Genomic DNA, 115,343 nt, shown 5'->3' on the forward strand with positions numbered 1-115,343 from the left:
GGCGTTGTGGCGGTTTCAACCACTGGTGTCGGTGAGTTCTTTATTCGTAAACGTGTTGCGGAAGACGTTGCAGCACGCATGCGTTATTTGCAAGAAGACGTACATACGGCGTGCGAACACATTATTCAGGGTGATTTAAAAGCAATGGGCGGCGAAGGTGGTTTGATTGCGATTGATGCTAAAGGTGAGCTGCATTTTGCGATGAACAGTTCTGGTATGTACCGAGCTGGCATCAATACGCAAGGTGAGCTGAGCGTTAAAATCTACGCAGACGAATAGTTTCTTCCCGATCATTCCTGAGCAACATTTTTAAGTAGTCAATACAACAAAGCCCAGAACACGTTCTGGGCTTTATGCAATTTGTACCTGCACTTTAATAATGCGGTGGTGGTGTTTCTTCCGATGGATCGGCTAAATTCGACGAGTCCATATTTTTCACTTTACCTACCACATATTTCATCTGATCGAGCATCTTGGTAATTTGCAGTTGCTGTTGCGACAAGGCGCCGTTCAGATCTTCAATAGTCTGTTCTTGGAACGCAAGCTGACATTCTAAGTCATTAATGCGTGCTTCCAATTGCTGAATGATTTTATCTGTCATGATCCGTTCTCTAGCTGCCAAGCTTGGGCAATGCCCGCAGAAGTGGCAGTAATTACACGTTGCTTGGAATCAAAGGCTGCATCATACACGACCGCACGAGGAGGGCGAGTATCTTTTTTCGGCTCAACTTCAAATCCATCGACGCGTTTACCGGTTTTAGTGTTCCACACCATCACTCGACCGGAAGGGGTGCCTGTAACGAGCAGGTTACCGTCATCAGAGAAACGCGCTGTCGAGAAGATCAACTGGCGAGACCAACTGCTGAGTTGTGTCACTTCTTCACCTGTCTCTAAATCCCAGATGATGGCTTGATTGCCACCGTCTGAGGTCATGGCCAGTTCACCATCTCTCTGCAAGGCGACTCGAACAACGCGCTGGTCGTGTTCAAAGGTGCGTAGTACCAATCCGGTTTCGGTGTCCCAAAGGTAAGCTTTGTAGTCATTTCCACCTGTGAGGGCGAAACGACCATTAGGGGAAATGGCGACAGAATTGACTTTTTCTTGATGCGCAAGGAACTCTAGCCGACGACCAGTGACTAAGTTGACGTGAATTGCTTTACCGTTGGACAGTCCAAGTAACACCTGTTCACCGTTACTGGTGATATCAACGTCTCGAATCAGCGCGTCATCGATAGACCATAATCCTTCGGCTTGGGTCCATCCGAGATCCCACACAGCGAAGTTCATTTGGCTTGCTGTGACGGCATAGCGGCCATTGTCCGAAATGCGAATATGAGAGACCACATTGGCGGCTTGATCGAGTTCACCCAGCTTTGCGAGTTGTTTATTTTGTGCTAAATCCCACAGTACCAGTTGGTGTTCTTTGGAGTACAGCAGCGCAAATCGACCATCTCGACTGAGCGCAAAGCTGGTGGAACCTTGTGGTTCGAGTGACCAACGTTGAACATCGCGATCGGAAAAAAAGCATCCACTTAACGTGGTGATGACAATTAAATATAGGAATAAATGAGAAATTCTTTGCATCACATCTAATAATCCAGTTTGTGTCTTGAGACATATAGCTAGTATATTGGTATAACGATTGTCTTCACTAGTCTCATAGAAGATTTGTGCACAACAACCAATGGCGCAGCCATTATTTGGAGAATTTAATGAAATCAGTTTTAAAAGTGTCGCTACTTGCTGCAACAGTAATGCTAGCGGTAGGTTGTCAAAAAGAAGAAACAAAACCAGAAGCAGCACCTCAAGCAGAACAAGTTCAGGCAGAAACTGGTAAAGCTGTTCACTTTAAAACAGACGACGATAAAGCGGCATACGCAATTGGTGTTTCATTTGCTAACTACCTAAGCGCTAGTATCGAAAAACCAAGCGAAATTGGTATCGACCTAAACAAGGACCTAGTTCTTAAAGGTATCGAAGACGTATTTAAAGGTAACGCAGCACTAAACGAAGAAGAAACTCGTGCAGCTCTAGAATCTCTAGACAAGCGTGTTGCTGAAACGATGCAAAAGCAAGCGGCTGAGAAAGCGGCTGAAGCGAAAAAAGCTGGCGATGACTTCCGCGCTGAGTTTGAGAAGCAAGAAGGCGTAGTGAAGACAGACTCAGGTCTTCTGTACCAAGTAATTACTCCAGCTGAAGGCGAGCAACCAAAAGATACTGATACGGTTCAAGTACATTACAAAGGTACTCTGATTGACGGTACACAGTTTGACAGCTCTTACGATCGTGGCGAACCTGCAACATTCCCACTAAACCGCGTAATCCCAGGCTGGACTGAAGGTGTTCAACTAATGCCTGTAGGTTCTAAGTTCAAATTCGTTATCCCGCCAGAGCTAGCATACGGTGACCAAGACACACCAAGCATCCCTGCTAACTCAACGCTAGTATTCGAAGTTGAACTGCTAAAAATTGAGAACGACAACGCTGCCCAATAATTGGCATCAGTGATAACTCGATGAAAAAAGGCCCGTTTTACGGGTCTTTTTTGTTCTAGGTCACTAGTTGATGAGTTTGCTAGGTTGCCTTTCAAATTTTCTGATAAACTTACACCAATTTGTTGATTTTTCGCTCGAAGGCTTATGACAACTACAGAAACAATAAATGCGGAAATGTTGCTCGAAATGGAATCTGTCAACGTGATGCCATTTACCGAGCACGATAAAATCATCTTGAGATCTTACGAAGCGGTCGTAGACGGCATTGCCAGTCTGATCGGTCCATTTTGTGAGATCGTTCTTCACTCACTAGAAGACCTCAATACTTCTGCAATCAAAATCGCTAACGGTGAAAACACTGGTCGTCAGGTAGGTTCTCCTATCACTGACTTAGCACTTAAGATGCTGAAAGACATCGAAGGTTCTGAGCGTAACTTCTCACGTTCGTACTTCACCCGCGCAAAAGGCGGCGTACTAATGAAGTCGATCACCGTTGCTATTCGTAACGGTGAAAACCGCGTGATTGGTCTGCTTTGTATCAACGTCAACCTCGATGCACCTTTCTCTCAAGTGCTGCAATCTTTCATGCCAACACAAGAAGCGAAAGAAGCGGCGTCATCCGTTAACTTCGCAAGTGATGTTGAAGAGCTAGTAGACCAAACGGTTGAGCGCACGATTGAAGAGATCAACGCTGATAAATCAGTATCGAATAACACCAAAAACCGTCAGATCGTTATGGAGCTGTACGATAAGGGTATCTTCGATATCAAAGACGCGATCAACCGCGTCGCAGATCGCCTGAACATCTCTAAACACACCGTTTACCTATACATTCGTCAGCGTAAGACTGAGGACGAATAAGCGTGAGTGGATTAACTTACACGCTGGTAGTGAACGGTCCAGTTTACGGCAGTCAATCGGCGCGCAGCGCATATCAATTCGCACAAGCGGTAATTGAACAAGGACATACTCTGGTGAGTGTGTTCTTTTACCAAGATGGCGTCACCAATGGTACGGCTTTGAGCGTGCCTGCCAACGATGAGTTTGACCTAACCAAAGCATGGCAATCACTCGCACAGCAACACGATGTTCGTTTGGAAACCTGCGTAGCAGCCGCTTTGCGTCGCGGCATCATCAGCGAAGATGAGGCGAATCAGCATGGTCTTGAACAAAACAACCTTGCTGAAGGGTTCGAACAAGCTGGTTTGGGTAGCTTAGCCGAAGCCATGTTAACGCAAGATAGAGTGGTGCAGTTTTGAGTCAGTTAACTTACCTATTTCGTAGCGCACCTCATGGTAGCAATGCAGGTCGTGAAGGTGTAGATGCGCTGCTAGCGGCGTCAGCGTACTGTGAAGACATTACGGTACTGTTTTTTGGCGATGGTGTTTACCAACTGCTACTTGGTCAAGATCCTACTGGTATTTTGAGCAAGGACTACGCACCAATGTTGAAGTTGTTCGACTTGTACGATATTGAACAAGTGTTTGTCTGTGCCGACTCTCTAGCAGAACGTGGCTTGGCACAAGCCGATTTAGTCATTGATGCAGAAGTTCTGAGGACCGAGCAATTCAAAGACAAACTGCAGCAAGCAGGTAAACTGCTGTCATTCTGAGGACGTCATGTTACATATCATCAAATCCGTAGCTGCATTAGACGATGCAATGGCACTGTACAGTGAGCAAGATGATGTCTTGTTGATTGAAGATGCCGTGTACGCGGCTAACCCCCAGCATAAGGCGTTCAGTAAGGTAAAAGGTCCATCAGTGTTTGCACTACAAAGCGATATTGATGCCCGTGGCATGAGCAATCGTATCAGCCCATCTATTGAAGTGATTGGCTATGCTGGCTTTGTTAAACTCTCCGCAAAGCAGGCCAAATCTCTTACCTGGGATTAACCCCTTTCTACTGTGGATTGAACTTTACGGACGAATTACCTTAATTGAACAAAAAAGATCCGTATATTTCTTGACACACCTCTCACTGCTGCATAGAATTTTGCGTCCCTAACTGCCAACCGCTGTTAGGGATAGATTTTTCACAAAGCTTACTTTCAAGTAAATCAGGAGCTAGTTAATGGCAACTATTAACCAGTTGGTACGTAAGCCACGTGCAAAGCAAGTTGTTAAAAGCAACGTGCCTGCACTAGAAGCGTGCCCACAAAAACGTGGTGTATGTACTCGTGTTTACACTACTACACCTAAAAAACCTAACTCAGCACTTCGTAAAGTTTGTCGTGTACGTCTGACAAACGGCTTCGAAGTTACATCGTACATCGGCGGTGAAGGCCACAACCTTCAAGAGCACAGTGTTGTACTAATCCGTGGCGGTCGTGTAAAAGACCTTCCGGGTGTACGTTACCACACTGTTCGCGGTGCACTTGACTGTGCTGGCGTTAACGACCGTAAACAAGGTCGTTCTAAGTACGGTGTGAAGCGTCCTAAGTCTTAATGGATTCCGTTAAGTAAGGCCAAACACTAAATTATTTTTAATTTTTTGAAAAAACTGAAAAGTTTTGGATAAAACCTGAAGAAGACAACGGAGAAAATCCATGCCACGTCGTCGCGTCATTGGTCAGCGTAAGATCCTTCCAGATCCAAAGTTCAAATCTGAACTGCTGGCAAAATTCGTTAACATCCTAATGGTTGACGGTAAAAAATCTACTGCAGAGAAAATCGTTTACACTGCACTAGATGCTATGGCTGAAAAGTCTGGTAAAGACCACTTAGCTATTTTTGAAGAAGCTCTTGAAAATGTTCGCCCAGCGGTAGAAGTTAAATCTCGCCGTGTAGGTGGTTCAACTTACCAAGTACCTGTAGAAGTACGTCCGGTTCGCCGTAACGCACTTGCTATGCGTTGGTTGGTTGAAGCTGCGCGTAAGCGTGGTGAAAAATCTATGGCTCAACGCCTAGCTGCTGAAATGCTAGACGCGTCTGAGAACAAAGGTACTGCGGTTAAGAAACGTGAAGACGTTCACCGCATGGCTGACGCAAACAAAGCGTTCGCTCATTACCGTTGGTAATACCTTTTCAGTGCTGCAAGGTTCCTTGCAGCACTTCTTTAGTTCCTATGCCTATGCTAGGAACTATTGCTATATCTAGGGGATAGCTTTTTTTAGACATAGCAATAGTCCCTAACTCTCTAAGTATAAGAGGATTCAATCGTGGCTCGCAAAACTCCTATTGAGCGCTACCGTAATATCGGTATCTGTGCTCACGTAGATGCAGGTAAAACAACCACTACTGAACGTATTTTGTTCTACACTGGTCTGTCTCATAAAATCGGTGAAGTTCACGATGGCGCAGCAACCATGGACTGGATGGAGCAGGAGCAGGAGCGTGGTATTACTATCACTTCAGCTGCAACTACTACTTTCTGGCGTGGTATGGAAGCACAATTCCAAGAGCACCGCGTAAACATCATTGATACTCCTGGACACGTTGACTTTACTATCGAAGTAGAACGTTCTTTACGTGTACTTGATGGTGCAGTAGTTGTGTTCTGTGGCTCATCTGGTGTTGAACCTCAATCTGAAACTGTATGGCGTCAAGCTGACAAGTACCACGTTCCACGTATGGTATTTGTAAACAAGATGGACCGTGCAGGCGCAGATTTCCTACGTGTTGTGGACCAAATTAAAAACCGTCTTGGTGCGAATCCTGTTCCAATCCAGCTAAACGTTGGCGCGGAAGATGATTTCCGAGGTGTTATTGACCTTATCAAGATGAAAATGATCAATTGGAATGAAGCCGATCAAGGCATGTCGTTTACATACGACGAAATTCCAGCAGACATGCAAGAGCTAGCTGAAGAGTGGCGCAACAACCTAGTTGAAGCGGCAGCTGAAGCAACTGAAGAGCTAATGGACAAGTACCTTGAAGAAGGTGAGCTGACTGAAGCTGAGATCAAACAAGCTCTACGTACTCGTACACTAAACAACGAAATCGTACTAGCTACTTGTGGTAGTGCGTTCAAGAATAAAGGTGTTCAAGCAGTACTAGACGCAGTGATCGAATTCTTGCCATCGCCAATCGACGTACCTGCAATTAAAGGTATCGACGAAAAAGAGAATGAAGTTGAACGTCATGCAGACGACAACGAACCGTTCTCGGCTCTAGCATTCAAGATCGCGACTGACCCATTTGTGGGTACGCTAACTTTCATGCGCGTTTACTCTGGTGTTGTGAATTCAGGTGATGCTGTTTACAACTCAGTAAAAGACAAGAAAGAGCGTTTTGGTCGTATCGTTCAGATGCATGCGAACAAGCGCGAAGAAGTAAAAGAAGTTCGCGCTGGTGATATCGCAGCTGCTATCGGTCTGAAAGACGTAACAACAGGTGACACGCTATGTGACCAGAACCACAAAGTGATTCTAGAGCGCATGGAATTCCCTGAACCTGTAATTCAGATCGCTGTAGAACCTCGTTCTAAAGCAGACCAAGAGAAAATGGGTATCGCGCTAGGTAAACTGGCTGCGGAAGACCCATCATTCCGCGTGGAAACGGATGACGAAACAGGTCAGACTCTGATCTCTGGTATGGGTGAGCTTCACCTAGATATCATCGTTGACCGTATGAAGCGTGAATTCAGCGTTGACTGTAACGTTGGTAAACCTCAGGTTGCTTACCGTGAGACCATTCGTGGTTCTGCGGAAGTGGAAGGCAAGTTCGTTCGTCAATCTGGCGGTCGTGGTCAATACGGTCACGTATGGATCAAACTTGAGCCTTCAGAACCTGGTGCAGGTTTCGTATTCGTAGACGAGATCGTGGGTGGTGTGGTTCCTAAGGAATACATCAGTTCGGTAGCGAAAGGTATCGAAGAGCAAATGAATAGTGGTGTTCTAGCGGGTTACCCTGTTCTAGATATTAAAGCTACACTATTTGATGGCTCTTACCACGATGTTGACTCAAGCGAGATGGCGTTCAAGATCGCTGGCTCGATGGCATTCAAGAAAGGTTCATTAGAAGCACAACCTGTGATTCTAGAACCAATGATGAATGTCGAAGTAACTACTCCGGAAGACTGGATGGGTGACGTTGTTGGTGACCTAAACCGTCGTCGCGGTATGATCGAAGGTATGGATGAAGGTGTGGCTGGTCTTAAGATCATTCGTGCTCAAGTTCCACTATCTGAGATGTTTGGTTACGCAACGGACCTACGTTCTGCAACTCAAGGCCGTGCTTCTTACTCTATGGAGTTTAATGAGTACGCTGAAGTGCCGAAGACCTTTGCAGAAGCCATCATGGCTGAGCGTGGTTACTAATTGACGATTGAACCACAAAAAGTTTACGACTTTTTGCTAGATCAAGCCGTCGAAATATTGCGCTAACGGACGTTGGCGCATAAAATAACAATTTCTGGCGCGTCGAGATCAATAATGATCGCGGCGAATCATAACTAGGAAGGAACACGATTGTGTCTAAAGAAAAATTTGAACGTGTAAAACCGCACGTAAACGTTGGTACTATCGGCCACGTTGACCACGGTAAAACAACTCTAACTGCAGCTATCTGTACAACACTTGCTAAAGTATACGGCGGTGCTGCTCGTGACTTCGCATCTATCGATAACGCTCCAGAAGAGCGTGAGCGCGGTATCACAATCGCTACTTCTCACGTAGAGTACGATACTCCAACTCGCCACTACGCGCACGTTGACTGTCCAGGACACGCGGACTACGTTAAGAACATGATCACTGGTGCTGCACAGATGGACGGTGGTATTCTTGTAGTTGCTGCTACTGATGGTCCAATGCCACAAACTCGTGAGCACATCCTACTAGGCCGTCAGGTTGGTATCCCTTACATCATCGTATTCATGAACAAATGTGACATGGTTGACGATGAAGAGCTACTAGAACTAGTAGAAATGGAAGTTCGTGAACTTCTATCTGAGTACGACTTCCCAGGTGATGACCTACCAGTTATCCAAGGTTCTGCACTAGGCGCACTAAACGGCGAAGAGCAGTGGGAAGCTAAGATTGTTGAACTAGCAGAAGCGCTAGATTCATACATCCCAGAACCAGAGCGTGCAATCGATCAGCCATTCCTAATGCCTATCGAAGACGTATTCTCAATCCAAGGTCGTGGTACAGTAGTTACTGGTCGTATCGAGCGCGGTATCCTAACTGTAGGTGACGAAGTAGAAATCGTAGGTATCAAAGAAACTACAACTACTACTTGTACTGGTGTTGAGATGTTCCGTAAGCTTCTAGACGAAGGTCGTGCGGGTGAGAACGTTGGTGCACTTCTACGTGGTACTAAACGTGACGAAGTAGAGCGTGGTCAAGTACTAGCAGCTCCTAAGTCAATCAACCCACACACTAAGTTCGAGTCAGAAGTATACGTACTTTCTAAAGATGAAGGTGGTCGTCACACTCCATTCTTCAAAGGCTACCGTCCACAGTTCTACTTCCGTACAACTGACGTAACTGGTGACATCTCTCTACCAGAAGGCGTAGAAATGGTAATGCCAGGCGACAACATCCAAATGCAAGTTGAGCTAATCGCTCCTATCGCTATGGACGAAGGTCTACGTTTCGCTATCCGTGAAGGTGGCCGTACAGTAGGTGCTGGTGTTGTTGCTAAGATCTTCGACTAATTCTTAACGAATTAATCGTAATCTTGCACTCTTCTTCTTTTTGAAGAAAGCGCTAGAAAAAGGGAAGCTAAGGCTTCCCTTTTTTATATCTGCTATTTCTCTTTCCAATATGGTTATAAGCCAATCCTTCTTTGTCATATTTTTTGTTTTTGAAAAACATACCTTTATCTCTACTCAATTTTCCCCTAGTTTCTATCTGTCTGCTAAGTCATTGAAAGCCTCTAAAACGGCTGAAATCGTTATAACAAAACGTTCTGTAATTTGCGTTATTACAACTAGTAACAAGAACGATTCTTGTTTATATTTCGTTCCAGAGTGAAATTTAAAGGTTGTGAGTATGTACGTTTGTCTTTGTCATGGTGTCTCTGACAAGAAAATTAGGAAGTTGGCGATAGATGAAGGCGTAACTGACATCAGAGGAATCAAGCGATGCACAGCTTTGGGTAGCCAATGTGGCAAGTGCATCAAACAAGCTAAAGAAATTTTAGCGGAAACGGAATACTTAACATTAAAGCAAGCTAGCTAATTATTCGCTAAGCCTTTTTGACACCTTCTCATTTGCTTCTACATTTAAATGAAGCCAAAGAGGAGGGCTTTGTCATGAAAGGCGATCCAATCATAATTCAACATCTCAATAAAGTGCTCGGTAATGAGCTCGTCGCTATTAATCAATATTTCCTACACGCTCGTATGTACAAAGACTGGGGGTTAAAGCACTTAGCCGATAAGGAGTACCACGAGTCAATCGATGAAATGAAGCACGCCGATCACTTGATCGAACGAATTCTGTTTTTAGAAGGTTTACCTAACTTACAAGATCTCGGTAAGTTGATGATTGGTGAAGATACCAAAGAGATGCTTGAGTGTGACCTTAAACTCGAGATGGCGGCCATTCCTGATCTTAAAGATGCCATCGCTTACGCCGAAGATATTCGTGATTATGTTTCACGCGATCTATTCCAAGATATCCTTGAAGACGAAGAAGAGCATGTCGATTGGCTTGAGACGCAACTGGGCTTGATTGAGATGTCCGGCATTGAGAATTACCTACAAGCGCAGTACGTGGATGAAGAGTGAGATTATATTTCGCTGTTTTCTTTTCCGAACTAAGTGATTAAGAGAGCACCTGACCTGTAAAAAGGGTGCTCATCACTAATATCTGGTCTAATCTCTTTTATTATCGGCCTTTTTAAGGATATAGCTCGCAATCTAGCCTATGAAGTTTGACTTCTATCCTTTAGAATTTATTCCCCCGTACCGAAAAATAACAAAAGAGAAACGATCCATGTCTGAAGACAATCGCCAAGAAGTCACCCCAGAAGAAGAACGCCGCCAGCAAGCATTAGACTACCATGCGTACCCAACTCCGGGAAAAATCGCCGTAGAGCTGACTAAGCCTGCTGAAACTGCCAACGATCTTGCATTGGCATACAGCCCAGGTGTTGCGGAACCTGTTCGTGAAATCGCACAGAATGCTGATAACGTGTACAAGTATACGGCGAAGGGCAACATGGTTGCGGTTATTTCTAACGGTACGGCGATTCTTGGTTTGGGTAACCTTGGCCCGCTAGCTTCTAAGCCAGTAATGGAAGGTAAAGCACTGCTATTCAAACGCTTTGCTGGGCTAGATTCTATTGATATCGAAGTAAAACATCGTACGATCGACGAATTTGTCGACACAGTAGCAAACATTGCTGACACTTTCGGTGGTATCAACTTAGAAGATATCAAAGCCCCAGATTGTTTTGAGATTGAAAAGCGTCTTATCGAACGTTGTGACGTGCCAGTATTTCATGATGACCAACACGGTACAGCAATCGTAACGGCAGCGGGTATGCTGAATGCAATCGAGCTGCAAGGTAAGAAGTTAGAAGAATCAACCATCGTTTGTCTTGGTGCTGGTGCTGCAGCTGTGGCATGTATGGAGCTGTTGATCAAATGTGGCGCAATGCGCGAGAAGATCTACATGCTGGATCGTAAAGGGGTGATCCATACACGTCGTGACGACCTAAACGAATACAAACAGTTGTTCGCAAACAACACTGACAAGCGCACGCTTGAAGATGTTATTGAAGGTGCGGATCTGTTCTTGGGTGTATCGGGTCCAAACCTACTACCAGCAGAAGCGTTGAAGCTAATGGCAGACAAGCCAGTTGTGTTCGCATGTTCAAACCCAGATCCAGAAATCAAACCTGAACTGGCTCACGAAGTGCGTGATGACTTGATCATGGGTACTGGTCGTAGTGACTACCCGAACCAAGTAAACAACGTACTGTGTTTCCCATTCATCTTCCGTGGGGCGTTGGACGTTCGTGCAAGCGAAATCAACGATGAGATGAAGTTAGCGGCTGTTGATGCGATTCGTGAGTTGGCTAAAGAGCCTGTGCCTGAAGCGGTACTGAAGGCGGCGGGCGTAGATAAGCTAGAGTTTGGTTCTGATTACATCATTCCAAAACCAATGGATTCGCGTCTGTTACCACGTGTTGCGAAAGCCGTTGCTCAAGCAGCAGTTGATTCGGGTGTTGCTCGCATTGAAATGCCAGAAAATTACATGGCTGAGTAAGTGATAGAATAGAATTCTTCAGATAAAGGAAAGGGACGCAGTAGCGTCCCTTTTTAGTTTGCTCTGAAGCTACCCCCGGCGTAGCGTCATCATGCTAACGAATTTGTAAGCAATTATTCTTCGTCAAACGCTTCGAATTCGATGCCCATAGCCGTCATCAGCGCTTTCGCTTCTGTAGGAATATCATCTGGACGGTCTTTACGAAGGTCTTCGTCAGTTGGCAGTGGTTGACCTGTGTACGCATGTAGGAACGCTTCACATAGTAGTTCACTGTTAGTTGCATGGCGTAAGTTGTTGATCTGACGGCGAGTTCGCTCATCAGTCAGCACCTTTAAAACTTTTAGCGGGATAGAGACGGTAATCTTTTTTACTTGTTCGCTTTTTTTACCGTGCTCAGCATACGGGCTAATGTATTCGCCATTCCAGTCAGCCATTGCGCACCTTCATTAATGTAATAAGTTAGAAAAATAAATATAGGTGCTGATTTTAGCTGCATTTACCGCCATAAGCAAAGACATATAGACGTCTAGAAGTGTTGACGTCTCATTTTTAGACAAGTAAAGTGAGGTTAATAGTCAGGGAAGAGTATTAATCAAGTGAGCAGCATAAGCTAGATATAGCGCATTCCCATTTAGATGTCACCACCCGTGAAAGGATACACCCATGAGCACCCGTAAGCCTGCGACCATTGCTGTACGCACTGGTATCGAGTCAGACAGTCAATACCACGCTGTTGTACCACCAATCTACCTTTCTACTAACTATGGATTCCCTGCATTTGGTGAAGTTCCACAGTACGATTACACCCGTTCCGGTAACCCAAACCGAGGTCTGCTGGAGAAAGCGCTATATGAACTTGAATCAGGTAAAGGTGCGGTTGTCACTAACTGCGGTACGTCGGCATTAAACCTTTGGGTATCGGCATTTCTTGGTCCTGATGACTTAATTGTGGCGCCACACGATTGCTACGGGGGGACCTATCGTCTGTTCAATACTCGAGCAAGCAAAGGTGATTTTAAAGTTCTGTTTGTCGACCAATCGGATCAGCAAGCTCTGGATGCTGCGATTGCTAAAAAGCCAAAGCTTGTCTTACTAGAAACACCGTCTAACCCGCTCGTGCGCGTGGTCGATATTGCGGCAGTATGCGAGAAAGCGAAGCAGGTAGGCGCATTAGTCGCAGTGGATAATACCTTTTTGACACCTGTGTACCAAAAGCCTTTAGATCTAGGTGCGGACTTTGTTATCCACTCAACGACGAAGTACATTAATGGTCACTCTGACGTGATTGGTGGTGTGGTGATCACTAAAAGCGAAGAGCATGCTGAAGAGTTGGCATGGTGGGGCAACTGCATTGGTGCAACGGGTACACCATTTGATAGCTACATGACGCTTAGAGGAATTCGTACGTTGGGTGCACGAATGCGAGTTCACGAAGAAAGCTCTCAGCAAGTGTTGACGTATTTACAAACGCAATCTTTGGTGGCGAAGATTTATCATCCAAGTTTGCCAGAGCATCCGGGTCACGACATCGCGAAAAAACAACAATCAGGTTTTGGTTCAATGCTGAGCTTTGAGTTTGCTGGCTCATTTGAGCAGCTAAAAGTGTTTGTTAAAGAACTTGAACTCTTCTCTCTTGCAGAGTCGCTAGGCGGGGTAGAAAGCTTGATCTGCCACCCAGCTTCAATGACGCATCGTGCGATGGGTGAAGAAGCACTGGCTGAAGCAGGTGTCTCTGAGCAGTTGCTACGGTTATCTGTTGGCTTGGAAGATGCGCAGGATCTGATTACCGATCTTGAGCAAGCATTCGCGAAAGCAGCACAGTAGTTGGGAGAGGAAGGTCATGAGTGTACAACGTCAGCTGCATAAATTTGGCGGCAGCAGCTTAGCGAACCCAGAATGCTACCAGCGCGTGGTGAGTATTCTTAAAGAGTATTCGGCAGAAAATGACTTGGTGGTGGTCTCTGCGGCAGGGAAAACCACCAATCGCTTGATCGAGTTTTTAGAAGGCTTAGATAAAGACGGTCGCATTGCCCATGAAGCGTTGCAGAGCTTGCGACAGTTCCAAACTGAATTGGTAGAAGCTTTACTAGAAGGTGAAGTGCAAGCGCAACTGCTTGCTTCTCTTCAAGATGAATTCAGTACCCTAGCAGAGTTAACTGCGCCACTTACAGAGGCGCAAAAAGCAGCAGTGCTTGGGCATGGTGAAGTATGGTCGTCACGCTTACTGGCTGCACTGTTATCACAACAGGATCTTCCTGCGGTAGCGCAAGATTCTCGCGCCTTTTTACGCGCAGAAGCTGGAACACAGCCAGAAGTTGACCGAGCTCGCTCTTATGCATTGATCAAAGAAGCATTGACTCAACACAACCATAAACGCGTAATCATCACCGGATTTATGGCACAAAACGAAGCTGGTGAGACGGTACTGCTGGGGCGTAATGGCTCTGACTATTCAGCAACGGTGATTGGTGCATTGGCTGAGGTAAACACAGTGACCATCTGGAGCGATGTTGCTGGCGTTTACAGTGCAGACCCACGTTTAGTGTCGGATGCTTGCTTGTTGCCGCTGCTGCGTTTAGATGAGGCGAGTGAACTTGCGCGTTTGGCTGCGCCAGTGCTGCACAGTCGTACACTACAGCCTGTTGCTCAAAGCACGATGGATTTGAACCTCAAATGCAGCTATCAACCGGAATCAGGTTCAACGCGTATTGAGCGCGTATTGGCTTCAGGTCGCGGTGCTAAAATCATTACGTCTCTTGATGAAGTGTTGTTGGTTCAACTGTCTTTTATCCACGGTCACGACTTTGAGCGTGCGCAGAAAGAAGTATTGCAAGCCTTAAAGCGTGCCCAACTAGAGCCATTGGCGTTTGAAGCGCAAGAGGATCAGCAAACCTTGCGCTTGGCCTACACCGCTGAGATTGCAGGCGGCGCATTAGCTTATCTGCAAGAGTTAGCCGTTGAAGCAGAGATCAAACTCAAAGAAGGCTACTCACTGCTGGCTGCCGTCGGTGCTGGCGTGACAAAAAACGCAAATCACTGCTTTGGTTTTTACCAACAGCTAAAGCATTCACCGGTGGAGTTTATTTCTGAGGCGGAATCTGGCTTGAGCTTGGTCGCGGTGTTACGCCGCGCAGAAGTGGAAGGATTAGTGCAAAGTATTCATAGCCAACTGTTTCAAGCACAGAAGCGTGTCGCTGTCGCCTTGTGCGGTAAAGGCAACATTGGCTCAAGTTGGTTAGCGCTGTTTTCTGAGCAAAAAGAAGAGCTCGAAAAACGTCACGGTATGAGCTTTGAGCTAGTGGCAGTGGTCGATAGCCAGACTTATTGGTTCGATGAAAATGGTATCGATGCAGCAACAGTTGCCCAGCGTTTTAATGATGAGAGTATCGAGAATGATGATAAGTGGTTAACTAAGCTTGGTGCGATTCAGAATTTTGATGAAGCGGTGGTGCTTGATGTCACCGCCAGTAAAGATTTAGCGGCACGTTATGTGGAGATCGCGCAACAAGGTATTCATCTTATCTCGGCGAACAAAGTGGCCGGCTCAGCTGGTAGTCAGTACTACCATCAAGTACAAGACGCTTTTGTTAAGATTGGTCGCCACTGGCTGTACAATGCCACCGTTGGTGCAGGGCTGCCGATAAACCATACCGTTCGAGATTTGCGTGAAAGTGGTGATGATATCGTCGCCCTATCAGGCATCTTCTCTGGTACGTTATCGTGGTTATTCCAGCAGTTTGATGGCTCAGTGCCGTTCGCTGAACTGGTCGATTTAGCATGGCAACAAGGTTTGACTGAACCCGACCCTCGCTCTGATTTAGATGGATCTGACGTGATGCGTAAACTGGTTATCCTCGCTCGCGAATCAGGTTTAGATATTGAGCCGGAGAACGTGAGAGTGGAATCACTTGTACCGGAGGAATTGCGAGAATTGAGCTTGGATGCGTTCTTTGATCATGGCGATATACTAAGTGAGATTCTGCAAGAGCGTCTGACCAAAGCGCAGAAAAACGATCAAGTGTTGCGTTATGTCGCGCGTTTAGAGCGTAATGGCAAAGCAACGGTGGGTGTTGAAGCATTATCACGCGAGCACGCACTGGCGAACTTGCTGCCGTGTGACAACATCTTCGCTATCGAGAGTAAATGGTACAAAGACAACCCATTAGTGATTCGTGGTCCAGGTGCAGGGCGTGAAGTGACCGCTGGGGCGATTCAATCAGACCTGAATCGCTTGGCAGGTTTGTTCTAATCTAACCAAACCAATTTTTGCGAACGACAACAAAACCTCGGACTATCTCCGGGGTTTTTTATTATTTTGATAATGCCATACTGAATAGGAAATTTCGGCTAAGGATTAGCCGCACAGCAACTTGAACTATCCTCATTATGAACTTGAAAAAAATTCATAATCACAAGGTTGACATTAAATCGTATTCAATACATTCTGTAGACATATAGACGTCTAAACGTCGATTTAAGGAATTTTGATTTCGTGGTGGAGTTGCCACAGGGAGAGTAAGATGGGATATACGCATGCAGGGCACATTGATGCCTTAAACCAGAACATCGCTGAACTATCAGATAATATCAACGTCTCATTTGAGTTTTTTCCACCAAGCAGTGAGAAGATGGAAGAAACACTGTGGAACTCAGTACATCGTCTTAAAACTCTTCAACCAAAATTCGTTTCTGTAACGTACGGCGCAAACTCAGGCGAGCGTGACAGAACTCACTCAATCATTAAAGAAATCAAAGCGGCGACCGGCCTTGTGGCTGCACCCCACCTAACGTGTATCGATGCAACTCGTGATGAGTTGATCGATATTGCTGATGATTACTGGAATAACGGTATCAAAAACATCGTTGCTTTACGTGGTGACATTCCACCAGGTGGTGGTGCGCCAGATATGTACGCATCGGACTTGGTAGAGTTGCTTAAAGCGCGTCATGATTTTGATATCTCAGTGGCGGCATTCCCAGAAGTACATCCAGAAGCGAAAAGCGCCCAATCGGATCTTCTTAACCTAAAACGTAAAGTGGATGCAGGTGCTAACCGCGCGATTACTCAGTTCTTTTTTGATGTGGAGTCTTACCTGCGTTTCCGTGACCGCTGTGTTGCGGCAGGTATCGATGTAGAAATTGTTCCGGGCATCTTGCCGGTTTCAAACTTCAAGCAAGCCTCTCGCTTTGCGGCGCAGAACAATGTGAAAGTACCAGGTTGGATGAGCAAGCAGTTTGAAGGCTTGGATGATGACCCTGTGACACGCCAGCTCGTTGGTGCTAGCCAAGCGATTGATATGGTGCGTGTACTAAGCCGTGAAGGGGTGAAAGATTTCCACTTCTATACGCTTAACCGTGCAGAGATGACTTATGCGTTATGCCATACTCTAGGTGTACGTCCACAAGTGGCTGTTGGCGCTTAACACACTTTCCCAGGTAGACAAAAGGCTTGCCCATCGGCAAGCCTTTTTCGTTTCAATTTAAGTGACAGAATTAGCCGATCACTTCAAGTTCAGTCAGTACTTCTTCCGCCCAGTTAATCCACGCTTCACGTAGCATTAGATTACGACGAAGTGTTAGACGTTCTAGACGCGCTTGTTTGTCTAGCGTTGATGGTGTTGCGTAGTACGCTGCTTCGATTTCTTTGTAGTGAGAAACCAGCTTACGAGATTCTTCTACAAGCTCAGAAAGTTGATCACGGAACGGTGCCGCAGGTTGTACTGCACAAGCGATCAGTTTCGCAGAGAATTCGTCACGTACCGTTGGGTGTGCTGTTGGTTGATCAAACCACTCTCCCAGCGCGCTGCGGCCAGCGTCAGTGATTGAGTAAACCTTGCGGTCTGGTTTGCCTTCTTGAGGTTCTAATACGCAAGTAACCAGTTCTTTCTCAGCCATTTTGTTTAGTTCACGGTAAACTTGTTGGTGACTTGCTTTCCAGAAGTAACCGATGCTAGCTGAGAATTCTTTAGTGATGTCGTAACCGGTAGCGTCGCGAGTGCTAAGTACAGTTAAGATTACGTGTGGTAATGACATGTCTTCAATCCAAATGGTCAATAAACTTGTAAACAAGCTATCTACACTTTCAGTTGCGTTCTTAATGACGCTTGAGTTTTTTAATGTGTAAATAGCACCAACAATGTTGGTCCTGTCACCTTAAAGCCGTTTATCACCTAGAGTGATGGGGTGCCCATCGAGCTGGAGCTTATTTGATTGGACTTGTGAGCTTCCAGCAGGCAAGTAGTATATAAATAATAAGCATGAAGTGGAATACTAGGACAAAATTACCCAAAAAAACTAATAAAATACTCAATAGTGTTTTTTGGTAGTGTTTTGTTTTGTAATGCTGGGACTTTTTGTTTTTTCTTTGGAGTTATTTACTGGTTATTTCTTGTTCTGAGAGTGAAAGTGATTGGTGGGTAATAATAAAGGCTGAGCTTTCGCTCAGCCTTTTGGTTTTTTCTGCGTAGTTTAACCAGTGTTACGCATACCTGCTGCGATACCAGCAATCGTCACCATTAGGGCTTCTTCCAAGTTTGCAGAAGGTTCCTCAGTTTGGCGAGTTCGGTACAGCAACTCAGCTTGAAGCATGTTCAATGGCTCAACGTAGATGTTACGTAGACGGATGGATTCAAGACCCCAAGGGTCACTCTGCATTAAGTTCTCGTTGTTTTCTACATTCAGAACGGACTTGATGTCTTGCTGAAGTTGATCACGCAGACGGTCACCCAATGGCAACAGCTGACTTTCAACTAAGCGTTGATCATAGTAGCGGGAGATATCCATGTTGCACTTGGTGTAAACCATCTCGAGCATACCTAAGCGAGTAGAGAAAAATGGCCATTCACGACACATCTCTTCCAGTAACGCCTGGTGGCCTTTGTCTACAGAGTACTGAATGGCTTCACCAGCACCTAACCACGCAGGCAGAACCAAACGGTTTTGACTCCAAGAGAAGATCCACGGAATCGCACGTAAGCTTTCTACACCTCCGTTTGGATTACGTTTCGCTGGACGAGAACCCAGAGGTAGTTTGCCCAACTCTAGTTCAGGTGTTGTTTGGCGGAAGTAAGGGACGAAATCAGGCTCACCGCGAACGACGTTACGGTACGCTTCACAGCTGACTTCAGACAGGACATCCATTAGGTCACGCCACTCTTGCTTAGGCTCTGGTGGCGGCAGTAGGTTCGCTTCTAGAATAGCACTTGCATACAGATTGAAGCTGTTTACCGCAACATCTGGTAGGCCAAGCTTAAAGCGAATCATCTCGCCTTGTTCTGTTACACGCAGACCACCTTTTAAACTCTTAGGTGGCTGAGACAGTAGTGCAGCATGTGCTGGAGCACCACCGCGACCAATCGTACCGCCACGGCCATGGAATAGCGTCAGTTCAACGCCTTCTTCTTCTGCAACCTTAACCAGTGAATCCATCGCGTGGTATTGAGCCCAGCCCGCCGACATTACACCTGCATCTTTTGCAGAGTCAGAGTAGCCGATCATCACCATTTGGTGATTCTGGATAAAGCCACGGTACAGGTCGATGCCCATCAGCTGTTTGATAACGGCTTCCGCGTTGTTCAAGTCGTCTAGCGTTTCGAACAATGGACACACGTCCATGCGGTAAGGACAGCCCGCTTCTTGCAGCAGTAGGTGTACGGCAAGTACGTCAGAAGCGGTACGCGCCATTGAGATAACATAAGCACCAAATGCTTCACGAGGCTGCGCAGCAACAATCTTACAGGTATCTAAAACCTCTTTAACTGGTTCTGATGGTTCCCAGTCTCGAGGCAGAAGAGGGCGTTTAGAGGCCAGTTCGTTTGTTAGGAAAGCAACCTTGTCTTGCTCGCTCCACTGCTCGTAGTCACCAATGCCTAGGTAACGAGTCAGTTCAGACAGTACATCTGCGTGGCGAGTGCTTTCTTGGCGAATATCGAGGCGAACCAGGTGAATACCAAATGCTTTAACGCGGCGCAGTGTATCCAGCAGTGAGCCATTAGCAATCACGCCCATACCACATTCGTTTAGTGATTGATAACACGCGTAAAGTGGTTCCCAAAGCTGTTCTACTTTCTGTAGTGGAGCTTTGACTGCCAGTTTTTGGCCGTTGACTTTCGCGTCGAGAATGTCTTTGGTTTCGTTTAGTAGTGAACGTAGCTGTTTTAAAATCGCACGGTATGGTTCGTGCTGATCGTCACCGGCAAGCTCACGAACCTTGTCGTTGCAAACGGTCATCGACAGTTCGCTGATCAGCTCGTTGATGTCGTTGAGGTAAAGGTCAGCTGCCTTCCAACGAGACAGCAGTAATACTTCGCGAGTTATGCTGTGGGTTACAAATGGGTTACCGTCGCGGTCACCACCCATCCAAGATGAGAAGTGCACTGGGCGAGCATCAATTGGTAGACCTTCGCCTAGGTAAGACTTCAAGCGGTCATTCATTTCACGTAGGAAGTCAGGTACCGCTTCCCATAGTGAGTTTTCTACTACCGCAAAGCCCCATTTTGCTTCATCAAGCGGTGTTGGGCGTTGTTGACGAATGACGTCAGAGTGCCAGCTTTGCACGATAAGTTGTTCAAGGCGACGCTCGGTTTTCTTACGTTCTTTGAAAGAGAGATCGCTTAGCTCTAGCTTAGATAAGCACTCGTTGATCTTAACCAGTTTATTGATCATGGTACGACGAGTGATCTCGGTAGGGTGCGCCGTTAGAACCAGTTCAATGTTCAGGTCGCGAACCGCTTGTGCCGTGTCTAACTTGCTCACATCATTTTGCACCAGCTTTGAGAACAGCGAGTTAATTGCGTCAGGTTCGCAGATATGCTCTTCACAGTGGCGTGAGATGGTATGGTATTGCTCAGCAATATTAGTCAGGTTTAGAAATTGGTTGAACGCGCGGGTAACAGGCGTCAATTGCTCATCGGGTAAGCTTTTAATTTCTTCAATTAAGCTTTCTCTGTCAGCATTATTTCCAGCTTGGGCTGATTTGGATAATTTACGAATGGTTTCCACTTTCTCGAAGATTTCTTCGCCATGGGCATCACGAATTGTGTTGCCCAGAAGGTGGCCCAACATGCGCACATTGCTTTTAAGTGCGGCGTATTTCTCGTTCATTGTCATCCTGCCTCGTAAAAAAACTACATCCATTGTCCTTGTTAAGACTCCAATCTAGCGAAAATCACCAGTTCTAGTCAAATAAAGCAGAGTAAGTTTGCAATTATTCCGCTGCTGACCTGATTTAGAGCAAAATTAGGCCAGCTTATCTCAGTAGAAGTGAAAATTAATTACAAAATGGCCGTTAAAAGAAGGGAATAGCGTGCTAGAAGAATAGTGGTAAAGAGAACAAAATGCAGCTCAATCGAGCTGCATTGTGAAGCGAGTACAGAATGCGACTAGCAACAATATTTTACCATTGCGCGTGATAGCACATCGATGGTTGGGTCGATAAAGTCGAAAGATAGGAATTCATCCGGTTGATGGGCTTGGTCAATAGAACCAGGGCCGAGAACCAGCGTTGGACACAACTGTTGAAGGAAAGGCGCTTCAGTACAGTAGTTAACGGTTTCTGAGCTGGTTTGGCATATTTCTTCCACACCTCCGATAAATGGGTGGTCATGTTGGCATTCGTAACCCGGAATTGGCTCGTGCAGGGGAATAATCTCTAATCGCCCTGGCCATTTCGCTTCGACTTCTTTTAATGCGCCACGCAGCATGTTCTCCAAACCATCAAGACTGATCCCAGGAAGAGGGCGCACGTCGTAATGCAGTTCACAACAACCACAAATGCGGTTTGCGCTGTCACCACCATGAATATGACCAAGGTTTAGGGTAGGGCTTGGAATGGCAAAACCCGGATGGTGATATTCTTTTACTAGCTTGTCACGCAGTTGCATCATAGCAAACATGACTTCATGCATGATTTCAATGGCGTTGACGCCGAGCGCTGGATCGGATGAGTGACCGGATTTGCCGGTTACGCGAATGGCATTTGCCACATGCCCTTTGTGACCACGAATGGGTACAAGGCTGGTGGGTTCACCAATGATGCAGTAGTCCGGTTTAAAAGGCGCATTCTCAGTAAAATGACGCGCACCCAGCATGGTGGTTTCTTCATCACAGGTCGCTAATACATAAATTGGCTTGTTCTGCTTACTCCAATCGACTTTCTTTACCGCTTCATAAATAAAGGCAAAGAAGCCTTTCATATCGGCCGTACCTAAACCGTAAAAGCGGTTGTCTTTCTCGGTCAGCTTATGTGGTTCAAAACTCCAGCGTCCTTCATCAAATGGCACGGTATCGCTGTGACCAGCTAGAAGTAGACCGCCTTCACCTTCGCCCATACGTGCGATCATATTGTGTTTGCCTGGTTCCACTTCGATCACTTCAACGCTGAAGCCAAGATCTTTAAACCAAGAAGCTAGCTTCTCGATCACTTTGGCATTGCCTTGATCCCAACTTGGATCGGTTGAGCTGATCGAAGAGGTGCTGATCAGTCCTTCATAGACCTCTAGAAAACTTGGTAATTGCATGGATTCTTCAATTCTCCTATTGACAGACAGAGCACAAAAATGTAAAACACATATTAAATCATATTTAATGAATAAAAAATCAAAATAAAGCAAAAATTAAATATGAATAGTCATTTTGAGCTTTAAGTATATGGATGTCATGTAATGCTAAAAACCACGATTATCGGAGCCAGCGGCTACACCGGCGCAGAGTTGGCTTTAATGGTCAACAAACACCCTGAACTCACGCTATCAGGTTTATACGTTTCCGCCAATAGCGTAGATGCAGGAAAGAATATTGCTCAATTGCACGGCAAGTTAGCGGGTGTGATTGATATGCCAGTTTCACCTCTGACTGACCCTGAGCAAGTCGCTCAAGTGTCTGATGTGGTCTTTCTGGCCACAGCACATGAAGTAAGCCACGACTTGGCTCCTCTCTTTTTAGAGGCGGGATGTCAGGTATTCGATTTATCGGGGGCATTCCGTGTGAAAAGCGAAGGCTTCTACGACACCTTTTATGGCTTCGAGCATCAACATAATAACTGGCTAGATAAAGCGGCATACGGCTTAGCAGAGTGGAACCAAGAATCAATAAAAACCACTCCTTTGATTGCAGTCGCAGGTTGCTACCCAACCGCTTCACAGCTCGCAATCAAACCTTTATTAGAACATGCGTTACTGGATACCAACCAATGGCCTGTGATCAACGCAACCAGCGGTGTATCAGGTGCTGGGCGCAAAGCCTCTATGGTTAACAGTTACTGCGAAGTGAGCCTGCAACCTTATGGTGTCTTTAACCATCGTCACCAACCAGAGATTGCTCAGCACTTAGGTTGCGATGTGATTTTCACGCCACACCTAGGCAACTTTAAGCGCGGTATTCTTGCAACGATCACTATGAAGTTGACGCAAGGTGTGACGGAAGCACAAGTAGCACAAGCATTCGAACAAGCTTACCAAGGAAAACCAGCGGTTCGCCTTAAAGGTGATGGTATTCCACGTATTCAGGATGTTGAAAATACGCCTTTCTGCGATATCGGCTGGAAGGTACAAGGCGAACACATCATTGTGATTTCGGCGATCGACAACCTACTTAAAGGTGCATCGAGTCAAGCGATGCAATGTCTCAATATTCATTACGGTTACCCAGAACTGACAGCGTTGCTGTAGTCGTTGAAAGAGGGAAATGCGATGACGCAAACCAATCAAGCTCCTTTAGTCATTAAGCTCGGTGGTGCAGCTCTATCTTGCACTAAAACCTTAAGCCAACTGTTTGCTGCCATTGCGGCTTACCAAAAGTCGGCGCAGCGACAAATCGCCATCGTTCATGGCGGTGGCTATCTAGTTGATGAGTTGATGGCAAAGCTTCAGCTTGAAACCGTAAAGAAAAACGGTCTACGCGTAACACCTTACGATCAAATTCCTGTGATTGCGGGCGCGCTTGCTGGTACCGCGAACAAGATACTGCAAGGGCAAGCAATTTCTGATGGCCTGAATGCGGTGGGCCTTAGCCTTGCTGATGGTGGTTTATGTCATATTGAAGAGCTTGACCCAGAACTAGGAGCTGTCGGCAAAGCATCACCGGGTGATTCAACCCTATTACAAGCGGTGCTAAACGCAGGTGCACTGCCGATCATCAGCTCAATTGGTCTGACTGAAAAAGGTCAGATGATGAATGTGAATGCGGACCAAGCTGCGGTTGCAGTAGCGGGCGCACTAGATGCGGAGTTGGTGCTTCTGTCTGATGTTAGCGGTGTACTCGATGGCAAAGGTCACCTGATCAATACGCTATCCGAGCAAGAAGCCGATGCATTGATCAAAGGGCAAGTGATCACCGACGGCATGATCGTCAAAGTTAAAGCCGCTTTGGAGGCAGCCAATGATCTTGGTCGTCCTATCGAAGTTGCGACATGGCGTTACCCAGAGAAACTGACCCAGCTATTCGCGGGTGAAAGTATTGGCACGCAGTTTCTGCCGCAATAAAGCAGAAGCAAAACAGTTAAAGAATTCAACATTAGGAAGTGGTTGGCACTGACCGCCGAGAGCAGCGCCAGTTAAGTTTGGAGAAAAAACATGAGCAAAGTGAACGTAAATAAAGTGGTAGTCGCATACTCAGGCGGTCTAGATACTTCAGTAATCATCCCGTGGCTAAAAGAGAACTACGATTGTGAAGTAGTGGCTTTCGTTGCCGATGTTGGTCAAGGTGAAGAAGAGCTAGAAGGCATTGAAGCAAAAGCAAAAGCTTCTGGTGCCTCTGAGTGCTACATCGCTGACCTGAAAGAAGAAATGGTCGCAGATTACATTTACCCGACGCTAAAAACGGGCGCTTACTACGAAGGTAAATACCTACTAGGTACATCAATGGCGCGTCCAATTATTGCCAAAGCGCAGGTTGAAGTCGCACGTAAAGTGGGTGCTGACGCTCTGTGTCATGGCTGTACCGGTAAAGGTAACGACCAAGTACGTTTTGAAGGTGCATTTGCAGCGCTAGCACCAGATCTGCGTGTTATTGCACCTTGGCGTGAGTGGGATCTAGTGAGCCGTGAAGAATGTCTGGATTACCTAGCAGAGCGCAATATCCCTTGTACGGCTTCTCTTACTAAGATCTACTCGCGTGATGCGAACGCATGGCACATTTCTACTGAAGGTGGCGTTCTAGAAGATACATGGAATGCGCCAAATGAAGATTGCTGGGCTTGGACTGTAGACCCAGAGCAAGCACCGAATGAAGCTGAAACCGTGACGTTGAAAGTCGTCAAAGGTGAAGTTGTTGAGGTGGACGGCGAGGCGATGACACCATACAACGCGTTGGTTTATCTAAACGAGAAAGGTGCGAAGCACGGTGTTGGCCGTATCGATATCGTAGAAAACCGTTTAGTGGGTATGAAGTCTCGTGGTTGCTACGAAACTCCGGGTGGTACCATCATGATGGAAGCGCTACGTGCAGTAGAGCAACTTGTGCTAGACAAAGCGTCGTTTGAATTCCGCGAGGAGCTTGGTCTGAAAGCATCGCACCTTGTTTATGATGGTCGTTGGTTCACGCCGCTATGTAAGTCTATTCTTGCGGCTTCTGAAGAGCTCGCGCAAGACGTGAATGGCGAAGTGGTTGTGAAGCTTTACAAAGGTCACGCAACAGTAACGCAAAAACGTTCGGATAACAGTTTGTACTCTGAAGAGTTTGCTACTTTTGGTGAAGATGAAGTTTATGACCAAAGCCATGCTGAAGGCTTTATCCGTCTGTACTCGCTATCTAGCCGTATTCGTGCGTTGAACAGTCAGAAAAAATAAGCCAATTTAACGTCTTATGAAGTAAAAGACCTGCCCATTTTCGGCAGGTCTTTTTTGTTGTTGCTAACCTCAGAGACATAAAGATAAAATAATCATGAATAAATATGTAAAAATATTGAATTTCTACTTTATTTTTATCTGCGATTATCGTAACGTTGGGGCATAAGAAAAAGTGAGCAAATGACCACCGATTTGGTCAACACTTAATGAGTAACACGTTAGCGTAAGCAATAGTCATCAGGAGAGACGCAATGGCATTATGGGGCGGAAGATTTACCCAAGCGGCAGACACCAGATTTAAAGACTTCAACGATTCGTTGCGTTTCGATTACCGATTGGCTGAGCAAGACATCGTAGGCTCAATTGCGTGGTCTAAAGCATTGCTGTCGGTTGACGTGTTATCTGCAGATGAACAACAAAAGCTTGAATTGGCACTGAATGAACTCAAGCTTGAAGTGATGGAAGACCCACATCAAATCCTGCGCTCAGATGCGGAAGATATCCACTCTTGGGTCGAGCAGCAGTTGATCAACAAAGTCGGCGACCTAGGTAAAAAACTCCATACTGGACGTTCTCGTAACGACCAAGTGGCAACCGATCTCAAGCTTTGGTGTCGTCAGCAAGGTCAACAACTGTTGATTGCACTTGATCGCCTACAAACTCAGATGGTCAATGTTGCCAAGCAGCATCAAGGCACTGTTCTTCCGGGGTACACTCACTTACAACGCGCTCAGCCTGTGACATTTGCTCACTGGTGTTTGGCTTATGTTGAAATGTTTGAACGCGATTACTCACGCCTGAACGATGCGTTAAAGCGCTTGGATACGTGTCCGCTCGGTTCTGGCGCACTTGCTGGTACCGCTTATCCAATCGATCGTGAAGAGTTGGCTCATAACCTTGGTTTCCATCGTGCAACACGTAACTCGTTGGACTCGGTTTCTGACCGTGACCATGTGATGGAGTTGATGTCTGTGGCGTCTATCTCAATGTTGCACCTATCTCGTTTGGCAGAAGACATGATCTTCTACAATTCGGGTGAATCTAACTTTATTGAATTAGCCGATACGGTAACGTCAGGTTCTTCGCTGATGCCACAGAAGAAAAACCCAGATGCACTCGAGCTTATTCGTGGTAAGACTGGCCGTGTATACGGCGCGCTTGCTGGCATGATGATGACAGTGAAAGCGCTGCCACTGGCTTACAACAAAGACATGCAGGAAGACAAAGAAGGTCTGTTCGATGCGCTTGATACATGGAATGACTGCATGGAAATGGCGGCTCTGTGTTTCGATGGTATCAAGGTTAACGGTGAGCGCACGTTAGAAGCTGCGAAGCAAGGTTACGCAAACTCGACTGAACTGGCGGATTACCTAGTAGCGAAAGGCATCCCATTCCGTGAAGCGCACCATATCGTCGGTGTTGCTGTGGTTGGTGCAATTGCCAAAGGCTGTGCGTTAGAAGAGTTGTCGATTGAAGAATTGAAATCCTTCTCTGAAGTGATTGAGGCGGATGTATATGACATCTTGACCATCGATTCATGCCTTGAGAAACGTTGTGCGCTTGGTGGCGTGTCGCCGCAGCAAGTGGCTTATGCGGTCGACCAAGCAGACAAGCGCCTGTCTCAACGTGATACTTCAGCAGTCAAAGTACGCCCTGCACGTCTGACAGATATCGAAACGCTGGAAGGCATGGTGGCGTATTGGGCAAATATGGGCGAGAACCTACCACGCTCACGCAATGAGTTGGTACGTGATATTGGCTCCTTTGCAGTGGCTGAACACCATGGTGAGGTAACGGGTTGTGCTTCTCTGTACGTGTACGATTCTGGTCTCGCTGAGGTTCGCTCATTAGGTATTGAAGCAGGGTGGCAAGGTCAGGGACAGGGCAGTGCGATAGTGAACTATCTAGTTGATAAGGCGCGTCAGATGGCGATTAAGAAAGTGTTTGTGCTGACACGTACGCCTGAGTTCTTTATGAAGCAAAGCTTCTTACCAACCTCGAAGTCGTTGCTTCCGGAGAAAGTACTGAAAGATTGCGATCAGTGTCCACGTCAGCATGCGTGTGACGAGGTGGCACTAGAGATCAACTTGTTTGAGCAATTGATCCAAAAAAGCAATGTGGCCTAGGTTAATGATTCTATGAGTATTTAAGAAAATACTAAAAAAACAGGAAAAAATTTGGAACCTTTAGGAGGAAGCTAGGTCTATTAAAGTACCACTGCTTTTTCTTAGAAGAATCTAAGAGAGCCCCAAAACCGGTATTGGTTTTGGGGCTTTTTTCTATCTGTCATCTGAGCGATGCTCATCCTTACTTTGTTTTCTACGACGACGCTGCCACGGAAATATAACGAAGCGCATCCAAAGGTGTAAAAACAGCAAGCCATTAAACGCAAAGCCCGCAAAGATCAGCGCGATCGACTCAATACTCTGTGGATCATCTTTAAACGCAAACCACCATACGATCCAGCATAGGACCGATAATACCGTCAGTTGATCCATACATCGTTGGCAACGACCGATCTTTTTCCAAAACCAATGCTCTTGGCAACTGCGACAAGCCATTGTTCTATCCATACTACCTATTTGTCCCTGATTATAACCCTAACTCACGTTTTAGGTTTTCTTTGTCTGGCTTTAGTATCGCGTCTATCAAACCAAAAATGGAAAATTAGCTTGGTGAAACGTGTGTAGCACGTAATTGGTGTATGGTGCGCCGTCAGCCAGACAATAGGAAAATAATAATGTCGACAGAACTTAAAGTAGCACTAGGCCTTGCTGGTGGTTTCTTCACAATTGGTTTTACCGCTATTGTGCTTGTTAGCCGTTACGCAATGATGACTGCATAACCACCACTCTATTGATTCTTGAATTGATAAGTTTGGATTAAGAAAGCCTCGTGTATAACGAGGCTTTTTGTTTACAGGGGGATGGCCTCCCGGGCGAGGGATGCACCGAGAGGCCGAGGGCTGAGTTATGGACAGCTAGATTGCCAACCCAGCCCGTTAGGCAAATTATTAACCTAGGTAAGCTTCTAGTTCTTCGCTACCGCCGATGTGTTTACCACCGATGAAGACTTGAGGAACCGTTGTACGGCCAGAGATTGCACGTAGGCTTACGGTTGTTGCGTCTTTACCCAAAATCACTTCTTCATATTGAAGATCGTGGTCAATCAGATTTTGCTTCGCTTTCATGCAGAAAGGACAGCCTGGTTTAGTGAACACAGTGATCGATTCTTGAGTTTTGTACTCAGGTGCAACGTAGTTCATCATCGTGTCTGCATCAGATACTTTGAACGGGTCGCCTGGCTCGTTTGGTTCGATGAACATTTTCTCGACCACGCCGTTTTTCACTAGCATGCTGTAACGCCATGAACGCTTGCCGAAGCCGATGTCGTTTTTGTCTACTAGCATACCCATGCCATCTGTGAACTCACCGTTACCATCTGGAATAAAGGTGATGTTTTCTGCTTCTTGGTCAGCTTTCCATGCGTTCATCACAAACGTATCGTTGACTGATACACATAGAATTTCATCCACGCCGTGTTCTTTGAATACTGAGAACAACTCGTTGTAACGAGGTAGGTGGCTCGACGAACACGTCGGAGTAAACGCACCTGGCAAGCTGAATACGATAACCGTTCTGTCTTTAAACAGTTCATCCGTGGTTACGTTCACCCATGCGTCACCTTTACGAGTCGGAAAAGTAACTTGTGGTACAGCTTGACCTTCTTTTGATGCAAACATGATGATTTCCTTTTTAAATCTATGAAATAATTCGTTTTCGAGCTTAGCGTTATTTGTCGCTCAGTTTCGTTTTGTTGAGCTCATTATTGAAAAAAAACTTTGATAGCTCTAATCGTTTAATGCTATGGTTTTGATAGATTATTTCTATCGCCAAACAAGAAGCGAATCGTACGTATGAATATCCGAGATTTTGAGTACTTGGTGGCGCTTGCGGAGCACAAGCATTTTCGAAAAGCTGCGGAAGCCTGCTTTGTTAGTCAGCCAACCTTAAGCGGCCAGATTCGTAAGTTGGAAGACGAATTAGGTACAGCGTTGCTAGAAAGAAGCAGCCGTCGCGTGCTGTTTACTGATTCTGGTTTGCAACTGGTGGAGCAAGCAAAACGCATCTTAAGTGAAGTGAAAACCTTTAAAGATATGGCGAGTGGTCAAAGTGGTGCCATGACTGGCCCAATGCACATTGGCTTTATCCCAACTGTCGGCCCTTATCTCTTACCTAAAATCGTTCCTCATCTTAAAGAAGAGTTTCCAGACTTAGAGCTGTTCTTACATGAAGCTCAAACTCATCAGTTGGTTCGCCAATTGGAAGAAGGTAAGCTTGATTGTCTTGTTTTAGCTTCAGTCGATGAAACAGCACCGTTCAAAGAGATTGAGGTCTATAACGAGCCGCTAAGTGTTGCAGTGCCTTGTGATCACGAATGGGCTGGTCTTGATCATATCGAAATGCTCGATCTGAACGGTAAAACGGTATTGGCGTTGGGCGATGGTCATTGCTTACGCGACCAAGCACTTGGCTTCTGTTTTGCTGCTGGTGCAAAAGATGATGAACGCTTTAAAGCAACTAGCTTAGAAACGTTGCGTAACATGGTGGCTGCAGGTGCAGGCATTACGTTACTACCACAGCTATCTGTGCCGCATGAGAAGAAGAAAGATGGCGTATGTTACGTTCCTGCTGTCAATCCAACACCTTCGCGCAGTATCGTATTGGTTTATCGTCCTGGTTCGCCGTTGCGAGCGCGTTTCGAAGCATTAGCTGCGACAATTAAGAATATTCTTGAAGCAAAGCAAAGCTCTATTGCAGCCTAAGTTTTTGCTTTAATCAGATAATCCAGATAAACAAAAGGGAGCTCAATGGCTCCCTTTTTTCATATCACTAATTCGATATTAGAACAGCTCTTCTGAACTTCCACCACCAGAGTAGATGCTATCTTCTAGGCTGTTACCGACGTATTCAGTAGGCTCAGTGCCTTTCTCGAAGTACTCGAACATGGATGAACCGTCGACTTTATGCGTCAATAGGCCGCTATCGCGGTCGATACGCACACGAACGATATCATCTGGAATAGACTTACCTTGCTGTGGTACACCATCGAGCGCTACGTGCATGAAGTCAATCCAAGCTGGTTCTGCGGTTTTCGCTCCGGATTCAGCGCCAGATATTTGTCCTTTTCCAAGGTTGCTGTTTACTGTCGTTCGACCTAGTGTACGAGAGTGGTCATCGAAACCAACCCACGCAATTGCCACAATCCCAGGGCCGTAGCCGTTGTACCAAGTGTCTTTCGAATCATTGGTGGTTCCTGTCTTACCCCCAATATCGCGACGATCCAGTTTCTGTGCACGCCAACCAGTACCATTCCAGCCTGTGCCGTCACGCCAGCTACCTCCACCCCATATATTGCTGTACATCATCTCACGCATTAGAAATGCGTTTTGCGCTGAGATCACTTGCTTCGCGTATTGTGGAGTGTCGTTTTCTAGTGCGTTGTCTGGTGCAATGCTATCTGCTGTGACATCTTGCTCGCCAAATTCAGCGACAAACTTATCTTCTGCAGGAGCCTGCTCATCCATTTGAGGACAGTTGTGCTGGCAGATCACTTTCGGATTTGCTTTAAATACCACTTCACCGAATGAATCTTCTACGTGATCAACATAAAACGGTTCTACGTAGTAACCACCGTTGGCAAACACGGAGTAGCCTTGTGCAACTTTCATTGGTGTTAAGCTACCAGCACCCAGAGCGATGGTCTCAGAGCGTGGTACTTCATCAATATCAAAACCAAAGCGCGTTAGGTATTCACGAGTTTCGTCTAAGCCAACTTCACGCAGAGTACGTACTGCCATGACGTTCTTTGATTGAGCTAGGCCGATACGTAGGCGAGTAGGGCCGATGTAAGTCGGTGGTGAGTTCTTTGGACGCCATGCTGAACCAGAACCTGCATCCCATTTATTGATCGGTGCGTCGTTGACCAAAGAGGCAAGGGTTAGACCTTTGTTGATTGCGGCTGAGTAGATGAAAGGTTTGATACTTGAACCTACTTGGCGCACTGACATAGTCGCACGGTTAAACTTGCTGTGAACAAAGTTAAAGCCACCAACCAGAGAAAGCACAGCACCGTTTTCTGGGTTCATGGCCACAAATGCTGTGTTTGCACTTGGCACTTGGCTTAGTTTCCAGCTATGGGTAGTGTTACCTTCTTTATCTGTAGTGCTGATTTCACGAACCCAGACTTGTTGGCCTGATTCTAAAATCTGTTTCGCTGATTTTGGTACAGCGCCTTGGCGTTCATCGGTCAGATATTTACGTGCCCAGTTCATACCTGTCCAAGCGATGGTTTGTTCATCGTTGTTCTTCACCCAAACCTGTGCAGTTTTGTCGTCAACTTCGGTGACAACCGCTGGGTACAGTTGGCCGTATGTTGGCTGTTTCTTTAGATGTTTTTCAATCTGCTCAGTATCCCAAGAGCTTTCGCCTTCTTTCCATAGCACCTTCTCAGCACCGCGGTAGCCGTGACGTTCATCGTAAGCAAGGATGTTGTTGATTGAGGCTTTGTTGGCAGCGTCTTGCAGTTTTGAATCTACCGTCATGTAGATGTTTAGTCCTGAAGTATAAGCCTTTTCTTCACCGTACTCTTTTACCGCCCATGAGCGTGCTAGCTCTGCAACATATGGGGCAGAAAGCTCAATCTCGGCACTGTGGTAACGGGCCACAATTGGCTCTGAGCGCGCTTCGTCATATTGCTCTTGAGTAATGTATTTTTCATCCAGCATACGCATCAAAACGACATTTCGACGCTTAGTAGCACGGTCTAGAGAATATAGAGGGTTCATTGTCGAAGGTGCTTTAGGCATGCCTGCTAGCGTGGCGATTTCACTTAGGCTTAACTCATTTAAGCTCTTGCCAAAGTAAACCTGTGCCGCAGCGCCAAAGCCATAAGAGCGATAACCTAGGAAGATCTTGTTGACATATAGCTCCATGATTTCTTGTTTAGAAAGAAGTTGCTCAATGTGAATTGCTATAAATATCTCTTTGATTTTACGCATGATTTTCTTCTCATTAGATAAGAAGAAGTTACGTGCTAGCTGCTGGGTAATGGTACTTGCACCTTGTTTAGCTGAGCCTGATAGAGCAACAACAACAGCGGCACGAGTAATACCGATCGGATCAATACCAGGGTGCTCATAGAAACGGCTATCTTCAGTTGCAATCAGCGCATGAATGAGATCCTGAGGAATCTCATCGTAAGTTACAGGAATGCGACGCTTTTCGCCAAACTGTGCGATCAGCTTCCCGTCCTGACTATAAACTTGCATAGGTGTTTGTAATTCAACATTTTTTAGTGTGGCCACGTCTGGTAATTCTGGTTTTACATATTGATAAAAACCAAAAATAGTGGTCACTCCAAGAATTATGCAAATCAATGTTAATAAAAATAAACGCTTTATGAACTTCACCGGAGAATCCCTGATTGGTTGAGGCTGTATAACTATAAACCCTTGTACTCTAGGTCAAAAAATTAGCAACAGAGGTATTAACTCTTATTTGGATGCTAATAACAACCTTTGCACGAAGAAAATTCGGAGCGAGAGTCTACATGGATAAGTTAATAGTTACTGGCATTGATATTACTCATCGCAGCCTCAAAGCCGTAATACTAAAACCAACAGGGAAGAGCTTTTCCCTGCTTGGCTATAAAGAAATTGTACTAAACGGCGACATTGTCGCTGAAAACCAACTCATAAATCATCAAGAAATTGTAAATACCCTAAAAGAGATAAAAAAGTCGCTACCACTATTTCATCGAAAAGTAGCGATAGCTGTACCGGACAGTGCTGTTATCTCAAAGGTTTTGCCGTTGGACTGTGACTTAGAAGAGAGCGAAATTGAGTTTGCAGTGGCACAAGCCTTTTCTCTTCAATCTCCCATTCCTATAGATGAGCTGAGTTTGGATTATGTCCCTTGTGATGGGGGCACTATGACTAAGAATAGGCAATATCAGGTCTTTGCGACGAGAAAGGAATTAGTAGATAGCCGAGTTAAGCTGTTGGAAAAAGTAGGATTAAAACCTGCAGTAGTTGATGTGCATGCTCAGGTCGCGGGAGAAGTATGGCAATTAGCTGCTGAGGCCAACCCTGAAAACAACAGTTTTTGCCTTGTAGAAGTAAGAGAGCGTGATGGTTCGATAACGATGTTTAATACAGAAGGAGAGTTGTTTCATAAAGAGTTTACGTGGAGCCCTTCTGAGCCATTAGTTCAAGATAGCAATTTCTCTGAAGGAGGAGAGGCTGAAATAAAAGCTACCGATCACTTTAATCAAGACGTTGCCAAAAACATTCAAAGGCAGCTTCAGCTTTACTCTTCTGTATCGGGCTCAAATGACGTACAAGGCCTTTGGTTATCAGGCTCAAGGGCATCAACACCAATGCTATTAGAAACGCTCTCCACTTGCTTAGGTATTCGTTGTGAGATTCTTAATATATTCGAACATTTCGAAATTCAGCTCTCACCAAGGCGCCGTAGGGATTTAGATTGGCACCGGTTCACTACGGCGGCAGGTATTGCTGTCAGAGCAATAAAGTGCTTGAGGAGGGGGAATGCTTCAACCCGTTAATTTACTCCCTTGGAGAGAACAGAAAAGAGAGGTCCACCGTCGTCGGTTCTTGGTTTTGATTCTATTTGCTTTGGTAGCCACATTCAGTGTGCAGATGGGAATTAAGCAGTACTTTTCTTATCAGCAACAACAGCAACAAGACCGATTGGATTATCTTGAGCTTTACATGGCTGATTTAGACAAGCGTATTGAGGAAATGAAAATTGCTGAGCAGGAGCACAGCAAAATTCTTACACGTCTAAAAGAGGTGGAAGGTTTACAACTGGGAAGGAATAAAACGACGGAGTTTATGAGCTTGTTACCTAATACCATTCCGTCGGGGGTTTATGTCGACAAAATTAAAATGGATGACCTTTCCGTAGAGATAAGTGGGATAAGCGATAGCACCTCACGGTTAGCAACCATGCTTGACAGAATGGAAAAATCCTCAGAATTGATGGATGTGGAAATGCATTCCATTGTTCATGGCAAAGCTCGCTTTGGAAAGGAATTTCAAACTTTCAGAGTCTCGTTTCTGTTAAAGCCAAGTGAGCATTTGACTGTGGGTTTGGGTGGTAAGCAATATGAGTAACTGGCAAGACTTAGAACTAGATGAAATTCTAGATTGGCCAATTGTTCCACAAATATTTGTCATTATTGTTTTTGCCTTTTTATTGCAAGGCATGGGGTATTGGTTTTTCCTCAAGTCTGAAGGGGAGAGGCTTGAGCAATTGGTCGAAGAAGAGCGTCGGCTTAAAGTTATGTTGAAGAGCAAAGCCAATAAGGTTGCTGCATTACCTCAATTGCAATCCCAACTTGATGAGTTAACGACACGTTACGAGTATTTGCTCCAACAACTCCCTGCTCAAAAGGAGCTCGCCACTATGCTGGCTTCTGTCAATGAACTTGGGATAGACAACAACCTTACTTTCGCACGGATTGATTGGGGGGAGAAACAACCTGAGCGTTTCTTATATCGTTTGCCATTAAACATTGAGTTGACAGGGAGTTACCATGACATCGGTCGTTTTTCCCAAGCGATAGCGACGCTACCTCGAATCATTACCTTCCAAGATGTTACCTGGCAAAGAGTCAGTCAAGAAAGTGAGACCCTACATTTTAGAGTGAAAGCGAGCACATTCCAATTTAATCCAGAGGAAACAAATGATGAGGGCTAATGCTGGGTTAATGCTTGTTTGTGTGTCGCTTGTTGGTTGCCAGGCAAATAATGACTCTTTATCTGACTATATACGCCAGATTGAAAGTGAAGCTCGTATTGATGTCGCAAAGCTAAAACCTGAGAGAAAGTTTCTTGTCGCACCGTACTCACCTCAATCAAAGAGAGAGCCTTTTGCTTTACCTGAAGAAGCGACTATCGCATCACAGCCAGTCGCTCGTAACGATTGCTGGCAGCCATCAAAACGTAAACGAAGTAGCAAGCTAGAGCGCTTTCCTTTGAACCAATTGAGGCTTAAGGGGGTGATGGGTATGGGGAGTAGTGTTTCTGGGTTAGTTCAAGCACCAAATGGGACCGTCTATAAAGTTCATGCTGGTCAGTATATTGGGCAGAACAATGGCAAAGTCACCCATGTATCGCATTCATATCTGTTGATAAACGAAACTTTACCCGATGGTTTAGGTTGCTGGCAAAAGCGCAAGGTTAAGTTGGCTTTGAGATGAGTTATATCGCGTTGATTACAAGAATTGAGTAAGTGGAATGAAACAAGGAAATACATTGAGATACAGGAAGTTATTAGAACTCTTATGGTTGTGTGGACTACTATTGTTTCCCCCAGCTGTTTGGGCTGAGGAGTCTCAGTCTAACGCCCTGAGAAGTATTGATTTCAGAAGTAACAAAAATAAAGAGGCGGTCATTGTTGTTGAGCTCGCATCGCCTGCCGCTATCGTTGATGTAAAACGAGTTCAAGAAGGGTTGAGTATCGACCTTCTTAATACGTCTGTGAAAGATGATCAACTTTACCTTCTCGATGTCAAAGACTTTGCAACTGCCGTCGATAGTGTTGAAGTCTTCCGTGATGCTGCAACAACTCGGTTATTGGCGCACATTGAAGGGGACTATACACATGATTACAGGCTTACTGGGCGATATCTCGAAGTCAAAGTTGCACGCTTAAAACCGAATGAAAAGGTGCCAGATAAAAGTATCCTTGAGAAGGAAGGCAAGCTCATCTCTATTAACTTTCAAGATATACCGGTAAGAAATGTCTTGCAGTTGATCGCTGACTACAACGATTTTAATTTGGTGGTCTCGGATTCTGTTGAGGGTAACTTAACGTTACGCCTGGATGGTGTGCCATGGCAGCAGGTACTAGACATTATTCTACAGGTTAAGGGACTTGATAAACGCGTTGATGGCAACGTTATTTTAGTCGCACCAAAAGAAGAACTGGACTTACGTGAAAAGCAGCAATTGGAGAAGCAAAAATTAGAAGAGGAAATTGGAGAGCTAGCATCAGAAATCATTAAAGTAAATTTTGCAAAAGCTTCGGATATTGCGGAGATGATTAATGGTGAAGGGAATATTAGTATGCTTTCCAATCGAGGTAGTATGACAATCGATGAGCGCACTAACTCTCTGCTTATTCGTGAGCTGCCAGAGAATATCGAAGTAATACGTGACATCGTAGAGTCACTAGATATACCCGTCAAGCAGGTTCAAATAGAGGCCAGAATTGTAACCGTGAATGAAGGTAACCTTGATGAACTTGGTGTTCGCTGGGGCTTTAGTTCCATAAATGGTAACAACATGGTAGGTGGTTCGATTGAGAACAATCTTGCTGCTATTGGCCTTTATGACGAAGGTGGTGATAATGAAGATGGTAATACCGTTGGTATTGATGATTTCTTAAATGTAAACCTAGCGGCGACTTCGCCTAGCGCAACGAGTATTGCCTTTCAAGTTGCTAAGTTGGGCTCTGATACGCTGTTAGATCTGGAGCTTTCCGCTCTACAACAAGAATCTAAGGCTGAAATCATCTCAAGTCCGCGTTTGGTAACGACAAACAAAAAGCCTGCCTATATTGAGCAAGGTACAGAAATTCCTTATCTCGAAGCATCGTCCAGCGGGGCGACTTCCATCACTTTCAAAAAAGCAGTATTAAGTCTAAAAGTCACGCCACAAATAACCCCAGACAATCGTTTAGTTCTCGATCTGAGTGTAACCCAAGATCGTTTAGGTAAGGTTGTCAAAACAGGTACTGGGGAAGCCGTTGCAATTGATACGCAGCGCATAGGAACTCAAGTATTAGTCAATAATGGTGAAACCGTCGTTTTAGGTGGAATATTTCAGCACAATGTGACTAATACTGTGGACAAGGTTCCTCTGCTTGGAGATCTCCCATTGCTAGGGGCGTTATTTCGCAGAAGTTATGAAAATGTGGGTAAGAGTGAGCTACTGATCTTTGTTACACCTAAGGTAGTAGTTCAGTGAGCAATTCACAGATAAAAGGCGATCAGATCAAAAATAAAGTTGCATTAGAGGCACCATGCTTGGATAATTTCGGGTCTTATCACGAATTATCTGTGAGGAATTGGTGCCACAAGCCTTGTATAACAGCGGTTTAGCTGTGTTTTCTTGTGGCGATCTTATTGAATTAACGTTGTAAATTACCGCTAAATATGGCTGAGAAACGTAATATTTTCCTTGTTGGCCCAATGGGCGCCGGCAAAAGTACAATTGGTAGACACCTAGCACAGCAACTGCATATGGAGTTTGTGGACTCTGATACAGTGATCGAAGAACGCACGGGTGCAGATATCGCTTGGGTTTTTGATGTTGAAGGTGAAGAAGGCTTCCGCAAACGCGAAGAAGCTGTACTTGAAGACCTAACTCAAGAGCAAGGCATCGTGCTAGCAACGGGCGGTGGCTCTGTAAAGAGCAAAGAAAACCGCAACCGTCTTTCAGCACGTGGTGTTGTTGTTTACCTAGAAACAACTATTGAAAAGCAACTTGCTCGCACAAACCGCGACAAGAAGCGTCCTCTACTTCAAACTGACAACCCTCGTGAAGTATTGGAAAGTTTGGCAGGCGAACGTAACCCTCTATACGAAGAAGTAGCGGATTACACAGTTCGTACTGACGATCAGAGTGCAAAAGTGGTAGCCAACCAGATCGTAAAAATGCTAGAAGAGAGATAAGCATTTATCTTTTTCAAATTGGAGCACACCGATGGAACGGATTACGGTCAATCTAGCAGAGCGTAGCTACCCAATCTCAATTGGCGCCGGGTTATTTGAAGACCCGGCGTACCTTTCTCAAATTCTTTCAAACAAAAATGCCAATCAGAAAGTCGTCGTGATCAGTAATGTCACGGTTGCTCCTCTGTACGCGGACAAAATTCTTAGCCAGCTAAAACAGCTTGGTTGTGATGCCTCATTGCTTGAATTACCTGATGGTGAGCAATACAAAAGCTTAGATACATTTAATCAAGTCATGAACTTCCTGCTAGAAGGAAGCTATGCTCGTGACGTAGTGATTATTGCGCTAGGTGGTGGTGTGATTGGCGACCTCGTTGGCTTCGCCTCGGCATGCTACCAACGCGGTGTTGATTTCATCCAGATTCCAACCACACTATTGTCTCAAGTGGACTCGTCGGTTGGCGGTAAAACGGCAGTGAACCATCCGCTTGGTAAAAACATGATTGGTGCTTTTTACCAACCTAAAGCGGTTATCATCGATACCAACTGCCTATCGACGCTCCCAGAGCGCGAGTTTGCTGCGGGTATTGCTGAGGTGATCAAGTACGGCATTATTTATGATGGTGCTTTCTTCGACTGGTTAGAAGAGAACCTTGACCGTCTATATGCATTGGATGAAGAAGCACTGACTTATGCCATCGCACGTTGTTGTGAAATCAAAGCAGAAGTTGTAGCTCAAGATGAGAAAGAATCGGGCATTCGAGCGTTGTTGAACTTAGGTCATACCTTTGGTCACGCGATTGAAGCTGAATTGGGTTACGGTAACTGGTTGCATGGTGAAGCGGTATCTTCTGGTACGGTTATGGCAGCGAAGGCGTCGCATCTACGTGGCTTAATTACGCAGCAACAGCTGGATCGCATTATTACCATTATGCGTCGAGCAAAACTACCAGTGCATACGCCAGATACCATGAGCTTTGATGACTTCATGACACACATGATGCGAGATAAGAAAGTCTTATCCGGTCAGCTGCGTTTAGTTCTGCCAACTGGCATTGGCAGTGCAGAAGTCATTGCGGACACATCGCAAGACATAATCAAACAAGCTATCGACTTCGGTCGCGATATTTAACCTAAACAGTGACGCCTTCAGGCGTCATTGATGCATTATTAGGGTTAACGAATGAGTGCAGCTCATATTTTAGAATTAGACTCTCAAACAGATTTATTGCATCGCCTCGCTATGTTGAGCAACTTTAGCTCTAACCTTATTGTGGTTAATGGCGATATTGGATTCGGAAAGTCATGGCTAGCCCAACGATATCTTGAAGTTGGTGCCACGAATAAGAATCAGTGCTTATTGCTGTGTCATCCCAACCAGGATGATACCCAGCGTCGTATGCAGATTTTAAGTCAAATTGTGAGTGATGCGCTTTTCAATCAGCAAGATAGTTTGCTAGATAGTATGGAGCGAATTCTAGATAGCGAGTCGTGTGACATTGCGATAGTGGTCGATGACGCCCACCTGTTAAGTGAAGCACTTATTTCTGAGCTGTGGATGCTTGTATTAGCGGCTCAGGCAAATTCAAATTGGAAAATCAATGTCATACTATTTTCTCAGCTTGGTCGTTTAGAAAACGTTTTGCAACGGGTGAGTTACGGGCAAGAACTTAAACCCGTTGAGCTCGAAGTTGATATGCTGTCTGAAATGGAAGCAAGGCAGTTTTTTGAGTCATTAGTAATGCGCTATGTTGATGATGACAATGAAAAGCGCACGCGGGCTGCTTTTAAAACAGTCAGTCCAATCCCTGGTGACATTATGGCGTTAGGAGATTTAAAAGTGGAAAAAAGGATTATTATCCGCTCTATAGTTGGCTCACCAATTAAAATTGCTATTGTCGTATTAGCATTATTGCTTCTTGCTGCTGGTGGATACTGGTGGATGCTCAATCAGCCGACTCCCGATGATAAAGCTCAGCAAATAGCAGGCTCTTTGGAACAGACGGCAATACCGACGTTATCGGAGCCTAGTGATAAAGAGGCTAAAAAAACGGAAAACTTAACACCGTTAGACCACAGTGTAGATCCCTCTTTGGATATTTCAGGTGCTCAAGATGATTCGGATGCCCTGCCGCCAGCCATTGTCGAAGAGGTGGCTAGCGTTGGTAATGAAGATACTCAGCAGCGAGTAGTTATTGAGTCAGATGTCGTCGATGCATTGCTTGAAGGTAAGGCTGATACGGTAGATACAACAGAAATAAAGCAAGTTGTAGAGCCGACCTCGATTCAAAGCGAAACGCCTAGTGTTGCAAGCTCAGCATTGATTGAGGTGATTCGACCTGAAGCTACAGAGGAAGTGGCGAACCCTGAATCAGATGCTTCTTCACCGCCGATTGTTCAGTTCTCTTTTGCTAAAGAGGAGTTGAAGACTCTCTCTCCGAGAGCGTATACCTTGCAGTTAGCAGCGATGACATCTTTAGAAGATGTGCAATCTTTTTTAGATGATTACCAACTTAACGGCAAAGTAAGAATCTACCCAACAGTGAGAAATAATACTGATTGGTACATCATTACTTATCAAGATTACCCAACCATTCAGCAGGCTAGAGATGCGGTAGATAGTTTACCATCTTCACTCAAAGCGCTGAGTCCTTGGGCAAAATCGTTAAGACAAGTTCAGCGTGAGATAGAGCGAGTGAAATAATCCTGAGCTTCGCTGAAAAATATGTTACATTCCGCAGCCTTAATTTTTGGTCGATAGATAGAGCAGTAGATGAAAAAGCAACGAGCCTTTCTGAAATGGGCAGGAGGAAAATACGGTCTGGTTGAAGACATCCAACGCCATTTGCCACCGGCTCGAAAGCTAGTTGAACCTTTTGTTGGGGCTGGTTCGGTGTTTCTTAATACCGATTACGACCAATATCTACTGGCGGACATCAATCCAGATTTGATTAATCTCTACAACTTGCTGAAAGAGCGTCCTGAAGAGTACATCTCAGAAGCGAAGCGTTGGTTTGTTGCAGAGAACAACCGCAAAGAAGCCTACCTGAGCATTCGCGCTGAGTTTAATAAAACGGACGACGTCATGTACCGCTCTCTGGCGTTCCTATACATGAACCGTTTTGGTTTTAATGGGCTGTGCCGTTACAACAAGAAAGGTGGCTTCAACGTGCCATTTGGTTCTTACAAGAAGCCGTACTTCCCAGAAGCAGAGATGGAATTCTTTGCTGAAAAAGCGAAGAAAGCGACTTTTGTTTGTGAAGGTTACCCAGAAACATTCAGCCGAGCACGTAAGGGCAGTGTGGTTTACTGCGACCCGCCTTACGCACCGCTATCTAACACTGCAAACTTTACCTCTTATGCAGGAAATGGCTTTACGCTTGATGATCAAGCAGCGTTGGCAGACATTGCGGAGAAAGCGGCAACTGAACGAGGCATTCCAGTTCTGATCTCTAACCACGACACGAAGTTAACGCGTCGCCTATACCATGGTGCAGAACTGAACGTGGTAAAAGTGAAGCGTACTATCAGCCGTAACGGCAGCGGTCGCAATAAAGTTGACGAGCTGCTTGCTCTATTCCGTGCGTCAGACGCAGATAAATCTGACTCTTAATTCTCACACTATTGCATCTAAATAGTGGATCTCCCCACTGGCTTCGGTAGAATTGCGCGCAAATTATTTGCTGTTTGCTCGCCACTACTGAGGTCAGGTATGAAAGATTTTCTAATTGCTCCATCCATTTTATCGGCTGATTTTGCTCGTCTAGGTGAAGACGTAGAGAAAGTACTCGCAGCTGGTGCGGATGTGGTGCACTTCGACGTTATGGATAACCACTATGTACCAAACCTGACTTTTGGTGCGCCAGTGTGTAAAGCATTACGTGATTACGGCATTACTGCCCCAATCGATGTTCATCTAATGGTGAAGCCTGTTGATCGTATCATCCCTGATTTCGCAAAAGCTGGCGCGTCGATGATCACTTTCCACATTGAAGCATCTGAGCATGTAGACCGTACTCTCCAGCTTATCAAAGAGCATGGCTGTAAAGCGGGTGTAGTACTTAACCCAGCAACACCGCTTGCGCATCTTGAGTTCATCATGGACAAAGTTGACTTGATTCTACTGATGTCAGTAAACCCTGGTTTTGGTGGGCAATCATTTATCCCTCATACGTTAGATAAACTACGAGCAGTGCGCAAGATGATTGACGAATCTGGTCGTGATATTCGTCTAGAAATCGATGGTGGTGTGAAAGTTGATAACATTCGTGAAATTGCAGAAGCGGGCGCAGATATGTTTGTTGCTGGCTCGGCTATTTTCAGCGAGCCGGATTACAAACAGGTGATCGACAAAATGCGCGCAGAGCTTGCAGACGTCAAATAAGCGCTGACAGATTAGCTTTAAAGCAAGCGTTGTAACGTGATGATTTAAAAGGCTGCCACTTTGTTGGTAGCCTTTATTATTTCTGGCGTGAGCTAAGCAAAAATATCGAGCGAGGTGTGCAAATAATCACTTGCCTATTTTGCTTCCTTTCTGTACTATTCGTGCTCCTTAAAACTCGGTCAATTTTCTTTAGTTCCTTGCTTCCTCTGGACGACCGAGCCAATCGTGGAAGCTAATAATCCGTAAGGAGCAACCAATGCGTCATTACGAAATCGTATTCATGGTGCACCCTGATCAAAGCGAGCAAGTTGCTGGCATGATCGAGCGTTACACTGGTTCAATCACTGAAGCTGGCGGTAAAATCCACCGTCTAGAAGACTGGGGCCGTCGTCAACTGGCTTACCCAATCAACAAGCTTCACAAAGCTCACTACGTTCTAATGAACGTTGAAGCTGACCAAGCTGTAATCGATGAGCTAGAAACTGCTTTCCGTTTCAACGATGCAGTTCTACGTAACATGATCATGCGTACTAAAGCGGCTATCACTGAGCAATCTATCATGCTTAAGCAGAAAGAAGAGCGTGCAGAGCGTGCTCCTCGTCGCGAAGAGCGTGCTGAAGCTAAGCCAGAAGCAGCTGCTGAGTAATATTTCTTATGACCAATCGAATGGAGCTGAGTGGCACCATTGCCAAGCCGCCCATTCGTAGTAAAAGCCCTAGTGGCATTGAACACTGTCGGTTTTGGGTAGAGCATCGTTCTACTATCATCGAAGCTGACCTACCACGACAAGTTTATTGTCGAATGCCGGTAGTTGTCAGTGGGCTTAGGTCGCAAGCATTAACTCAGAATTTAGTACAAGGCAGTAACATTAAGGTAAGTGGTTTTGTTGCTTACCAAACCGGCCGAAATGGCGTTGGGAAATTAGTGTTACACGCCGACAACATTACTCAAATTTAAGATCAGGAGATAGCCCATGGCTCGTTTCTTCCGTCGTCGTAAATTCTGCCGTTTCACTGCAGAAGGCGTACAAGAGATTGATTACAAAGACGTAGCAACTCTTAAAAACTACATCACTGAAGCTGGTAAAATCGTTCCTAGCCGTATCACTGGTACAAGCGCTAAATACCAACGTCAACTAGCTCGCGCTATCAAGCGTTCACGCTACCTAGCTCTACTACCGTACACTGACAAGCATCAGTAATCGGTCGTTTTATTAAGAAAGAGGATTAAGCAATGCAAGTTATTCTACTTGATAAAATCGGTAACCTAGGTGGTCTTGGCGATACTGTAAACGTTAAATCTGGCTACGCTCGTAACTTCCTTATCCCTCAAGGTAAAGCAGTTATGGCTACTAAAGGTAACGTTGAAATGTTCGAAGCTCGTCGCGCTGAACTAGAAGCTAAAGTTGCTGAGCAACTAGCTGCTGCAGAAGCACGTGCTGAGAAAGTTAACGCTCTAGAAGCTGTTGTTATCGCATCTAAAGCTGGTGACGAAGGCAAACTATTCGGTTCTATCGGTACTCGTGACATCGCTGACGCTATCACAGCTGCAGGCGTTGAAGTTGCTAAGAGCGAAGTTCGCCTTCCTGAAGGTGCTCTACGTAACACTGGTGAGTTCGAGATCAGCGTTCAACTTCACTCAGAAGTTTTCGCTACTGCGAACGTACAAGTTGTTGCTGCTGAGTAATTCAGTACCAAGACGAAATGCTAAAAAGCACCTCTTATGAGGTGCTTTTTTTATGTCTGAAATTTGCGAAGAAGGAAGTCCGTTTCTAGAACAGAAACAGCAGATTTACTGAAAAGACACTGTCAGCCTTTTCCAATCCATCTGGCACTTTATCGTGATATTGACGGGAGTGAGTAAGCTTTAATGCAATATCTTCAGTGATGTCATTGGTGATACTTAAGTCACTATCAACTCGGGTGTTGCTTTTACCTGCTACTAACGTGACATCAGCTGAAAAACTCAGGTTGTCGAGTACTTGCCATGAGGTGTTAATGTTGCCTCGGAAGATGCCTTCTTGAACTATGTCAGGAAAGATAATGTCATCGTCATCAATTTCATCTAAGTTAGGTTCTTGATAACGGAAGCCTGGCCCCACCTCAACCTCTAATACAAATTGTTCAGTATAAGAGAACTGATAACCTAAACCGCCAGAAAGTGTGTAATCTTTGAAATAAGCACTGTAGCGAGAATCAACGCCTTTAAAGCTGCCGTAGAAATATGTCTTAGGGCCTAACTTATAGTCGGTTTGAGCGCTGTAAGTCGAGGAGCGCTTATCTTCTTCGCCATCTTTATACAGATTATAGAACTTCCATTCTCCATTCGAACGGTGCCGTCCGGCGGTGTACTCTGCGCTCAGGCGAGCATTCAAGGAGCGTGAATCCGTGTTACCTGTGTGAGCTTGATAGCCGAACTCGACCTCCGTTTTCAGTGGAGCAGGAGCTTTGACGGTTTGCTCTGTTTGTACTGATTCTTCGGCGTACGCTGTACCTGCACAAAGCAAGCCAAAGCTAAGTAACCAGTATCGTGACACAAATACCTCGGATGTTGAGAAAAGGAGGGGAATGATACTGATACATATAGTGTGCTTGGTCAATGGTCGGTTAATTTTTATTAGACCCAAACGAAATTCAATACCTATTGGTGAGTTGAATTCCTGACAACTAATTGTCTCATCAGGGAAGCATCTTGGTTAGGTTTAAGGTTATAATCTCGGGTCATTAGTAGTTATCGAGCAAAGTCATGGCGGAAAATAGAAATCGCAAACCTTCGGATAGTCAGGTAGACGCAATCAAAGTCCCACCTCACTCACTAGAAGCCGAGCAATCAGTAATTGGTGGTCTGTTACTAGACAACGAACGCTGGGACACCGTTGCTGAACGTGTTGTTAGTAGTGATTTCTACAGTCGCCCTCATCGTCTGATCTTTGAAGGTGTTAAGACCATTCTCGAAGCAGGGAAACCACTTGATCTGATTACTTTATCAGAGCATCTGGAACGTCATGAGCAGCTCGATGATGTTGGTGGTTTTGCATACCTAGCAGACCTTGCCAAAAACACGCCAAGTGCCGCAAACATTAATGCCTATGCGGATATTGTCGCTGAACGTGCCATTGTTCGTGGTTTAATTGGTGTGGCGAATGAAATCGCAGACGCTGGTTATGATCCACAAGGCAGAAGCTCTGAAGATTTGATCGATATGGCGGAGAGTAAAGTTTTCGCTATCGCAGAGTCTCGAACCAGCGAAAATGAAGGTCCGCAAAACGTTGATAACATTCTCGAAAAAACGCTTGAGCGTATCGAGTTGCTTTATAAAACACCTCAAGATGGCGTGACCGGTGTGAACACTGGTTTTAATGATCTCAATAAGAAAACCGCAGGTCTGCAAGGTTCTGACTTGGTCATTGTAGCGGCACGTCCATCGATGGGTAAAACCACTTTTGCGATGAACCTGTGTGAAAACGCGGCGATGGACCAAGACAAACCGGTACTTATCTTCTCGCTAGAGATGCCTGCCGAACAGTTGATGATGCGTATGCTTGCGTCCCTATCTCGTGTTGACCAAACTAAGATCCGTACTGGTCAACTGGATGATGAAGATTGGGCACGTATTTCTTCTACCATGGGTATCCTAATGCAGAAGAAAAACATGTACATCGATGATAGTTCAGGCCTGACACCGACAGAAGTACGTTCCCGTGCTCGTCGTGTAGCTCGTGAGCATGGTGGATTATCGATGATCATGGTCGACTACCTTCAGCTAATGCGTGTTCCTGCTCTTTCTGATAACCGTACTTTGGAGATCGCGGAAATTTCGCGCTCTTTGAAAGCATTGGCGAAAGAACTGAACGTACCCGTTGTTGCACTATCTCAGCTAAACCGTTCCCTAGAGCAGCGTGCCGATAAACGCCCAGTTAACTCAGATTTGCGTGAATCGGGCTCTATCGAGCAAGATGCCGACTTGATCATGTTCATTTACCGTGACGAGGTTTATAACCCAGATAGCCCGTACAAAGGTACGGCAGAAATTATTCTTGGTAAGCAACGTAACGGCCCTATCGGCTCGGTTCGCTTAACCTTCCAAGGTCAACACTCGCGCTTCGATAACTACGCGGGCCCAGCATTTGATATTGATGATGAGTAATACCATGAGCTATATGAAAGCCGCGATGGCATGTATTGACTTGTCAGCACTGCAACACAACTTACAACGCGTAAAAGAACAAGCGCCAGAAAGCAAAGTGATGGCGGTGGTGAAGGCGAATGGCTATGGTCATGGGCTTCGTCATGTAGCTAAGCATGCCACCCACGCTGATGCATTTGGTGTAGCTCGAATCGAGGAAGCGCTTCAACTTCGCGCATGCGGAGTAGTGAAACCCATTCTTCTTCTCGAAGGTTTCTACTCCTCGGGTGATCTGCCCGTTTTGGTGACCAACAACATTCAAACGGTTGTTCATTGTGAGGAACAGCTTGCGGCTCTTGAGCAAGCTGAGCTTGAGACACCTGTCGTCGTGTGGTTAAAAATCGACAGTGGTATGCACCGACTGGGTGTACGCCCAGAGCAATATGATGAGTTTCTTAGTCGACTAAATTCTTGTCCCAATGTAGCAAAGCCGCTGCGTTACATGAGTCACTTTGGTTGTGCAGATGAACTAGAGAGTAACATCACCACAGAACAAATTGAGTTATTTATGTCACTGACCGCTGGCTGTCAGGGCGAGCGCTCTTTAGCGGCATCGGCAGGTTTGCTTGCATGGCCACAGAGCCAACTTGATTGGGTTCGTCCTGGGATCATTATGTATGGTGTTTCACCATTTAATCACCGAACAGCGCAAGACATGGGCTATCGACCAGTCATGACGCTCAAGTCGCACCTGATCGCAGTACGCGAAGTGAAGAAAGGTGAAAGCGTCGGTTATGGTGGTATGTGGACTAGCGAGCGAGACACCAAAGTAGGTGTTATTGCGGTTGGTTACGGCGATGGTTATCCGCGAACGGCACCAAATGGTACGCCAGTTCTAGTTAACGGACGTAAAGTGCCAATCGCTGGGCGTGTATCTATGGATATGTTGACGGTCGATTTAGGGCCCGATGCGACGGATAAAGTGAGCGATGAAGCGATTCTATGGGGTAAGGACTTACCGGTGGAAGAGGTAGCAAGCCACATAGGCACCATTGCTTATGAGCTTGTGACTAAGCTGACTTCTCGCGTTGAAATGGAATACACGAAGTAGCCCATGAAGAACCAAATATGTTTAGTGCTGGCATTTTCTGCCAGCCTTTTTTTATCCCACCAAAGTGTCGCGAAAGAAAAAGACTCTGCATTCGTTCCTTTTTATTTCAGTACCGAAACCTTAGGTAGCACCATCGGTCTTGCTGGTGTAGCAAAAGGCGTTGGTCAGCCACAAGCCGCGCTGTTTGGTATGGGGCTGTATTCTGAGAAAGACAGCTACGTCGGTTTTCTTTCGGCTTTCAATTACGCTTTGTCATCAAACCTTTTGTTTAGCACGCAGATGTATCAAGCGCGCTTTAACGACAATCCATATTACTTAGGCGATCAAGGCTCAAATGGCTCCTCAACGGAAGACAAAACCATAACCAATGGGGATGAAGAAAACTACAAGCTGGAGTTCAAGTTCCTGCTTCCTTGGGGCAACGTTCGTGAACACGGGTTACTTGGTGCATTCCAACCGATTCGCGATGTAAGTTTTGCTTCTCCAGTTGAGTCCGGTGTCAGCTCAATTATCTTCACGCCGTTTTATTCTTCTCGTGAGTTAGACATCTACAACGATAAGAAAGAAGAGGCGACAGGTTTTAGCCTGACATTTGACTGGGATAACCGAGACAGTGTGCGTAATACCACGCGAGGCTCCCATACCTCGTTTGACTTAACTACGGGAGCGGAGAGCTTACAGTCAGAAGACTTATGGTTGAAGTGGGAGTTCCAAAACAGTCAGTATTACTCGTTGGGTCCGTTAGGCGATTGGTTTGATCAGCAAGTTCTGGCATTCGATTTCTATACGGCAGATACACCGACATGGAATCAGTGTGATGGTGCAGTATGTAGTCGACCACCTGAGCAAGAGCAAGTGCGCTTAGGTGGTTTGTATCGTCTGCGTGGTTATACGGCAGGTCGTTATCATGGGCGCAGTGCGATTCATTATTCTGCGGAATACCGCGTATTGCCAGACTGGCAGCCACTCGATGATATTCCTCTTATCAACTACTACGACTTACCTTGGTGGCAATGGGTGGCATTTGTTGAAGTAGGGCGAGTCGCGGACAATTATGACCTCAAGACATTGCATGAAGACATGAAGTGGAACGTCGGTGGCGCTGTGCGCTTCCAAGTTGAAGGGATTGTAGTTCGTGCCGAGATGGCAAAAGGTGCTGACGAGGGCACCTTCCGAGTCATGATAAATCAACCGTTCTAAATCGATATAAAACAAAGGCTAACTCTGTGGTTAGCCTTTGTTTTATCAGAGTTATTCGCCGTTGATGGTGGCAATAATGCGTCGGCTGCCACCGTAATCACGGTGCTCGCCTAGGTAAATGCCCTGCCATGTTCCCAGCGCTAATTGCCCATTTTGAATAGGAATTGTCACACTGCTGCCCAGTAAAGACGCTTTAATATGAGCTGGCATATCATCATCACCTTCATAGGTGTGTTGATAATAAGGCGCACGCTCAGGAACAAATTTATTGAAGTGAGCTTCCATATCCATACGCACAGTCGGGTCGGCATTTTCATTTAAGGTCAAACTGGCTGACGTATGCTGAATGAATAAATGTAACAAACCTACTGAAAGCGATTGGATTTGTGGTAATTGTTGTTCAATTTCATCAGTGACTAGATGAAAGCCTCGGCTACGTGCTTTTAATTGCAGAGTTTTTTGTGCCCACATATGCGTTCCTTTGGAAAAATTTGGTTTGGCGTCTATCCTAATCCAATTAGAGCCTGTCATTAGTAAATGATATGATTCCCAACGTCATAAATGAATTGTTTAAATTCGAAACAGGGAACGTGACCTAACTCAATGTGAGTGTAAGGGCACTCAGTCATAATTGGCGACTGAAAAAAAATTACAAAGACTTGTTTTGTGGCAATTCGCCCAAACATCTCATTTATATTCTATTTGCTAAATCGGGGATTCCGCAGTTTTCGCTAGACTGTAAGGAATGGAACCTACTGTAACATCGGGATAAAGACCATGTTGAAAAATATCAATCCAACGCAAACACAAGCTTGGAAAGCGCTAACTGCGCATTTCGAATCTGCACAAGATATGGATCTGAAAGAGCTATTTGCTCAAGACGCTGCGCGTTTCGACAAATACTCAGCACGCTTCGGCTCAGACATCCTAGTCGATTACTCAAAGAACCTAATCAACGAGGAAACTCTGAAGCACCTGTTCGCTCTTGCTAACGAGACTGAGCTTAAGTCAGCAATTGAAGCGATGTTCAGTGGTGAAGCGATCAACAAAACAGAAGATCGCGCTGTTCTTCATACTGCACTGCGTAACCGTTCGAACAAACCTGTAATGGTTGGCGGCGAAGACGTAATGCCAGCGGTAAACGCGGTTCTAGAAAAAATCAAATCATTCACTGAGCGTGTAATCGGCGGTGAGTGGAAAGGTTACACAGGTAAAGCAATCACAGATATCGTAAACATCGGTATCGGCGGCTCAGACCTTGGTCCTTACATGGTGACTGAAGCACTAGCACCATACAAAAACCACCTAAACCTGCACTTCGTTTCTAACGTTGATGGTACTCACATCGTTGAGACGCTGAAGAAAGTAGATCCAGAGACAACGCTATTCTTGATCGCGTCTAAGACGTTCACGACTCAAGAAACCATGACTAACGCGCACTCTGCTCGTGATTGGTTCCTTGAGACAGCTGGTGATCAAGCACACGTTGCTAAGCACTTCGCAGCGCTTTCTACTAACGCTCCTGCAGTATCTGAGTTTGGTATCGACACTGACAACATGTTTGAGTTCTGGGACTGGGTTGGTGGTCGTTACTCACTATGGTCAGCAATCGGTCTTTCAATTGCATTGTCCGTAGGTTACGACAACTTTATCGAGCTTCTAGACGGTGCTCATGAGATGGATAACCACTTCGTGTCGACAGATCTAGAAAGCAACATCCCAGTGATTCTTGCTCTGATCGGTATTTGGTACAACAACTTCCACGGCGCTGAGTCTGAAGCAATCCTACCTTACGACCAGTACATGCACCGTTTCGCGGCGTACTTCCAGCAAGGTAACATGGAATCTAACGGTAAGTACGTTGACCGTGAAGGTAACGCAGTGACTTACCAAACTGGTCCTATCATCTGGGGTGAACCGGGCACTAACGGTCAGCACGCGTTCTACCAGCTGATTCACCAAGGCACTAAGCTGATCCCATGTGACTTCATTGCACCTGCAATCAGCCACAACCCAGCAAGCGACCACCACCAAAAACTGATGTCTAACTTCTTTGCACAAACAGAAGCATTGGCATTTGGTAAGTCAGCAGAAACTGTGAAGGCAGAATTTGCGAAAGCAGGTAAGAGCGAAGAAGAAATGGCGTCTCTAGTACCGTTCAAAGTATTTGAAGGTAACCGCCCAACGAACTCTATCCTAGTTAAGCAAATCACACCTCGCACGCTAGGTAACCTGATCGCAATGTACGAGCACAAAATCTTCGTTCAAGGCGTTATCTGGAACATCTTCAGCTTCGACCAATGGGGTGTTGAGCTAGGCAAACAACTAGCAAACCAAATCCTACCTGAGCTAGCTGACGGTTCTGAGATTAGTTCACACGACAGCTCGACAAACGGTCTAATCAATGCATTTAAAGCGTTCAAGGCTTAATGTTTGAATAGAAAAACAAAAGGTCAGCAAATGCTGACCTTTTTTATTGCCTGAGGCAGAAACAAAATAGGTTGGCACGGACCAACCTATTTCTTCTCAATTATTCAAAGCAAATCTCAATGAAGGCATTTCCCCACTGTGAAGAGAAAGGCATGATAATGATTGAGCCTTCACACTTGTGACGAATGGTGTGACCCTTACCTGATACTACAACTGGGGTTGCCATATCAAAATCAAAACCACTTTCAGCCAGAATACGTTTTGCGCCGCCAGTCACCATATTAGTGATTTCACCGACCATATCCGTAACTTCTTCGTTCAATCCATTTGGGCGTTCGCCCAACATGTTTTGCATGATTTCTAGCGCTAGAGCTTCGTCAAAAGTAATCGACATTGAACCTCTAGTTTGAGCTCCAACCATACCGATCAAGCCAGAAACATCGCCACGTGCAATTTCATCCTTCTTGATACGGGGTTTTTGAGGCTTCAGCTCCAAGGAAGCCATCGTTTTTAGTACATTCATTAATGAAGCTAAAAACGGGTTTACAAATTCAGCGCGCATAACGTTCTTCTATATACTTATTCTTTCATTTCGGAGGAACATGTCTGGCATGTACCATGCGTTTCGATTACCTGATTAGTAACTCGAAAGCCATGCTTCTCTGCGTTATTGGCTAACAAGGATATCAGTGTCTCATCTTCAAGTTCAACGACGTCGCCACATTTATCGCAAATTAGCAATTGGAAATAGTGCTGATCGGTGTTGCAAGAGCAACAAGTGATGAAACTATTGGTAGACTCGACTCTATGAATGAAACCTTGTTCCAACAGAAAATCTAAAGCCCGATATACTGTAGGAGGCTTTGCTTGAGGTTCGCTCTCCTTTAGTTGCTCCAATAGCTCATACGCACTAGAGGCGCGGCGATTAGAACAAATAAGCTCAAAAACGCGTCGACGCTGTGGAGTTAATCTCACTCCTCTGGCCGCACATATTCCTTCAATTTGTTCAATGATTGTTGGGTCCAAATCCTTCACCATAACTATTGGACTAGCCTAATGATAAACCATTTCTATTGGAACTTGGTTTAGAAATTCTTAATTTTACCTGCTATCAAAACGAAAATCATGACATAAAGCAAATTGCGTAGGGCTCAAATGATGAATTAGTGCAGGAACACACACTTTATGCGTGTTTCCTATTGACTGAAATTGTCAACGAGACTCGCATCCCAAAGCCCAATAGGTATACAATAGCCGACTTGAATTTTGAGCGCTAATCACGCTCCCTTAATTAATACGTATATGGGTGTCTTTATCATGACTCATTCTTGCAGGCTTTCGGTAGCACCAATGCTTGATTGGACGGATCGTCATTGCCGTTATTTCCATCGCTTGATGACCAAAGAAACCTTGTTGTATACCGAAATGGTAACGACAGGTGCAATCATTCATGGAAAAGGGGATTTCCTAGCTTATAACGAAGAAGAGCATCCGTTAGCCCTTCAGCTTGGTGGTTCTAACCCGGTAGATTTGGCGACGTGTGCCAAGTTAGCCCAAGAGCGTGGTTATGATGAAATCAACCTCAACGTAGGTTGTCCATCTGATCGTGTGCAAAACGGTCGCTTTGGTGCATGCCTAATGGCAGAGCCTCAGTTGGTAGCAGACTGCGTAGCAGCGATGAAATCTGTTGTGGATATTCCCGTAACAGTAAAAACACGTATTGGTATCGACGATCAAGACTCTTATGAGTTCCTAACAGACTTCGTTTCGATTGTGTCTGAAAAAGGTGGCTGTGAGCAATTTACTATTCATGCGCGCAAAGCGTGGCTGAGTGGTTTGAGCCCGAAAGAAAACCGTGAAATCCCACCATTGGATTACCCACGGGCATATCAATTGAAGCAAGACTTTTCGCATCTGACTATTGCTATCAATGGTGGCGTGAAGTCACTAGAAGAAGCAAAAGAGCATCTACAACACCTAGATGGTGTAATGATCGGTCGTGAAGCCTACCAAAGCCCTTACTTGCTAGCGTCTGTTGATCAAGAGCTATTTGGTTCAACTGCTCCAGTGAAAAAGCGTAGTGAAATTGTCGAAGAGATGTACCCGTACATCGAAGCACAATTGGCAAAAGGTGCTTACCTAGGTCATATCTCGCGTCATATGTTGGGTCTATTCCAAAACATGCCAGGTGCTCGTCAATGGCGTCGTCACATCAGTGAAAACGCGCATAAACCTGGTTCAGGTCTAGAAGTGCTACAAGACGCACTTGCTAAGATTCCTAAAGAGTTGAACGTGTAAATTTCACCAGTGGTTGGTGAAAATTACCAAATAACAAATAGTAAAGCCAGAGTGTAGAAATGCCTCTGGCTTTATTTTTGTCTATAGATCATTGGCTTAGTTCGTTTTTCATAAGTTGGTACAGAACCTGCTCTAGTTAAACTAAAACAAAGGAGAAGTGATTATGTTGGAACTCATCTTTATTTTAGTTTTCACGGCAACTTTGCTGGTAACAGGGATTACCATGGTCACAGTATTTGCCGCGACGGGAATTGCTCTAGTGGTGATGTTCTTGCTGGGTATGGTCGGCGTAGTACTGAAGTTATTACCGTGGTTAATTGTTATTGCGTTAGGTATTTGGTTTTTTAAAAATTGCGTTGCCCAACCTCGTTATAAGTAAGTTGTTATGGATATTTAGTTGATGGGGGGCTGCGAGAATATGATACTATTCCGGCACGCCCCTTAATGTTGAAATCAGCTATCTCGGAGTAAAAATTACATGACATATAAAGCGACCATCGCTTTAGCGACAGTATCCCTATCGCTGGCAGCGTCTTACCCTTGTTTTGCAGAAGAGTCTTCTTTTACTGCTAAGGTAGGAGCAGAAGTCTGGGCGGCAGATACTAAAGTTAATGAGGTTAGAAGAGATAGCAGTACAACCGGTACTTTTTACGCAGCGATTGAGCATGATGTAAAATATGTACCAAACGCGCGCCTTCGTTACTCAAGCGTTGATGCGGATTATATGGGCTTCGACAAGCTAGACCTTACGCTTTACTACCAAGTTCTTGAACATGATTTGCTTCATTTTGATGCAGGTCTTACCTTTAGTAATTTGAGTGACACGAAATACGTGGATGCAGGCGTTAATGCTCGTACTGAAGATTTTGATGAGCTGATTTGGGCTTGGTATGGCTATGCGGAAATAACGGTACCAAATACTAATTTTGATGTAATTGGTGAAATGAACTTTGGTGATAACAAAGGCATTAAAAGCACTGATCTGATGGCTGGTATGCAATACCGAATTCCTTTCCAAGAGTCTCAACTGGCTTTTCGTGGGGGGTACCGTGTGATTGATTTAGAGTCGGAACAATTCTTATCGAGCTTAGGCAAAGAGTTCATCTTTGCAAACGGGTTCTTTGTATCTGCAGAATACTCCTTCTAACTCGATACTACTCAATTCTTTAAAACGTCGCTTTATAAGCGGCGTTTTTTTATATCACTTCATTATATTAAATCGAATTTCTCGCCCAAGTTTCAGACTTCGACCATGCTTATCTAAGAGCAATGTATAAAAGTTGGAGCAGGGATTGCGATGACAATAAATGAATTACGACATCTATTTCGTGACAACCAGCTGGTAGAAGCCATTATCGAACCTTCAATTCAAGAAGGCGGATGGGTTGTTGAGTTTCGCCATGCGCGTGGAGGTTTCGTTTGTCTCACGGACAGTCATGGAGAAGAATGCCTCTACGATGATCTCGATACGGCTTCAAAGTCAGCCATGGCTGTCGGCTTTCAGCAAGTTCGAATTGAAGATCGTTGAATCTTGGTTTCGCTTTCATACTTCCAAAAAGTTATAAAACATTCACTTCTATTCTTTCTTGTTATTAGGGAGGTTGGTTAATCTATCGTCACGCAATGAATAGGGATGTCGTGACAATGTCTTTTCAAAAGAATGTATCGGAAGAAAATAAAGGGCAGAGTGGTAACCCGCCAATCGCAAGCCCGATCAATGACCAACAATTTAACGCACTCCAGCAAACTGTCTCTGAGTTGTCTTCACAACAACTCGCATGGGTCAGTGGGTACTTCTGGGGGCTAGCTCAAAACCAACCAAGCGCAGCGGCTGCAAACCCAATTGCGCAAGCGGCAGCAGCGGTGGCGGCAAAACCAGCAGGAAAGCTAAGCATCATTTTTGCTTCTCAAACCGGCAATGCAAAAGGCGTTGCTGAGTCTCTAGAGCAAGAAGCTAAAGCTGAAGGCATTGCTGTTGAGTTGTTTGACGCCAGCGATTACAAAGGCAAGAACCTTGCTAAAGAAACCCATGTTATCATCGTAGCGTCGACCAATGGTGAAGGTGAAGCGCCTGACAATGCCATTGAACTGCATGAGTTCCTTCAATCTAAGAAAGCCCCGAAGTTACCAAATCTGCAATACGCCGTAATTGCATTGGGCGACTCTAGTTACGAGTTTTTCTGCCAAACGGGTAAAGACTTTGATACTTACTTATCTAAGCTCGGCGCAACTGCCTTCATCGACCGTGTTGATTGTGATGTGGATTATGAAGCACCGGCTGCAGAATGGCGTAAGCAAGCGCTTGAACAAGTAAAAGAAGCCCTTTCTTCAGGTAATGAAGCAGAAGTGGTTCAACTACCCGTCGGTCAAGCCGCTCCAGGGCATTCTGCTTACAACAAGCAAAATCCATATACAGCCACACTACTGACCAGCCAGAAAATTACGGGGCGTGATTCAGGTAAAGACGTTCGTCACGTAGAGATTGATTTAGAAGAGTCGGGCCTGACTTACCAACCGGGTGATGCCCTAGGCGTGTGGTTCGATAATAGCTCTGAACTTGCTAATGCCATTTTAGGGAAAGTCGGTCTTTCTGGTGTCGAAAGTGTTGAAGTCGATGGCGAAAGCCTTTCTATTCACAGTGCATTGGTTAGCAAGTACGAAATCACCGCATCAAACCCTCAGTTTGTCACTAAATTCGCTGAGTTATCTGGTAGTAAGAAACTACAAAAGCTAGCGGAAGATAAAGACAAGCTTCGTGAGTACGCTGCAAATACGCAAGTTGTAGATGTACTTGCAGAGAAGAAGACCAAGCTAAGTGCAGAAGAATTGGTTGGTTTGCTTCGTCGATTGACGCCTCGTCTATATTCTATCGCTTCGAGTCAAACGGAAGTGGATGAAGAAGTTCACCTAACAGTAGGCTTGGTTGAATACAACAAAGGTGATGAAAAGCGCTATGGCGGAGCATCAAGTTTCCTCTCTCAACGTCTAGAAGAAGGCGGCGAAGTGAAAGTGTTTGTTGAGCACAACAATAACTTCAAACTGCCACAAGATGACAACACACCAATCATCATGGTTGGTCCTGGTACTGGTATTGCGCCTTTCCGTAGCTTTATTCAAGAGCGTGATAACCGTGACGCGGAAGGTAAGAACTGGTTGTTCTTTGGTGACCGTACCTTTACTCAAGATTTCCTTTACCAAGTGGAATGGCAGAAGTACCTCAAGTCAGGTTTGCTGACTCGCCTTGATGTCGCGTTTAGCCGTGACCAAGCAGAGAAGGTTTATGTTCAACATCGCATCTTAGAAAACGCTGAACAAGTTTGGCAGTGGATTCAAGATGGTGCATACATCTATGTATGTGGTGATGCCACTCGGATGGCAAAAGATGTTCACGATGCGTTGGTATTTGTAGCTGAGCAACAAGGCAAGCTTTCTCGCGAAGAAGCAGAGGCATATATCAACGATCTACGTAAATCGAAACGTTACCAAAGGGATGTGTACTAATGAGCGCGAATCAACAATCAAACAGCCAAGAAGTATTAGGTGAGGTGCTTGGTCCACTCTCGGATAACGAGCGCCTTAAAAGAGAAAGTAATTTACTGCGTGGAACGATTGAACAAGATCTACAAGATCGTATTACTGGTGGCTTTACTGCAGACAACTTCCAATTGATTCGTTTCCACGGAATGTACCAGCAAGATGACCGTGATATCCGTAACGAGCGTGCTAAACAAAAGTTGGAGCCGCTGCACAATGTCATGCTTCGTGCGCGTATGCCGGGTGGCATCATCACACCAAAGCAATGGCTAGCGATCGACAAGTTTGCAACCGAGCACTCTCTATATGGAAGTATTCGTCTTACTACTCGTCAAACGTTCCAGTTCCATGGCGTGCTAAAGCCAAATATCAAGTTGATGCACCAAACGCTAAACAGCATTGGTATTGATTCGATTGCAACTGCGGGTGATGTTAACCGTAACGTGTTGTGTACCACTAACCCTGTCGAGTCAGAACTGCACCAAGAAGCTTACGAATGGGCGAAGAAGATCAGTGAGCATCTATTACCGAAGACACGTGCTTATGCAGAGATTTGGTTAGACGGTGAAAAAGTAGAAAGTACTGAAGAAGACGAACCGATTCTAGGTAAGAACTATTTGCCACGTAAGTTTAAAACCACTGTGGTTATCCCTCCGCAAAATGACGTAGACGTACACGCTAACGATCTTAACTTCGTCGCGATTGCAGATAACGGCAAGCTGGTTGGTTTTAACGTACTCGTTGGTGGCGGCCTAGCCATGACGCATGGCGACACATCAACTTATCCACGCAGAGCAGATGACTTTGGCTTTATCCCATTAGAGAAAACTCTTGATGTTGCTGCTGCTGTAGTAACAACTCAACGTGATTGGGGTAATCGTTCTAACCGTAAGAATGCAAAAACCAAATACACATTAGATCGTGTCGGTAGTGATGTGTTTAAAGCGGAAGTAGAAAAACGTGCCGGTGTTAAGTTTGAGCAAAGCCGTCCTTACGAATTCACAGAACGTGGTGACCGTATCGGTTGGGTTGAAGGGATAGATGGTAAGCATCATTTAGCGCTATTTATCGAAAACGGTCGTTTGTTGGATTTCCCGGGTAAGCCACTTAAGAAAGGGGTCGCTGAAATTGCCAAAATCCACAAAGGCGATTTCCGCATGACGGCAAACCAAAACCTGATTGTTGCTGGTGTACCAAAAAACCAAAAAGCGAAGATCGAGAAGATTGCTCGTGAGCATGGCTTAATGGATGACGGCGTAAGTGAACAACGTAAGAACTCGATGGCGTGTGTGGCATTCCCAACTTGTCCATTAGCAATGGCAGAAGCCGAGCGCTTCCTTCCTCAGTTTGTTAACGATGTTGAAGACATTTTAGAAAAGCATGGTCTACCTGAAGAAGACAACATCATTCTTCGTGTCACAGGGTGTCCAAATGGTTGTGGACGAGCAATGCTGGCAGAAATCGGCTTAGTCGGTAAAGCGCCGGGTCGTTACAACTTACACCTAGGTGGTAATCGCGGCGGTACAAGAGTACCGAAGATGTATAAAGAGAACATTACGGATAAGCAAATCTTAGAAGAGATTGATCAGCTGGTGGCTCGTTGGGCTGTTGAGCGTGAAGAAGGCGAAGCATTTGGCGATTTCACTATTCGAGCTGGAATTATTCAAGAAGTGTTCGTATCAAAGAGGGACTTCCATGCTTGATTCTGTAGCCTCCAAGCCGGAGCTAGCAGAGTTACTGACATTAACAAAGACGGAGCAAATCCTCCGTCTTGCTCAAATCAATGTCGAGCTCGAACAGCTTTCGGCGCAAGATAGAGTAAAGTGGGCATTGGAGAATTTGGAAGGGGAGTTCGCAGTCTCATCCAGTTTCGGTATCCAAGCTGCAGTGATGCTTCATCTTGTGACACAACAAAAGCCGGATATTCCGATCATCCTAACGGATACCGGATATCTATTCGCAGAGACCTATCATTTTATTGATCAGTTAAAGGCGCAACTAAACCTCAACCTTAAAGTATACCGAGCGATAGAAAGTGCCCATTGGCAGGAAGCGCGTTATGGGAAACTTTGGAAACAAGGTATCGAGGGAATCGAGAAGTACAACAAGATAAACAAGGTCGAACCGATGCGACGTGCTCTGCGTGAGCAAAACGTTGGTACTTGGTTTTCTGGATTACGCCGAGAGCAAAGTAAATCTCGAGCAGGTCTGCCTATCTTATCGATTCAAAATGGTGTGTTTAAGTTCTTGCCCGTGATCGACTGGACAAATAAAGATGTGCACTATTATCTAGAAGAACACGGTTTAAGTTATCACCCTCTTTGGGAGCAAGGTTACCTCTCGGTAGGTGATACCCATACGACTAAAAAGTGGGAGCCGGGCATGTCTGAAGAGGAAACCCGTTTCTTTGGCTTAAAACGTGAGTGTGGATTGCATGAGGATGATGGAACTGAACAAGACGGCTCAGGTATCTAGTGGTCAGTTGGTTAAAGTCGAGTTTGAGTTAATTAAAAGAAGCTGCTGTAAAGCAGCTTTTCTTTATTTATAAGAGTAAATATTAGGTTCAAAAGGATAACTCTGTGGATAAGTTGTTTGCCTTCTTTGGGTAAAGTTGGATAAATAAGGCTTTGATCGAAAACTCAGCGTTTAACTATTATTTTTGCAATTTTTGCAAAATAACGCTTGCCAATGTGAGCGCGATCTCTATAATGCCTCCTTGTCGACAGGGCAGAGCTCACAAGGGTTCAAAGCAAAATCGGCAAGGTCAAAAAGAAAAGCGAAATAATTTGAGAAAGTGTTTGACACAAAAAATTATCTCGCTAGAATGGCCGCCTCTTCCGAAGTGATGTGAGTCACAAAGAAGAGTAGCTCTTTAAAAATAAGAACCTATCAATCTGTGTGGGCACTCGTTGATGATAATCCAATTAGAAACTTCGGTTTCAAATTAGGTTTCAATGAAACGAAGTGACCATTGAATCGAAAGATTCAGCACAGTCAATTCAAACATTACTTATGTAATGTTCAGTATTCATTGAGCCGAACAAAATCTTAAATTGAAGAGTTTGATCATGGCTCAGATTGAACGCTGGCGGCAGGCCTAACACATGCAAGTCGAGCGGAAACGAGTTATCTGAACCTTCGGGGAACGATAACGGCGTCGAGCGGCGGACGGGTGAGTAATGCCTAGGAAATTGCCCTGATGTGGGGGATAACCATTGGAAACGATGGCTAATACCGCATAATGCCTACGGGCCAAAGAGGGGGACCTTCGGGCCTCTCGCGTCAGGATATGCCTAGGTGGGATTAGCTAGTTGGTGAGGTAATGGCTCACCAAGGCGACGATCCCTAGCTGGTCTGAGAGGATGATCAGCCACACTGGAACTGAGACACGGTCCAGACTCCTACGGGAGGCAGCAGTGGGGAATATTGCACAATGGGCGCAAGCCTGATGCAGCCATGCCGCGTGTGTGAAGAAGGCCTTCGGGTTGTAAAGCACTTTCAGTCGTGAGGAAGGTAGTGTAGTTAATAGCTGCATTATTTGACGTTAGCGACAGAAGAAGCACCGGCTAACTCCGTGCCAGCAGCCGCGGTAATACGGAGGGTGCGAGCGTTAATCGGAATTACTGGGCGTAAAGCGCATGCAGGTGGTTTGTTAAGTCAGATGTGAAAGCCCGGGGCTCAACCTCGGAATTGCATTTGAAACTGGCAGACTAGAGTACTGTAGAGGGGGGTAGAATTTCAGGTGTAGCGGTGAAATGCGTAGAGATCTGAAGGAATACCGGTGGCGAAGGCGGCCCCCTGGACAGATACTGACACTCAGATGCGAAAGCGTGGGGAGCAAACAGGATTAGATACCCTGGTAGTCCACGCCGTAAACGATGTCTACTTGGAGGTTGTGGCCTTGAGCCGTGGCTTTCGGAGCTAACGCGTTAAGTAGACCGCCTGGGGAGTACGGTCGCAAGATTAAAACTCAAATGAATTGACGGGGGCCCGCACAAGCGGTGGAGCATGTGGTTTAATTCGATGCAACGCGAAGAACCTTACCTACTCTTGACATCCAGAGAACTTTCCAGAGATGGATTGGTGCCTTCGGGAACTCTGAGACAGGTGCTGCATGGCTGTCGTCAGCTCGTGTTGTGAAATGTTGGGTTAAGTCCCGCAACGAGCGCAACCCTTATCCTTGTTTGCCAGCGAGTAATGTCGGGAACTCCAGGGAGACTGCCGGTGATAAACCGGAGGAAGGTGGGGACGACGTCAAGTCATCATGGCCCTTACGAGTAGGGCTACACACGTGCTACAATGGCGCATACAGAGGGCAGCCAACTTGCGAGAGTGAGCGAATCCCAAAAAGTGCGTCGTAGTCCGGATCGGAGTCTGCAACTCGACTCCGTGAAGTCGGAATCGCTAGTAATCGTGGATCAGAATGCCACGGTGAATACGTTCCCGGGCCTTGTACACACCGCCCGTCACACCATGGGAGTGGGCTGCAAAAGAAGTAGGTAGTTTAACCTTCGGGAGGACGCTTACCACTTTGTGGTTCATGACTGGGGTGAAGTCGTAACAAGGTAGCGCTAGGGGAACCTGGCGCTGGATCACCTCCTTATACGATGATTATTCACGATGAGTGTCCACACAGATTGATAGTTCACAAGCGAAAGCTTGTAGCTAACATAGCTCTTTAACAATTTGGAAAGCTGACAAATCAACAATTTATTGTTGATTGTAAAGTTCTCAATGTTTGTCTTTATGACAAACACCAATACAACACATTCAAGTGTTCTTGGAATTTGAGTCCGGCAAAATCGAGTCTGCATCATGTATAAAAATTGCAGACAACTTTGGTGACTTGTTCATCAACTCGAAACTCCTTCGGGTTGTATGGTTAAGTGACTAAGCGTACACGGTGGATGCCTTGGCAGTCAGAGGCGATGAAGGACGTATTAACTTGCGATAAGCCCAGATTAGGTAGTAAAAACCATTTGAGTCTGGGATTTCCGAATGGGGAAACCCACTTGCATAAGCAAGTATCCTGTTGTGAATACATAGCAACAGGAGGCGAACCGGGGGAACTGAAACATCTAAGTACCCCGAGGAAAAGAAATCAACCGAGATTCCGAAAGTAGCGGCGAGCGAAATTGGACTAGCCCTTAAGCTTTATATGCGTTAGACGAACGGTCTGGAAAGTCCGGCGATACAGGGTGATAGCCCCGTAGTTGACAACGCACATTCAGTGAAATCGAGTAGGGCGGGACACGTGATATCCTGTCTGAATATGGGGGGACCATCCTCCAAGGCTAAATACTACTGACTGACCGATAGTGAACCAGTACCGTGAGGGAAAGGCGAAAAGAACCCCTGTGAGGGGAGTGAAATAGAACCTGAAACCGTGTACGTACAAGCAGTAGGAGCACCTTCGTGGTGTGACTGCGTACCTTTTGTATAATGGGTCAGCGACTTATATTCAGTGGCAAGGTTAACCATCTAGGGGAGCCGTAGGGAAACCGAGTCTTAACTGGGCGTTCAGTCTCTGGATATAGACCCGAAACCAGGTGATCTAGCCATGGGCAGGTTGAAGGTTGAGTAACATCAACTGGAGGACCGAACCGACTAATGTTGAAAAATTAGCGGATGACTTGTGGCTAGGGGTGAAAGGCCAATCAAACCTGGAGATAGCTGGTTCTCCCCGAAAGCTATTTAGGTAGCGCCTCGGACGAATACTACTGGGGGTAGAGCACTGTTAAGGCTAGGGGGTCATCCCGACTTACCAACCCTTTGCAAACTCCGAATACCAGTAAGTACTATCCGGGAGACACACGGCGGGTGCTAACGTCCGTCGTGGAGAGGGAAACAACCCAGACCGCCAGCTAAGGTCCCAAATTATAGCTAAGTGGGAAACGATGTGGGAAGGCTTAGACAGCTAGGATGTTGGCTTAGAAGCAGCCATCATTTAAAGAAAGCGTAATAGCTCACTAGTCGAGTCGGCCTGCGCGGAAGATGTAACGGGGCTAAGCTATAAACCGAAGCTGCGGCAATGAAGTTTACTTCATTGGGTAGGGGAGCGTTCTGTAAGCCGTTGAAGGTGTGTTGTAAAGCATGCTGGAGGTATCAGAAGTGCGAATGCTGACATGAGTAACGATAAAGGGGGTGAAAAACCTCCTCGCCGGAAGACCAAGGGTTCCTGTCCAACGTTAATCGGGGCAGGGTAAGTCGACCCCTAAGGCGAGGCCGAAAGGCGTAGTCGATGGGAAACGGGTTAATATTCCCGTACTTCTTACAATTGCGATGGGGGGACGGAGAAGGCTAGGTGGGCCTGGCGACGGTTGTCCAGGTTCAAGTGCGTAGGCTGAAGAGTTAGGTAAATCCGGCTCTTCTTAAGGCTGAGACACGACGTCGAGCTACTACGGTAGTGAAGTCATTGATGCCATGCTTCCAGGAAAAGCCTCTAAGCTTCAGATTGTAAGGAATCGTACCCCAAACCGACACAGGTGGTCGGGTAGAGAATACCAAGGCGCTTGAGAGAACTCGGGTGAAGGAACTAGGCAAAATGGTACCGTAACTTCGGGAGAAGGTACGCTCTCGACGGTGAAGTCCCTTGCGGATGGAGCTATTGAGAGTCGCAGATACCAGGTGGCTGCAACTGTTTATTAAAAACACAGCACTGTGCAAAATCGTAAGATGACGTATACGGTGTGACGCCTGCCCGGTGCCGGAAGGTTAATTGATGGGGTTAGACTTCGGTCGAAGCTCTTGATCGAAGCCCCGGTAAACGGCGGCCGTAACTATAACGGTCCTAAGGTAGCGAAATTCCTTGTCGGGTAAGTTCCGACCTGCACGAATGGCGTAATGATGGCCACGCTGTCTCCACCCGAGACTCAGTGAAATTGAAATCGCTGTGAAGATGCAGTGTACCCGCGGCTAGACGGAAAGACCCCGTGAACCTTTACTACAGCTTGGCACTGAACATTGACCCTACATGTGTAGGATAGGTGGGAGGCTTTGAAACCAGCACGCCAGTGTTGGTGGAGCCGTCCTTGAAATACCACCCTTGTAGTGTTGATGTTCTAACGTCGACCCCTTATCGGGGTTACGGACAGTGCCTGGTGGGTAGTTTGACTGGGGCGGTCTCCTCCCAAAGCGTAACGGAGGAGCACGAAGGTGGGCTAATCACGGTTGGACATCGTGAGGTTAGTGCAATGGCATAAGCCCGCTTGACTGCGAGAATGACAATTCGAGCAGGTGCGAAAGCAGGTCATAGTGATCCGGTGGTTCTGAATGGAAGGGCCATCGCTCAACGGATAAAAGGTACTCCGGGGATAACAGGCTGATACCGCCCAAGAGTTCATATCGACGGCGGTGTTTGGCACCTCGATGTCGGCTCATCACATCCTGGGGCTGAAGTCGGTCCCAAGGGTATGGCTGTTCGCCATTTAAAGTGGTACGCGAGCTGGGTTTAGAACGTCGTGAGACAGTTCGGTCCCTATCTGCCGTGGGCGTTGGAAGATTGAAGGGGGCTGCTCCTAGTACGAGAGGACCGGAGTGGACGAACCTCTGGTGTTCGGGTTGTGTCGCCAGACGCATTGCCCGGTAGCTAAGTTCGGAATCGATAACCGCTGAAAGCATCTAAGCGGGAAGCGAGCCCTGAGATGAGTCTTCCCTGATACTTTAAGTATCCTAAAGGGTTGTTCGAGACTAGAACGTTGATAGGCAGGGTGTGTAAGCGTTGTGAGGCGTTGAGCTAACCTGTACTAATTGCCCGTGAGGCTTAACCATACAACACCCAAGGGGTTTTGATGGGCTCAATGTAAGAACATTGAATGTGTTAAGAACTGAAAACAGCTTTCCGAATTAAAGAATTTGCTTGGCGACCATAGCGATTTGGACCCACCTGATTTCCATTCCGAACTCAGAAGTGAAACGAATTAGCGCCGATGGTAGTGTGGGGCTTCCCCATGTGAGAGTAGGACATCGCCAGGCTTTATTTCGCACTTGCTTATTTAATAAGCAAGTCACCATAAAGTTCTAAATTATTTTAGAGTTTTATGTTGACTTTCAAAGTGGGAAGCGTATTATACGCACCTCGCTAAGACACTAACATGTTGAAAGCCAAGCTCTTTAACAATATAGACCTATCAATCTGTGTGGGCACTCGTTGATGATAATCCAATTAGAAACTTCGGTTTCAAATTAGGTTTCAATGATACGAAGTGACCATTGAGTCGAAAGACTCAGCACAGTCAATTCAAACATTACTTATGTAATGTTCAGTATTCATTGAGCCGACAAAATCTTAAATTGAAGAGTTTGATCATGGCTCAGATTGAACGCTGGCGGCAGGCCTAACACATGCAAGTCGAGCGGAAACGAGTTATCTGAACCTTCGGGGGACGATAACGGCGTCGAGCGGCGGACGGGTGAGTAATGCCTAGGAAATTGCCCTGATGTGGGGGATAACCATTGGAAACGATGGCTAATACCGCATAATGCCTACGGGCCAAAGAGGGGGACCTTCGGGCCTCTCGCGTCAGGATATGCCTAGGTGGGATTAGCTAGTTGGTGAGGTAATGGCTCACCAAGGCGACGATCCCTAGCTGGTCTGAGAGGATGATCAGCCACACTGGAACTGAGACACGGTCCAGACTCCTACGGGAGGCAGCAGTGGGGAATATTGCACAATGGGCGCAAGCCTGATGCAGCCATGCCGCGTGTGTGAAGAAGGCCTTCGGGTTGTAAAGCACTTTCAGTCGTGAGGAAGGTAGTGTAGTTAATAGCTGCATTATTTGACGTTAGCGACAGAAGAAGCACCGGCTAACTCCGTGCCAGCAGCCGCGGTAATACGGAGGGTGCGAGCGTTAATCGGAATTACTGGGCGTAAAGCGCATGCAGGTGGTTTGTTAAGTCAGATGTGAAAGCCCGGGGCTCAACCTCGGAATTGCATTTGAAACTGGCAGACTAGAGTACTGTAGAGGGGGGTAGAATTTCAGGTGTAGCGGTGAAATGCGTAGAGATCTGAAGGAATACCGGTGGCGAAGGCGGCCCCCTGGACAGATACTGACACTCAGATGCGAAAGCGTGGGGAGCAAACAGGATTAGATACCCTGGTAGTCCACGCCGTAAACGATGTCTACTTGGAGGTTGTGGCCTTGAGCCGTGGCTTTCGGAGCTAACGCGTTAAGTAGACCGCCTGGGGAGTACGGTCGCAAGATTAAAACTCAAATGAATTGACGGGGGCCCGCACAAGCGGTGGAGCATGTGGTTTAATTCGATGCAACGCGAAGAACCTTACCTACTCTTGACATCCAGAGAACTTTCCAGAGATGGATTGGTGCCTTCGGGAACTCTGAGACAGGTGCTGCATGGCTGTCGTCAGCTCGTGTTGTGAAATGTTGGGTTAAGTCCCGCAACGAGCGCAACCCTTATCCTTGTTTGCCAGCGAGTAATGTCGGGAACTCCAGGGAGACTGCCGGTGATAAACCGGAGGAAGGTGGGGACGACGTCAAGTCATCATGGCCCTTACGAGTAGGGCTACACACGTGCTACAATGGCGCATACAGAGGGCAGCCAACTTGCGAGAGTGAGCGAATCCCAAAAAGTGCGTCGTAGTCCGGATCGGAGTCTGCAACTCGACTCCGTGAAGTCGGAATCGCTAGTAATCGTGGATCAGAATGCCACGGTGAATACGTTCCCGGGCCTTGTACACACCGCCCGTCACACCATGGGAGTGGGCTGCAAAAGAAGTAGGTAGTTTAACCTTCGGGAGGACGCTTACCACTTTGTGGTTCATGACTGGGGTGAAGTCGTAACAAGGTAGCGCTAGGGGAACCTGGCGCTGGATCACCTCCTTATACGATGATTATTCACGATGAGTGTCCACACAGATTGATACGGTTTATAAGTAAAAGAGACGAAGATATCCCAATATCTTCAATCCAGTGTCCCGTTCGTCTAGAGGCCTAGGACACCGCCCTTTCACGGCGGTAACAGGGGTTCGACTCCCCTACGGGATACCATCTTTAAACATTCTCTCTTGAGAGTTTTTAAAAATGGTTACTTCATTAGAAGTGATTAGCTCTTTAACAATTTGGAAAGCTGACAAATCAACAATTTATTGTTGATTGTAAAGTTCTCAATGTTTGTCTTTATGACAAACACCAATACAACACATTCAAGTGTTCTTGGAATTTGAGTCCGGCAAAATCGAGTCTGCATCATGTATAAAAATTGCAGACAACTTTGGTGACTTGTTCATCAACTCGAAACTCCTTCGGGTTGTATGGTTAAGTGACTAAGCGTACACGGTGGATGCCTTGGCAGTCAGAGGCGATGAAGGACGTATTAACTTGCGATAAGCCCAGATTAGGTAGTAAAAACCATTTGAGTCTGGGATTTCCGAATGGGGAAACCCACTTGCATAAGCAAGTATCCTGTTGTGAATACATAGCAACAGGAGGCGAACCGGGGGAACTGAAACATCTAAGTACCCCGAGGAAAAGAAATCAACCGAGATTCCGAAAGTAGCGGCGAGCGAAATTGGACTAGCCCTTAAGCTTTATATGCGTTAGACGAACGGTCTGGAAAGTCCGGCGATACAGGGTGATAGCCCCGTAGTTGACAACGCACATTCAGTGAAATCGAGTAGGGCGGGACACGTGATATCCTGTCTGAATATGGGGGGACCATCCTCCAAGGCTAAATACTACTGACTGACCGATAGTGAACCAGTACCGTGAGGGAAAGGCGAAAAGAACCCCTGTGAGGGGAGTGAAATAGAACCTGAAACCGTGTACGTACAAGCAGTAGGAGCACCTTCGTGGTGTGACTGCGTACCTTTTGTATAATGGGTCAGCGACTTATATTCAGTGGCAAGGTTAACCATCTAGGGGAGCCGTAGGGAAACCGAGTCTTAACTGGGCGTTCAGTCTCTGGATATAGACCCGAAACCAGGTGATCTAGCCATGGGCAGGTTGAAGGTTGAGTAACATCAACTGGAGGACCGAACCGACTAATGTTGAAAAATTAGCGGATGACTTGTGGCTAGGGGTGAAAGGCCAATCAAACCTGGAGATAGCTGGTTCTCCCCGAAAGCTATTTAGGTAGCGCCTCGGACGAATACTACTGGGGGTAGAGCACTGTTAAGGCTAGGGGGTCATCCCGACTTACCAACCCTTTGCAAACTCCGAATACCAGTAAGTACTATCCGGGAGACACACGGCGGGTGCTAACGTCCGTCGTGGAGAGGGAAACAACCCAGACCGCCAGCTAAGGTCCCAAATTATAGCTAAGTGGGAAACGATGTGGGAAGGCTTAGACAGCTAGGATGTTGGCTTAGAAGCAGCCATCATTTAAAGAAAGCGTAATAGCTCACTAGTCGAGTCGGCCTGCGCGGAAGATGTAACGGGGCTAAGCTATAAACCGAAGCTGCGGCAATGAAGTTTACTTCATTGGGTAGGGGAGCGTTCTGTAAGCCGTTGAAGGTGAGTTGTAAAGCTTGCTGGAGGTATCAGAAGTGCGAATGCTGACATGAGTAACGATAAAGGGGGTGAAAAACCTCCTCGCCGGAAGACCAAGGGTTCCTGTCCAACGTTAATCGGGGCAGGGTAAGTCGACCCCTAAGGCGAGGCCGAAAGGCGTAGTCGATGGGAAACGGGTTAATATTCCCGTACTTCTTACAATTGCGATGGGGGGACGGAGAAGGCTAGGTGGGCCTGGCGACGGTTGTCCAGGTTCAAGTGCGTAGGCTTAAGAGTTAGGTAAATCCGGCTCTTTCTAAGGCTGAGACACGACGTCGAGCTACTACGGTAGTGAAGTCATTGATGCCATGCTTCCAGGAAAAGCCTCTAAGCTTCAGATTGTAAGGAATCGTACCCCAAACCGACACAGGTGGTCGGGTAGAGAATACCAAGGCGCTTGAGAGAACTCGGGTGAAGGAACTAGGCAAAATGGTACCGTAACTTCGGGAGAAGGTACGCTCTCGACGGTGAAGTCCCTTGCGGATGGAGCTATTGAGAGTCGCAGATACCAGGTGGCTGCAACTGTTTATTAAAAACACAGCACTGTGCAAAATCGTAAGATGACGTATACGGTGTGACGCCTGCCCGGTGCCGGAAGGTTAATTGATGGGGTTAGACTTCGGTCGAAGCTCTTGATCGAAGCCCCGGTAAACGGCGGCCGTAACTATAACGGTCCTAAGGTAGCGAAATTCCTTGTCGGGTAAGTTCCGACCTGCACGAATGGCGTAATGATGGCCACGCTGTCTCCACCCGAGACTCAGTGAAATTGAAATCGCTGTGAAGATGCAGTGTACCCGCGGCTAGACGGAAAGACCCCGTGAACCTTTACTACAGCTTGGCACTGAACATTGACCCTACATGTGTAGGATAGGTGGGAGGCTTTGAAACCAGCACGCCAGTGTTGGTGGAGCCGTCCTTGAAATACCACCCTTGTAGTGTTGATGTTCTAACGTCGACCCCTTATCGGGGTTACGGACAGTGCCTGGTGGGTAGTTTGACTGGGGCGGTCTCCTCCCAAAGCGTAACGGAGGAGCACGAAGGTGGGCTAATCACGGTTGGACATCGTGAGGTTAGTGCAATGGCATAAGCCCGCTTGACTGCGAGAATGACAATTCGAGCAGGTGCGAAAGCAGGTCATAGTGATCCGGTGGTTCTGAATGGAAGGGCCATCGCTCAACGGATAAAAGGTACTCCGGGGATAACAGGCTGATACCGCCCAAGAGTTCATATCGACGGCGGTGTTTGGCACCTCGATGTCGGCTCATCACATCCTGGGGCTGAAGTCGGTCCCAAGGGTATGGCTGTTCGCCATTTAAAGTGGTACGCGAGCTGGGTTTAGAACGTCGTGAGACAGTTCGGTCCCTATCTGCCGTGGGCGTTGGAAGATTGAAGGGGGCTGCTCCTAGTACGAGAGGACCGGAGTGGACGAACCTCTGGTGTTCGGGTTGTGTCGCCAGACGCATTGCCCGGTAGCTAAGTTCGGAATCGATAACCGCTGAAAGCATCTAAGCGGGAAGCGAGCCCTGAGATGAGTCTTCCCTGATACTTTAAGTATCCTAAAGGGTTGTTCGAGACTAGAACGTTGATAGGCAGGGTGTGTAAGCGTTGTGAGGCGTTGAGCTAACCTGTACTAATTGCCCGTGAGGCTTAACCATACAACACCCAAGGGGTTTTGATGGACTCAATGTAAGAACATTGAATGTGTTAAGAACTGAAAACAGCTTTCCGAATTAAAGAATTTGCTTGGCGACCATAGCGATTTGGACCCACCTGATTTCCATTCCGAACTCAGAAGTGAAACGAATTAGCGCCGATGGTAGTGTGGGGCTTCCCCATGTGAGAGTAGGACATCGCCAGGCTTTAAATTTAGTTTTTACCTTTTTAAAGGTGAAGACACTAGTTAAGAGAGCCCGTTTGTAAAAACGGGCTTTTTTAGTCCTAAAGGGACATCTTGATGCTGATATAGCTCAGGTGGTAGAGCGCATCCTTGGTAAGGATGAGGTCCCCAGTTCGAGTCTGGGTATCAGCACCATTTATAATCAGAATTTTGCTTGGCGACCATAGCGCTTTGGACCCACCTGATTTCCATTCCGAACTCAGAAGTGAAACGAAGTAGCGTCGATGGTAGTGTGGGGCTTCCCCATGTGAGAGTAGAACATCGCCAGGTTCTTATTTAGACTTCAAAGTCTGACCAATGCGGAGCGGTAGTTCAGTTGGTTAGAATACCGGCCTGTCACGCCGGGGGTCGCGGGTTCGAGTCCCGTCCGCTCCGCCACTTATTCAGACAAAGCCCTAGCAGAAATGCTAGGGCTTTTTCGTTTGCGCTATTATTTTGGTCTACGACCAACGAGCCCCGCTTGTGTGCGAGTCCAATTGAGTGCAAGTCCAGCCGCTCTGCCACATATTTAGAAACCCAGTCTTCGGACTGGCTTTCTTCGTTTTAAAGCAAAGCGAGGGGATGAGTCCTGAAAAAGTTTTGCCCGTTAACCTCAATCCCGGTCGTCTACCACTTATTTAGGCAAAGCCTTAAGTTGTGCCTCGAAGTTATCCCTGTACACGTAAACCCTCTCATCAACTGGGCAGACTTAGTTAGTGAGGCTATTTGTGTAAAGCTAGCCGCTTCCTTCACTTCATCAGCTTAGCTTTGAATCGCTACCTTCGATAGGTAATGTACGATGTCTTTGATTACTTGTAATAAAAGTAGATACTCTTGTACTAATCTTATTGATTCTAATTAACCGCTGCTGCACGTTTTTGGCTCAACTTGATATTTTCAAGTGGTGTTTAAAGCTCATATGTAATAAATCGAATTAAGCATAGGTTTTCCGCATGTAGACATAAAAAAAGGCAGCCTATTGGCTGCCATAAAGTCTGATGGGACAAGTGGTCACTCTTGAGATATTTCAGAATCTTTTGTTTTATTCGATTCTTCTTCAAGTAATCGCTCTGCCATCTTTGCTTTCTCTATCATAGGTGTGATTGTCGAACCTTGGACAAGAATAGAGAATACAACAACCGAGTAGGTCATAACTAAGATGATCTCTTTTACATCAATTAGCTTGTCCGGAATCACCCAAAAACCAGATGGTATAGACAATGCCATTGCGAGTGCCAATCCACCCCTTAAGCCTCCCCAAGTAAGAATCTTGATAGACCAAGGGTTATATTTTCGGTATCGCTTAAATCCGATATAGGAGATAAATACACTTAAGTATCGAGCTGCAAGTACTAATGGTACGGATATCGCCATCATGATCCAGTCTTCTTTATGGAACTCGAATAGCAGCATTGACATACCTATTAGTAGGAATAACACACCATTTAAGAATTCATCGACAAGTTCCCAAAAGTGGTCTAGATGATCTTCACTCTCTTTAGAGAAACCAATAAAGCGAGTCCAGTTACCAATCATGATGCCCGATACAACCATCGCAAGTGGACCTGATACATGTAGGTACTCTGCAAAAGCGTATCCAGCAGTTGGGATACCAATGGTCAACAATAGCTCCATTGAATGATCATCAGTTGCACTGATCAAGTAGTGGAATAATAGTCCTAGCGCAAAGCCGTAGACGATCCCTCCAATGGCTTCTTGGATAAACAGAAGAGTTACACTTCCTACGGTAGGCGCTTCTGTTCCAAAAGCAATAGTAAATAGAGTTACAAATATGACGAGGCCAAAGCCATCGTTGAATAGTGATTCCCCTTCAATCTGAGTTGAAATTCGTCTTGGAGCATCAAGTTTCTTAACAATCGCGAGCACGGCGATTGGGTCAGTAGGTGAAATAAGTGCGCCAAACAATAAACAATAAATCAGATCAAATTGGATACCGATCAGGCTGCAAAAGCCATAGAGAACAAAACCTATGAAAAAGGTCGAGAAGAGCGTTGCCCCCAAGGCAAGAACCGTAATCTCCCATTTTTGATCTTTGAGATTTGGTAGCTTAATCCCCAAGCCTCCTGCAAAGAGGAGGAACCCCAATATCCCCTTGAGTAAAAAGTCTTCGAAGTTGATTTTCGTAACAGTCTCAGTAGCTATCTCTGTGAGATGAAACCAGTCATTTTGACCTGCTATCAAAATAAGGAGAGAAAGTACCATTGAACCGGCGGTAATAGCGATGGTAGTTTGCATTTTCCCTATCTTGCTGTTTACAAAGGCAATAATCATTGCTGCAGCAGATAAGAAGCATAAGGTATGGTAAACCGACATAGAGCTCTCTATTTGTAACAATTTATGAATGGAATTTTCGGACGATGTTGAGCAAATAGCAAACATTTTTTCGTGATATTACGGTAAGCAAGAATGGAGACAAAATAATCAGCAATTCGTATTTTAGACGTCTAGACTCCTTTAATTTGTGTGATAGGATGGAGAGATAACTAAAGGAATGAGGCTGTACTGTGGGAAGTAATGTAAGACAACAGATTGAAGCTCAATTAAAGCAGCGTATCTTGCTGATCGATGGTGGTATGGGCACCATGATTCAGGGATACAAACTTGAAGAGCAGGACTATCGAGGAGAACGCTTTGCGGATTGGCATTGTGATCTAAAAGGCAACAACGATTTGTTGGTGCTCACTCAGCCTCAATTGATTAAGGAAATCCACAGCGCTTACTTAGAAGCTGGCGCTGATATTCTTGAGACCAATACCTTTAACGCGACGACGATTGCGATGGCTGACTATGAAATGGAAAGCCTGAGTGAGGAAATCAACTTTGCCGCTGCAAAGCTTGCCCGTGAAGCCGCTGATGAGTGGACGGCAAAAACGCCAGAGCGCCCACGTTATGTTGCGGGTGTGCTTGGTCCAACAAACCGTACTTGTTCTATCTCCCCTGATGTAAACGATCCGGGCTATCGTAACGTCAGCTTCGATGAGCTTGTTGAGGCTTATTCAGAATCCACTCGAGCGCTGATCAAAGGTGGCTCTGATCTTATTCTGATCGAGACCATCTTCGATACGCTTAACGCGAAAGCTTGTGCCTTCGCGGTTGATAGCGTCTTCGAAGAATTAGGTATCGAGTTACCAGTTATGATCTCCGGTACCATTACCGATGCTTCTGGACGCACCCTCTCAGGTCAAACTACGGAAGCCTTCTATAACTCTCTTCGTCATGTTAACCCGATTTCATTTGGTTTGAACTGTGCACTTGGTCCTGACGAACTACGCCCTTACGTAGAAGAGCTTTCTCGTATTTCGGAATCTTTTGTCTCTACTCACCCAAATGCGGGTCTACCGAATGCGTTTGGTGAGTATGACCTTTCACCTGAAGATATGGCGGAACACGTTAAAGAGTGGGCGGAGAGTGGTTTCCTCAACCTAATTGGCGGCTGTTGTGGTACCACGCCAGAGCATATTCGCCATATGGCAATGGCCGTTGAAGGCGTCACACCTCGTGATTTGCCTGAGCTTACGGTTGCTTGTCGTTTATCCGGCCTCGAGCCTCTTACGATTGAAAAAGAGACGTTGTTTATCAACGTGGGTGAGCGCACTAACGTAACTGGTTCTGCTCGATTTAAGCGTCTGATCAAAGAAGATCTCTACGATGAAGCGCTGGAAGTTGCTCGTCAGCAAGTGGAGAACGGTGCACAGATCATCGATATCAACATGGATGAAGGTATGTTGGACGCAGAAGCGTGTATGGTTCGCTTCCTAAACCTATGTGCGTCTGAGCCTGAGATCTCCAAAGTGCCAATCATGGTCGACTCTTCTAAATGGGAGGTCATCGAGGCGGGTCTGAAGTGTATTCAGGGCAAGGGCATCGTGAACTCCATCTCTTTGAAAGAAGGTAAAGAGAAGTTTGTTGAGCAAGCAAAACTGATTCGTCGCTATGGTGCTGCAGTTATCGTTATGGCGTTTGACGAAGTTGGTCAGGCAGAAACACGTGAGCGGAAGTTAGAAATATGTACTAACGCTTATCGTATCTTGGTTGATGAAGTCGGCTTCTCACCAGAAGATATCATCTTTGACCCGAACATCTTTGCTGTTGCTACGGGGATCGAAGAGCACAACAACTACGCCGTCGATTTCATCGAAGCGGTTGCCGACATTAAGCGCGACTTGCCTCACGCGATGATCTCCGGCGGTGTGTCTAACGTTTCCTTCTCATTCCGCGGTAATAATTACGTTCGAGAAGCGATTCACGCGGTGTTCCTATACCACTGTTTTAAAAATGGTATGGACATGGGCATCGTTAATGCGGGTCAGTTGGAAATTTACGATAACGTTCCAGATAAGTTGCGTGAAGCGGTAGAAGATGTGGTTCTTAACCGTCGTGATGATTCGACCGAGCGGTTACTTGATATAGCAGCAGAATACGCAGGTAAAGGCGTTGGTAAAGAAGAAGATGCTTCTGCACTAGAGTGGCGTACTTGGGCGGTAGAAAAGCGTCTAGAGCATGCGCTTGTTAAAGGTATTACTGAGTTCATTGTCGAAGATACCGAAGAAGCTCGCCTTAATGCCTCTAAGCCACTTGAAGTCATTGAAGGTCCATTGATGGACGGCATGAACGTGGTGGGTGATTTATTTGGTGAAGGTAAGATGTTCCTTCCTCAGGTAGTGAAATCTGCGCGTGTTATGAAGCAAGCTGTAGCGCACTTAGAGCCTTTTATTAATAAAGAGAAGCAAGCGGGTTCTTCCAACGGTAAGATCTTACTGGCTACGGTAAAAGGTGACGTGCACGATATCGGTAAGAACATTGTTGGCGTGGTTCTGCAATGTAACAACTACGAGATCATCGATCTTGGCGTCATGGTGCCATGTGAGAAGATCCTCAAGGTAGCCAAAGAAGAAAACGTCGACATTATTGGTCTTTCTGGTTTGATCACTCCGTCCCTCGATGAAATGGTGCATGTAGCGAAAGAAATGGAGCGTCTTGATTTCGATCTTCCGCTTCTGATTGGTGGTGCAACAACATCCAAAGCGCATACGGCGGTTAAGATTGAGCAGAACTACAAACATCCAGTGGTTTATGTCAATAACGCTTCTCGTGCGGTTGGTGTATGTACATCATTACTTTCAGACGAACTTCGTCCTGGCTTTGTTGAGAAGCTGGACGTGGACTATGAACGCGTGCGTGATCAGCATAACCGTAAGAAGCCGCGCACTAAGCCTGTTACTTTAGAAGAAGCACGAGCGAACAAAGTCGCGATTGATTGGGATAAGTACACACCTCCTGCTCCTGCGAAGCCGGGTATCCATATTTTTGATGACTTTGAAGTGTCTACTTTGCGTAAGTACATCGACTGGACGCCTTTCTTTATGACTTGGTCGTTAGTCGGCAAGTATCCAACAATCTTTGACCATGAAGAAGTGGGTGAAGAGGCTCAACGCCTGTACAAAGATGCTAGTGAACTACTAGATCGTGTTGAGCGTGAAGGGTTACTCAAAGCGCGCGGCATGTGTGGTCTGTTCCCTGCAGCAAGCGTGGGTGATGATATCGAAGTCTACACCGACGAATCGCGTACAGAAGTAGCGAAAGTGCTGCATAACTTGCGTCAGCAGACGGAGAAACCAAAAGGCTTCAACTACTGCCTGTCGGATTATGTTGCCCCGAAAGAGTCTGGTAAGCATGATTGGGTTGGTGCTTTTGCTGTAACCGGTGGTATCGGTGAGCGTGAACTTGCTGACGAATACAAAGCGCAAGGTGATGATTACAATGCCATCATGATTCAAGCGGTAGCGGACCGTCTAGCGGAAGCATTTGCTGAGTATCTACATGAGCGTGTGCGTAAAGAGATTTGGGGTTACGCTGCGAGCGAAGCTCTGTCGAATGAAGAACTGATTCGTGAGAAATACCAAGGCATTCGTCCTGCTCCGGGCTATCCAGCATGTCCAGAGCATACTGAGAAAGGACCGCTTTGGGAGCTTATGAATGTTGAAGAAAATATTGGTATGTCACTGACATCGAGCTATGCGATGTACCCAGGTGCATCTGTATCGGGTTGGTACTTCTCGCATCCTGACTCTCGTTACTTTGCGATCGCTCAGATCCAAGAAGATCAGCTGCAAAGCTATGCTGATCGCAAAGGCTGGGATAGGATCGAAGCGGAAAAATGGTTAGGTCCCAACATTAACGGTTAACCAAACCATATAGAAACTAAAAGGGCTGCCATGCGCAGCCCTTGTTTATTAGTGAATGAAAGCAGTCTTATTGCTCGAACAATTCAGTATGCAGTTTTTGGATCGCTTGGCGAGATACGGACTCGTGAACAAGGAAGCACAGGTTATGTGGGCTTGCTCCGTAACAGATCATACGTAGGTTGAAGTCTTCTAACGTACCAAATACTTGTTTCGCGTAGCCTTTGCTTTCACTCATGTTGTTACCAATCAGAGCGACGAGGCATAGGTCTTGTTCCACTTCTACTTTACACAGCTCTTCAAGCTCTTCACGCGCGGCTTGTGGTAATTGAGGAGCGCCGCCAGACGTGTCTGTTTGATCAAGAGTGAGTGACACACTGATTTCAGATGTGGTGATCAGGTCAACAGAGATTTTGTGCTTCGCTAGGATCTCAAATACTTTCGCTAAGAAGCCGTATGCGTGGAACATGTTAGCACTGCGTAATGTCACCATGGTTTGGTTACAGCGCAGAGCAAGTGCTCGGAATAAAGGTGAGCTCTCTACTTGGTGCCGGATCCATGTGCCGCCTTTTTCCGGTTCTTTAGACGAGCCTACGAATACAGGGATGTCGTGACGAAGTGCCGGAACCAGTGTTGAAGGGTGCAGAATTTTTGCGCCGAAGTTTGCCATCTCTGATGCTTCGCTAAAGCTGATCTCTGGGATTGGCGCTGCTTTTGAGGCGATACGTGGGTCTGTGGTATAGATGCCCGGAACGTCAGTCCAAATCTCTAGACCTGCTGCTTTCACACCTTCTGCAATGAGTGCTGCACTGTAGTCACTGCCGCCACGACCAAGCGTGGTGGTATTACCTTCTTCATCTGAGCCAATAAAACCTTGGGTGATAACCACGTATTCTTGGCAAAGTGGGACTAACTTTTCTTGTGCTAGCTGCGAAATTGTCTCGACATTAGGTTCAGCTCGACCAAAATTACCATCGGTTTTTAGCACGTCGCGAATATCAAAACGAACTGCATTCACACCACGCTCACACATTAGTTGCGTAAGAATATGAGTCGACATTAATTCACCACAAGCGACTAAATGGTCTGTCAGTTTGGTGCTTGCTTGGATTGAAGCAGCCTCTGCCAAGCTCGTGACGGTATCAAGAATCGAATAAACCTCAGCTGCTGCTTCGGTTGCGTTTTCTAGCTGCGACAGAATCGATTCGTGGATGCCTGCTAGTTTCTGAAGTACTTCTGCTCGATGTTCTTGGTCTTGAACACCATTTGCCAGCTCAACCAATAAGTTAGTGACACCTGAGCAAGCGCTGCTGACGACAAGACGAGTATTTGGGTTGTTTTCTATGATAGTGGAGCAACGACTCATTGCCTCAAAGTTGGCAACACTGGTTCCACCGAATTTTGCTACGTTAAATGCGCTCACTGCGTTCTCCCACGACTTCCTGAAAAAATAACAACAATTAATTGGTTGCCCAATACATCCAATGTTTGGTGAGGAAAGGAACAGAGCAAATAGAGAGGTAGTTAGAATGTAATTTGAAAATTTACCCTCAGAAGCTCTTCATCATACGGCGCTGATGACAGTTGATGGGACTCAACCCAAGTCAACCGACAAGTCAAATCCTGCAACTTTGACTTACCTCGGCACTACTCCCCCTGAGTGATTGGTATTGGAATTGCGGCTCCACAAATCACCTGCCTGGGTAGTGCTCCTCTTCTGCATAAAGCTTAAACATTGAACGGTTTTGCTGTCACATTGTCAACCAATATCTCAACCATTATGAAAGTTTTTATTAACGAATTTGTGACAGTGGTTTGACCTCTATACTTAGGGCTAATTGCCGATAGAGGAAAAATCTATTAGGGTGAAAACTCCGATGCCTGAGCCAGCATTTTACATAGAACTTTTATAACGCTCAGGATGAATGACTGCAATCAAGGAGCTGATATGCCGATCCAAAGCTTTATTCCCCCACATCGTATTTTAATGGGACCTGGTCCATCTGATATTTCACCTCAAGTTTTACAAGCGCTTAGCCGTCCAACGGTTGGTCACCTAGACCCACTTTTCATTGCCATGATGGACGAGCTAAAACAACTGCTTAAATACGCTTTCCAAACGGAAAATGAATTTACCATTGCAGTCTCTGCGCCGGGCAGTGCAGGCATGGAAACGTGCTTTGTCAACTTGATTGAAAAGGGCGACAAAGTCATCGTCTGCCGCAATGGTGTTTTCGGTGAGCGTATGCGTGAAAACGTGGTTCGTGCTGGTGGGGAAGCGGTTGTCGTCGATGATGAGTGGGGAACGCCCGTATCGGTCGATAAAGTTGAAGAAGCGTTAAAGCAGCACCCTGATGCTAAGATTCTTGCTTTTGTTCATGCAGAAACATCGACGGGCGCGGTAAGTGACGCCCAAGCCTTGGGTAAGCTGGCGAAGCAATACGGTTTGCTATCGATTGTCGATGCTGTAACCTCACTTGGTGGTGTGCCCCTTAAAGTTGATGAGTGGCAGTTAGATGCTGTGTATTCGGGCAGCCAAAAATGTTTGTCGTGTGTTCCTGGCTTATCACCAGTCACCCTTTCTCCAGCTGCTATTGAGAAGATTCAATCCAGGACGACACCGGTTCAAAGCTGGTTCTTGGATCAAAGCTTAGTGCTGGGTTACTGGAGCGGAGAAGGCAAGCGCAGTTATCACCACACAGCGCCGGTGAACAGCTTGTATGCTCTGCATGAAGCTCTACTTATCCTTAAAAATGAAGGTTTAGAAAATGCATGGGCGCGTCACCAGTTAATGCACGAGAAGCTTAAAGCAGGTCTGCAAAAACTAGGCTTTGAATTTGTGGTAGAAGAGGAGTATCGACTACCGCAATTGAATGCGATTTATGTCCCTGAAGGAATTGATGAAGCAAAAGTGCGTAATCACTTACTTGAAACCTACAACCTAGAGATTGGTGCAGGTCTTGGTGCGCTGGCTGGTAAAGCATGGCGAATTGGATTGATGGGCTATGGTGCTCGACCTGAAAATGTTGCTTTGTGTTTGCGAGCTTTAGAAGAGTCTTTGACTGAATAAACTGCCTCGGTAATGAGATAAAGAAAAGCGAAGGTTATTCCTTCGCTTTTTTGTATTTATTGCTTAGCACCTGACGTCGGTGTTGGTGAAGCAGATATGGCTTGAGAAGGTGGCTGATAGTTGACGCCACTGAAATCAATTTTAGGGAACAAGAACTGTGCCTCAGCGCGAATTTGTTCTGCCTTGCTTGAGTCATCCAACCCTTGATATGCCAGTATCAAGTTGTTGTAAAATGCTGGGCGTGGCTTGTCTTTAATGATTTCCAAAGACCAATCAATGTAAGGCTGAATCAAGGTTGGATCTTGCTTGTATAAACCGATGTTTAAGAAAGTACTGTATACATCCCAATCGAAACGATCTTTCCAAACCACAGGATTTGTCACCTGATTTAAGATGTCCGGGTTAGTCGGGCGCGTTGTTTCAAACTTGGTTAAGACATAGTTGGTGTGCAATGCACTTAACATGTAAAAGCTGATAGCAGCGGGTATCACTATGCTACAGACTCTCAGTAGGCTTTTTGTAATTTTACTAAAATGGACTTTTCGATATCGAGAGACTCTCTGATCAACCCAATAAAGTAAAATAACAAAGATTATCCAATGGATGAAGGAATGATAAAATGGATACTCTAGCTGTGAGTGCATCAAAATAGGGATAAACAAAGCAAGAATAGCCAGGCGAGTTCCCCTTTTGGCATGGTAGATACGAAAAAGCACCAAGCCAGCAGCCAGTGTAATGCCAATAATTGGCAGTAATCCCCCTTCTATCCCCCAATATAGCAACTCATTATGTGGGTGATCCAAAGCTGGTAAACCGCTAGGGTAGTTTTCATTTAATGCATGCTGCCTAGCTGTATACAGAATGTATGAGGGTTCAAAATTACCATACCCATAGCCAGTAAACGGCTTCTCAATCAGCATATCTAGCCCCTGCTTATAAAGCGTACTTCTTATGTCATCGGAAGCTGTCGCTTTTTGGCTGAGTCTGTTACCGCTCTCATTTTTAACGATGGCTAATGTGGTGCCAATCATAAGGCCAATCAGGATTGAAAATAGCCAGCAAACTAGTCGTTTTTTAGTGGTAAAACGGAATAGATATGGAATTAGCAAGAGCAAAACAAAAATGCAACTCAGCCATCCTGTTCTAGATGCGAGTACGATAACTAACGGTATAGTCAAAATAGGGACTAAGTACAAAACAATAATATCACTGAGCTTACGTTCATACTTATAAGGTTGTCTTGCTAAAAGGTAGCCTGTAATCGCTAGCCCTGTTACTAGGAAGCTAGCCATTACATTTGGTTGTTGGAAAATACCATATGGTCTATTAGCAACTGTGTCATATCCAAAGATATTACCGGGTTGCAATACTAAAAACTGGATGAAACCAAACAGTGACTCAATGAGCACCGCGAGTACGATGAACCACAAGAGTCTCTGCTTGTGCTTGTTGCTGAATTTAAATTGTTGTAGCAAAACGAACAATATCAACCCAGTCCATAGACCGATAAGCTGATTTGCAGAGTGTTCAATATTCGCATTGGGGAAAAGCACTGGTATGGAAATGATCACACCGCTAAATAGCAGGCCAATGGTTAATTTTGAGTATCTTACTTCTCTATTGGTTGCTAAATGATATAGGCCTATTCCAAGGCTGATACTCAAACCAATCCAAGTTGTGGCGTTAAAAGAGAGGGCAAGCCCTGAGCCGCCAGGGTTTGGCATAAATATATGCATCGCAAGTAGAAAAACAACAGTGAGAGAAATAAGAAACTTGCGATTTAGAGGCGCTTTCACTCTATTTGGAGAAAGTTTTGTGCCACTTACATGTATCGTTGCCATGAAATTACGCCATTACTATTAAAAAAGACCAGCGAAGGCTGGTCTTTTACTTTACCTGTTTTTTTTACTTCAACATAGGCTTAAGGAAGCGAGCGGTGTGTGAACCTTCGATCTGAGACACATCTTCAGGCGTTCCTTGTGCGATGATTTCACCACCACCCTGTCCGCCTTCGGGACCTAAGTCGATAATCCAGTCTGCCGTCTTAATAACATCGAGGTTGTGTTCGATGACGACAACAGTATTTCCGTGGTCTCGCAGACGGTGCAGTACAGTTAGTAGCTGCTGGATATCGTGGAAGTGCAGACCAGTTGTCGGCTCATCCAAAATGTATAAGGTTTTGCCGGTATCACGTTTAGACAGCTCTCTAGCCAGTTTCACACGCTGAGCTTCACCACCTGACAATGTAGTTGCTGCTTGACCTAAACGAATGTAAGACAAACCTACATCCATCAGAGTTTGCAGCTTACGAGCAATAGCAGGTACTGGATCGAAGAAAGTGCGTGCATCTTCTACCGTCATTTCCAGTACTTCATCAATGGTCTTGCCTTTGTAACGTACTTCAAGTGTTTCGCGGTTGTAGCGTTTACCTTTACACACATCACAAGGAACGTAGACGTCAGGGAGGAAGTGCATTTCCACCTTGATTACACCATCGCCCTGACAGGCCTCACAGCGACCACCGCGTACGTTAAAGCTAAAGCGCCCCGGCTTGTAACCGCGAGAGCGTGACTCTTGCGTGCCCGCAAAAAGTTCACGAATCGGAGTAAATATGCCTGTGTAAGTGGCAGGGTTTGAACGTGGCGTACGACCGATAGGACTTTGGTCAATGTCGATAACTTTATCGAAGTGCTCTAACCCTTTGATTGTTTTGTATGGTGAAGGGTGCGCAGTTGTTGCACCGTTCAACTGGGTATGGGCGATCTTAAAGAAGGTATCGTTGATCAGAGTCGACTTACCTGAACCAGATACCCCCGTAATACAGCTGAACAAGCCAACAGGAACGGAAAGGTCGACATTCTTTAAGTTGTTACCTGTCGCACCAAGTAGTTCAACGGTTTTCTTTGGATCGCGTGGCGTACGCTCTTTTGGTACTGCAATCTCTTTCGCACCACTGAGGTACTGACCAGTCAGTGAGTTCGGATTGGCGATGATCTCGTCCATCGTACCCTCAGCGACCACGTTACCACCGTGTACACCTGCACCTGGACCGATATCGATCACGTGATCAGCACAACGAATCGCATCTTCATCGTGCTCAACCACTAATACTGTGTTACCCAAATCTCTTAGGTGGGTCAGGGTTTTCAATAGGCGTTCGTTATCACGCTGGTGGAGGCCAATTGATGGCTCATCCAGAACGTACATGACACCCACTAAACCAGCACCAATTTGGCTCGCTAAACGAATACGTTGAGCTTCGCCACCCGATAGGGTTTCTGCACTGCGCGATAAGTTGAGGTAGTTCAAGCCTACGTTAACCAAGAACTGCAGGCGATCATTGATTTCCTTCATCACTTTTTCAGCGATTTGGGCGCGTTGACCTTCGAGCTTCAAAGAGTGGAAGAATTCCAATGCGTCGGCGATGCTGAGTTCAACAATCTCCGGTAGTGTCGTATCGGCGATAAAGACGTTACGAGCTTCTAGGCGAAGACGAGTAGCGCCACAGCTTGAACAAGACTTAGTAGAGATGTATTTCGCAAGTTCTTCACGTACTGAGTTAGATTCGGTATCGCGGTAACGGCGCTCAAGTGTATTCAGGATCCCTTCGAAAGGATGACGCTTAACACGAATGTCACCACGGTCGTTAATGTACTTGAACTCGACTTCAGTACGCCCAGATCCTTTAAGAATGATGTCTTGGGTTTTCTTTGGCAGAGAATTAAATGGCGCATGAAGATCGAAACCGTAATGATCCGCCAGCGCTGTCAGCATCTGGAAGTAATAGTAGTTCTTTTGATCCCAACCACGAATCGCACCTTGTGCCAAGCTAAGCGTTTCATCTTGAATAACTCGACTTGGATCGAAATATTGCTGCACGCCCAAACCATCACAAGTGCCACACGCACCAGCTGGGTTGTTGAATGAGAACAAACGAGGCTCAAGCTCTTGCATGCTGTAACCGCAAATAGGACAAGCAAAGTTGGCAGAGAAGATCACTTCTTCGCCATCGCCATCCATTGGAGCAACAACGGCGATACCACCAGAAAGCTCCAATGTGGTTTCGAAGGATTCAGCTAAACGTTGCTGCAAATCTGGGCGAACTTTAAAGCGGTCCACAACCACTTCTATGGTGTGCTTCTTGTGCAATTCTAGCGGCGGTGGATCAGAAAGATCGCAAGTTTCACCATCGATGCGTGCGCGGATGAAACCTTGAGCAGCTAGGTTCTCTAGCGTCTTAACGTGCTCACCTTTACGCTCTTTCACGATAGGAGCGAGTAGCATCATTTTGCTGCCTTCTGGCAACTCTAAGACTTTATCGACCATTTGGCTGATAGTTTGTGCTGCCAGAGGCGTATGGTGTGTTGGACAACGAGGTTCGCCAACGCGTGCGTAAAGCAGACGGAGGTAGTCGTACACCTCAGTAATGGTACCAACGGTAGAACGTGGGTTGTGTGATGTTGATTTCTGCTCAATCGAGATCGCAGGAGACAAACCTTCGATGTGGTCAACATCCGGTTTTTCCATAAGAGACAAAAATTGGCGTGCGTAAGCTGATAGCGACTCTACGTATCGTCTCTGACCTTCCGCGTACAAAGTATCGAATGCGAGAGAGGATTTACCAGAACCACTCAAACCAGTAATGACAATCAGTTTATCGCGGGGGATAGTGAGGTTGATGTCTTTGAGGTTATGGGTGCGGGCACCACGAACTTCTATTTTATCCATCGTTTTTGCTCTATGTATAACCAAGTGACGCAAGTATTACATAGTGTGATAAATGTGCAAAGAAAATACTGGACAAAAAAACAGTAAATAAAAGCCCAGCACTACGCTGGGCTTTAGAATCAGTATGTTTGAGTAGATTATACTGCTTTCTTTGTAGCGTGCTTGCCTAGTTCAGATTTCTTTTCATCTTTTAGGTATAAGTTTTCGAAGCAGTAGTTAGTTGCTTCGATGTAACCTTCAACACTACCGCAGTCGAAACGTTGGCCTTTGAACTTGTATGCCAGTACACAGCCCGCTTTTGCTTGTTTGAGCAATGCGTCAGTAATTTGGATTTCGCCACCTTTACCTGGTTCGGTGTTTTCGATTAGCTCGAAAATATCTGGAGTTAGGATATAACGACCGATGATTGCTAGGTTGCTTGGTGCAGTACCTTTTTCTGGCTTCTCAACCATGTCATCAACGCGGTAGATGTCATCTTTGATCATCTCACCAGAGATAACGCCGTATTTGTGGGTTTCTTCTTCTGGTACTTCCTGAACAGCAACGATCGAGCAGCGGAACTGTTTGAAGAGCGCCACCATCTGCGCTAATACGCCTTCTTGCTCGTTAACACAAAGGTCGTCAGCAAGTACAACAGCAAATGGTTCATCGCCTACTAGCTCTCGACCAGTCAGGATCGCATGGCCTAGACCTTTCATCTCGCGCTGGCGGATGTAGGTGAAGTTTGCTGAGTCAATGATTTCACGGATATCAACCAACAACTCTTCTTTGTTGGTGCCGCTGATCTGATGCTCTAGTTCGTAGTTTTTATCGAAGTGGTCCATGATCGAGTGCTTACCACGACCAGTAACGATGCACATACCATTCATACCTGCTTGGATGGCTTCTTCAACGCCATACTCAATCAGTGGTTTATTCACTACAGGCATCATTTCTTTAGGCATAGACTTGGTCGCTGGAAGGAAACGAGTACCGTAACCAGCTGCAGGAAACAGACACTTTTTAATCATTGGGGGTTATATCCTTTCTTATGTGTACTAAGAATCTGAGCGACACTTTAACATGAGAGAGAGAGGAGAATCATGATTAAAGTGCGAAAATCTCCTTAATGAGTAAATCATGACAGAAGATTTTGATCTGCCCATGCTATCGCTTGTACTCGATTTTTGACGGATAGTTTTTTGAAGATTTGATATAGGTGTGATTTTATTGTGAACTCACTAACAAATAGTTCTTCTGCCATTTGGCAGTTAGAAGCTCCCGCTTGTAAACAGCGTAGTACTTGTAACTCGCGAATGGTGAGGTCAACGGTTGCTGGAGTGGTATGAGAGCTGACGACATTACGGTAGTAGTGCAAGAGTTGGCTCGTAACATTCCTAGGTAACCAATTTTGGCCGTTTATAATTTCTTTGAATCCCTCTGCGATATTTTCAGCGCTATCTTCTTTATAGAACAATCCTTTCAGCTGGCCAAACGAGAGTAACTCATCCGTAGTTAGGCGTTTTGGAACGTTAAATATTATTGTTTCAAAATTCTTCCACACTAATGGAAGATTCTTAATCGAAAGAATCAAGTCTTTGTGCTCTTCAAAATCAATGAGTAAGATCTTGTTGCGGTGCTTAGGGTTGGCTTCCATAAGGTCATCAGTACCAATGAGAGGAATATCCATATCAGCATATTTCTTCATTTGTGTTAGCTGAGAGCTTTCATCGTGTTTTAAGCTGATAAGAAAGAGTTTTCTCGCATAAGCAGATTTTCTCATGAGCAGGTTACTCCAATTAATATGATTGGAGTAACGGTGACATCAAATTTGTAAATGGACTAGTGGCTTTGAAGAGAATTGCGTTTAGTTTCAAAGCCTAAAGAAACGAATGATGTAATGTGATTCACATTTGCTACTCCTCACTCAAGAAAAGAGATTTTAGTTCCAGATTTTTGGTGAATGACTGACAATCTAATTGGGCTTTAATCAAGTCAGCAAAGCGTGTTATTCTAGTGCGCTTAATTTTTAATACATCCAGAGTGAAACGGAGCACATCATGGCCAGCCGTGGAATTAACAAAGTTATTTTGGTGGGGAATCTTGGTAACGACCCTGAAATTCGTTACATGCCTAACGGTGGTGCGGTAGCAAACATCACGATTGCAACTTCAGAGTCATGGCGTGACAAAGCGACTGGTGAACAGCGTGAAAAAACAGAGTGGCATCGTGTGGCTTTGTTTGGCAAATTGGCTGAAGTAGCAGGTGAGTACCTGCGCAAAGGCTCACAGGTTTACGTCGAAGGCCAACTTCAAACGCGTAAATGGCAAGACCAAAGTGGTCAAGACCGCTACACGACAGAAGTCGTTGTTCAAGGATTCAACGGCGTTATGCAAATGCTTGGCGGCCGTGCTCAAGGTGGCGCACCGATGGGTGGTGGTCAGCAACAGCAACAAGGTGGTTGGGGTCAACCTCAACAACCAGCTCAGCAGCAGTACAATGCTCCGCAGCAGCAACCTCAACAACAGGCTCCGCAGCAACCACAGCAGCAATACAATGAGCCGCCTATGGATTTTGATGACGATATTCCGTTCTAAGCAATACGTCTAGTAAAGAGCCGCGAATATCGCGGCTTTTTTATTGCCTGGAAGAGCGTCTGCATCAGATCGCATTTTTAGTTCTTCAATGCATAGTAAAATGGTGATTTTGCTATAGCGTCTCACAATCAGATTAATCCGATTGTTTAGTGTTTTGTTATCAAGTATAAGTAATTCAATAAGGTATATGGTGAATAGAAAAGGAATTTGGTATTCATGAGGTATACCCCTACTCTAAAGCTAAGCACACGACTGGTGGCTTTTGTCACTATGATCGTAATATGCGCAATGTTTATCTTGTTTGTTGGTGGCACCCTCTCTTTCAAACGACTCGGACAAGAGTATCTCAATCACTATTTAGAAGGGATTGTCGAGGTCGTTGACAAAGAGATGGAAGATCCTGACGCGGCTTATTCTATGCAGCGTTGGATGCCTAAGATGCTGCAGGCAAGTAACATCGTTGAAATGACTCTATTCGCGAATGATGCAGTTGTGTATCGTTTCAAAGATACATCACATCATGTCGACCCTTCGATCTTGTTTGAACAAGATTATCGATTAGCTCATAACCAAAACTACGTCATTCATTTTAAAGTGGTTCCTCCTTATTTAGGTTATGGCTACTCCATGCAAGCGCTATGGTCTATCACTTTAGCTGTTGTATTGATCATCTTTTGCTTGCTGCGTGGTGTAGCATGGCTGAAAGAGCAGCTAGCTGGTTCAGAGATGCTGGAAGAGCGTGGTCGTATGATCCTAGCTGGACGAGTGGAGCAATATGCTAAAGGTGATGAACGAGAGTGGCCGTATACTGCTAGCGAAGCCTTAGATGTCTTGATTGAAGAACTACAAGATGCTCGCCAAGAAAGAAGTCGATTCGATACTTTCATTCGTACGCAGACGTTTCTTGATAAGTTAACAGGTACTGCAAACCGTGTTCTTTTTGACAGTAAACTTGAGTCGGCATTGCTTGAAAGTGGTTCAAGAGGGGCCGTTCTATTGTTGCGTATTCAAGATTGGAAATCGGTTCAAGAAGAGCTAGACAAGCAATCTAGCGATGACTTCATTGTCGAAGTAGGGAGCTTAGTCTCTAATCTGGTTCAGCGTTTTCCTGATGTGGTTTTTTCTCGTTACTATGAAGCTGACTTTGCTTTGTTTTTGCCGCATCAATCTGCTAAAGATGTGGCCAATCTTGCATCTCAATGTATTCGTCAACTCGAGAAGTTAGTACCTCCTGCGCCTTTAGACATCGATAACTGGTGCCATATTGGCATCACTATGTACAAGGAAGGTGAGCGTCATAGCCAAATCATCGATGAAGCTGAGACCGCTTTACGTAGCGCTCAATTACAAAATAACAATAACTGGAGTCGATTCAAGAAATTGAATCATTATGAGGACGTGCGAGGCAGTGTCAGGTGGCGTACTCTTTTTGATGCAGCATTAACGCCTGAAAATGTGATACTCTACGCACAATCTGCTTTTTCAATAAGTGATTCGTCGCATAAAAAAGTGCTTCACGAAGAGGTAACATGCCGTATTCAGGATCCAGAGAATGGGATTGTGAAGGCATCTCGGTTTATCTCTGCTGTTCGACAGGTTGGTTACGAGGCACAAATGGACCGTGCTGTCGTGACTCAGTTTTTGCAGCATTATAAGCAACAAAACCACAGTGATACGCATTTTACCATCAATTTAAATGTTCCCCCTTTTGGGCAGCGAGAACATTTTAAGTGGTTACGGGATGAACTACTACAGTTGTCAACAGAGAGCCGAAAGTGTCTCAGTTTTGAGTTTGTTGAAGCGCAATTTGTAAGACACTTAGATTTTATGCGGCCAGTCGCTAAAATGCTGTCTGGTTTGGGTTGTCGTCTAATCGTTGGTCAGGCGGGGCGTACGATTGTGAGCACGCATTACCTAAAAGAGATGGACATCCATTATCTCAAGCTGCACCGTAGTTTGGTGACAAAAATAGACCAAAGACATGAAAACCAACTGTTTATTCGTAGCATGCTAGGAGCCGCTGAAAATAGTCGTACGAGGATTATTGCAGTTGGAGTTGAAAGCAAACAAGAGCTAGATGCTCTAGTTGAACTAGGTATATATGGAGTACAAGGACGTTATTTCTCATCTGAAGTTCGTTTATTTCCAATAATTGATGCCAAGAAAGAAGTTCAATCTGATGCTCAGATTAAGCCTGGGCGCAGAAATCGCTGGCGAAAAAATAATAGATAAGAATGAAAAGACTACACGGATTACTCAATAGAATTACTGGTTCTTCTGCTGGTGGAAGAGCCTGCTTTATGGTGATACAGCCTGATGCTGTTTATTTATCCGCGTCAGCAAAAAGTGCTAGCCCAGCCAGATTTGATATCTCTGATGGAAATTGGGAGAAATCGTGCGAACAGGCTTTAAGTGTTGCTGCTAGCTCTTATGACTCACTGACAGTTGTCTTGTCACACAATTTCTATCAGGTCTATCAGATTGATAAGCCATCTATGCCTCGCCAAGAGTGGCCATCAGCCTTGCCATTCTTATTAAAGGAGCTGATATCAGAACGAGCGATTGACATCGTTGCTGATGCTGTGGAGTTACCCAACTCGACGAAAGTTCAAACTTATGTGTTGCCAAGAAAGATATTAGATAAACTAATGTTGCTTTCTGAACGCTATCAGTTGTCACTTAACACCATCGTTCCTGAAGATGAAGTGTGGGGAAGAGCATCAGGGGAATTGGGTAATTTTCTACTGCTGCAACGTTCATGCAAGGGGCACTTTAGAATCAGCGCCTTTGTTGAACATACAATGATGTTTAACCGCACGATAAGAAGTGTGACATCACCGTTGACGGGGGTGCCATCTACTGATTTACAGATGGATAGTTTGTCACTAGAGCTTCAACGCTCCATTGACTATTTATCTTCACAGGTTCGCAATGTGCAGCTACATCAGCTCAAAGTATGTTGTGATGAAGAGGATGAAAGCGAACTATCACAGTCTCTAAATTACCGAATTAGCACCAAAGTATCAGCCTTAATTGGAGAAGCGCATGAGCTATCAGGTCATGTCTTAGCGGATACGGCATCACTTGTCTCTGAGTGGCGAGTTAACTTATTTCCTAGCTACCTGAAGCCTAAAAAGAGGCTGCTTACTCTTAAAAATGTTGCGATATCTTGGGTGACAGCAGCGTTGGTTATTGTGCTGTCATATGGCTATGTCAGTTGGCAATATCAAGGAGTTGATGACCAAATAAATATCGCTAAAAGTAAGGGTGACATTCTTAAATCAGAACTAGACCGTTATAACGCTCAATTGAGAAAGCTTAAGCCTGATGCTAACAAGTTAGCTGCGCAAGCTCGTCTCGAAAAAGAGGTTCAAGCTAAGCGAGATTCACTAACTGCTGTAGGCAAGTATGATGATTCACAGCGCATTGGTTATTCAGGTGTTATGACTTCTCTTGCGAAGTTAAGTAATAACAACATCTCTATTTCAGGCATTCATATTGCCCAAGAGCAACTTGATATAAAAGGTCTCGCAAGGACACCTCGAGCTGTACCTGATTGGGTGGGGCAATTCAAGAATGAGATTAGCTTGGTAGGGCGCACCTTTGATGATGTTGCGATAGGTCGTACCGAGAAAGGGGTAGTGACATTTGAGTTGAGTACTCGCAAGGAGACACAAGAATGAATGATGTTTGGTCTTCATTAGAAGAGCGCTTTGACGAATTAAGCGTACGAGAGAAAGGGCTAATTGCTGCTTGTGGATTCGTGACGATAGTTATGTTGCTGTTTACTATGGTATTAGAGCCGAAGTTAGATAGTGTAAATAGCAGCAATAGGCAACTAAATACCCAAAAGCAGAGTAATCAACAGATTGAAATTGAAACGTTACGTGTTCAAGCTCAATTGAAGAAAGATCCCAATGCTGAAGTTGATCAAGCTATTGCCCAATTACTATCAGAGAGTCAGCACTTATCAATGCAATTGTCTCAAATCATTGAGCACTTGATTACACCTTCTCAAATGGCAGAGCTGCTACAAAGTGTTTTAGAGCAGCAATCAGGTGTGCATTTGATCAGCTTGAATACATTGAAAGCGGAGCCAATTACGTCTGATAAAGAGGCGGCGCAGTACTCGGGGTATTACGTGCACCCTGTGCGCCTAGAATTGAGCGGTGATTACTTTTCGATTGCTAATTATTTAAAGAAGCTTGAACAACTTCCGGTGAGTTATTATTGGCGCAACTTCACTTACCAAGTGGAGGATTACCCAAAGGCTAATTTGGTATTGGAAGTATACACTTTGGGCTCTCAAGAGGAGTTTATCGGTGGATAAAAAAATAGTTCTAGCGATGATTATCGGTTCTATTAGTGCGCCGAGCATTTGTGCCGCTGAACAAGACCCTACGGCACCTCTAGGCTGGGAGAAACCAACTCAAGCTAATTCAACAGTAAAACGGAAGTATCGATTGCCAACACTAAATAGTATTGTGTGTAAGCCAGATATGCCATGTATTGCCATTATGAATAATAAGATAGTAGAGCAAGGGCATTCTTTAAATGGCTACCGTATTGCCAGTATTAATAGTGAATATGTGACTTTAAAGCGTGGTGACCGAGACTGGAAACTCGAGCTTTTTCGTTTAAATGTAAAACAATAAAAATCAGAGCCTAAACAGATATGCGTAAATTAGTGATAGCAGTGGTGGTTGCTTCGTTGGCAGGATGCTCTATGGGGCATAGAGACCCGGTAGAAGTAAAGCAAGCTCTTAACGAGTCAATCAACGAGTCAAATAGCAGACAGCTTGATGAAATCCCTTCTTCCGTTGAAGCTGATTTGATGCCAGATCTTGAATCGAGTGCTTCTGGTTCTGAAGGCATGGTAAAACGCTTTCGAATTCAAGCTAATGCAGTGGAAGCCAGAAGCTTCTTTGCTTCTCTCGTAAAGGGGACTGAGTATAGCGTAGCTATTCATCCTGCAGTAAGAGGAAAAATTACTGTTAACTTAACGGATGTGACGCTTGATGAAGTGCTGAATGTCGTGCAAAACATGTATGGCTATGATGTGGTCAAATCTGGCAAGGTTTTACAGGTGTATCCCGCGGGTATGCGGACGGTGACGATTCCTGTCGACTATTTGCAGTTTAAGCGCTCTGGCCGCTCATTGACTAGTATAGTTACTGGTTCTGTAGCATCTGCAGGTACATCTAGCTCCGGTAGCAATTCAGACGAATCTAGTTCAAATTCTGATTCAAGCAGTGATAGCTCGACTGTTGCGAATGGCGGTACGCGCATTGAAACGTTGACGGAAAGTGATTTTTGGCCTGCATTACAGCAAGCTGTAGCAAGTCTCATAGGCTCCGGAAATGGTCAGAGTGTCGTTGTTACGCCTCAAGCGAGTGTTATTACTGTACGAGCTTTTCCTGATGATATCCGAGAAGTGAGAGAGTTCCTTGGTGTTTCTCAACAACGCATGCAACGCCAAGTTATTCTAGAAGCCAAGATTCTGGAAGTGACTTTGAGTGATGGTTATCAGCAAGGTATCAACTGGTCAAATATATCAGCTTCAATTGGAGGATCTGGCAGTATTTCGATTGGACGCCCATATCCGGATGGAACCCTTCCAGGTGCTGGTGTACCTATCCCAACTCTACCTGGACTAGATGCTATCGGCACGCTTCTCGGTGGTCAAACTAATATCACCATCTCAGATGGCAACTTTGATGCAGTTCTGAGCTTTATGTCGACACAAGGGGATTTGAATGTCCTTTCTAGCCCGAGAATTACAGCAGCCAACAATCAGAAATCGGTGATAAAAGTAGGTTCGGATGAATACTTTGTGACTCAATTATCTAGTAATGCAGGAAATGGAGAGAATTCTAATGCGGTTCCTGAAGTGGAGTTAACGCCATTCTTTTCAGGTATTTCTCTAGACGTAACACCTCAGATTGATGATAAAGGTAGCGTGTTCTTACATGTTCACCCTGCGGTTATCGAAGTTCAAGAAGAGTTAAAAACGCTCAATTTAGGCGGTGATTTCCAAAATGTTCAGCTACCATTGGCAAAAAGTTCGGTCCGTGAGTCTGACTCTGTAATTAGAGCGAAAAGTGGTGATGTTGTGGTGATTGGCGGTTTGATGAAACAACAAAACGTGAATCAAACATCAAAGGTCCCATTCTTGGGTGATATACCTGCACTGGGACATTTGTTTAGGAATACGGCAGACGTCACTCAAAAAACGGAGCTCGTTATTCTGTTAAAACCAACGGTCGTTGGCGTTAACTCATGGCAGAAAGAACTAGAGCGCTCGCGTGACTTGCTGCAAGAGTGGTTCCCTGATTCGCAGTAATGCAGTCAACACTTAAACTAGTGGGCTGATAAGCGTATGTATCTATCGCATTTTGGTTTTCGCTTACAACCATTTTCACTAACCCCAAATACAGAACTGTTTTTGGGGTTAGCGCCTCATTATGAATCCATTCAAACCATCATCGCAGCGATTCATATGGGAGAAGGTGTCATCAAAGTGGTTGGGGAAGTGGGAACAGGCAAAACCATGGTTTGTCGAAAGCTGATTGAGCAAATTGAAGATGATGCCGAGCTGATTTACTTGCCAAACCCTGCGCTTACAGGGGCTCAATTGCAACTAGCGGTGGCTAGAGAGCTTGGAATTAAAAATGCTGACCCGCTAAATGTTGTGGAGCTTATTCAAGAACGATTGATCTGTATTCGCTCAGTAGGAAAAAGAACCGTCTTAATTGTTGATGAAGCTCAAGCACTTTCTTTTGAAGCATTAGAAACTTTGCGCCTATTTGGGAATCTAGAGACCGAGAAAGACAAACTACTCCAGTTAGTTTTGTTTGGTCAGCCTGAACTTGAGGAGCGCCTGTTAAGTCACAATTTGCGGCAGTTCCGACAGCGCATCACATTCAATTGTGAATTACGTACTCTCAACTTAGATGAAGGCGTTGCCTATATGGATAACCGACTTAATAAAGCGGGAAATGGGGCGCACATTTTTAGCATTGAGCAGAAAAAAGCAATATGGCGCTCTGCTTCTGGGGTTCCTAGGCTAATTAATCAGATTTGCCATAAATCATTACTCACGGCGTTTAATGATCGCTGTACATTAATTAAGAATCAACACGTTTACGCGGCAATGCATGACACCCTTGATGCCTGTAAACCAAAGTTTAAGACCCCGATATTCTGGGGATGGAGCCGATCTTGAGTGCAATTAACAAAGCTTTATCTGAACTAGCAGAGAAGGAGCATAAACCTGAGCTATCAAGAGCGGAAGTTCCGGTTGTTGCTAACAGAAAGCCCTGGCTATGGTTAATCGCGGGCTTTTCTATGAGTTTGGCTATCGGAGGGTGGGCCGTCTCTCAAGCGCCTACGCCGGACAACGTTAATGAAGTGGCATTAGCAGGGGCTGATATTGTGGCTAAAAAGGTGGCAAATGTAGATGCTAGCTCTCCAACAACCAAAACAACGCCTCAATTACAGCAAGTTGTTGCAACAAAAAACATTGAAGTGGCTCATGTTCGTTCTAATCAATCAGAGCAGATAGCGACCGAAGAAATTTATTCTCCTCAACCTCTTGCTTCAACGCCTAAAAAAGTGGTGGCAGAAGATAATCAATCAATAGCAGAACCAGCGACGCTGCACAGTGAGCCGCTAGAAGTCGTTGATGAAGCGAGCTCGATGCATATTGAGCAGGTGGAGCTAAGCCATCAACAACTTGCTGATAAAGCTATGAACCGAGCCGGTAAAGCAATGGATTCAAATGATATGCAGGAGGCAATGACCGCTTATGCAGAGGCGCTGCGTTATGAGCCATCGAATATTGAAGCGAGACAAAAACTAGCGGCATTATATTTTGGTAAAAGTGATACCAGAAAAGCGTACGAGATCCTTCAGGCTGGTATTAAGTTGGACAATGATAACCAGCCACTAAGACTTGCATTATCCAAGTTGTTAGTGAAAGCAAACCAGCCTGAAGCGGCATTGAGCCCATTAGTTTTTATGCCAGATAACCCAACTCGAGATTATTTGGCAATGCGAGCTGCTTTGGCTCAAAAGCAGAAACAAACGGAATTTGCGTTAGAAAGTTATCAGCTTTTAACGCAAAGAGAGCCTGAGAATGCCCGTTGGTGGCTTGGGTTAGCCATTCAGCAAGAACGTAAAGTCCAAATCAAAGCAGCGGTCTATTCCTACCAGCAAGCATTAGGAAAAGTGGGCGTGTCTAATCAATCTCAAGCATTTATTAGAGATAGACTGAGTATCTTGAAGCAGCTGGAGGGAGCAGAATGAAAATTCAATTAAGGAAGCGTCTTGGTGACCTGCTTGTTGAAGAAGGCATTGTCACAGAAGAGCAAGTGCAGCAAGCTCTTGCCAGCCAACATGATACAGGGCAAAAGTTAGGTGATGCCCTGATTGCTTTGGGGTTTATTTCTGAAAAGCAAATGCTGAACTTCCTTTCCCAGCAGCTGGGTTTACCGCTCATTGATTTAAGTCGTGCACCTATTGATGCCGATGCGGTGCAACTTTTACCGGAGGTTCATGCTCGTCGTCTACGTGCCATGGTGGTTGCACAAAACGGTGATACGTTAAGAGTTGCCATGAGCGATCCTGCGGACTTGTTCACCCAGGAATCGCTAATGAACTTGCTCGGTGAGTACGCTCTAGAGTTTATTATTGCTTCTGAGCGACAACTGGTGGAGAGCTTTGACCGCTATTATCGCCGAACTAAGGAAATCGCTTCATTCGCTGAGCAGCTCCAAGCTGAACATCAAGATGTTGATGTATTTGATTATGGGATTGAAGAGACTGAAAGCGAAGAGGTTACGGTTGTTAAGCTGGTTAACTCAATGTTTGAGGATGCCGTGCAGGTAGGAGCATCTGATATCCATATTGAACCAGATGATAAAGTGCTTCGTCTCCGTCAGCGTGTTGATGGTGTTTTGCATGAAACCATCCTAAATGAAGTCAATGTGGCATCAGCCTTAGTTTTACGCCTTAAACTGATGGCACACCTCGATATTTCTGAAAAGCGTTTGCCGCAAGATGGTCGCTTTAACATTAAGGTTCGAGGTCAATCCATCGATATTCGTATGTCGACGCTGCCAACGCAATATGGCGAATCCGTAGTAATGCGTTTGCTTAACCAGTCTTCAGGCCTACGAAAACTAGAAGATTCGGGCTTACCTGCTGATTTACTTGCTCGCTTGCGCCGTCAGTTGTCTCGCCCACATGGCATGATATTAGTGACTGGCCCCACGGGGTCGGGTAAAACGACGACGCTATACGGTGCATTAAGTGAGTTGAACGAACCGGGTAAGAAGATCATTACTGCAGAAGATCCTGTGGAGTACCGCTTACCACGCATTACACAAGTACAGATCAATAGTAAGATTGATCTTACTTTCTCACGGGTACTCCGTACTTTCCTTCGTCAAGACCCAGACATCATCTTAGTTGGTGAGATGCGAGACCAAGAAACGGTAGAGATTGGTTTGCGTGCCGCGTTAACAGGCCACTTAGTTTTGAGTACGCTGCATACCAATGATGCTGTAGACAGTGCTTTACGAATGATAGATATGGGAGCACCTGGCTATCTTGTTGCAAGTGCAGTTCGTGCGGTTGTTGCTCAACGATTGGTTCGCCGGGTTTGTCCTGATTGCAAGACTGAAGATGTTGTCGGTGAGTCTCGACAGCAGTGGCTATCAGGTCGTTTCCCAAATCAATCTAATGCTGTATTTCATAAAGGGAAAGGGTGTCAGAACTGTAACTTAACCGGCTATCGAGGCCGAATTGGCGTGTTTGAAATGTTGGAATTAGAACACGAGATGATGGATAAGTTACGTGCGAACGATGCGGTAGGTTTTGCACAAGCGGCGCGTCAATCCGCATCCTATAAGCCACTATTAGCTTCCGCTATGGAGCTGGCTTTGCAAGGCATCGTTAGCCTTGATGAAGTTATGGCGCTGGGTGAAGGCGATTCATCTGGTAAAGCAGATGCAATCTTAATGTAGGTGATTAGATGCCAACATTCAGTTATCAAGGTCGAACACTGACCGGATCCGCGACCAAGGGTAAGATTGATGCCGTTAATGAAGAGGCCGCTGCGCAAGCGCTAATGAATAAAGGGGTTATTCCTTTACATATTCAGTTAAGAAAGGAATCCAACGCAAGTAGCTTTAGCTTATCTAAATTGCTTGTACCAGCGATCCCCCTTGAAGTCATTATTCTGTTTTGTCGTCAGTTATTCAGCTTAACTAAAGCGGGGGTCCCACTGCTGCGCTCTATGCGTGGTCTATTGCAAAACTGTGAAAACCAGCAATTAAAAGACGCGCTTGAAGATGTGGTCTCTGAGCTTAGTAATGGCCGTGGGCTATCTGCTGCAATGCAGCCACACAGTAAAGTGTTCAGTCCTTTATTTGTTTCAATGATTAACGTCGGTGAGAACACCGGTCGTTTAGACCAAGCCTTATTGCAGCTAGCCAATTACTACGAACAAGAGTTAGAGACTCGTAAGCGTATTAAAGCGGCAATGCGCTACCCGACGTTTGTCATTGTCTTCATTACTATTGCGATGTTCATTTTGAACATTTTTGTTATCCCGGAGTTTGCGGGCATGTTCACTCGCTTCGGTGTTGAGCTGCCACTCCCAACACGTGTACTGATCGCAACGTCTAATTTCTTTGTTCACTATTGGGGACTGCTGCTCGTTCTGATGATAGGAGCTTTCTTGCTCTTTCGTGCTTGGATCGCTACCGCAGATGGACGAGAAAAATTTGATAAGTTTCGACTGAGAGTCCCAATTGTCGGTGATATCGTGAATCGCGCTCAGCTTTCTCGTTTTTCTCGAACATTTTCATTGATGCTTAAGTCCGGCGTGCCGCTGAATCAATCATTAGCTTTGGCCGGTGAGGCGTTAGGCAATAAGTTTCTTGAGAACCGAATAATAGAGATGAAGTCTTCCATTGAAGCGGGTAGCACCATTTCTGTGACGGCAGTGAACAGTAAAATTTTTACACCACTGGTCATTCAGATGATTGCTGTCGGCGAAGAAACGGGTCGAATTGATGAATTATTGCTCGAAGTCGCAGACTTTTATGACCGAGAAGTAGATTATGATCTTAAAACCCTAACGGCACGAATAGAGCCATTACTTTTGGTGATTGTTGCAGGTATGGTTATGGTCTTAGCCTTGGGTATCTTCCTTCCTATGTGGGGGATGCTCGATATAATCAAAGGCTAAAGTGTGATTGAAAACCGAGCAAGTGCAAGGCTTATATTGTGGGGGACTCTTGTCGTTGTGGTGTTAGTCGTACTGTTAGAGAGCTTAACACCTCTGCAAAAAGAGTTAGATAATACCGGAGCAAATTTAGCCAAAAACTGGATGTTAGACAGTGTCAATCGCTATCGAAGTATATGGTTGATGAGAGGTGAACCAGATTCTATCGAGGTTGATGGTTCAGTGTTGTTAATGACTGAAGCAGGGTTAGTGTTACCACTTGATGATCGTGAACAGTTGGATTGTGACGATTGGCTGACGGTTCATTATCCTCAACGTAAGATTATGACGGCTAACTTGTTAGAAATTAATAGGGTACTCAAAGGTGATGAATATCTTTGTATATATAGGTATTCAAATCATAAATTGGTATTAGTGACCTTTAGCAGTAACCATTTGCAAATTGATGTCGAAAATTCGGCAAAGTAAGTTTTTTGACACTTTAGTGCTATAAATGAGACAGCAATTCGGTATAATAACTTCGTATCAATAATTGGAAATTTGTAAGCTAATTATTCAGTTATAGAGTACAAATTTATCAACGCAGATTTCGCTTAACTAGTGAGTATAGTTCCGCTCTACTGCATTAATTAAGCAATAACACAACTGGTCGTGCGACCTTAACGTTGCAGTCACTCTGCATGTTTACATAAAAGAGAGAGAAACAATGAAAAGACAAGGTGGTTTTACCCTTATCGAACTTGTGGTGGTAATTGTGATCCTAGGTATCCTAGCGGTAACGGCTGCGCCACGCTTCCTTAACTTACAAGATGATGCTCGTGAATCTGCAATTCAAGGCTTGAAGGGGGCGATCGATGGTGCTGCTGGTATTGTTTATGGTAAGGCTGCAATTAACGGTGTAGAAAAAGGAGATGATAAAGGGATTAGTTATGCAGGAAGCACAATCGCTCTTCAACATGGATATCCAGATTCAACTTCTGCAGCTTTAAATCTTGTTGTTGATGGCCTGCAACAAGACTGGGAGCTTTTGAAAGGCGGTACCACTAAGACTACGATTACTTATGGTATAAAAGGTTATGATGGTAATTGTGTAAAATATCACGCCGCTTCAGATGACAATACTCCGGCTAAAACTGAAATTGTTAAAGGTACAGATTGTCAATAAGTTAGAAGTAAGGCCAGCCTAGTCTGGCCTTTATTTCTCTATTTTGGTTAATCTTGGAATGGTAGATATGCGTAAATCATCCGGTCTTAGTGCAATAGAGTTTGTGGTTGTGCTTATTATTTTAGGTGTGATTGGTTATGTGGTATTGCCAAGATTTATCAGCTTTGAGCCAGAAACTTACGAAGCTAAGTGGGAGCAAACCAAGCAAACCGCGGAGCACGTTTCTGAAACCCTCAGCAATAAAGCAACTTATGATCGTATTGAACAAGAGATGGGTAAATCAGAGGAGTGATTTTTACCATTAACAATCTACTCACAAAATAATAGTAAAGTGTGATCCTTGCCCAAAATTCCTCCTTTTTTTTGCTTATAATTTAATCGCTTGTTGTTGAAGTAAGGTTGCCCCTATGAAAGCTCGCCATATTTCATCGGGATTCACTCTTGTTGAGTTGGTCATGGTGATCGTTATCCTCTCTATTATGTCACTTTATGCCGCTAGCCGTTATTTAAGTGCCGGTATTCCTGCTGCTGCGGTACAGGATCAAGCAATAGCGGTTATTCGTCAGGTGCAAGTCAACCGCATGCAATCCAACCTTAGCGATACTAGCAGCGTTGATAAAAACGATTTTATCTTAAGCGTAACGAACAACTGCATCGGCTCAAAAGCATCGTGTTCCTCTCAAGCTGATTCAAGAAGTGACTGGTTAATGCCTGATGGAGTGTCATTTTCCCCTAGTTTGGATCTTGAGTTTAATTTGCTAGGCAACCCGAGTGGTGCAACACCGACGATTCGTATTACAGAAAATGGCAGTGGCAAGACCTGCTCGATACACATCAATTCCCAAGGGTACATAGAAAAGCGAACTTGCTCATGAAAATACTCTCTAAAGAGCAATCAGGTATGACCTTAATTGAAATGATCATTGCGATTATTTTATTGGGGGTTGCTATGACCATTTTTTCTTCTGCGCTTATCCCTCCAATAAAAGAGGCTTCTAGTTCGCATTATCAATCTCGCGCGGTCGCTCTGGGGCAAAGTATGATGTCTCAAATATTATCGCGGAATTTTGACCACAATAGTGATATCAATGGCGGTTGGCTACGTTGCGGTGAAGATGGTGCGCCGAACTGTTCAGACCTAAAAGCAGATGATGGTGAATCAACCCCTTCGACATTTAATGATGTTGATGACTATATCGGCTGCTGGTTTACTAGCGAAACGAAAGCTGATTGCCCTGCTGGCGTGCCTCAATATGCTTTGCAAGATGTGATCGGCTCGAGTGCCAATGACACATACAAAAACTTTCGTGTGCGAGTGAAGGTTGAATTCAAAAAGCCTGAAGACGTGGATAAAATTAAGCATATTGAATTACAAGTATATGCAGGCAACGCACAGAGCTTCTCTCTATTTGCTTACAGAGGCAATTACTGATGAGAGTTGAAAGTAAAGGTTTTACGCTTATCGAAATGGTGGTCACTATCGTTATTGGTAGCATCATCGTGCTAGGAATCGCAGGGTATGTGCAAGTCGGTGTCAAAGGCTTTGTAGATGCAAACTCACGGCAACGCATTCAAACCCAAGCTCAATTTGTATTGGAAAAACTCTCGCGTGAAATTCGACATGCAGTCCCTAATAGTTTCCGTATAACAAGTTCCGGCGGCTCAGAATGTTTGGAGTTTGTGCCTACTTATAACTCTGGGTATTACTTTGAGAAGCCTGGAACTTCAAACTTGCTATTTGTTACAGGCGAGCAAGTTCCGGGTGGAACGATAAAAAGCGCTGAAAATTTAAGGCTCGTTATTAATCCAACGCGCTATGAAGACTTGTTTGATTCACCTGCAGGCACTTCGCCTACATCATGGAACAGTTTTGCTATTGACAGCGATTTACCGATCCAAACCAATGATGGCGAGGGCAATGCGCAATATTATAGCTTTGCACTACCTCTCCCACTTGCAAGTCAATCCATTGCTGCTCGTATTTATTTGTACAAACCCGATTCGGTGATTCGTTACTGTATTGTACAACCTGTCTTACCTAGTGACAGTGGTCTGCTAACAAGAAATGGTGTGACGGTGGAAAATATCGAATCTTCACAAAGTGCTTTTAACTATACCAATACTGGTTTGCAGCTCGGCGGTATTGTTTACCTTAAATTCGCTTTTAAGCAAAATGATGAAGTGAGCGTTTACCAACAAGATGTGCAGGTACTCAATGTTCCATAGAAACAAACACCAAAGAGGCAATGTTCTTATTGTTAGCTTATTCGTCATTGTTGTTATGGGCTATATGGCGACGTCGATCACCAAGATAAATTGGTCAAACCAAACTCTTGTGACAAAAGAGTTTCTTGGTACGCAGGCATGGTTTCTTGCTCAATCGGCAACTGAGTGGGCTTTAACTGAAATATATCCCTTAGGGGATTCTGCCCCAGACGTGGAAGAGAATTGTCGTGACAAAGTTAATGGTAACGCAACAAATTTAGACTTTGGGAAATGCTCCTTGGCTCGTCTTGAGTGCAAAGGGGGCGATAAAAAACTTGATAATCAAGTGTTTTATCGGATTGAGGCGGCAGTGCAATGTGGTAGTGGGATCAATTTAGTTGAACGCAGACAAGAGATATGGATTAAGGATTAAAGTTATGAGAAAGGTACTCTTTAGCGCAATATTCATTAGCTTATTTTCTTTCAAATGTATATCTGCGGAAAGCTATGACATGACGCCTTATTGGTCTTTGACCAAGGGAGAAATGAAGTCGATAGGTAACCTGTGTAATGGTTATTATAACAGTGATAATGACTATGTTTGTCGAGACGGATTATACCTGAGTAAAGGGCAGTCAATTATGTCGAATCGACACATGAATATCCATGTATATGGTGATGTCGAATTTAAAGGGAAAAATGTAATTGGTAGTTCAGCCTACTCTATTAATATTCTTTCCAAGACTAGCTATGTTAAAGGTAGCAACCAAGTTCAGCTATTTGGCAATATCGAATCTTATGGAAGTGTTGAACTAAAAAATAATATCGACATAAATGGTTCTGTTTATTCATCTCATGGAAAAATATACTTTGAAGGCGCTGATGTAACAGGAAATGTTACAAGCCATACGGATAGCATTGAAGTTAAAGGTAATAGGAATGTTATTGATGGTGATATTTGGGGGGCGAGGGATATCGTACTCTCCAAAGTCACTGTCAAAGGTGACGTTACTAGTGATGGAGGGCAAATAAAAACAGAGAAAAATAGCAATACTATTGATGGTGATGTGGTCGCTCATGGTGATGTTGTATTGAAGAAGACCGTAGTGCGTGGATCTGTGACAAGTCGAGGTGGAGCTGTAAAAACAGAAAACTCGAATAATCAAATTTACGGTGATATCGAAGCATTGCACGATGTTGTTTTAAAAGGAACGAAAGTTGTCGGAAACATCCAAAGCCGCGGAGAAGAAATAAAGCTTGAAAACGCAGGAGGGGGGAACTCTGTCTATGGGAACCTTGTAGCGCTGCATCAAATTGGCATCAAAAATTCTTTAGTGTGTGGCCAAGTTACTTCAAGAGGTTCAGAAGTTAAGCTAGAAAATTCTGGAGAAAATCAAAGGCTAGGTGTTTATGCTTACACAAATGCAATTCGCGCATATCATAAAGCGACGGTCAAAAACTCTAGTGTTTGCGGTGAAGTCGCTGGGTATTCGACAGATTTTCATCAGGAAAAAATTTACTGTGGTGTCAATGAACCTAACTGTAATAGGCCGCAAACCATAGGTAATTGCCCGCTCGATACTCTTGAAGTCGTGTGTCCTGATATGGTTCCTGACCCAGAGCCTATTCAATGTAAACCGTTGCCACCTGAAGACTTTGACTCAGGCTCTCTTACAAACTGGTCTGTGATGGGATTCGGTGACAGTACTGATCCTGAAATTCGCGGAAATAAATTCCGTCTGAATGCAAATAGACAACGTCAAGCCACGGCTTCTGCATATAACTACATTTTCCCGTCAGATCAAAACTACTTAGAAATCGAGTTTGAACATTATGCATACGGAGGTGGTTATAGTGGAGGTGATGGTATTGCCTTAGTTATCTCTGATGCAAATGTGCCACCTAAGACTGGTGCTTTTGGTGGCCCCCTTGGTTATGGGATGAAGCTCAAGGAATACCATGGTGGTGAGGTTAGCAGTGATGTTGAAGGGTTTGCTGGTGGCTGGCTAGGTATAGGTATTGATGAGTACGGCAATTTCTATCAAGAGGGTGGAGAAACAAGACCAAATGGGACGGGGAAACCAGACAATGTTGGTATTCGTGGCTCGGGTTCTCAAGACAATCAAGGAAAGTGGCTGAAGGGCTACGGATATGTAAAAGGTAAGCAGTTCTCGAGTTCCATCGACAACCATAACGATTTACATCGCTATAAGATCACTCTGAATTCAAGAGATGGTCAGCATATGATGTTGAAGGTTGAAAGAAGTGTTAATCGTGGGGAATGGAATACCGTTATTTCAGACTTTGATGTACGTACAGAAGGACACTTTAGCCAAGCTCCAACAAACTTCCGTTTGTCAGTTACAGCATCAACTGGTGCCGCAACGAACTTGCATGAAATTGATAATTTCAAAGTTTGTGCGGACAAGTACTCGCGATTAACGGACGGTATTCATCATTTTGAGTTCGACTACGCCGGCTCGGGTAGTACGTGTCAGGCTTCAGATGTCACACTCAGAGCTTGTATGAATGAAAGTTGTACTGAGCAATATCCTAGAGATGCATATGATGATGGCAGCTTAAAACCTCTCTCTGTCACTTTACTTCCATCTGCAGACAATAATGTTGCCAACTGGGTTGGTGGTACAAATGTAAAGTTTGAGAACGAAACTCAGCTTGAACTGCAAGGTTCAAGAGCTGGTAATGTTACTTTAGGTATTGGTCAAAGTTCTGTACCACAGTTTGGCTTTGAAGGGGCGCGATGTCGAATTAATGGCGGGCCACTATCCGCTGATAATTGTAATGTAACCTTTGCTCAAAATGTGCTAGCGGTGAATGTTAATGATGTAGTCGCTAGCCGCGAAACTACCGGCGAGGATTATCTATCATTTTGCTCAACTCGCACAGAAGATGGGGGGGAGTCTCGCGGTGTTAATATGTCTGTTGATTATGAAGTAGCACCAGTCGATAGCTCTCAACCTGTTGTGATTTCTTACAAGAAAAAAGTGAAAGATCAGACTCCGGAATGGAGTTCAACTGTTGAATTAACCAGGGCTAATAAGTACCTGCCTAATGTTTATTTTAATAGTGAAGGCAAGGCATTCTTTAAGTTGAAATATGCTGAAGCTGGAAAGGTAAAACTTAAAGCAAGTGTTGAAGGAGTTGATGACTCGGATGGATTCGGCAGTTTCGTTAGTTTTCCTTCAAAACTGAAAGTAACTGCAAGGAGTGGTGATAAGAGTGGAGAGTGCAGCAACAGTGAAAATGGCTGCTCTTCGGGGTTTGTTGCTGCTGGTGAAGTTTTTGAACTAACTATTTCTGCGCTGCAGGATGACGGTTCAGTTGCTGAGAACTACCAAGAGAAGACTATTACTGTTAGTAATAAAGTGAAGTACCCGTCCAATGGTTCATTAGCCAAACTTCTGAATGAGAAGTTACCAGAGCCAAGTAAATGGTCTAACGGCAGTGTGACATTTGATCAATCGGTTTCAGAAGTCGGTGCTTTCGAACTTATTGCTGAGGCACCAGTCGCTAAAGATGAGAATGGCGATGATATTGGGAGATCTCTGTATCTTGGCAGCAAGGCCTTTAAAATTGCAGATGGCAAGTTAACAATTGGTCGCTTCTATCCTGATTATTTTAAAGTGACAGGAACTGAGTGGACTTATCCTGATAACCAGAATGACTCTGTTTACATGGGGCAAAACTTTGCGTCAGTTAAGTTTGAAGTTACTGCGTACAACGCTGACGGGTATGCTACGCAGAACTATGGCGGTTTTGCCGATTCTTTGAAAGCTGACCTGCATCTAGCTGGCGGCTACTCTGAACGACTAAGCATTTTGGACTCTGATTTAACGAGTAAAAACTGGTCTGGTGCAATTTGGAGTAAAACTTGGGTTAATTCTGTTGATTGGAGCAAAGCGGGTAATTTAGATGGTCCATTTAACTCAAAAGTATCAACAGATAGTCCTACAGAGTCATCAATTTCGTTGTCCCTCAATAAAACAGCGAGTACGAAGACTGCACATATTGACCCTACTCTATTTCTAACAGAACGTAATGATGGCAAGCAATCTCGCACTGTAGATCAACAACTGTTGTCTCAACCTGACGTTAGATATGGGCGTATGGCTTTGGATGATGTAGGTGGAAAGCAGGGAGAGGCTCTAAGCATTCCACTTAGAGTAGAGTATTGGAACAAGAGTCGATTTGTTATCAGTGCCAATGATAACCGAACAACTGTTTCTGCTGTCGAGCAAGGTAATGATAAGCTAATTTGGAGTAGTCCTGATGGTATTACTGCCTGTGATATCAACCTTCAGGTTCTTGATTCATCGGATAGTGAAATATTGAGTGCTAAAGTTACAAATGGCATGCTTCCAAATTCTGATAGAAAGCGTTTAACGGCTAAACAAGGTTGTAAGAATGAAGTTCGACAGCAATCGCAAGTTTGGTTGGATCTAGATGACTCTGCAAATGGTTTACCTTGGCTCAAATATGACTGGGATAATGATGGTTCTGAAGAAAATCCATCTACCATTGTTACTTTTGGTATCAACCGAGGTAACGATAGGGTGATTTATCGAGGTGAACCGGGTCTGACTGGAGGGAATTAAGGCGCGTTTATTTGCTCTAGGTAAGGAATCTGCAAGAAATTGAGGGTTTCAGCCCATGTTTGTACTCCAATGCCTTGCTGTGTCAGCGAGGCATTGGTACATTTAGGACAATTTTTGTCTTCTAAATTTTTGCAGGATGAGCGAAGAGTATGTTTAAAAAACTTCGTGGCATGTTTTCTAACGACCTATCTATCGATTTAGGTACTGCCAACACTCTAATTTACGTAAAAGGACAGGGTATTGTCCTAGATGAACCTTCTGTAGTTGCTATTCGTCAAGATCGTGTAGGTTCTGCAAAAAGCGTTGCTGCTGTCGGTCATGCAGCAAAACAAATGCTTGGTCGTACGCCAGGTAATATCTCAGCTATCCGTCCAATGAAAGACGGCGTTATCGCTGACTTCTACGTAACAGAAAAAATGCTTCAGCACTTCATTAAACAAGTGCACGACAACAGCATCCTTAAACCAAGCCCACGCGTACTTGTTTGTGTTCCTTGTGGTTCTACTCAAGTTGAGCGTCGTGCGATTCGTGAATCTGCACTAGGTGCTGGTGCGCGCGAAGTTTACCTAATTGATGAGCCAATGGCGGCGGCAATTGGTGCTGGCCTGCGCGTATCTGAGCCAACAGGTTCAATGGTGGTTGATATCGGTGGTGGTACAACTGAAGTTGCGGTTATCTCACTAAACGGTGTGGTTTACTCTTCTTCTGTACGTATCGGTGGTGACCGCTTTGATGAAGCTGTGATCAACTACGTGCGTCGTAACTACGGCAGTTTGATCGGTGAAGCAACGGCTGAAAAGATCAAACACGAAATCGGTTCTGCATACCCTGGCGATGAAGTTCAAGAGATCGAAGTGCGCGGTCGTAACCTTGCAGAAGGTGTGCCACGCAGCTTTAGCCTGAACTCAAACGAAATCCTAGAAGCGCTACAAGAGCCGCTATCTGGCATCGTATCAGCAGTGATGGTTGCACTAGAACAGTGTCCACCAGAACTAGCATCGGACATCTCTGAGAACGGTATGGTTCTTACAGGTGGTGGTGCACTACTGAAAGATCTCGATCGCCTCCTAATGGAAGAAACGGGTATTCCAGTGGTTATCGCCGAAGATCCACTAACGTGTGTTGCTCGTGGTGGCGGTAAAGCACTAGAAATGATCGACATGCACGGTGGCGATCTTTTCTCTGAAGAATAAGTAAGAGTGTGAAGCCCTTCTATACAGGGCTTCATTTTCTTGTTCACGACTCTTATTAATCCACTCATGCTACAAGCTTATTTTCTGATTGGAATCAAACGATTACTCATCTACTCTGCTCAGCAATAAGGTTGCCAAACAAAGGCCAATGATGATAGTAGCGATCAGGTCAAAAACAAGATGAAACCGATTTTTGGCAGAGGCCCCTCTCTGCAATTCCGTCTTTTTTTTGCTGTCATAGTTTCTGCTAGTTTAATGCTTGCTGACAGTCGTCTAGACACATTCTCAAGTGTCCGATACTTACTTAATAGTATGGTGGCACCTATTCAATATGCCGCTAACTTGCCTCGTACCATGTTTGATGGGGCGTTTGAACGCATGAATACCCGCCAAACGTTGCTTGAAAACAGCCGCAGTCTTAAGCGCGAGGTGCTACGCCTTAAGAGTGAACTTATCTTGCTTGACCAATACAAAGAAGAAAACCAACGTCTGCGCAAGCTGCTAGGGTCTTCATTTGTGCGTGACGAGAAGAAAGTGGTTACCGAAGTTATGGCGGTAGATACTTCACCATATCGTCATCAAGTGGTGGTTGATAAAGGCAAGATCGACGGCGTATATGTTGGCCAACCAGTGATCAATGAAAAAGGTATTGTCGGTCAAGTGACGTTTGTTGCTGCGCACAATGCTCGCGTGCTATTACTCACTGATGCAAAGAACGCCATCCCAGTACAGGTGATTCGTAACGATATACGAGTCATTGCGTCAGGAAATGGTGAGATTGATGAAATTCAACTAGAGCATATTCCGACTAGTACCGATATCCAAGTGGGGGACTTATTGGTTACTTCTGGCCTAGGCGGTATTTACCCTGAAGGTTACCCCGTTGCGAATGTGACAGTCGTCGATCACGATACTCGACAAGAGTTCGCTTCTATTAAAGCGGAGCCTGTGGTTGAGTTTGACCGCTTAAGATACTTGCTGCTGATTTGGCCGAATGAAGACAGACAACACAAAGTTTTGCAGTCGAATGCAGAAGAAGACACAGAACATGAGGTAAGCAATGGCCAATAGTGTATTTCGAAGCCGTCTCGTCATTGGTGTTAGCTTTTTTGTCGCTTTAACATTGCAGACGATCCCTTGGCCGGGGGTATTGGACTTACTAAGACCTTCTTGGCTGTTTCTCGTGACCTGTTATTGGGTACTGGCACTACCTAACCGTGTCAATGTCGGCTCAGCTTTGGTGCTGGGTTTATTGTGGGATATTTTGATAGGCTCTACGCTTGGTATTCGCGGCATGATGATGTCGATAGTGATATACCTAGTTGCGCTGAACTTTCTCGTTATTCGCAATATGGCACTGTGGCAGCAGTCAATATTAATTGCTGCTTTGACTGTGCTTTTAGAAGTATTGATATTCTGCGGGGAATATTTGAATCAAGACGTAGTATTTAATCCATTATCTCTGTGGACGGCTGCAATTAACTGTATACTCTGGCCATGGATGTTTTTGTTGATGCGACGGATTCGTCGTTTATGGCACGTAAGGTAGCGTTTTGATTAAAGGCTTGTCTCTGGTTCTCGCTTCGGGATCCCCGAGGAGAAAAGAACTGCTTGCTCAGTTAGGTTATGAATTTGATATTGTACTTCCTGATATAGAGGAAGCAAAACAAGATCATGAGCAGGCAAAAGACTACGTGTTGCGTCTCTCTACGGAAAAGGCCCAAGCAGGCTTAGCATTAGCTAAGCCTGATTCGATTGTATTGGGTTCAGATACTGTGGTGGTGTGCGATAACCAAGTGTTAGAGAAGCCCAAGAGTTATGCTGATTCTAAGCGAATGCTAGATCTCCTATCTGGACGCCAACATCAAGTCATGACAGCAGTCAGTGTCGTGTCTTCCGAACAACAACGTTCAGTGGTTGTCATCACTGATGTATGGTTTAAGAACCTGACCGAAGAAGAAATACAACAATATTGGCAGTCAGGGGAACCATGCGATAAAGCTGGCAGTTACGGTATTCAAGGCCTCGGGGGACGATTTGTCACTCGTATAGAAGGAAGTTATCACGCCGTAGTGGGCTTACCTCTTTTTGAAACTGACCAGCTACTCCAAGAATTTTTATAATTGTTTTTGAGGTGTGCACATGAGTGCAGAGTTGCTGCTAAACGTGACCCCGAGTGAAACTCGCGTGGCCATGATTGAAGGTGGAGTGCTACAAGAAGTTCATATAGAACGAGAATCCCGTCGTGGTATCGTTGGCAATATCTATAAAGGCAAAGTAAGCCGTGTATTACCTGGTATGCAAGCGGCGTTTGTTGATATTGGCTTAGATAAGGCGGCATTCCTACACGCGTCAGATATCGTTCCTCATACTGAATGTGTGGCTGAGAACGAAAAACAACAATTTCAGGTTCGAGATATTTCTGAATTGGTTCGCCAGGGACAGGATATTGTTGTTCAGGTAGTGAAAGATCCACTTGGTACCAAAGGTGCCCGCCTGACAACGGATATTACCCTTCCTTCTCGTTATTTAGTCTTTATGCCTGGTGCCAGCCATGTTGGCGTTTCTCAACGTATTGAAAGCGAAAGTGAGCGTGAGCGTTTAAAGAAAGTCGTGAATCATTACTGTGATGAGCACGGCGGCTTTATCATTCGTACTGCAGCAGAAGGTGCAGATGAGAAGGAACTGTCGCAAGACGCTGCATTCTTGAAGCGCTTGTGGCAAAAAGTGATGGAGCGTCGTTCAAAATACAAAACTCGTTCTACCTTGTACGGTGAACTAGGTTTAGCGCAACGTATCCTGCGTGATTTTGTCGGCACTGAGCTTGATAAAGTCATGGTCGATTCTCGCCTTGAGTACGAGAATCTAAAAGAGTTTACCTCGGAGTATGTGCCAGAGTTAACGGATAAGCTTGAGCTTTACGAAGGTGATAAGCCTATCTTCGATATGTATGACACCGAGAACGAAATCCAACGTTCTTTGGAGCGCAAAGTTGAACTCAAGTCTGGTGGTTACCTGATTATTGACCAAACGGAAGCCATGACCACGGTCGACATCAATACCGGTGCGTTTGTTGGCCGCCGTAACCTTGAAGAAACAATCTTTAATACTAACGTTGAAGCGACTCAAGCTATCGCCCGTCAACTGCGTCTGCGTAACCTAGGCGGTATTATCATTATCGACTTTATCGATATGGCATCAGAAGAGCACCGTAAGCGAGTACTAACCTCGCTTGAAACGGCGTTATCGAAAGACCGAGTGAAAACCAACATTAATGGCTTTACTCAGCTTGGTTTGGTTGAGATGACGCGTAAGCGCACGCGTGAAAGTATTGAACATATCCTTTGTTCAGGTTGTCCTACTTGTGAAGGGCGTGGCAGCGTTAAAACTGTAGAAACAGTGTGCTACGAGATCTTGCGTGAAATAACTCGAGTTAATCGTGCTTACGACGCCGATAACTTTGTTGTGTATGCTTCACCATCGGTTGCAGAAACGCTACTTGGTGATGAGTCTCATGCCTTAGCTGAATTAGAAGTCTTTATTGGTAAGCAAGTGCGCATTCAAGCTGAGCCTCTTTATATTCAAGAGCAGTTTGATGTTGTGATGATGTAATTGGAATATTTGTGAATTCTGGTTTTAACCGTTTCGGACGCGTTATTGCGTGGGGTGTAGTGACAATTTTGGTATCGTTGGCCATTCTTGTCACCACGTTACGTATAGCGCTGCCACAACTTAATCACTTTCAAGATGAAATCAAAACCTGGGTCAAGCAAGGCACAGGTTTTGACTTTTCTATCGCTAGCGTGAGTGGCGCATGGCGAAACAGTCACCCTTCAATCGCCCTGCAAGGTCTTCAGGCGAATCTACCAAACAACCAAGATGCAAGCTTCGCTGTTGATGAGATTCAAATTGAGTTTGACCTTATCCAGTCACTCTTGTCACTTAAGCCAGTTGTTGCTGACTTAACTATTCGAGATTTAGCGTTAGATATCCGAAATATTGACTTTCTATCAATAGAAGAGCGTCCAACGGCACCGGAAAAACCTGAATTAAGAAGTAATGAGTCGACTCTTATTGATAAGTTAGATTCGTTACTATTACGCCAATTTGAAGATTTTACTATTACCACATCTCAAGTTTGGTATAAGTCCATCTCAGGTGAAACTCGTCGTTTAGATATCGAACAACTCCGCTGGAGTAACCAAGGTAAGCATCACTTAGCCGAAGGTACAGTGAGCATTGCCGATGCGAGTCTCAATTCATTGTTAGTGCGCGCTAACTTCACAGATCATGGATCGTTGCGTGATGTCTCCGGCGAGTTTTATGTGAGTGCTCAAGAGGTTTCTGTGACACCTTGGCTAACGACTTACATGCAAAATGAATCTGGCGTGGAGTCGGGCAAAGTCAGCCTCAACACTTGGCTTACACTAAGACATAGCCAACCGAGTTATGCTTACGTCGATCTGCAGCCGTCTGAGCTGGTGTGGAATGAGAAAGGTCGCCACGAATTGCTCGTAGAGTCGGGTATTTTCAAGCTTTCACCAGATAAAAAGGGTTGGAAAGTAAATGGTCACTCACTAAAAGTCCGCACGGATGACAGGCCATGGCCTGAATTGGATGTGGCTTTTGATTGGCAGCCAGATGGTTGGTTACTCAACCTTTCTCAATTGGATATTGAAGCGCTAACACCTTTGGTGAAATTGGCGCCAAAGTCTGAATCTACTACCGATTTCCTCGATAAGCTCGCGCCAAAGGGGCGAGTGGAAGACATTCGTCTAGCAATGAATGGTGGTTTAGATACGCTGCGTTACTCTGCTGAAGTGGATGAGCTAGGTTTAACCCAATGGGAACTGCTTCCGGGTTTCAATCATGTGCAAGGTAAGGTGGCGGGTAACCTAGATCAAGCAAAAGCAAAAGTCACGGTGATCGATGATGTTTTCCCGTATGGTGATGTGTTTCAAGCCCCTTTGAATATTAAGCAAGGTGAAGTGGACATCATTTGGCAGCAAGATGAAGAGGGCTGGCGTCTGTGGTCGGACAAAGTGACCGCGGCGACACCGGATCTACAGGTGCTTGGCGCATTCCGTTTGGATTTCCCGAAAGAGCAAAGTCCATTCCTGTCGTTTTATGCCGAAGCGGATCTCTATAATGCGGGCGAAACTTGGCGTTATCTACCGACACTGGCACTTGGACAAGATCTGACAGATTACCTATCTACTGCGATTCAAGGTGGTAAGGTCAATACCGCAAAACTACTTTGGTATGGCGAACTGGGTGATTTTCCATACAAAGAGCACAATGGCATGTTCCAAGCTTGGGTTGGGCTAAAGGATGCAAAGTTCAGTTTTGATACTGCGTGGCCAACCATTACCAACTTACAACTGGATCTGTTATTTGAAAATGATGCGATGTATTTGGATTCCAAATCGGCGACATTGAATGGTGTTAAAGCCAAACGTATCACAGGGCGCATTCCCGAATTGGCCGAAGGTGGTCACATCGAAATTGAGGCCAAAGCAAGCGCGTCAGGGAATGAAGTTCGCGATTACATGATGGCAACCCCATTAGTTGACTCTGTTGGGGCTGCATTGACGGCATTGCAAGTAAGTGGTCCGGTTTATTCAGAGTTTCAGTTAAATATTCCATTTGATATGGAAAAAGATGCGCGAGCTTGGGGGTACGCGGATCTTAAAAATAATCGTGTTGATATTGATGCGCCACCAATGCGACTAGAAAGTGCGACAGGGCGAATCAAGTTTGATAACGATGTTGTGACGACATCGGGCTTATCTGCCAAGTTGTTAAACCAACCCATCTCTCTCGATTTTCGTGGGGAGAATGCTGAGCAAGGCTATAACGTGACCATTAACACCTTGGGGGATTGGGAAGTCGACCCGCTAAAACCCTACTTAGGTGAACGTTGGCTAAATTTAGTTTCTGGTCATGCGCCTTGGCAGATGGATGTTGAGCTTCAACTCAATGATGTTGGTTTTACTTACCAAGTGGATGTCATTGCGAAACTGAACCAATTAGCAAGCGAATACCCATATCCATTAGCTAAGGCGACTGGAGAAGCAGGCACAGCAAAGTTACAAGCTTCAGGTAATCAAGAAGTGATTTCTGCTCGCTTGCAATTACCAAGTGCGAAATATCAAACTGAAATCGATATTACTGGTAACGTTCCTGAGCTTACTGCGACCAATCTTGTGATCGGGAATGGCGGCTTTAGAATGAATCCAATTGTTGGTCACCATGCTTCAATTCGCTTGGATGAGCTGAGCATCGATCGCTGGGCTGAACTGATGCATGTTCCTGTAAGTGACCAGCCATCTGTGCTCTCTGAGATGGCGACGCCGGCTATCCCTAAACCAACTAATATAGATTTAGACGTACAAACACTTCAATTGGCTGGTATTGAATTTCACGATGTCGATCTAACTGCTCGTAAGAAGAACTTAAGCTGGCTATTGGATGTGGATAGTCAGGAGGTAAAAGGGAAAGCGAATTACCTCAAGCCTTATGATTTATCGGTTTCACTTGAACACTTGCATCTTTATATTCCTGGCTTCGATGAGATGACAAAAGAGCGCAACTCGCTGTTTGCCAGTGAAGATCAAGCTGCACCGCTTATCTCAAATTTTGATCGTAAGTTCCATGCTGAGATGCCGAACTTGACCTTGAATATTGATGACTTCTGGTTGCAAGGTTACAAGGTCGGTAAGGTTAACGTAGATCTTGAACGTCGTGATAACCGCCTTGAGTGGAAAAATGTCACCTTCAGTAGTGGCCAGAACCGAGTCGATATGAATGGCTGGTGGGAGCTAACCAAGGAGCGCAGTCACTCGAATCTTACCATGAAGGTTCAAGGTGAAAACAACAGTGACTTAATGGAGCGCTTTGGTATTACTTCTGGCATACAACAGGCTCCATTCGAAATTGATGCACAATTAGATTGGGATGGTGCTCCGTGGGCAATGAAAACGCAGAGCTTGCAAGGAGAGGTTTCTAGTGAGTTTGGCAAAGGCGTGATCACTGAAGTCAGCGGTGCTGCGCGATTGTTAGGTCTGTTTAGTCTCGATTCTATCATTCGTAAGATGCAGCTCGACTTTACCGATGTATTCGACAAAGGCATGGCTTTTAACTCAATTACGGGCACAGGTAAAATCCAAGACGGTGTGTTTATCACCAACGATATTGTGATGGATGCCTTGGCTGGTGAAATGCAGATCCGCGGTATTGCTGATATGAACACACGTTTGGTTGATGCGGAAGTGAAGTTCACTCCAGACATTACATCAGGTATTCCAATGCTGACAGCATTTGCAGTCGCCCCTCAAACAGCGCTGTATGTACTGGCGATTTCGACGGTGATTTCTCCTGTAGTAGAGGTCTTCACGCAAGTAAACTATGAAGTGAAAGGTCCACTGGATTCACCTACTGTAAAAGAGATTTCACGAAGCAAAGGCGAATACAAGTTGCCAGAAAAGCTGCGCGAACAAGCGAAATAATCGCGCAGTTACTCTTCTTACGTACAAGGAATAGAGAACATGGAACGTGTTGGCATCATTCAAATGACATCCGGCCCAGATATCGAGGAGAATCTGGACTTCATTGCCAAGCAGTGTGCATTGGCTGCCGAGCAAGGTGTTAAGCTGGTTGTGACG

The 115,343-nt window shown here is 45.3% G+C and carries 92 protein-coding genes, 3 tRNA genes, 7 rRNA genes and 1 riboswitch (2 of these 103 running past the window's edge); of the genes, 83 read left to right on the forward strand and 19 right to left on the reverse strand.

Annotated features, from left to right (window positions below; translation table 11 throughout):
• Positions 1-279 carry the final stretch of an isoaspartyl peptidase/L-asparaginase family protein gene (locus tag BSZ04_RS09555; protein WP_088880290.1) on the forward strand. It extends 663 nt beyond the left edge of the window, so only the last 279 of its 942 coding nucleotides appear in the window; the start codon falls outside the window, past its left edge; its stop codon occupies positions 277-279.
• A gap of 94 nt (positions 280-373) precedes the next feature.
• On the opposite strand, the gene BSZ04_RS09560 is transcribed toward BSZ04_RS09555, so the two are convergent.
• On the reverse strand, positions 374-601 hold the full coding sequence (locus tag BSZ04_RS09560) for a SlyX family protein (protein ID WP_005451463.1): 228 nt from the start codon (positions 599-601) through the stop codon (positions 374-376).
• Positions 598-1,584 (reverse strand): WD40 repeat domain-containing protein, encoded by a 987-nt coding sequence (locus BSZ04_RS09565; protein ID WP_088880291.1) that lies wholly within the window; start codon positions 1,582-1,584, stop codon positions 598-600. Before BSZ04_RS09565 ends, BSZ04_RS09560 begins: the two co-directional genes overlap by 4 nt.
• A gap of 128 nt (positions 1,585-1,712) precedes the next feature.
• On the opposite strand from BSZ04_RS09565, the gene fkpA reads away from it, so the two are divergent.
• The 12 genes from fkpA to BSZ04_RS09625 all read left to right on the forward strand — a co-directional run bounded on the left by fkpA (position 1,713) and on the right by BSZ04_RS09625 (position 11,655).
• On the forward strand, positions 1,713-2,495 hold the full coding sequence (gene fkpA / locus BSZ04_RS09570; protein ID WP_010443954.1) for an FKBP-type peptidyl-prolyl cis-trans isomerase: 783 nt from the start codon (positions 1,713-1,715) through the stop codon (positions 2,493-2,495).
• Between the two features lie 144 nt (positions 2,496-2,639).
• Complete coding sequence (locus BSZ04_RS09575) at positions 2,640-3,356, forward strand: helix-turn-helix transcriptional regulator (RefSeq protein ID WP_005438378.1); 717 nt, start codon at positions 2,640-2,642, stop codon at positions 3,354-3,356.
• A gap of 2 nt (positions 3,357-3,358) precedes the next feature.
• On the forward strand, positions 3,359-3,754 hold the full coding sequence (gene tusD / locus BSZ04_RS09580; RefSeq protein ID WP_010443953.1) for a sulfurtransferase complex subunit TusD: 396 nt from the start codon (positions 3,359-3,361) through the stop codon (positions 3,752-3,754).
• Entirely contained in the window at positions 3,751-4,107 is a 357-nt protein-coding gene (tusC, locus tag BSZ04_RS09585) for a sulfurtransferase complex subunit TusC (protein WP_010443952.1), read from the forward strand. The genes tusD and tusC overlap by 4 nt, the downstream gene beginning before the upstream one ends.
• 7 nt (positions 4,108-4,114) lie before the next feature.
• Entirely contained in the window at positions 4,115-4,390 is a 276-nt protein-coding gene (gene tusB / locus BSZ04_RS09590; protein WP_010443951.1) for a sulfurtransferase complex subunit TusB, read from the forward strand.
• A 178-nt stretch (positions 4,391-4,568) separates the two neighbouring features.
• Complete coding sequence (gene rpsL, locus BSZ04_RS09595) at positions 4,569-4,943, forward strand: 30S ribosomal protein S12 (RefSeq protein ID WP_004399892.1); 375 nt, start codon at positions 4,569-4,571, stop codon at positions 4,941-4,943.
• Positions 4,944-5,043: 100 nt separating this feature from the next.
• Positions 5,044-5,514, forward strand: coding sequence for a 30S ribosomal protein S7 (gene rpsG, locus BSZ04_RS09600; protein WP_005382796.1), 471 nt, complete (start codon positions 5,044-5,046; stop codon positions 5,512-5,514).
• A gap of 141 nt (positions 5,515-5,655) precedes the next feature.
• Positions 5,656-7,755, forward strand: coding sequence for an elongation factor G (gene fusA / locus BSZ04_RS09605; protein WP_010443947.1), 2,100 nt, complete (start codon positions 5,656-5,658; stop codon positions 7,753-7,755).
• Between the two features lie 152 nt (positions 7,756-7,907).
• Positions 7,908-9,092, forward strand: a complete 1,185-nt coding sequence (tuf, locus tag BSZ04_RS09610; RefSeq protein ID WP_088880292.1) for an elongation factor Tu — start codon at positions 7,908-7,910, stop codon at positions 9,090-9,092.
• Positions 9,093-9,429: 337 nt separating this feature from the next.
• Positions 9,430-9,618 carry a (2Fe-2S)-binding protein gene (locus BSZ04_RS09615; RefSeq protein WP_045394878.1) on the forward strand — a complete coding sequence of 63 codons (189 nt, stop codon included), beginning with the start codon at positions 9,430-9,432 and terminating at the stop codon, positions 9,616-9,618.
• Between the two features lie 74 nt (positions 9,619-9,692).
• A complete protein-coding gene (gene bfr / locus BSZ04_RS09620) occupies positions 9,693-10,169 on the forward strand; it encodes a bacterioferritin (RefSeq protein WP_005381359.1) in 477 nt (158 codons plus the stop codon).
• Between the two features lie 208 nt (positions 10,170-10,377).
• Positions 10,378-11,655 (forward strand): malic enzyme-like NAD(P)-binding protein, encoded by a 1,278-nt coding sequence (locus BSZ04_RS09625; protein ID WP_009705505.1) that lies wholly within the window; start codon positions 10,378-10,380, stop codon positions 11,653-11,655.
• A gap of 113 nt (positions 11,656-11,768) precedes the next feature.
• On the opposite strand, the gene metJ is transcribed toward BSZ04_RS09625, so the two are convergent.
• On the reverse strand, positions 11,769-12,089 hold the full coding sequence (metJ, locus tag BSZ04_RS09630; RefSeq protein ID WP_005432736.1) for a met regulon transcriptional regulator MetJ: 321 nt from the start codon (positions 12,087-12,089) through the stop codon (positions 11,769-11,771).
• 229 nt (positions 12,090-12,318) lie between these two features.
• Here metJ and BSZ04_RS09635 point away from each other — a divergent pair, with 229 nt between their 5' ends.
• The 3 genes from BSZ04_RS09635 (at position 12,319) to metF (ending at position 17,078) form a co-directional block, all read left to right on the forward strand.
• Entirely contained in the window at positions 12,319-13,479 is a 1,161-nt protein-coding gene (locus BSZ04_RS09635; RefSeq protein ID WP_010443944.1) for an O-succinylhomoserine (thiol)-lyase, read from the forward strand.
• Positions 13,480-13,495: 16 nt separating this feature from the next.
• The gene (locus BSZ04_RS09640) at positions 13,496-15,904 is read left to right on the forward strand and encodes a bifunctional aspartate kinase/homoserine dehydrogenase II (RefSeq protein ID WP_088880293.1); all 2,409 of its coding nucleotides are present in this window, start codon (positions 13,496-13,498) and stop codon (positions 15,902-15,904) included.
• A gap of 271 nt (positions 15,905-16,175) precedes the next feature.
• Complete coding sequence (gene metF / locus BSZ04_RS09645; RefSeq protein WP_005432740.1) at positions 16,176-17,078, forward strand: methylenetetrahydrofolate reductase; 903 nt, start codon at positions 16,176-16,178, stop codon at positions 17,076-17,078.
• 70 nt (positions 17,079-17,148) lie between these two features.
• On the opposite strand, the gene BSZ04_RS25490 is transcribed toward metF, so the two are convergent.
• From BSZ04_RS25490 to argE, 3 genes are all read right to left on the reverse strand, one after another.
• Positions 17,149-17,688 carry a PadR family transcriptional regulator gene (locus tag BSZ04_RS25490; protein WP_010443942.1) on the reverse strand — a complete coding sequence of 180 codons (540 nt, stop codon included), beginning with the start codon at positions 17,686-17,688 and terminating at the stop codon, positions 17,149-17,151.
• 435 nt (positions 17,689-18,123) lie between these two features.
• Positions 18,124-20,757, reverse strand: a complete 2,634-nt coding sequence (gene ppc / locus BSZ04_RS09655; RefSeq protein WP_071236463.1) for a phosphoenolpyruvate carboxylase — start codon at positions 20,755-20,757, stop codon at positions 18,124-18,126.
• 278 nt (positions 20,758-21,035) lie between these two features.
• Positions 21,036-22,172, reverse strand: coding sequence for an acetylornithine deacetylase (gene argE / locus BSZ04_RS09660; protein WP_088880294.1), 1,137 nt, complete (start codon positions 22,170-22,172; stop codon positions 21,036-21,038).
• Positions 22,173-22,316: 144 nt separating this feature from the next.
• On the opposite strand from argE, the gene argC reads away from it, so the two are divergent.
• The 4 genes from argC (at position 22,317) to argH (ending at position 27,565) form a co-directional block, all read left to right on the forward strand.
• Complete coding sequence (gene argC / locus BSZ04_RS09665) at positions 22,317-23,321, forward strand: N-acetyl-gamma-glutamyl-phosphate reductase (protein ID WP_088880295.1); 1,005 nt, start codon at positions 22,317-22,319, stop codon at positions 23,319-23,321.
• Positions 23,322-23,342: 21 nt separating this feature from the next.
• The gene (argB, locus tag BSZ04_RS09670) at positions 23,343-24,134 is read left to right on the forward strand and encodes an acetylglutamate kinase (protein WP_088880296.1); all 792 of its coding nucleotides are present in this window, start codon (positions 23,343-23,345) and stop codon (positions 24,132-24,134) included.
• A gap of 90 nt (positions 24,135-24,224) precedes the next feature.
• A complete protein-coding gene (locus BSZ04_RS09675) occupies positions 24,225-25,439 on the forward strand; it encodes an argininosuccinate synthase (protein WP_088880297.1) in 1,215 nt (404 codons plus the stop codon).
• A 251-nt stretch (positions 25,440-25,690) separates the two neighbouring features.
• Positions 25,691-27,565 carry an argininosuccinate lyase gene (gene argH / locus BSZ04_RS09680; RefSeq protein WP_088880298.1) on the forward strand — a complete coding sequence of 625 codons (1,875 nt, stop codon included), beginning with the start codon at positions 25,691-25,693 and terminating at the stop codon, positions 27,563-27,565.
• A 153-nt stretch (positions 27,566-27,718) separates the two neighbouring features.
• On the opposite strand, the gene BSZ04_RS09685 is transcribed toward argH, so the two are convergent.
• Positions 27,719-28,000, reverse strand: coding sequence for a DUF3624 domain-containing protein (locus BSZ04_RS09685; protein WP_088880299.1), 282 nt, complete (start codon positions 27,998-28,000; stop codon positions 27,719-27,721).
• Positions 28,001-28,452: 452 nt separating this feature from the next.
• The gene (locus BSZ04_RS09695; protein ID WP_010443933.1) at positions 28,453-29,181 is read right to left on the reverse strand and encodes a redoxin family protein; all 729 of its coding nucleotides are present in this window, start codon (positions 29,179-29,181) and stop codon (positions 28,453-28,455) included.
• 174 nt (positions 29,182-29,355) lie between these two features.
• Here BSZ04_RS09695 and oxyR point away from each other — a divergent pair, with 174 nt between their 5' ends.
• Positions 29,356-30,264 carry a DNA-binding transcriptional regulator OxyR gene (gene oxyR, locus BSZ04_RS09700; protein ID WP_010443932.1) on the forward strand — a complete coding sequence of 303 codons (909 nt, stop codon included), beginning with the start codon at positions 29,356-29,358 and terminating at the stop codon, positions 30,262-30,264.
• A gap of 78 nt (positions 30,265-30,342) precedes the next feature.
• Here the strand turns inward: oxyR and BSZ04_RS09705 are convergent, their stop codons facing one another.
• The gene (locus BSZ04_RS09705; RefSeq protein WP_088880300.1) at positions 30,343-32,910 is read right to left on the reverse strand and encodes a penicillin-binding protein 1A; all 2,568 of its coding nucleotides are present in this window, start codon (positions 32,908-32,910) and stop codon (positions 30,343-30,345) included.
• Positions 32,911-33,050: 140 nt separating this feature from the next.
• Here BSZ04_RS09705 and pilM point away from each other — a divergent pair, with 140 nt between their 5' ends.
• The 14 genes from pilM to rplI all read left to right on the forward strand — a co-directional run bounded on the left by pilM (position 33,051) and on the right by rplI (position 44,274).
• The gene (gene pilM, locus BSZ04_RS09710; RefSeq protein ID WP_088880301.1) at positions 33,051-34,067 is read left to right on the forward strand and encodes a type IV pilus assembly protein PilM; all 1,017 of its coding nucleotides are present in this window, start codon (positions 33,051-33,053) and stop codon (positions 34,065-34,067) included.
• The gene (locus BSZ04_RS09715; RefSeq protein WP_088880302.1) at positions 34,051-34,638 is read left to right on the forward strand and encodes a PilN domain-containing protein; all 588 of its coding nucleotides are present in this window, start codon (positions 34,051-34,053) and stop codon (positions 34,636-34,638) included. Before pilM ends, BSZ04_RS09715 begins: the two co-directional genes overlap by 17 nt.
• On the forward strand, positions 34,631-35,224 hold the full coding sequence (locus tag BSZ04_RS09720; RefSeq protein WP_088880303.1) for a type IV pilus inner membrane component PilO: 594 nt from the start codon (positions 34,631-34,633) through the stop codon (positions 35,222-35,224). The genes BSZ04_RS09715 and BSZ04_RS09720 overlap by 8 nt, the downstream gene beginning before the upstream one ends.
• Positions 35,214-35,726, forward strand: coding sequence for a pilus assembly protein PilP (locus BSZ04_RS09725; protein WP_088880304.1), 513 nt, complete (start codon positions 35,214-35,216; stop codon positions 35,724-35,726). Before BSZ04_RS09720 ends, BSZ04_RS09725 begins: the two co-directional genes overlap by 11 nt.
• 37 nt (positions 35,727-35,763) lie before the next feature.
• The gene (locus BSZ04_RS09730) at positions 35,764-37,497 is read left to right on the forward strand and encodes a type IV pilus secretin PilQ (protein WP_088880305.1); all 1,734 of its coding nucleotides are present in this window, start codon (positions 35,764-35,766) and stop codon (positions 37,495-37,497) included.
• A 188-nt stretch (positions 37,498-37,685) separates the two neighbouring features.
• Positions 37,686-38,204 (forward strand): shikimate kinase AroK, encoded by a 519-nt coding sequence (aroK, locus tag BSZ04_RS09735; RefSeq protein WP_010443904.1) that lies wholly within the window; start codon positions 37,686-37,688, stop codon positions 38,202-38,204.
• Between the two features lie 31 nt (positions 38,205-38,235).
• Positions 38,236-39,336, forward strand: a complete 1,101-nt coding sequence (gene aroB, locus BSZ04_RS09740) for a 3-dehydroquinate synthase (RefSeq protein ID WP_010443901.1) — start codon at positions 38,236-38,238, stop codon at positions 39,334-39,336.
• Positions 39,337-39,387: 51 nt separating this feature from the next.
• On the forward strand, positions 39,388-40,908 hold the full coding sequence (locus BSZ04_RS09745) for an SPOR domain-containing protein (RefSeq protein ID WP_088880306.1): 1,521 nt from the start codon (positions 39,388-39,390) through the stop codon (positions 40,906-40,908).
• 69 nt (positions 40,909-40,977) lie between these two features.
• Positions 40,978-41,817 (forward strand): Dam family site-specific DNA-(adenine-N6)-methyltransferase, encoded by an 840-nt coding sequence (locus BSZ04_RS09750; RefSeq protein WP_010443897.1) that lies wholly within the window; start codon positions 40,978-40,980, stop codon positions 41,815-41,817.
• Between the two features lie 99 nt (positions 41,818-41,916).
• On the forward strand, positions 41,917-42,588 hold the full coding sequence (gene rpe, locus BSZ04_RS09755) for a ribulose-phosphate 3-epimerase (RefSeq protein WP_038885615.1): 672 nt from the start codon (positions 41,917-41,919) through the stop codon (positions 42,586-42,588).
• Positions 42,589-42,844: 256 nt separating this feature from the next.
• Positions 42,845-43,234, forward strand: coding sequence for a 30S ribosomal protein S6 (rpsF, locus tag BSZ04_RS09760; protein WP_010443890.1), 390 nt, complete (start codon positions 42,845-42,847; stop codon positions 43,232-43,234).
• Positions 43,235-43,242: 8 nt separating this feature from the next.
• Positions 43,243-43,545: a primosomal replication protein N gene (priB, locus tag BSZ04_RS09765; RefSeq protein ID WP_010443889.1), complete on the forward strand. Its 303-nt coding sequence runs from the start codon at positions 43,243-43,245 to the stop codon at positions 43,543-43,545.
• Positions 43,546-43,561: 16 nt separating this feature from the next.
• Positions 43,562-43,789, forward strand: coding sequence for a 30S ribosomal protein S18 (rpsR, locus tag BSZ04_RS09770; RefSeq protein WP_000090472.1), 228 nt, complete (start codon positions 43,562-43,564; stop codon positions 43,787-43,789).
• 32 nt (positions 43,790-43,821) lie between these two features.
• Complete coding sequence (gene rplI, locus BSZ04_RS09775) at positions 43,822-44,274, forward strand: 50S ribosomal protein L9 (RefSeq protein ID WP_010443888.1); 453 nt, start codon at positions 43,822-43,824, stop codon at positions 44,272-44,274.
• 85 nt (positions 44,275-44,359) lie between these two features.
• On the opposite strand, the gene BSZ04_RS09780 is transcribed toward rplI, so the two are convergent.
• Positions 44,360-45,124 (reverse strand): DUF481 domain-containing protein, encoded by a 765-nt coding sequence (locus tag BSZ04_RS09780; protein WP_010443887.1) that lies wholly within the window; start codon positions 45,122-45,124, stop codon positions 44,360-44,362.
• 209 nt (positions 45,125-45,333) lie between these two features.
• Between BSZ04_RS09780 and BSZ04_RS09785 the strand changes: the two genes are divergently transcribed.
• Genes BSZ04_RS09785 through BSZ04_RS09795 form a run of 3 tightly spaced genes read left to right on the forward strand, consistent with a single transcriptional unit; the run spans position 45,334 to position 49,024 of the window.
• Positions 45,334-46,734, forward strand: coding sequence for a replicative DNA helicase (locus BSZ04_RS09785; protein ID WP_010443886.1), 1,401 nt, complete (start codon positions 45,334-45,336; stop codon positions 46,732-46,734).
• 13 nt (positions 46,735-46,747) lie between these two features.
• On the forward strand, positions 46,748-47,824 hold the full coding sequence (gene alr, locus BSZ04_RS09790) for an alanine racemase (RefSeq protein ID WP_088881582.1): 1,077 nt from the start codon (positions 46,748-46,750) through the stop codon (positions 47,822-47,824).
• Between the two features lie 3 nt (positions 47,825-47,827).
• Positions 47,828-49,024 (forward strand): BamA/TamA family outer membrane protein, encoded by a 1,197-nt coding sequence (locus BSZ04_RS09795; protein WP_162531053.1) that lies wholly within the window; start codon positions 47,828-47,830, stop codon positions 49,022-49,024.
• A gap of 51 nt (positions 49,025-49,075) precedes the next feature.
• Here the strand turns inward: BSZ04_RS09795 and BSZ04_RS09800 are convergent, their stop codons facing one another.
• Positions 49,076-49,495: a secondary thiamine-phosphate synthase enzyme YjbQ gene (locus BSZ04_RS09800; RefSeq protein WP_010443883.1), complete on the reverse strand. Its 420-nt coding sequence runs from the start codon at positions 49,493-49,495 to the stop codon at positions 49,076-49,078.
• Positions 49,496-49,801: 306 nt separating this feature from the next.
• On the opposite strand from BSZ04_RS09800, the gene pgi reads away from it, so the two are divergent.
• The gene (gene pgi, locus BSZ04_RS09805; protein ID WP_029560881.1) at positions 49,802-51,454 is read left to right on the forward strand and encodes a glucose-6-phosphate isomerase; all 1,653 of its coding nucleotides are present in this window, start codon (positions 49,802-49,804) and stop codon (positions 51,452-51,454) included.
• A 100-nt stretch (positions 51,455-51,554) separates the two neighbouring features.
• On the opposite strand, the gene BSZ04_RS09810 is transcribed toward pgi, so the two are convergent.
• The gene (locus BSZ04_RS09810) at positions 51,555-52,016 is read right to left on the reverse strand and encodes a chemotaxis protein CheX (RefSeq protein WP_010443881.1); all 462 of its coding nucleotides are present in this window, start codon (positions 52,014-52,016) and stop codon (positions 51,555-51,557) included.
• Between the two features lie 17 nt (positions 52,017-52,033).
• Positions 52,034-52,492 carry a zinc uptake transcriptional repressor Zur gene (gene zur, locus BSZ04_RS09815; protein ID WP_010443880.1) on the reverse strand — a complete coding sequence of 153 codons (459 nt, stop codon included), beginning with the start codon at positions 52,490-52,492 and terminating at the stop codon, positions 52,034-52,036.
• Positions 52,493-52,771: 279 nt separating this feature from the next.
• Here zur and dusA point away from each other — a divergent pair, with 279 nt between their 5' ends.
• The 17 genes from dusA to BSZ04_RS09905 all read left to right on the forward strand — a co-directional run bounded on the left by dusA (position 52,772) and on the right by BSZ04_RS09905 (position 71,068).
• Positions 52,772-53,752, forward strand: coding sequence for a tRNA dihydrouridine(20/20a) synthase DusA (gene dusA / locus BSZ04_RS09820; RefSeq protein WP_038885625.1), 981 nt, complete (start codon positions 52,772-52,774; stop codon positions 53,750-53,752).
• Between the two features lie 163 nt (positions 53,753-53,915).
• On the forward strand, positions 53,916-54,131 hold the full coding sequence (gene pspG, locus BSZ04_RS09825; protein WP_010443877.1) for an envelope stress response protein PspG: 216 nt from the start codon (positions 53,916-53,918) through the stop codon (positions 54,129-54,131).
• Positions 54,132-54,230: 99 nt separating this feature from the next.
• Complete coding sequence (locus tag BSZ04_RS09830) at positions 54,231-54,899, forward strand: TIGR04219 family outer membrane beta-barrel protein (RefSeq protein WP_088880307.1); 669 nt, start codon at positions 54,231-54,233, stop codon at positions 54,897-54,899.
• A gap of 150 nt (positions 54,900-55,049) precedes the next feature.
• Positions 55,050-55,280, forward strand: a complete 231-nt coding sequence (locus BSZ04_RS09835; RefSeq protein ID WP_010443872.1) for a hypothetical protein — start codon at positions 55,050-55,052, stop codon at positions 55,278-55,280.
• Positions 55,281-55,396: 116 nt separating this feature from the next.
• The gene (locus tag BSZ04_RS09840; RefSeq protein ID WP_088880308.1) at positions 55,397-57,253 is read left to right on the forward strand and encodes an assimilatory sulfite reductase (NADPH) flavoprotein subunit; all 1,857 of its coding nucleotides are present in this window, start codon (positions 55,397-55,399) and stop codon (positions 57,251-57,253) included.
• Complete coding sequence (gene cysI, locus BSZ04_RS09845) at positions 57,253-58,989, forward strand: assimilatory sulfite reductase (NADPH) hemoprotein subunit (protein ID WP_088880309.1); 1,737 nt, start codon at positions 57,253-57,255, stop codon at positions 58,987-58,989. The genes BSZ04_RS09840 and cysI overlap by 1 nt, the downstream gene beginning before the upstream one ends.
• A complete protein-coding gene (locus BSZ04_RS09850) occupies positions 58,982-59,761 on the forward strand; it encodes a phosphoadenylyl-sulfate reductase (protein WP_088880310.1) in 780 nt (259 codons plus the stop codon). The genes cysI and BSZ04_RS09850 overlap by 8 nt, the downstream gene beginning before the upstream one ends.
• 575 nt (positions 59,762-60,336) lie before the next feature.
• Positions 60,337-61,889 (forward strand): 16S ribosomal RNA (locus BSZ04_RS09860).
• Positions 61,890-62,166: 277 nt separating this feature from the next.
• A 23S ribosomal RNA gene (locus BSZ04_RS09865) occupies positions 62,167-65,056 on the forward strand.
• 87 nt (positions 65,057-65,143) lie between these two features.
• A 5S ribosomal RNA gene (rrf, locus tag BSZ04_RS09870) occupies positions 65,144-65,260 on the forward strand.
• 315 nt (positions 65,261-65,575) lie between these two features.
• Positions 65,576-67,128 (forward strand): 16S ribosomal RNA (locus BSZ04_RS09875).
• Between the two features lie 89 nt (positions 67,129-67,217).
• Positions 67,218-67,293: transfer RNA gene (locus BSZ04_RS09880), tRNA-Glu, on the forward strand.
• 265 nt (positions 67,294-67,558) lie between these two features.
• Positions 67,559-70,448: ribosomal RNA gene (locus BSZ04_RS09885) — 23S ribosomal RNA — on the forward strand.
• 87 nt (positions 70,449-70,535) lie between these two features.
• Positions 70,536-70,652: ribosomal RNA gene (gene rrf / locus BSZ04_RS09890) — 5S ribosomal RNA — on the forward strand.
• Positions 70,653-70,749: 97 nt separating this feature from the next.
• A tRNA-Thr gene (locus BSZ04_RS09895) sits at positions 70,750-70,825 on the forward strand.
• 18 nt (positions 70,826-70,843) lie between these two features.
• A 5S ribosomal RNA gene (gene rrf, locus BSZ04_RS09900) occupies positions 70,844-70,960 on the forward strand.
• Together the 16S, 23S and 5S rRNA genes with 3 tRNA genes alongside form the textbook arrangement of a ribosomal RNA operon.
• Before the next feature lie 31 nt (positions 70,961-70,991).
• Positions 70,992-71,068: transfer RNA gene (locus BSZ04_RS09905), tRNA-Asp, on the forward strand.
• Positions 71,069-71,680: 612 nt separating this feature from the next.
• On the opposite strand, the gene BSZ04_RS09910 is transcribed toward BSZ04_RS09905, so the two are convergent.
• Positions 71,681-73,003 (reverse strand): cation:proton antiporter, encoded by a 1,323-nt coding sequence (locus tag BSZ04_RS09910; RefSeq protein ID WP_010450518.1) that lies wholly within the window; start codon positions 73,001-73,003, stop codon positions 71,681-71,683.
• Positions 73,004-73,194: 191 nt separating this feature from the next.
• On the opposite strand from BSZ04_RS09910, the gene metH reads away from it, so the two are divergent.
• On the forward strand, positions 73,195-76,875 hold the full coding sequence (gene metH, locus BSZ04_RS09915) for a methionine synthase (protein WP_088880311.1): 3,681 nt from the start codon (positions 73,195-73,197) through the stop codon (positions 76,873-76,875).
• Positions 76,876-76,942: 67 nt separating this feature from the next.
• Here metH and lysC read toward each other — a convergent pair whose 3' ends face one another.
• Complete coding sequence (gene lysC / locus BSZ04_RS09920; protein ID WP_088880312.1) at positions 76,943-78,295, reverse strand: lysine-sensitive aspartokinase 3; 1,353 nt, start codon at positions 78,293-78,295, stop codon at positions 76,943-76,945.
• A gap of 123 nt (positions 78,296-78,418) precedes the next feature.
• A riboswitch (Lysine riboswitch) is annotated at positions 78,419-78,597 on the reverse strand.
• A gap of 223 nt (positions 78,598-78,820) precedes the next feature.
• Between lysC and BSZ04_RS09930 the strand changes: the two genes are divergently transcribed.
• Positions 78,821-79,942 (forward strand): pyridoxal-phosphate-dependent aminotransferase family protein, encoded by a 1,122-nt coding sequence (locus BSZ04_RS09930; RefSeq protein ID WP_088880313.1) that lies wholly within the window; start codon positions 78,821-78,823, stop codon positions 79,940-79,942.
• Between the two features lie 56 nt (positions 79,943-79,998).
• On the opposite strand, the gene BSZ04_RS09935 is transcribed toward BSZ04_RS09930, so the two are convergent.
• The 4 genes from BSZ04_RS09935 to BSZ04_RS09950 form a co-directional block, all read right to left on the reverse strand.
• Positions 79,999-81,783 carry a PglL family O-oligosaccharyltransferase gene (locus tag BSZ04_RS09935; protein WP_088880314.1) on the reverse strand — a complete coding sequence of 595 codons (1,785 nt, stop codon included), beginning with the start codon at positions 81,781-81,783 and terminating at the stop codon, positions 79,999-80,001.
• A 64-nt stretch (positions 81,784-81,847) separates the two neighbouring features.
• Positions 81,848-84,670: an excinuclease ABC subunit UvrA gene (gene uvrA / locus BSZ04_RS09940; RefSeq protein WP_088880315.1), complete on the reverse strand. Its 2,823-nt coding sequence runs from the start codon at positions 84,668-84,670 to the stop codon at positions 81,848-81,850.
• Between the two features lie 137 nt (positions 84,671-84,807).
• Positions 84,808-85,680, reverse strand: coding sequence for a UTP--glucose-1-phosphate uridylyltransferase GalU (gene galU / locus BSZ04_RS09945; RefSeq protein ID WP_088880316.1), 873 nt, complete (start codon positions 85,678-85,680; stop codon positions 84,808-84,810).
• A 107-nt stretch (positions 85,681-85,787) separates the two neighbouring features.
• Complete coding sequence (locus BSZ04_RS09950; RefSeq protein ID WP_088880317.1) at positions 85,788-86,432, reverse strand: LuxR C-terminal-related transcriptional regulator; 645 nt, start codon at positions 86,430-86,432, stop codon at positions 85,788-85,790.
• 277 nt (positions 86,433-86,709) lie between these two features.
• Here BSZ04_RS09950 and BSZ04_RS09955 point away from each other — a divergent pair, with 277 nt between their 5' ends.
• The 25 genes from BSZ04_RS09955 to BSZ04_RS10075 form a co-directional block, all read left to right on the forward strand.
• Entirely contained in the window at positions 86,710-87,246 is a 537-nt protein-coding gene (locus BSZ04_RS09955; RefSeq protein ID WP_088880318.1) for a single-stranded DNA-binding protein, read from the forward strand.
• Positions 87,247-87,462: 216 nt separating this feature from the next.
• A complete protein-coding gene (csrD, locus tag BSZ04_RS09960) occupies positions 87,463-89,478 on the forward strand; it encodes an RNase E specificity factor CsrD (protein WP_088880319.1) in 2,016 nt (671 codons plus the stop codon).
• 2 nt (positions 89,479-89,480) lie between these two features.
• The gene (locus BSZ04_RS09965; RefSeq protein WP_088880320.1) at positions 89,481-90,929 is read left to right on the forward strand and encodes a PilN domain-containing protein; all 1,449 of its coding nucleotides are present in this window, start codon (positions 89,481-89,483) and stop codon (positions 90,927-90,929) included.
• A complete protein-coding gene (gene gspM / locus BSZ04_RS09970; RefSeq protein WP_088880321.1) occupies positions 90,926-91,576 on the forward strand; it encodes a type II secretion system protein GspM in 651 nt (216 codons plus the stop codon). The genes BSZ04_RS09965 and gspM overlap by 4 nt, the downstream gene beginning before the upstream one ends.
• Before the next feature lie 16 nt (positions 91,577-91,592).
• Entirely contained in the window at positions 91,593-91,901 is a 309-nt protein-coding gene (locus tag BSZ04_RS09975) for an MSHA biogenesis protein MshK (protein WP_409582229.1), read from the forward strand.
• A gap of 20 nt (positions 91,902-91,921) precedes the next feature.
• The gene (gene mshL / locus BSZ04_RS09980; protein WP_029561039.1) at positions 91,922-93,589 is read left to right on the forward strand and encodes a pilus (MSHA type) biogenesis protein MshL; all 1,668 of its coding nucleotides are present in this window, start codon (positions 91,922-91,924) and stop codon (positions 93,587-93,589) included.
• Between the two features lie 36 nt (positions 93,590-93,625).
• Positions 93,626-94,471 carry an ExeA family protein gene (locus BSZ04_RS09985; RefSeq protein WP_071236274.1) on the forward strand — a complete coding sequence of 282 codons (846 nt, stop codon included), beginning with the start codon at positions 93,626-93,628 and terminating at the stop codon, positions 94,469-94,471.
• The gene (locus BSZ04_RS09990) at positions 94,456-95,553 is read left to right on the forward strand and encodes a tetratricopeptide repeat protein (RefSeq protein ID WP_088880323.1); all 1,098 of its coding nucleotides are present in this window, start codon (positions 94,456-94,458) and stop codon (positions 95,551-95,553) included. The genes BSZ04_RS09985 and BSZ04_RS09990 overlap by 16 nt, the downstream gene beginning before the upstream one ends.
• The gene (locus BSZ04_RS09995) at positions 95,550-97,274 is read left to right on the forward strand and encodes an MSHA fimbrial ATPase MshE (RefSeq protein WP_088880324.1); all 1,725 of its coding nucleotides are present in this window, start codon (positions 95,550-95,552) and stop codon (positions 97,272-97,274) included. The genes BSZ04_RS09990 and BSZ04_RS09995 overlap by 4 nt, the downstream gene beginning before the upstream one ends.
• 8 nt (positions 97,275-97,282) lie before the next feature.
• Positions 97,283-98,503, forward strand: coding sequence for a type II secretion system F family protein (locus BSZ04_RS10000; RefSeq protein WP_088880325.1), 1,221 nt, complete (start codon positions 97,283-97,285; stop codon positions 98,501-98,503).
• A 3-nt stretch (positions 98,504-98,506) separates the two neighbouring features.
• Positions 98,507-98,968 (forward strand): MSHA biogenesis protein MshF, encoded by a 462-nt coding sequence (locus tag BSZ04_RS10005; protein WP_088880326.1) that lies wholly within the window; start codon positions 98,507-98,509, stop codon positions 98,966-98,968.
• 238 nt (positions 98,969-99,206) lie between these two features.
• Positions 99,207-99,665: a type II secretion system protein gene (locus BSZ04_RS10010; protein WP_088880327.1), complete on the forward strand. Its 459-nt coding sequence runs from the start codon at positions 99,207-99,209 to the stop codon at positions 99,663-99,665.
• 67 nt (positions 99,666-99,732) lie between these two features.
• Positions 99,733-99,957: a type II secretion system protein gene (locus tag BSZ04_RS10015; protein WP_162531055.1), complete on the forward strand. Its 225-nt coding sequence runs from the start codon at positions 99,733-99,735 to the stop codon at positions 99,955-99,957.
• Between the two features lie 115 nt (positions 99,958-100,072).
• Positions 100,073-100,540, forward strand: coding sequence for a type II secretion system protein (locus BSZ04_RS10020; protein ID WP_088880329.1), 468 nt, complete (start codon positions 100,073-100,075; stop codon positions 100,538-100,540).
• Entirely contained in the window at positions 100,537-101,097 is a 561-nt protein-coding gene (locus BSZ04_RS10025; RefSeq protein ID WP_088880330.1) for a prepilin-type N-terminal cleavage/methylation domain-containing protein, read from the forward strand. Before BSZ04_RS10020 ends, BSZ04_RS10025 begins: the two co-directional genes overlap by 4 nt.
• Complete coding sequence (locus tag BSZ04_RS10030) at positions 101,097-101,891, forward strand: PilW family protein (RefSeq protein WP_088880331.1); 795 nt, start codon at positions 101,097-101,099, stop codon at positions 101,889-101,891. The genes BSZ04_RS10025 and BSZ04_RS10030 overlap by 1 nt, the downstream gene beginning before the upstream one ends.
• Positions 101,881-102,303 carry an MSHA biogenesis protein MshP gene (locus tag BSZ04_RS10035; RefSeq protein ID WP_088880332.1) on the forward strand — a complete coding sequence of 141 codons (423 nt, stop codon included), beginning with the start codon at positions 101,881-101,883 and terminating at the stop codon, positions 102,301-102,303. The genes BSZ04_RS10030 and BSZ04_RS10035 overlap by 11 nt, the downstream gene beginning before the upstream one ends.
• A gap of 4 nt (positions 102,304-102,307) precedes the next feature.
• Positions 102,308-106,486: a DUF6701 domain-containing protein gene (locus BSZ04_RS10040; protein ID WP_197697132.1), complete on the forward strand. Its 4,179-nt coding sequence runs from the start codon at positions 102,308-102,310 to the stop codon at positions 106,484-106,486.
• 149 nt (positions 106,487-106,635) lie between these two features.
• Entirely contained in the window at positions 106,636-107,679 is a 1,044-nt protein-coding gene (locus BSZ04_RS10045) for a rod shape-determining protein (RefSeq protein ID WP_005381144.1), read from the forward strand.
• A 180-nt stretch (positions 107,680-107,859) separates the two neighbouring features.
• Positions 107,860-108,750 (forward strand): rod shape-determining protein MreC, encoded by an 891-nt coding sequence (gene mreC, locus BSZ04_RS10050; protein ID WP_088880333.1) that lies wholly within the window; start codon positions 107,860-107,862, stop codon positions 108,748-108,750.
• Positions 108,740-109,228, forward strand: coding sequence for a rod shape-determining protein MreD (gene mreD / locus BSZ04_RS10055; RefSeq protein ID WP_088880334.1), 489 nt, complete (start codon positions 108,740-108,742; stop codon positions 109,226-109,228). Before mreC ends, mreD begins: the two co-directional genes overlap by 11 nt.
• A gap of 4 nt (positions 109,229-109,232) precedes the next feature.
• Complete coding sequence (locus BSZ04_RS10060; RefSeq protein ID WP_010450474.1) at positions 109,233-109,802, forward strand: Maf family protein; 570 nt, start codon at positions 109,233-109,235, stop codon at positions 109,800-109,802.
• 19 nt (positions 109,803-109,821) lie between these two features.
• Positions 109,822-111,291: a ribonuclease G gene (gene rng, locus BSZ04_RS10065; RefSeq protein ID WP_071236282.1), complete on the forward strand. Its 1,470-nt coding sequence runs from the start codon at positions 109,822-109,824 to the stop codon at positions 111,289-111,291.
• Between the two features lie 11 nt (positions 111,292-111,302).
• On the forward strand, positions 111,303-115,187 hold the full coding sequence (locus tag BSZ04_RS10070) for a YhdP family protein (RefSeq protein WP_088880335.1): 3,885 nt from the start codon (positions 111,303-111,305) through the stop codon (positions 115,185-115,187).
• A gap of 39 nt (positions 115,188-115,226) precedes the next feature.
• Positions 115,227-115,343, forward strand: the start of a protein-coding gene (locus BSZ04_RS10075) for a carbon-nitrogen hydrolase family protein (RefSeq protein WP_088880336.1). Its footprint extends 705 nt past the window's final position; only the first 117 of its 822 coding nucleotides appear in the window; it begins with the start codon at positions 115,227-115,229; its stop codon lies beyond the right edge, outside the window.

It is taken from the genome of Vibrio rotiferianus (assembly GCF_002214395.1).
GTDB classification, from domain to species: Bacteria; Pseudomonadota; Gammaproteobacteria; order Enterobacterales; family Vibrionaceae; genus Vibrio; species Vibrio rotiferianus.

Excerpts from the sequence above, each read along its gene's own strand:
- BSZ04_RS09560 (WP_005451463.1), bottom strand. The coding sequence starts at position 601 with ATGACAGATAAAATCATTCAGCAATTGGAAGCACGCATTAATGACTTA.
- BSZ04_RS09565 (WP_088880291.1), bottom strand. The coding sequence starts at position 1,584 with ATGCAAAGAATTTCTCATTTATTCCTATATTTAATTGTCATCACCACG.
- fkpA (WP_010443954.1), top strand. The coding sequence starts at position 1,713 with ATGAAATCAGTTTTAAAAGTGTCGCTACTTGCTGCAACAGTAATGCTA.
- BSZ04_RS09575 (WP_005438378.1), top strand. The coding sequence starts at position 2,640 with ATGACAACTACAGAAACAATAAATGCGGAAATGTTGCTCGAAATGGAA.
- tusB (WP_010443951.1), top strand. The coding sequence starts at position 4,115 with ATGTTACATATCATCAAATCCGTAGCTGCATTAGACGATGCAATGGCA.
- rpsL (WP_004399892.1), top strand. The coding sequence starts at position 4,569 with ATGGCAACTATTAACCAGTTGGTACGTAAGCCACGTGCAAAGCAAGTT.
- rpsG (WP_005382796.1), top strand. The coding sequence starts at position 5,044 with ATGCCACGTCGTCGCGTCATTGGTCAGCGTAAGATCCTTCCAGATCCA.
- BSZ04_RS09615 (WP_045394878.1), top strand. The coding sequence starts at position 9,430 with ATGTACGTTTGTCTTTGTCATGGTGTCTCTGACAAGAAAATTAGGAAG.
- bfr (WP_005381359.1), top strand. The coding sequence starts at position 9,693 with ATGAAAGGCGATCCAATCATAATTCAACATCTCAATAAAGTGCTCGGT.
- BSZ04_RS09625 (WP_009705505.1), top strand. The coding sequence starts at position 10,378 with ATGTCTGAAGACAATCGCCAAGAAGTCACCCCAGAAGAAGAACGCCGC.
- metJ (WP_005432736.1), bottom strand. The coding sequence starts at position 12,089 with ATGGCTGACTGGAATGGCGAATACATTAGCCCGTATGCTGAGCACGGT.
- BSZ04_RS09635 (WP_010443944.1), top strand. The coding sequence starts at position 12,319 with ATGAGCACCCGTAAGCCTGCGACCATTGCTGTACGCACTGGTATCGAG.
- BSZ04_RS09640 (WP_088880293.1), top strand. The coding sequence starts at position 13,496 with ATGAGTGTACAACGTCAGCTGCATAAATTTGGCGGCAGCAGCTTAGCG.
- metF (WP_005432740.1), top strand. The coding sequence starts at position 16,176 with ATGGGATATACGCATGCAGGGCACATTGATGCCTTAAACCAGAACATC.
- BSZ04_RS25490 (WP_010443942.1), bottom strand. The coding sequence starts at position 17,688 with ATGTCATTACCACACGTAATCTTAACTGTACTTAGCACTCGCGACGCT.
- ppc (WP_071236463.1), bottom strand. The coding sequence starts at position 20,757 with ATGAACGAGAAATACGCCGCACTTAAAAGCAATGTGCGCATGTTGGGC.
- argE (WP_088880294.1), bottom strand. The coding sequence starts at position 22,172 with ATGCAATTACCAAGTTTTCTAGAGGTCTATGAAGGACTGATCAGCACC.
- argC (WP_088880295.1), top strand. The coding sequence starts at position 22,317 with ATGCTAAAAACCACGATTATCGGAGCCAGCGGCTACACCGGCGCAGAG.
- argB (WP_088880296.1), top strand. The coding sequence starts at position 23,343 with ATGACGCAAACCAATCAAGCTCCTTTAGTCATTAAGCTCGGTGGTGCA.
- BSZ04_RS09675 (WP_088880297.1), top strand. The coding sequence starts at position 24,225 with ATGAGCAAAGTGAACGTAAATAAAGTGGTAGTCGCATACTCAGGCGGT.
- argH (WP_088880298.1), top strand. The coding sequence starts at position 25,691 with ATGGCATTATGGGGCGGAAGATTTACCCAAGCGGCAGACACCAGATTT.
- BSZ04_RS09685 (WP_088880299.1), bottom strand. The coding sequence starts at position 28,000 with ATGGCTTGTCGCAGTTGCCAAGAGCATTGGTTTTGGAAAAAGATCGGT.
- BSZ04_RS09695 (WP_010443933.1), bottom strand. The coding sequence starts at position 29,181 with ATGTTTGCATCAAAAGAAGGTCAAGCTGTACCACAAGTTACTTTTCCG.
- oxyR (WP_010443932.1), top strand. The coding sequence starts at position 29,356 with ATGAATATCCGAGATTTTGAGTACTTGGTGGCGCTTGCGGAGCACAAG.
- pilM (WP_088880301.1), top strand. The coding sequence starts at position 33,051 with ATGGATAAGTTAATAGTTACTGGCATTGATATTACTCATCGCAGCCTC.
- BSZ04_RS09715 (WP_088880302.1), top strand. The coding sequence starts at position 34,051 with ATGCTTCAACCCGTTAATTTACTCCCTTGGAGAGAACAGAAAAGAGAG.
- BSZ04_RS09720 (WP_088880303.1), top strand. The coding sequence starts at position 34,631 with ATGAGTAACTGGCAAGACTTAGAACTAGATGAAATTCTAGATTGGCCA.
- BSZ04_RS09725 (WP_088880304.1), top strand. The coding sequence starts at position 35,214 with ATGAGGGCTAATGCTGGGTTAATGCTTGTTTGTGTGTCGCTTGTTGGT.
- BSZ04_RS09730 (WP_088880305.1), top strand. The coding sequence starts at position 35,764 with ATGAAACAAGGAAATACATTGAGATACAGGAAGTTATTAGAACTCTTA.
- aroK (WP_010443904.1), top strand. The coding sequence starts at position 37,686 with ATGGCTGAGAAACGTAATATTTTCCTTGTTGGCCCAATGGGCGCCGGC.
- aroB (WP_010443901.1), top strand. The coding sequence starts at position 38,236 with ATGGAACGGATTACGGTCAATCTAGCAGAGCGTAGCTACCCAATCTCA.
- BSZ04_RS09745 (WP_088880306.1), top strand. The coding sequence starts at position 39,388 with ATGAGTGCAGCTCATATTTTAGAATTAGACTCTCAAACAGATTTATTG.
- BSZ04_RS09750 (WP_010443897.1), top strand. The coding sequence starts at position 40,978 with ATGAAAAAGCAACGAGCCTTTCTGAAATGGGCAGGAGGAAAATACGGT.
- rpe (WP_038885615.1), top strand. The coding sequence starts at position 41,917 with ATGAAAGATTTTCTAATTGCTCCATCCATTTTATCGGCTGATTTTGCT.
- rpsF (WP_010443890.1), top strand. The coding sequence starts at position 42,845 with ATGCGTCATTACGAAATCGTATTCATGGTGCACCCTGATCAAAGCGAG.
- priB (WP_010443889.1), top strand. The coding sequence starts at position 43,243 with ATGACCAATCGAATGGAGCTGAGTGGCACCATTGCCAAGCCGCCCATT.
- rpsR (WP_000090472.1), top strand. The coding sequence starts at position 43,562 with ATGGCTCGTTTCTTCCGTCGTCGTAAATTCTGCCGTTTCACTGCAGAA.
- rplI (WP_010443888.1), top strand. The coding sequence starts at position 43,822 with ATGCAAGTTATTCTACTTGATAAAATCGGTAACCTAGGTGGTCTTGGC.
- BSZ04_RS09785 (WP_010443886.1), top strand. The coding sequence starts at position 45,334 with ATGGCGGAAAATAGAAATCGCAAACCTTCGGATAGTCAGGTAGACGCA.
- alr (WP_088881582.1), top strand. The coding sequence starts at position 46,748 with ATGAAAGCCGCGATGGCATGTATTGACTTGTCAGCACTGCAACACAAC.
- BSZ04_RS09795 (WP_162531053.1), top strand. The coding sequence starts at position 47,828 with ATGAAGAACCAAATATGTTTAGTGCTGGCATTTTCTGCCAGCCTTTTT.
- BSZ04_RS09800 (WP_010443883.1), bottom strand. The coding sequence starts at position 49,495 with ATGTGGGCACAAAAAACTCTGCAATTAAAAGCACGTAGCCGAGGCTTT.
- pgi (WP_029560881.1), top strand. The coding sequence starts at position 49,802 with ATGTTGAAAAATATCAATCCAACGCAAACACAAGCTTGGAAAGCGCTA.
- BSZ04_RS09810 (WP_010443881.1), bottom strand. The coding sequence starts at position 52,016 with ATGCGCGCTGAATTTGTAAACCCGTTTTTAGCTTCATTAATGAATGTA.
- zur (WP_010443880.1), bottom strand. The coding sequence starts at position 52,492 with ATGGTGAAGGATTTGGACCCAACAATCATTGAACAAATTGAAGGAATA.
- dusA (WP_038885625.1), top strand. The coding sequence starts at position 52,772 with ATGACTCATTCTTGCAGGCTTTCGGTAGCACCAATGCTTGATTGGACG.
- pspG (WP_010443877.1), top strand. The coding sequence starts at position 53,916 with ATGTTGGAACTCATCTTTATTTTAGTTTTCACGGCAACTTTGCTGGTA.
- BSZ04_RS09830 (WP_088880307.1), top strand. The coding sequence starts at position 54,231 with ATGACATATAAAGCGACCATCGCTTTAGCGACAGTATCCCTATCGCTG.
- BSZ04_RS09835 (WP_010443872.1), top strand. The coding sequence starts at position 55,050 with ATGACAATAAATGAATTACGACATCTATTTCGTGACAACCAGCTGGTA.
- BSZ04_RS09840 (WP_088880308.1), top strand. The coding sequence starts at position 55,397 with ATGTCTTTTCAAAAGAATGTATCGGAAGAAAATAAAGGGCAGAGTGGT.
- cysI (WP_088880309.1), top strand. The coding sequence starts at position 57,253 with ATGAGCGCGAATCAACAATCAAACAGCCAAGAAGTATTAGGTGAGGTG.
- BSZ04_RS09850 (WP_088880310.1), top strand. The coding sequence starts at position 58,982 with ATGCTTGATTCTGTAGCCTCCAAGCCGGAGCTAGCAGAGTTACTGACA.
- BSZ04_RS09910 (WP_010450518.1), bottom strand. The coding sequence starts at position 73,003 with ATGTCGGTTTACCATACCTTATGCTTCTTATCTGCTGCAGCAATGATT.
- BSZ04_RS09930 (WP_088880313.1), top strand. The coding sequence starts at position 78,821 with ATGCCGATCCAAAGCTTTATTCCCCCACATCGTATTTTAATGGGACCT.
- BSZ04_RS09935 (WP_088880314.1), bottom strand. The coding sequence starts at position 81,783 with ATGGCAACGATACATGTAAGTGGCACAAAACTTTCTCCAAATAGAGTG.
- uvrA (WP_088880315.1), bottom strand. The coding sequence starts at position 84,670 with ATGGATAAAATAGAAGTTCGTGGTGCCCGCACCCATAACCTCAAAGAC.
- galU (WP_088880316.1), bottom strand. The coding sequence starts at position 85,680 with ATGATTAAAAAGTGTCTGTTTCCTGCAGCTGGTTACGGTACTCGTTTC.
- BSZ04_RS09950 (WP_088880317.1), bottom strand. The coding sequence starts at position 86,432 with ATGAGAAAATCTGCTTATGCGAGAAAACTCTTTCTTATCAGCTTAAAA.
- BSZ04_RS09955 (WP_088880318.1), top strand. The coding sequence starts at position 86,710 with ATGGCCAGCCGTGGAATTAACAAAGTTATTTTGGTGGGGAATCTTGGT.
- csrD (WP_088880319.1), top strand. The coding sequence starts at position 87,463 with ATGAGGTATACCCCTACTCTAAAGCTAAGCACACGACTGGTGGCTTTT.
- BSZ04_RS09965 (WP_088880320.1), top strand. The coding sequence starts at position 89,481 with ATGAAAAGACTACACGGATTACTCAATAGAATTACTGGTTCTTCTGCT.
- gspM (WP_088880321.1), top strand. The coding sequence starts at position 90,926 with ATGAATGATGTTTGGTCTTCATTAGAAGAGCGCTTTGACGAATTAAGC.
- BSZ04_RS09975 (WP_409582229.1), top strand. The coding sequence starts at position 91,593 with ATGATTATCGGTTCTATTAGTGCGCCGAGCATTTGTGCCGCTGAACAA.
- mshL (WP_029561039.1), top strand. The coding sequence starts at position 91,922 with ATGCGTAAATTAGTGATAGCAGTGGTGGTTGCTTCGTTGGCAGGATGC.
- BSZ04_RS09985 (WP_071236274.1), top strand. The coding sequence starts at position 93,626 with ATGTATCTATCGCATTTTGGTTTTCGCTTACAACCATTTTCACTAACC.
- BSZ04_RS09990 (WP_088880323.1), top strand. The coding sequence starts at position 94,456 with ATGGAGCCGATCTTGAGTGCAATTAACAAAGCTTTATCTGAACTAGCA.
- BSZ04_RS09995 (WP_088880324.1), top strand. The coding sequence starts at position 95,550 with ATGAAAATTCAATTAAGGAAGCGTCTTGGTGACCTGCTTGTTGAAGAA.
- BSZ04_RS10000 (WP_088880325.1), top strand. The coding sequence starts at position 97,283 with ATGCCAACATTCAGTTATCAAGGTCGAACACTGACCGGATCCGCGACC.
- BSZ04_RS10010 (WP_088880327.1), top strand. The coding sequence starts at position 99,207 with ATGAAAAGACAAGGTGGTTTTACCCTTATCGAACTTGTGGTGGTAATT.
- BSZ04_RS10015 (WP_162531055.1), top strand. The coding sequence starts at position 99,733 with ATGCGTAAATCATCCGGTCTTAGTGCAATAGAGTTTGTGGTTGTGCTT.
- BSZ04_RS10020 (WP_088880329.1), top strand. The coding sequence starts at position 100,073 with ATGAAAGCTCGCCATATTTCATCGGGATTCACTCTTGTTGAGTTGGTC.
- BSZ04_RS10025 (WP_088880330.1), top strand. The coding sequence starts at position 100,537 with ATGAAAATACTCTCTAAAGAGCAATCAGGTATGACCTTAATTGAAATG.
- BSZ04_RS10030 (WP_088880331.1), top strand. The coding sequence starts at position 101,097 with ATGAGAGTTGAAAGTAAAGGTTTTACGCTTATCGAAATGGTGGTCACT.
- BSZ04_RS10035 (WP_088880332.1), top strand. The coding sequence starts at position 101,881 with ATGTTCCATAGAAACAAACACCAAAGAGGCAATGTTCTTATTGTTAGC.
- BSZ04_RS10040 (WP_197697132.1), top strand. The coding sequence starts at position 102,308 with ATGAGAAAGGTACTCTTTAGCGCAATATTCATTAGCTTATTTTCTTTC.
- BSZ04_RS10045 (WP_005381144.1), top strand. The coding sequence starts at position 106,636 with ATGTTTAAAAAACTTCGTGGCATGTTTTCTAACGACCTATCTATCGAT.
- mreC (WP_088880333.1), top strand. The coding sequence starts at position 107,860 with ATGAAACCGATTTTTGGCAGAGGCCCCTCTCTGCAATTCCGTCTTTTT.
- mreD (WP_088880334.1), top strand. The coding sequence starts at position 108,740 with ATGGCCAATAGTGTATTTCGAAGCCGTCTCGTCATTGGTGTTAGCTTT.
- rng (WP_071236282.1), top strand. The coding sequence starts at position 109,822 with ATGAGTGCAGAGTTGCTGCTAAACGTGACCCCGAGTGAAACTCGCGTG.